The 115,343-nt window shown below is 33.9% G+C and carries 109 protein-coding genes and 1 tRNA gene (1 of these 110 cut by a window edge); 49 read left to right on the forward strand and 61 right to left on the reverse strand.

The annotated features are described in order from the left end of the window. The first annotated feature begins 4 nt into the window (after nt 1-4). From HYN56_RS06165 to HYN56_RS06175, 3 genes are all read left to right on the forward strand, one after another. The gene (locus tag HYN56_RS06165) at nt 5-1,105 is read left to right on the forward strand and encodes an endonuclease/exonuclease/phosphatase family protein (RefSeq protein ID WP_109191375.1); all 1,101 of its coding nucleotides are present in this window, start codon (nt 5-7) and stop codon (nt 1,103-1,105) included. A 117-nt stretch (nt 1,106-1,222) separates the two neighbouring features. After that, nucleotides 1,223-1,762, forward strand: a complete 540-nt coding sequence (locus tag HYN56_RS06170) for a 3-hydroxyanthranilate 3,4-dioxygenase (RefSeq protein WP_109191376.1) — start codon at nt 1,223-1,225, stop codon at nt 1,760-1,762. Between the two features lie 135 nt (nt 1,763-1,897). After that, complete coding sequence (locus HYN56_RS06175) at nt 1,898-2,209, forward strand: hypothetical protein (RefSeq protein ID WP_109191377.1); 312 nt, start codon at nt 1,898-1,900, stop codon at nt 2,207-2,209. A 2-nt stretch (nt 2,210-2,211) separates the two neighbouring features. Here the strand turns inward: HYN56_RS06175 and HYN56_RS06180 are convergent, their stop codons facing one another. Continuing rightward, nucleotides 2,212-2,505, reverse strand: coding sequence for a type II toxin-antitoxin system RelE/ParE family toxin (locus tag HYN56_RS06180; protein WP_109191378.1), 294 nt, complete (start codon nt 2,503-2,505; stop codon nt 2,212-2,214). Between the two features lie 54 nt (nt 2,506-2,559). Then, nucleotides 2,560-3,471: an MBL fold metallo-hydrolase gene (locus HYN56_RS06185; RefSeq protein ID WP_394336261.1), complete on the reverse strand. Its 912-nt coding sequence runs from the start codon at nt 3,469-3,471 to the stop codon at nt 2,560-2,562. 226 nt (nt 3,472-3,697) lie between these two features. On the opposite strand from HYN56_RS06185, the gene amaB reads away from it, so the two are divergent. The 5 genes from amaB (at nt 3,698) to HYN56_RS06210 (ending at nt 8,251) form a co-directional block, all read left to right on the forward strand. Next, nucleotides 3,698-5,251, forward strand: coding sequence for an L-piperidine-6-carboxylate dehydrogenase (amaB, locus tag HYN56_RS06190; protein ID WP_109191380.1), 1,554 nt, complete (start codon nt 3,698-3,700; stop codon nt 5,249-5,251). A gap of 154 nt (nt 5,252-5,405) precedes the next feature. Beyond that, nucleotides 5,406-6,218 carry a leucine-rich repeat domain-containing protein gene (locus tag HYN56_RS25150; protein WP_205727648.1) on the forward strand — a complete coding sequence of 271 codons (813 nt, stop codon included), beginning with the start codon at nt 5,406-5,408 and terminating at the stop codon, nt 6,216-6,218. Nucleotides 6,219-6,252: 34 nt separating this feature from the next. Further along, entirely contained in the window at nt 6,253-7,296 is a 1,044-nt protein-coding gene (locus tag HYN56_RS06200) for a hypothetical protein (RefSeq protein WP_109191381.1), read from the forward strand. Between the two features lie 96 nt (nt 7,297-7,392). Then, nucleotides 7,393-7,866 carry a LemA family protein gene (locus HYN56_RS06205; RefSeq protein ID WP_240622661.1) on the forward strand — a complete coding sequence of 158 codons (474 nt, stop codon included), beginning with the start codon at nt 7,393-7,395 and terminating at the stop codon, nt 7,864-7,866. After that, nucleotides 7,850-8,251: a hypothetical protein gene (locus HYN56_RS06210; protein ID WP_109191383.1), complete on the forward strand. Its 402-nt coding sequence runs from the start codon at nt 7,850-7,852 to the stop codon at nt 8,249-8,251. The genes HYN56_RS06205 and HYN56_RS06210 overlap by 17 nt, the downstream gene beginning before the upstream one ends. Before the next feature lie 59 nt (nt 8,252-8,310). On the opposite strand, the gene HYN56_RS06215 is transcribed toward HYN56_RS06210, so the two are convergent. The 18 genes from HYN56_RS06215 to aspS all read right to left on the reverse strand — a co-directional run bounded on the left by HYN56_RS06215 (nt 8,311) and on the right by aspS (nt 28,104). Then, nucleotides 8,311-10,785: a pectate lyase family protein gene (locus HYN56_RS06215; protein ID WP_109191384.1), complete on the reverse strand. Its 2,475-nt coding sequence runs from the start codon at nt 10,783-10,785 to the stop codon at nt 8,311-8,313. Nucleotides 10,786-11,240: 455 nt separating this feature from the next. After that, nucleotides 11,241-12,011, reverse strand: a complete 771-nt coding sequence (locus HYN56_RS06220; RefSeq protein ID WP_109191385.1) for a Bax inhibitor-1/YccA family protein — start codon at nt 12,009-12,011, stop codon at nt 11,241-11,243. Nucleotides 12,012-12,167: 156 nt separating this feature from the next. Beyond that, entirely contained in the window at nt 12,168-13,559 is a 1,392-nt protein-coding gene (locus HYN56_RS06225; protein WP_109191386.1) for an NADH-quinone oxidoreductase subunit N, read from the reverse strand. A gap of 65 nt (nt 13,560-13,624) precedes the next feature. After that, nucleotides 13,625-15,064 (reverse strand): complex I subunit 4 family protein, encoded by a 1,440-nt coding sequence (locus HYN56_RS06230; protein WP_109191387.1) that lies wholly within the window; start codon nt 15,062-15,064, stop codon nt 13,625-13,627. Between the two features lie 10 nt (nt 15,065-15,074). Further along, complete coding sequence (gene nuoL / locus HYN56_RS06235) at nt 15,075-16,958, reverse strand: NADH-quinone oxidoreductase subunit L (protein ID WP_109191388.1); 1,884 nt, start codon at nt 16,956-16,958, stop codon at nt 15,075-15,077. A 6-nt stretch (nt 16,959-16,964) separates the two neighbouring features. Beyond that, nucleotides 16,965-17,285, reverse strand: a complete 321-nt coding sequence (nuoK, locus tag HYN56_RS06240) for an NADH-quinone oxidoreductase subunit NuoK (protein ID WP_008466103.1) — start codon at nt 17,283-17,285, stop codon at nt 16,965-16,967. Continuing rightward, nucleotides 17,285-17,824 (reverse strand): NADH-quinone oxidoreductase subunit J family protein, encoded by a 540-nt coding sequence (locus tag HYN56_RS06245; protein WP_091490517.1) that lies wholly within the window; start codon nt 17,822-17,824, stop codon nt 17,285-17,287. The genes nuoK and HYN56_RS06245 overlap by 1 nt, the downstream gene beginning before the upstream one ends. Further along, entirely contained in the window at nt 17,825-18,370 is a 546-nt protein-coding gene (locus tag HYN56_RS06250; protein ID WP_109191389.1) for a NuoI/complex I 23 kDa subunit family protein, read from the reverse strand. 159 nt (nt 18,371-18,529) lie between these two features. Then, nucleotides 18,530-19,582 (reverse strand): NADH-quinone oxidoreductase subunit NuoH, encoded by a 1,053-nt coding sequence (gene nuoH / locus HYN56_RS06255; RefSeq protein ID WP_109191390.1) that lies wholly within the window; start codon nt 19,580-19,582, stop codon nt 18,530-18,532. Nucleotides 19,583-19,588: 6 nt separating this feature from the next. Continuing rightward, nucleotides 19,589-20,617: a 2Fe-2S iron-sulfur cluster-binding protein gene (locus HYN56_RS06260; RefSeq protein WP_091490522.1), complete on the reverse strand. Its 1,029-nt coding sequence runs from the start codon at nt 20,615-20,617 to the stop codon at nt 19,589-19,591. A 92-nt stretch (nt 20,618-20,709) separates the two neighbouring features. Then, nucleotides 20,710-22,080: an NADH-quinone oxidoreductase subunit NuoF gene (nuoF, locus tag HYN56_RS06265; protein ID WP_109191391.1), complete on the reverse strand. Its 1,371-nt coding sequence runs from the start codon at nt 22,078-22,080 to the stop codon at nt 20,710-20,712. Nucleotide 22,081: 1 nt separating this feature from the next. Next, entirely contained in the window at nt 22,082-22,612 is a 531-nt protein-coding gene (locus HYN56_RS06270) for a complex I 24 kDa subunit family protein (protein ID WP_057115709.1), read from the reverse strand. Nucleotides 22,613-22,759: 147 nt separating this feature from the next. Continuing rightward, nucleotides 22,760-23,998 carry an NADH-quinone oxidoreductase subunit D gene (locus HYN56_RS06275; RefSeq protein WP_095929651.1) on the reverse strand — a complete coding sequence of 413 codons (1,239 nt, stop codon included), beginning with the start codon at nt 23,996-23,998 and terminating at the stop codon, nt 22,760-22,762. Between the two features lie 21 nt (nt 23,999-24,019). After that, nucleotides 24,020-24,541 (reverse strand): NADH-quinone oxidoreductase subunit C, encoded by a 522-nt coding sequence (locus HYN56_RS06280; RefSeq protein ID WP_109191392.1) that lies wholly within the window; start codon nt 24,539-24,541, stop codon nt 24,020-24,022. A 1-nt stretch (nt 24,542) separates the two neighbouring features. Further along, entirely contained in the window at nt 24,543-25,091 is a 549-nt protein-coding gene (locus HYN56_RS06285) for an NADH-quinone oxidoreductase subunit B (protein ID WP_091490528.1), read from the reverse strand. A 156-nt stretch (nt 25,092-25,247) separates the two neighbouring features. Further along, on the reverse strand, nt 25,248-25,613 hold the full coding sequence (locus HYN56_RS06290) for an NADH-quinone oxidoreductase subunit A (protein ID WP_091490530.1): 366 nt from the start codon (nt 25,611-25,613) through the stop codon (nt 25,248-25,250). 242 nt (nt 25,614-25,855) lie between these two features. Next, on the reverse strand, nt 25,856-26,050 hold the full coding sequence (locus tag HYN56_RS06295) for a cold-shock protein (protein ID WP_007137066.1): 195 nt from the start codon (nt 26,048-26,050) through the stop codon (nt 25,856-25,858). Between the two features lie 302 nt (nt 26,051-26,352). Continuing rightward, the gene (aspS, locus tag HYN56_RS06300; protein ID WP_109191393.1) at nt 26,353-28,104 is read right to left on the reverse strand and encodes an aspartate--tRNA ligase; all 1,752 of its coding nucleotides are present in this window, start codon (nt 28,102-28,104) and stop codon (nt 26,353-26,355) included. Nucleotides 28,105-28,261: 157 nt separating this feature from the next. Here aspS and HYN56_RS06305 point away from each other — a divergent pair, with 157 nt between their 5' ends. Together HYN56_RS06305 and HYN56_RS06310 are read left to right on the forward strand one after the other, a co-directional pair. Continuing rightward, complete coding sequence (locus tag HYN56_RS06305) at nt 28,262-29,257, forward strand: TlpA family protein disulfide reductase (protein ID WP_109191394.1); 996 nt, start codon at nt 28,262-28,264, stop codon at nt 29,255-29,257. A 221-nt stretch (nt 29,258-29,478) separates the two neighbouring features. Then, nucleotides 29,479-29,826, forward strand: coding sequence for a toxin-antitoxin system YwqK family antitoxin (locus HYN56_RS06310; protein ID WP_109191395.1), 348 nt, complete (start codon nt 29,479-29,481; stop codon nt 29,824-29,826). Nucleotides 29,827-29,879: 53 nt separating this feature from the next. On the opposite strand, the gene HYN56_RS06315 is transcribed toward HYN56_RS06310, so the two are convergent. From HYN56_RS06315 to HYN56_RS06345, 7 genes are all read right to left on the reverse strand, one after another. Further along, nucleotides 29,880-30,992 carry a PepSY-associated TM helix domain-containing protein gene (locus HYN56_RS06315; protein ID WP_109191396.1) on the reverse strand — a complete coding sequence of 371 codons (1,113 nt, stop codon included), beginning with the start codon at nt 30,990-30,992 and terminating at the stop codon, nt 29,880-29,882. Nucleotides 30,993-31,199: 207 nt separating this feature from the next. Beyond that, nucleotides 31,200-32,750, reverse strand: a complete 1,551-nt coding sequence (locus tag HYN56_RS06320; protein ID WP_109191397.1) for a PepSY-associated TM helix domain-containing protein — start codon at nt 32,748-32,750, stop codon at nt 31,200-31,202. A 4-nt stretch (nt 32,751-32,754) separates the two neighbouring features. Continuing rightward, complete coding sequence (locus HYN56_RS06325; RefSeq protein ID WP_109191398.1) at nt 32,755-33,057, reverse strand: hypothetical protein; 303 nt, start codon at nt 33,055-33,057, stop codon at nt 32,755-32,757. Between the two features lie 12 nt (nt 33,058-33,069). Then, complete coding sequence (locus tag HYN56_RS06330) at nt 33,070-33,402, reverse strand: hypothetical protein (protein WP_109191399.1); 333 nt, start codon at nt 33,400-33,402, stop codon at nt 33,070-33,072. A gap of 60 nt (nt 33,403-33,462) precedes the next feature. Then, nucleotides 33,463-35,943, reverse strand: coding sequence for a TonB-dependent receptor (locus HYN56_RS06335; RefSeq protein ID WP_109191400.1), 2,481 nt, complete (start codon nt 35,941-35,943; stop codon nt 33,463-33,465). 191 nt (nt 35,944-36,134) lie between these two features. Beyond that, nucleotides 36,135-37,379, reverse strand: a complete 1,245-nt coding sequence (gene odhB, locus HYN56_RS06340) for a 2-oxoglutarate dehydrogenase complex dihydrolipoyllysine-residue succinyltransferase (RefSeq protein ID WP_109191401.1) — start codon at nt 37,377-37,379, stop codon at nt 36,135-36,137. 73 nt (nt 37,380-37,452) lie between these two features. Continuing rightward, nucleotides 37,453-40,227, reverse strand: coding sequence for a 2-oxoglutarate dehydrogenase E1 component (locus tag HYN56_RS06345; protein WP_109191402.1), 2,775 nt, complete (start codon nt 40,225-40,227; stop codon nt 37,453-37,455). 117 nt (nt 40,228-40,344) lie between these two features. On the opposite strand from HYN56_RS06345, the gene HYN56_RS06350 reads away from it, so the two are divergent. Both HYN56_RS06350 and HYN56_RS06355 read left to right on the forward strand, forming a co-directional pair. After that, a complete protein-coding gene (locus tag HYN56_RS06350) occupies nt 40,345-40,896 on the forward strand; it encodes a hypothetical protein (RefSeq protein ID WP_109191403.1) in 552 nt (183 codons plus the stop codon). 53 nt (nt 40,897-40,949) lie between these two features. Continuing rightward, the gene (locus tag HYN56_RS06355; protein WP_109191404.1) at nt 40,950-41,483 is read left to right on the forward strand and encodes a hypothetical protein; all 534 of its coding nucleotides are present in this window, start codon (nt 40,950-40,952) and stop codon (nt 41,481-41,483) included. A gap of 62 nt (nt 41,484-41,545) precedes the next feature. On the opposite strand, the gene HYN56_RS06360 is transcribed toward HYN56_RS06355, so the two are convergent. Both HYN56_RS06360 and HYN56_RS06365 read right to left on the reverse strand, forming a co-directional pair. Further along, nucleotides 41,546-41,899 (reverse strand): hypothetical protein, encoded by a 354-nt coding sequence (locus HYN56_RS06360; RefSeq protein WP_091490550.1) that lies wholly within the window; start codon nt 41,897-41,899, stop codon nt 41,546-41,548. Between the two features lie 68 nt (nt 41,900-41,967). Beyond that, complete coding sequence (locus HYN56_RS06365) at nt 41,968-42,942, reverse strand: polyprenyl synthetase family protein (RefSeq protein ID WP_109191405.1); 975 nt, start codon at nt 42,940-42,942, stop codon at nt 41,968-41,970. A 265-nt stretch (nt 42,943-43,207) separates the two neighbouring features. Between HYN56_RS06365 and HYN56_RS06370 the strand changes: the two genes are divergently transcribed. From HYN56_RS06370 to HYN56_RS06395, 6 genes are all read left to right on the forward strand, one after another. After that, on the forward strand, nt 43,208-43,729 hold the full coding sequence (locus HYN56_RS06370) for a YceI family protein (protein WP_109191406.1): 522 nt from the start codon (nt 43,208-43,210) through the stop codon (nt 43,727-43,729). Nucleotides 43,730-43,838: 109 nt separating this feature from the next. Next, nucleotides 43,839-44,438 carry a TetR/AcrR family transcriptional regulator gene (locus HYN56_RS06375; RefSeq protein WP_109191407.1) on the forward strand — a complete coding sequence of 200 codons (600 nt, stop codon included), beginning with the start codon at nt 43,839-43,841 and terminating at the stop codon, nt 44,436-44,438. A gap of 85 nt (nt 44,439-44,523) precedes the next feature. Continuing rightward, nucleotides 44,524-45,858 (forward strand): TolC family protein, encoded by a 1,335-nt coding sequence (locus HYN56_RS06380; RefSeq protein WP_109191408.1) that lies wholly within the window; start codon nt 44,524-44,526, stop codon nt 45,856-45,858. A gap of 12 nt (nt 45,859-45,870) precedes the next feature. Beyond that, complete coding sequence (locus HYN56_RS06385; protein ID WP_109191409.1) at nt 45,871-46,938, forward strand: efflux RND transporter periplasmic adaptor subunit; 1,068 nt, start codon at nt 45,871-45,873, stop codon at nt 46,936-46,938. A 125-nt stretch (nt 46,939-47,063) separates the two neighbouring features. Next, entirely contained in the window at nt 47,064-50,240 is a 3,177-nt protein-coding gene (locus tag HYN56_RS06390; protein WP_109191410.1) for an efflux RND transporter permease subunit, read from the forward strand. A gap of 145 nt (nt 50,241-50,385) precedes the next feature. Then, a complete protein-coding gene (locus HYN56_RS06395) occupies nt 50,386-51,624 on the forward strand; it encodes a TCR/Tet family MFS transporter (protein ID WP_109191411.1) in 1,239 nt (412 codons plus the stop codon). Between the two features lie 62 nt (nt 51,625-51,686). On the opposite strand, the gene HYN56_RS06400 is transcribed toward HYN56_RS06395, so the two are convergent. The 5 genes from HYN56_RS06400 to HYN56_RS06420 all read right to left on the reverse strand — a co-directional run bounded on the left by HYN56_RS06400 (nt 51,687) and on the right by HYN56_RS06420 (nt 58,616). Further along, the gene (locus HYN56_RS06400; RefSeq protein WP_109191412.1) at nt 51,687-52,124 is read right to left on the reverse strand and encodes a retropepsin-like aspartic protease; all 438 of its coding nucleotides are present in this window, start codon (nt 52,122-52,124) and stop codon (nt 51,687-51,689) included. Then, on the reverse strand, nt 52,060-54,705 hold the full coding sequence (locus HYN56_RS06405; protein ID WP_109191413.1) for a CHAT domain-containing protein: 2,646 nt from the start codon (nt 54,703-54,705) through the stop codon (nt 52,060-52,062). The genes HYN56_RS06400 and HYN56_RS06405 overlap by 65 nt, the downstream gene beginning before the upstream one ends. 116 nt (nt 54,706-54,821) lie before the next feature. Continuing rightward, nucleotides 54,822-56,774, reverse strand: a complete 1,953-nt coding sequence (locus HYN56_RS06410) for a PKD domain-containing protein (RefSeq protein ID WP_109191414.1) — start codon at nt 56,772-56,774, stop codon at nt 54,822-54,824. A 110-nt stretch (nt 56,775-56,884) separates the two neighbouring features. Beyond that, nucleotides 56,885-57,868 carry a hypothetical protein gene (locus tag HYN56_RS06415; RefSeq protein WP_109191415.1) on the reverse strand — a complete coding sequence of 328 codons (984 nt, stop codon included), beginning with the start codon at nt 57,866-57,868 and terminating at the stop codon, nt 56,885-56,887. 448 nt (nt 57,869-58,316) lie between these two features. Next, complete coding sequence (locus HYN56_RS06420) at nt 58,317-58,616, reverse strand: hypothetical protein (protein ID WP_109191416.1); 300 nt, start codon at nt 58,614-58,616, stop codon at nt 58,317-58,319. Nucleotides 58,617-58,747: 131 nt separating this feature from the next. Between HYN56_RS06420 and HYN56_RS06425 the strand changes: the two genes are divergently transcribed. From HYN56_RS06425 to HYN56_RS06450, 6 genes are all read left to right on the forward strand, one after another. Next, nucleotides 58,748-59,332, forward strand: a complete 585-nt coding sequence (locus HYN56_RS06425) for an RNA polymerase sigma factor (RefSeq protein WP_109191417.1) — start codon at nt 58,748-58,750, stop codon at nt 59,330-59,332. A 2-nt stretch (nt 59,333-59,334) separates the two neighbouring features. Further along, entirely contained in the window at nt 59,335-60,060 is a 726-nt protein-coding gene (locus tag HYN56_RS06430; RefSeq protein WP_109191418.1) for a CDC27 family protein, read from the forward strand. Between the two features lie 139 nt (nt 60,061-60,199). Beyond that, nucleotides 60,200-61,861, forward strand: a complete 1,662-nt coding sequence (locus tag HYN56_RS06435) for a S41 family peptidase (RefSeq protein ID WP_109191419.1) — start codon at nt 60,200-60,202, stop codon at nt 61,859-61,861. 334 nt (nt 61,862-62,195) lie between these two features. Further along, complete coding sequence (locus HYN56_RS06440; protein WP_109191420.1) at nt 62,196-62,975, forward strand: TatD family hydrolase; 780 nt, start codon at nt 62,196-62,198, stop codon at nt 62,973-62,975. 64 nt (nt 62,976-63,039) lie between these two features. After that, nucleotides 63,040-64,176 carry a 1-acyl-sn-glycerol-3-phosphate acyltransferase gene (locus tag HYN56_RS06445; protein WP_109191421.1) on the forward strand — a complete coding sequence of 379 codons (1,137 nt, stop codon included), beginning with the start codon at nt 63,040-63,042 and terminating at the stop codon, nt 64,174-64,176. Beyond that, nucleotides 64,166-65,194 (forward strand): asparaginase, encoded by a 1,029-nt coding sequence (locus HYN56_RS06450; RefSeq protein ID WP_109191422.1) that lies wholly within the window; start codon nt 64,166-64,168, stop codon nt 65,192-65,194. Before HYN56_RS06445 ends, HYN56_RS06450 begins: the two co-directional genes overlap by 11 nt. Nucleotides 65,195-65,427: 233 nt before the next feature. Here HYN56_RS06450 and HYN56_RS06455 read toward each other — a convergent pair whose 3' ends face one another. Continuing rightward, on the reverse strand, nt 65,428-66,669 hold the full coding sequence (locus HYN56_RS06455) for an MFS transporter (protein ID WP_109191423.1): 1,242 nt from the start codon (nt 66,667-66,669) through the stop codon (nt 65,428-65,430). Nucleotides 66,670-66,759: 90 nt separating this feature from the next. Between HYN56_RS06455 and HYN56_RS06460 the strand changes: the two genes are divergently transcribed. The 3 genes from HYN56_RS06460 to HYN56_RS06470 all read left to right on the forward strand — a co-directional run bounded on the left by HYN56_RS06460 (nt 66,760) and on the right by HYN56_RS06470 (nt 68,734). After that, complete coding sequence (locus tag HYN56_RS06460) at nt 66,760-67,641, forward strand: LysR substrate-binding domain-containing protein (protein WP_109191424.1); 882 nt, start codon at nt 66,760-66,762, stop codon at nt 67,639-67,641. A 50-nt stretch (nt 67,642-67,691) separates the two neighbouring features. Continuing rightward, nucleotides 67,692-67,778, forward strand: a tRNA-Ser gene (locus tag HYN56_RS06465). Nucleotides 67,779-67,915: 137 nt separating this feature from the next. Further along, complete coding sequence (locus HYN56_RS06470; RefSeq protein ID WP_109191425.1) at nt 67,916-68,734, forward strand: KilA-N domain-containing protein; 819 nt, start codon at nt 67,916-67,918, stop codon at nt 68,732-68,734. 201 nt (nt 68,735-68,935) lie between these two features. Here the strand turns inward: HYN56_RS06470 and HYN56_RS06475 are convergent, their stop codons facing one another. The 3 genes from HYN56_RS06475 to HYN56_RS06485 all read right to left on the reverse strand — a co-directional run bounded on the left by HYN56_RS06475 (nt 68,936) and on the right by HYN56_RS06485 (nt 71,270). Continuing rightward, nucleotides 68,936-69,406 carry a hypothetical protein gene (locus HYN56_RS06475; RefSeq protein WP_109191426.1) on the reverse strand — a complete coding sequence of 157 codons (471 nt, stop codon included), beginning with the start codon at nt 69,404-69,406 and terminating at the stop codon, nt 68,936-68,938. Between the two features lie 43 nt (nt 69,407-69,449). Then, nucleotides 69,450-69,920 carry a hypothetical protein gene (locus tag HYN56_RS06480; RefSeq protein ID WP_109191427.1) on the reverse strand — a complete coding sequence of 157 codons (471 nt, stop codon included), beginning with the start codon at nt 69,918-69,920 and terminating at the stop codon, nt 69,450-69,452. Nucleotides 69,921-70,562: 642 nt separating this feature from the next. Then, complete coding sequence (locus tag HYN56_RS06485; protein ID WP_146194573.1) at nt 70,563-71,270, reverse strand: hypothetical protein; 708 nt, start codon at nt 71,268-71,270, stop codon at nt 70,563-70,565. 199 nt (nt 71,271-71,469) lie between these two features. Here HYN56_RS06485 and HYN56_RS06490 point away from each other — a divergent pair, with 199 nt between their 5' ends. The 9 genes from HYN56_RS06490 to HYN56_RS06530 all read left to right on the forward strand — a co-directional run bounded on the left by HYN56_RS06490 (nt 71,470) and on the right by HYN56_RS06530 (nt 79,709). Continuing rightward, the gene (locus HYN56_RS06490; RefSeq protein WP_109191429.1) at nt 71,470-72,045 is read left to right on the forward strand and encodes a hypothetical protein; all 576 of its coding nucleotides are present in this window, start codon (nt 71,470-71,472) and stop codon (nt 72,043-72,045) included. A 287-nt stretch (nt 72,046-72,332) separates the two neighbouring features. Continuing rightward, nucleotides 72,333-73,199, forward strand: coding sequence for a leucine-rich repeat domain-containing protein (locus HYN56_RS06495; protein ID WP_109191430.1), 867 nt, complete (start codon nt 72,333-72,335; stop codon nt 73,197-73,199). Nucleotides 73,200-73,582: 383 nt separating this feature from the next. Further along, nucleotides 73,583-73,945, forward strand: a complete 363-nt coding sequence (locus HYN56_RS06500) for an S-adenosylmethionine decarboxylase family protein (protein WP_109191431.1) — start codon at nt 73,583-73,585, stop codon at nt 73,943-73,945. Between the two features lie 3 nt (nt 73,946-73,948). Beyond that, entirely contained in the window at nt 73,949-75,175 is a 1,227-nt protein-coding gene (locus tag HYN56_RS06505; RefSeq protein ID WP_109191432.1) for a DUF4178 domain-containing protein, read from the forward strand. 6 nt (nt 75,176-75,181) lie between these two features. After that, nucleotides 75,182-75,367, forward strand: a complete 186-nt coding sequence (locus HYN56_RS06510; RefSeq protein ID WP_109191433.1) for a hypothetical protein — start codon at nt 75,182-75,184, stop codon at nt 75,365-75,367. A 13-nt stretch (nt 75,368-75,380) separates the two neighbouring features. Continuing rightward, the gene (locus HYN56_RS06515) at nt 75,381-75,596 is read left to right on the forward strand and encodes a DUF350 domain-containing protein (protein ID WP_109191434.1); all 216 of its coding nucleotides are present in this window, start codon (nt 75,381-75,383) and stop codon (nt 75,594-75,596) included. Next, on the forward strand, nt 75,589-77,109 hold the full coding sequence (locus HYN56_RS06520; RefSeq protein ID WP_109191435.1) for a polyamine aminopropyltransferase: 1,521 nt from the start codon (nt 75,589-75,591) through the stop codon (nt 77,107-77,109). The genes HYN56_RS06515 and HYN56_RS06520 overlap by 8 nt, the downstream gene beginning before the upstream one ends. After that, a complete protein-coding gene (locus HYN56_RS06525; protein ID WP_109191436.1) occupies nt 77,084-78,712 on the forward strand; it encodes an NAD(P)/FAD-dependent oxidoreductase in 1,629 nt (542 codons plus the stop codon). The genes HYN56_RS06520 and HYN56_RS06525 overlap by 26 nt, the downstream gene beginning before the upstream one ends. Then, nucleotides 78,690-79,709 carry a hypothetical protein gene (locus HYN56_RS06530; protein ID WP_109191437.1) on the forward strand — a complete coding sequence of 340 codons (1,020 nt, stop codon included), beginning with the start codon at nt 78,690-78,692 and terminating at the stop codon, nt 79,707-79,709. Before HYN56_RS06525 ends, HYN56_RS06530 begins: the two co-directional genes overlap by 23 nt. A 155-nt stretch (nt 79,710-79,864) precedes the next feature. On the opposite strand, the gene HYN56_RS06535 is transcribed toward HYN56_RS06530, so the two are convergent. The 3 genes from HYN56_RS06535 to HYN56_RS06545 form a co-directional block, all read right to left on the reverse strand. Next, nucleotides 79,865-80,620 (reverse strand): SGNH/GDSL hydrolase family protein, encoded by a 756-nt coding sequence (locus HYN56_RS06535; RefSeq protein ID WP_109191438.1) that lies wholly within the window; start codon nt 80,618-80,620, stop codon nt 79,865-79,867. 65 nt (nt 80,621-80,685) lie between these two features. Further along, nucleotides 80,686-81,468: a DUF3050 domain-containing protein gene (locus HYN56_RS06540; RefSeq protein WP_109191439.1), complete on the reverse strand. Its 783-nt coding sequence runs from the start codon at nt 81,466-81,468 to the stop codon at nt 80,686-80,688. 91 nt (nt 81,469-81,559) lie between these two features. Then, nucleotides 81,560-82,738, reverse strand: coding sequence for an acyl-CoA dehydrogenase family protein (locus HYN56_RS06545; RefSeq protein WP_109191440.1), 1,179 nt, complete (start codon nt 82,736-82,738; stop codon nt 81,560-81,562). A gap of 166 nt (nt 82,739-82,904) precedes the next feature. Here HYN56_RS06545 and HYN56_RS06550 point away from each other — a divergent pair, with 166 nt between their 5' ends. Next, nucleotides 82,905-84,677 carry a helix-turn-helix domain-containing protein gene (locus HYN56_RS06550; RefSeq protein WP_109191441.1) on the forward strand — a complete coding sequence of 591 codons (1,773 nt, stop codon included), beginning with the start codon at nt 82,905-82,907 and terminating at the stop codon, nt 84,675-84,677. A gap of 187 nt (nt 84,678-84,864) precedes the next feature. Here the strand turns inward: HYN56_RS06550 and HYN56_RS06555 are convergent, their stop codons facing one another. From HYN56_RS06555 to HYN56_RS06590, 8 genes are read right to left on the reverse strand one after another with little or no spacing between them, the layout of a single operon-like run. Next, nucleotides 84,865-84,996: an rSAM-modified peptide gene (locus HYN56_RS06555; RefSeq protein WP_109191442.1), complete on the reverse strand. Its 132-nt coding sequence runs from the start codon at nt 84,994-84,996 to the stop codon at nt 84,865-84,867. Between the two features lie 46 nt (nt 84,997-85,042). Next, nucleotides 85,043-85,174 carry an rSAM-modified peptide gene (locus tag HYN56_RS06560; protein WP_109191443.1) on the reverse strand — a complete coding sequence of 44 codons (132 nt, stop codon included), beginning with the start codon at nt 85,172-85,174 and terminating at the stop codon, nt 85,043-85,045. A gap of 46 nt (nt 85,175-85,220) precedes the next feature. Continuing rightward, nucleotides 85,221-85,352: an rSAM-modified peptide gene (locus HYN56_RS06565; protein ID WP_109191444.1), complete on the reverse strand. Its 132-nt coding sequence runs from the start codon at nt 85,350-85,352 to the stop codon at nt 85,221-85,223. Nucleotides 85,353-85,398: 46 nt separating this feature from the next. Further along, nucleotides 85,399-85,530 carry an rSAM-modified peptide gene (locus HYN56_RS06570; protein WP_109191445.1) on the reverse strand — a complete coding sequence of 44 codons (132 nt, stop codon included), beginning with the start codon at nt 85,528-85,530 and terminating at the stop codon, nt 85,399-85,401. A 46-nt stretch (nt 85,531-85,576) separates the two neighbouring features. Continuing rightward, complete coding sequence (locus HYN56_RS06575) at nt 85,577-85,708, reverse strand: rSAM-modified peptide (protein WP_109191446.1); 132 nt, start codon at nt 85,706-85,708, stop codon at nt 85,577-85,579. Between the two features lie 47 nt (nt 85,709-85,755). Next, the gene (locus HYN56_RS06580) at nt 85,756-85,887 is read right to left on the reverse strand and encodes an rSAM-modified peptide (protein ID WP_109191443.1); all 132 of its coding nucleotides are present in this window, start codon (nt 85,885-85,887) and stop codon (nt 85,756-85,758) included. Between the two features lie 45 nt (nt 85,888-85,932). Further along, nucleotides 85,933-86,064 (reverse strand): rSAM-modified peptide, encoded by a 132-nt coding sequence (locus HYN56_RS06585; RefSeq protein ID WP_109191446.1) that lies wholly within the window; start codon nt 86,062-86,064, stop codon nt 85,933-85,935. Between the two features lie 46 nt (nt 86,065-86,110). After that, nucleotides 86,111-86,242, reverse strand: a complete 132-nt coding sequence (locus HYN56_RS06590) for an rSAM-modified peptide (protein ID WP_109191447.1) — start codon at nt 86,240-86,242, stop codon at nt 86,111-86,113. Nucleotides 86,243-86,906: 664 nt separating this feature from the next. On the opposite strand from HYN56_RS06590, the gene HYN56_RS06595 reads away from it, so the two are divergent. From HYN56_RS06595 to HYN56_RS06620, 8 genes are all read left to right on the forward strand, one after another. Further along, nucleotides 86,907-88,388, forward strand: coding sequence for a vitamin K epoxide reductase family protein (locus tag HYN56_RS06595; RefSeq protein ID WP_240622662.1), 1,482 nt, complete (start codon nt 86,907-86,909; stop codon nt 88,386-88,388). Nucleotides 88,389-88,417: 29 nt separating this feature from the next. Then, nucleotides 88,418-88,600, forward strand: a complete 183-nt coding sequence (locus HYN56_RS24970; RefSeq protein WP_146194574.1) for a hypothetical protein — start codon at nt 88,418-88,420, stop codon at nt 88,598-88,600. Nucleotides 88,601-88,669: 69 nt separating this feature from the next. Next, complete coding sequence (locus HYN56_RS25030; protein WP_167398281.1) at nt 88,670-88,807, forward strand: hypothetical protein; 138 nt, start codon at nt 88,670-88,672, stop codon at nt 88,805-88,807. Between the two features lie 57 nt (nt 88,808-88,864). Beyond that, nucleotides 88,865-89,056 carry a hypothetical protein gene (locus tag HYN56_RS06600; RefSeq protein WP_109191449.1) on the forward strand — a complete coding sequence of 64 codons (192 nt, stop codon included), beginning with the start codon at nt 88,865-88,867 and terminating at the stop codon, nt 89,054-89,056. A gap of 318 nt (nt 89,057-89,374) precedes the next feature. Beyond that, nucleotides 89,375-91,567, forward strand: a complete 2,193-nt coding sequence (locus HYN56_RS06605; RefSeq protein ID WP_109191450.1) for a peptidase domain-containing ABC transporter — start codon at nt 89,375-89,377, stop codon at nt 91,565-91,567. A gap of 2 nt (nt 91,568-91,569) precedes the next feature. Next, a complete protein-coding gene (locus HYN56_RS06610) occupies nt 91,570-92,862 on the forward strand; it encodes an HlyD family secretion protein (RefSeq protein ID WP_109191451.1) in 1,293 nt (430 codons plus the stop codon). 39 nt (nt 92,863-92,901) lie between these two features. Then, on the forward strand, nt 92,902-93,417 hold the full coding sequence (locus HYN56_RS06615) for a hypothetical protein (protein ID WP_109191452.1): 516 nt from the start codon (nt 92,902-92,904) through the stop codon (nt 93,415-93,417). A 53-nt stretch (nt 93,418-93,470) separates the two neighbouring features. Continuing rightward, nucleotides 93,471-94,559 carry a S41 family peptidase gene (locus tag HYN56_RS06620; protein WP_109191453.1) on the forward strand — a complete coding sequence of 363 codons (1,089 nt, stop codon included), beginning with the start codon at nt 93,471-93,473 and terminating at the stop codon, nt 94,557-94,559. A gap of 47 nt (nt 94,560-94,606) precedes the next feature. On the opposite strand, the gene HYN56_RS06625 is transcribed toward HYN56_RS06620, so the two are convergent. The 4 genes from HYN56_RS06625 to HYN56_RS06640 form a co-directional block, all read right to left on the reverse strand. Beyond that, complete coding sequence (locus HYN56_RS06625; protein ID WP_109191454.1) at nt 94,607-95,314, reverse strand: tRNA1(Val) (adenine(37)-N6)-methyltransferase; 708 nt, start codon at nt 95,312-95,314, stop codon at nt 94,607-94,609. Between the two features lie 131 nt (nt 95,315-95,445). Beyond that, complete coding sequence (locus tag HYN56_RS06630) at nt 95,446-95,796, reverse strand: four helix bundle protein (RefSeq protein WP_109191455.1); 351 nt, start codon at nt 95,794-95,796, stop codon at nt 95,446-95,448. Between the two features lie 240 nt (nt 95,797-96,036). Next, a complete protein-coding gene (rimM, locus tag HYN56_RS06635; RefSeq protein WP_109191456.1) occupies nt 96,037-96,561 on the reverse strand; it encodes a ribosome maturation factor RimM in 525 nt (174 codons plus the stop codon). 15 nt (nt 96,562-96,576) lie between these two features. Continuing rightward, nucleotides 96,577-97,137: a 30S ribosomal protein S16 gene (locus HYN56_RS06640; RefSeq protein WP_091490620.1), complete on the reverse strand. Its 561-nt coding sequence runs from the start codon at nt 97,135-97,137 to the stop codon at nt 96,577-96,579. A gap of 200 nt (nt 97,138-97,337) precedes the next feature. On the opposite strand from HYN56_RS06640, the gene HYN56_RS06645 reads away from it, so the two are divergent. Together HYN56_RS06645 and HYN56_RS06650 are read left to right on the forward strand one after the other, a co-directional pair. Next, nucleotides 97,338-97,835 (forward strand): DUF6252 family protein, encoded by a 498-nt coding sequence (locus tag HYN56_RS06645; protein WP_109191457.1) that lies wholly within the window; start codon nt 97,338-97,340, stop codon nt 97,833-97,835. A 110-nt stretch (nt 97,836-97,945) separates the two neighbouring features. Beyond that, a complete protein-coding gene (locus HYN56_RS06650; protein ID WP_109191458.1) occupies nt 97,946-98,299 on the forward strand; it encodes an RNA recognition motif domain-containing protein in 354 nt (117 codons plus the stop codon). Between the two features lie 153 nt (nt 98,300-98,452). Here the strand turns inward: HYN56_RS06650 and leuB are convergent, their stop codons facing one another. The 6 genes from leuB to HYN56_RS06680 form a co-directional block, all read right to left on the reverse strand. Beyond that, on the reverse strand, nt 98,453-99,508 hold the full coding sequence (gene leuB, locus HYN56_RS06655) for a 3-isopropylmalate dehydrogenase (protein WP_109191459.1): 1,056 nt from the start codon (nt 99,506-99,508) through the stop codon (nt 98,453-98,455). Nucleotides 99,509-99,664: 156 nt separating this feature from the next. Beyond that, the gene (locus tag HYN56_RS06660; RefSeq protein WP_109191460.1) at nt 99,665-101,185 is read right to left on the reverse strand and encodes an alpha-isopropylmalate synthase regulatory domain-containing protein; all 1,521 of its coding nucleotides are present in this window, start codon (nt 101,183-101,185) and stop codon (nt 99,665-99,667) included. A 174-nt stretch (nt 101,186-101,359) separates the two neighbouring features. Further along, nucleotides 101,360-101,956: a 3-isopropylmalate dehydratase small subunit gene (gene leuD, locus HYN56_RS06665; protein ID WP_109191461.1), complete on the reverse strand. Its 597-nt coding sequence runs from the start codon at nt 101,954-101,956 to the stop codon at nt 101,360-101,362. A 170-nt stretch (nt 101,957-102,126) separates the two neighbouring features. Further along, the gene (gene leuC, locus HYN56_RS06670; protein WP_109191462.1) at nt 102,127-103,521 is read right to left on the reverse strand and encodes a 3-isopropylmalate dehydratase large subunit; all 1,395 of its coding nucleotides are present in this window, start codon (nt 103,519-103,521) and stop codon (nt 102,127-102,129) included. A 518-nt stretch (nt 103,522-104,039) separates the two neighbouring features. Then, a complete protein-coding gene (locus HYN56_RS06675) occupies nt 104,040-104,960 on the reverse strand; it encodes a helix-turn-helix domain-containing protein (RefSeq protein WP_109191463.1) in 921 nt (306 codons plus the stop codon). Nucleotides 104,961-105,198: 238 nt separating this feature from the next. Beyond that, nucleotides 105,199-106,002, reverse strand: coding sequence for an SDR family oxidoreductase (locus HYN56_RS06680; protein ID WP_109191464.1), 804 nt, complete (start codon nt 106,000-106,002; stop codon nt 105,199-105,201). A 333-nt stretch (nt 106,003-106,335) separates the two neighbouring features. On the opposite strand from HYN56_RS06680, the gene dnaE reads away from it, so the two are divergent. Together dnaE and HYN56_RS06690 are read left to right on the forward strand one after the other, a co-directional pair. After that, complete coding sequence (gene dnaE / locus HYN56_RS06685) at nt 106,336-110,871, forward strand: DNA polymerase III subunit alpha (protein ID WP_109191465.1); 4,536 nt, start codon at nt 106,336-106,338, stop codon at nt 110,869-110,871. 177 nt (nt 110,872-111,048) lie between these two features. Then, nucleotides 111,049-112,023, forward strand: a complete 975-nt coding sequence (locus tag HYN56_RS06690; protein ID WP_109191466.1) for an outer membrane beta-barrel protein — start codon at nt 111,049-111,051, stop codon at nt 112,021-112,023. 209 nt (nt 112,024-112,232) lie between these two features. Here the strand turns inward: HYN56_RS06690 and HYN56_RS06695 are convergent, their stop codons facing one another. Both HYN56_RS06695 and HYN56_RS06700 read right to left on the reverse strand, forming a co-directional pair. Beyond that, nucleotides 112,233-113,228: a Gfo/Idh/MocA family protein gene (locus HYN56_RS06695; protein ID WP_109191467.1), complete on the reverse strand. Its 996-nt coding sequence runs from the start codon at nt 113,226-113,228 to the stop codon at nt 112,233-112,235. Between the two features lie 248 nt (nt 113,229-113,476). Then, nucleotides 113,477-115,343, reverse strand: the 3' portion of a protein-coding gene (locus tag HYN56_RS06700) for a prolyl oligopeptidase family serine peptidase (protein ID WP_109191468.1). Its footprint extends 242 nt past the window's final position; the window shows 1,867 of its 2,109 coding nt (coding positions 243-2,109); its start codon lies off the right edge, out of view; it ends in the stop codon at nt 113,477-113,479.

Here is a 115,343-nt window from a genome sequence, read left to right on the forward strand (position 1 = left end):
AACTATGCGCCTTACAACTTTAATTTTTGGTTTTTTTATTTTTTTTAGTAATTGTTCAAATTCGCAACCTAAAAAATACAAAATACATACCGTTGCATTTTACAATTTTGAAAATTTATATGACATTGTAGATGATGATTTTACAAATGATGATGAATGGACTCCAAATGGCACACAGCATTGGACAAAACAAAAATATGAGCAAAAGTTGAAAAACTTAGCAAGAGTAATTTCTGAAATTGGAACACCAGAAAATTCAAATGCCCCAGTTTTATTAGGTTGTGCTGAAGTAGAAAATAGAGATGTTTTAGAAGATTTAATCAAAGAACCAAAATTACAGCAATTCGATTTCGGAATCATTCATTTTGATTCACCCGATAAACGCGGTATCGATGTAGCATTGCTTTATCAGAAAAAGTACTTTCGTCCAACTTCTTTTTCTAATATTCCATTAATCATTTACAAAAAGAATAGTATCAAAAAAGAAGAACAATCGGAAATTGAAGATGATGAACTTGAAATTAAAAAAGAAAACAACAACCGTGTTTTTACTCGAGATCAGCTTTTGGTTTCGGGTTTTTTAGAAAACGAAGAAATACATATTATTGTCAATCATTGGCCGTCCCGATCGGGTGGAGAAAAAGTCACGACCTCGTTTAGGGAAGCAGCAGGAAAACTAAACCGAAAAATTATCGATTCTTTACAGCAGATAAATCCGCAAGCAAAAGTAATGACCTTGGGAGATTTTAACGACGGACCGATTAATACCAGTATAAAAACAGCTTTGGGAGCAAAAGGGAAAAAAGCTGAAGTTTCAGAATTTGGTGTTTTTAATCCGTTTGAAGAATTGGTGAATAAAGGGTTGGGAACAATCGCCTTTAGGGATTCCTGGAATATTTTCGATCAAATTATCATGACAGAATCTCTAATAAAATCGGATTTTACAACTTTTACTTTTTGGAAAGCAGGGATTTTTACTAAACCTTATCTTATTCAAAATTCGGGACAGTATAAAGGTTATCCGTTGCGAAATACATTAACAGAAGCAGGTTTTAGTGATCATTTTCCGGTTTATATATATATGATAAAAGAAATTGGACAGTAGAGACGCACCGCAGTGCGTCTAACTTTTTTTTGAAATGAAATTAGAAACCTAAAGACGCACTGCAGTGCGTCTCTACAAATTCACTACCTTAGCTTTTCACAATTTAGAATTAAAAAAATGGCTATAGCAAAACCTTTCAACTTAACTAAATGGATTGACGAAAACCGTCATTTATTAAAACCGCCAGTTGGAAATAAAAATCTTTACGTAGATTCTGGTGATTATATCGTAATGATTGTGGCGGGACCAAATGCAAGAAAAGATTATCATTATAACGAAACCGAAGAACTTTTTTATCAATTAGAAGGCAGTATAAAAGTAGTAATTCAGGAAGATGGTGAGCGAAAGGAAATGGAATTAAATGCAGGCGATATGTACTTGCATCCAGCAAAAGTGCCACATTCTCCTGTTCGTTCAGCAGGTTCTATCGGATTGGTAATTGAACGTAAACGTGCCGGACAAGGTTTTACCGATGGCTTACTTTGGCATTGTGACAATTGCAATCACAAACTTTATGAAGTATATTTTGAACTGCACAATATAGAGAAAGATTTCTTACCTCATTTTGAGCATTTTTACAATTCAGAAGAATTGAGAACGTGTGATAACTGCGGCACTGTAATGGAAACTGATCCGAGATTTGTGGCTAAGAAATAAATTAAATTTAATTTTAGATATCAAACCCGACAGGTTTTTAAAACCTGTTGGGTTTAATTTTTTACGCTCAATATGAATTTTACAATCATTTTTGATGTATTTTTGTATTGTAAATGATCTATAAACATATCAAAAATGATACAAGAGATAATCGCATATAAAAATATTGTCGATAATATTGAGAATTTAATGAACAAATCACCCTTTAAAAAAAGTTATATTATTGAACAAGTTGGTATTCCAAGTCCAACGTTCTATCGTAAATTAAAGACTCAGACGTTTTCTGCAGATGAAATGCTTTCAATCGCTAAAATTCTTTCTCCAGAAGAAAATTTCAGATTAGAATTAAAACAGGAAATCGAACAAGGCAAACGTGATCTAGAAAATGGATATTTTATTACTCATGAGGCAATGCTTGCAGAATTGAGAAGTAAAAAACTGATATAGATTTATAAATCATAAGAATTCAAAGGTGGTTTTTGGCGATTATTCCAAAAAGCAATCAATTTTATTTGATTTTCTTTTATTTCATAATACAAAGTGATATTTTTTGAGATTACTATTTCTCGGCATTGTAAATCATCCCTGTATTTTCCTACTTGAGGATTTTTTTCTAATAATTTATTTACTCTTAATACATCAAGAATAAATTTTTCTGCTATTAATGGTGACCAGTATAATTCTAGATAATTTCGAATAGAGTAAAAGTTATATTTTGCTTTTTTTGACCAAACAATTTTCATTTTTCAAAAAATTTATTCAGCTAAATCATAAAAGATAACTTACAAAATTTGTTTCTACAACACAAACTTTTTCCCTTGTTCAGGATAAATAATCTTCAATCCTAAATCGTTTTGATTTTTTAACTGCTCTTTAATTTTGGCAATATTTTTTGCAGGAGGCTTTAAATGTGTAATAATGATTTTGAAGTTCTCCAAAGAATCTTTTCCTGCCAAATCTTCTAAAATATGAAGCTCAGTCATTAAATGAGTTGGAGTCAAATGCCCGAATAAAAATTTATCAGGCTGTTCGTTAGGAAAAGAAACTTCGATAAAAATACCTTTCAATTTTTTGTTTTGAACTAAAGGAGCAATTGCTGTCCATAATGTTTTTAATTTATCGCTTTTTTCGATTGCATCTGGGCCGGTGTCGCCTAAATACAAAACATATTCATTCTCGTTTTTAACTAAAAAAGCAGTGCTTTCAAATGGATTTACGTGGCTTAACGGAAAAGCCTTAACTGTCATTTTAGTATTTGAAATTGGAGTTTCTTCGCCAATATTTAGAGTTTGAAAGTGATATTTTTTTAATGGAAAACCAGGCCCTTTGTCTCCGAAATTTGCCCAGGTCTGATCGTTGAAATAATGATTTTCGATCATTTTCATACATTTTTCTGTTGCATAAACAGTTTTAGAAGAATCAGCGGGAGAGTTAATGATTAAACCGGAAACGTGATCTAAATGAGCATGCGAAATGAAATATCCTTTAATATACTTCTTTAAAACTTCGTTTGTCGAAACTTTAAATACTTTGTTTTCAATTGCCTTTTCGATTCCAGCATTTATCGTTCCAGCATCGAGACAGATATAATCGTTTGTATTAACTGGAGCAAGCAAATAAGCTGATAGATTTTTTTCATCAATACCGCCTTTTATTCCTAAAGGAACTATCTGAAAAGTAGATTTTTCTTTTTGAGAAAAAACATTCATAGAAATTAAAAGTAAGCAAATGAAAAGCCGGTTAAAAAGGAACATTGTTTTTATTTTAAGTACTGCAAATTTCATCAAATAAAATCAATTAATAAGGCTACATTTCTGTTAATACTATCAAATAACCTTAAATTTACGTCTATTTATAAATTAACTTCAGTCGGAAATTAATTCTAAAATAATATCTTTACATTTAAATATAACAATTTTAACTAAAAAAGTTACAATGACAACAATAGCATCGCAATTTGGAATGAAGGAAGCTCTGGAAAAATTGGGCATTAAAACGATAAATGAAGGAACATCAACAGGAACAAATAATTTTTCATCGGGAGAAATTTTGGAAAGCTATTCACCAGTTGACGGAAAATTAATTGCTTCAGTAAAAATGTCAACTGCACAGGATTACGAAAAAGTAATTCAGACGGCTGCAGAAGCTTTTAAAACGTTTAGATTAATTCCTGCGCCGCAGCGTGGTGAAATTGTACGTCAGTTTGGAGAAAAATTGAGACAAAATAAAGAAGCGCTTGGTAAATTGGTTTCCTATGAAATGGGAAAATCATTGCAAGAAGGTTTCGGAGAAGTTCAGGAAATGATTGATATCTGCGATTTTGCTGTTGGTTTATCTCGTCAGCTTCATGGATTAACCATGCATTCTGAAAGACCTGGACACAGAATGTATGAACAATATCATCCGCTGGGAATTGTCGGAATCATTTCGGCGTTTAATTTCCCAGTTGCAGTTTGGTCGTGGAATACGGCGCTGGCATGGATTTCCGGAGATGTTTGTGTTTGGAAGCCTTCAGAAAAAACACCTCTTTGCGGTATTGCATGTCAAAATATAATCGCTCAGGTAATCAAAGAAAATAATTTACCGGAAGGAATTTCCTGTTTGATAAACGGAGATTATAAAATAGGCGAATTAATGACAACAGATACTCGCATTCCGCTTGTTTCTGCAACGGGTTCGACTAGAATGGGGAAAATTGTGGCTCAAAAAGTGGCCGGAAGATTAGGGAAATCATTGTTAGAATTAGGAGGAAACAATGCGATTATTGTAACACCGGATGCTGATATTAAAATGACGGTTATCGGAGCTGTTTTTGGGGCAGTTGGAACAGCAGGACAGCGTTGTACATCAACACGAAGATTAATTATTCACGAAAGTATTTACGATAAAGTTAAAGATGCTATAGTTGCTGCTTACAAACAATTACGAATTGGAAATCCGCTTGACGAAAACAATCATGTTGGACCACTTATTGATGTTCACGCTGTAGAAATGTATGCATCAGCCTTAAATAAAGTAGTTGCTGAAGGCGGAAAAATTCTGGTTGAAGGGGGAGTACTTTCCGGAGAAGGTTATGAAAGTGGCTGTTACGTAAAACCAGCAATTGCTGAAGCAGAAAATTCATTTGAAATTGTGCAGCACGAAACTTTTGCTCCGGTTTTATATTTGCTTAAATATTCTGGAGAAGTGGATAATGCAATCGAAATTCAGAATGGAGTAGCGCAGGGATTATCTTCAGCAATTATGACGAATAATTTAAGAGAAGCCGAAAGATTTTTATCTGTAACTGGTTCTGATTGCGGTATTGCCAATGTAAATATTGGAACATCCGGAGCTGAAATTGGCGGTGCTTTTGGCGGTGAAAAAGAAACCGGAGGCGGACGTGAGTCAGGTTCTGATGCCTGGAAAATCTACATGAGACGTCAGACGAATACAATCAATTATACAACGAATCTTCCGTTAGCGCAGGGAATTAAATTTGACTTGTAATAAAAGAAGTTAAGAAATCAACAAAACCGCTTTTTTCAATATTTGAGAAAAGCGGTTTTTTAATGTCAAAATTTGTAGTATTTTTATTTTAATTTGTATTCGCCTTTATTTTTCAAAACATCATTTATTGATGTCTAATTTATAAGAAACTAAAATGACTTTGATTTTTTTGGCCGGACTTACTCCTTTTGGATATGCATTTATTGGACTACTCTTTTTGTCATTCTTTTTAGCATGGCTTTGGCTAAAATCATCAAATAAATCTAAAAAACCAGGTTGTTTGTCAATAGGATTTGGAGGAATTCTTATTTGGTTTGTTTTAATGTTTCCTGCATCTTTTACCTTTTCAATTATTGAAAGTGGAAACAATATTGCCAAAATTGGAGTAGCGTCTTTTTGGATTTTAGTTCTGGCTCTGGTTATCTATTTTTGTTTGGCAAAAAACACCTCTAATGTAAAAAAAATCATTTTTGCATTTTTTAGATATTTGTTTTTTCTAATCGTCCTTGGTTTGTTTTTAGTTTTATTTTTTGGGATGGCTTTTTATGTTTATCAAAGGCTTTTTACAACAGAAAAAAGTGGAGACCCGGTTTGGGCAGCTTTTTTATGTATCTTTTTTATTGCAGCACTTATTTTGGCAGGATTTGGTCTTTTAAGCAGAAATAAAGAAGAGAAGAAAAAAGAAAAAACAACATTTTATAATTTGAACGATGCCAAGTTAAAGCCGGAACTAGTTATAGAATTAGACTTGTCCAAAACAAAATTAACGGTATTTCCTGAAGAGATTCTGCATTTTAAAAATTTAAAATTTTTGATCTTAAGTAATAATGAACTTACCGATATTCCAAATGAAATCAATAAATTACAAAAACTTATAGGTTTGGATTTAAGTCATAATCCGATTTCGGATTTAGAAAAAAGCAGGATTAGAAAATTACTTTCTAAAGAAGTCGAAATTGTTTTTTAAGCCTTTAAAATTATAATTATTTGCCCTTTTTAATATGAATGATTTTTTAGAATTTTTAACTCAAAATAGAGTAGATGTGGCTGAACTTGTTTTTCTAATGCTTTTTAGTTTAGGAATTGCCTTATTTCAGACTTTAGTCTTTTCGGGACTTTTTAATTTAAAATTTCCCAATTGGCTGTTTTTTGTTTTATCGCCTGCAATTGTTGGAATTAGTTATCTATTTGACGCTTCTTTTCCTTTGGCGGCTGTGTTGCTATTATTTATTTCTCTTTTCTTTTTTGCAATTATCGGGATGATTTATGCGGGAGTTCAAAGTAGTAAAGCGGATAAAATAGAGCGAGAAAAGTTTAATAAAAAGCATAATATTCCTAAAACAACTCTAGGGCAAAAATTTCTGGGAATTTTGATTATAGCGGGTATTTTTGGAACTTTTATTTTATTGGCCGAAACCGAAAATCTAAAACTTCTTTTTTTAATTATTCCAGGTTTTATTATTCTAAAGAATATCTTTTTTCCCAGCAATAAAAGCAAATTTATGCGTCTGCAATCCATTCTTCCCACTTCAAAAATGGATTCAATTGCAATGGGAATGGTAGAAGTTGAAGGAGATCTTGAAGAAATTGAACCCATTATTTCTCCTTATTTTAATAAACCCTGCATTGGATATTATTATAAAATAGAAAAGGAAAGCAAACCTGATGATGATGGCAGAACGACCTATTCGACTATTTTTAGTGAAGTTAAAACGGGTAAATTCAGAATTAAAGACGAAACGGGTTCTGTTACTGTTGATGGAGAAGGAATGGAATACTTTTTTGATAGAGTTGACAATCAGCAGGGAGGAAAAACCAGATATTCTGAAACTTATTTGAAGAATAACGATTATATGTTTCTTGTGGGCTATGCCGCTTCGGATAATGGGAAAACAATAATACAAAAAGGAAATCCGGATAATGTATTTGGAATTGCAGTTCCAAGAAGTATTTCATTTAGAAATAAATACAAACCGTTGTTAGATTCCTTTTTAATAACCTTATTTTTTATTTCGCTTCTAATTATTTATATCATTCTAAACTAAACAAATATGACTGTTCAAAATATTGCTTTAATCACCGGAATAATTCTGCTTATAATTTTTTTTAATTTTTTTATCAGGATTTATAATAAATTGGTTATGCTTAAAAATAATTACGAAAAAGCTTTTAGAAACATTGATGTGATTCTAATGCAAAGGGCTGAAGAGGTTCCGGAACTTGTAAAGGTGGCTTCTAAGTTTATGGAACATGAAACAGAATTATTAACGAATCTAACTAAATTAAGAACCGATTTTTTAAACTCGAAATCAGTAGGAGAGAAAATTGAAAATTCAAATGAGTTTTCAAAAACGATGAAAAACCTATTTGCTGTTTCTGAAAATTATCCAACATTGGCATCAAACAGTAATTTTTTGGAACTACAGAAAAGAGTGTCCCAAATGGAAGATAAAATTGCCGATAGAAGAGAGTTTTTTAATGACAGTATCAATCTGTATAATGTGGGAATTGAAGAGTTTCCTAACTTTATTTTAGCTAAAATGTTGGGGTATAAATCTCAGAGTTTATTTGATGTAACACCAGAACAAAAGAAGTACGATGGAATTCAATTTTAATACCTTTTTTGGATACGAACAACAGATAAACAATCAGCCTGATATCGTTATGATTTATAGTTTCGCAGGTATAGTTTTTGGAATAATGGCATTGCTTTTTTTAGCAATTATTATTAGAAAAATTGGGCTTAATAGTATAAACAGTTTTATAATAAATCCGTTAATGCTGGCATTAGGACTGACATTTATAGTATCGATTTTGCCAACAGTCATTTTTTATGTAGTTACATCAGATATTTCTTTTGTAAAGATTGTTTACAGCTGGATTGTAATTTTTATTGGAATGCTGTTTTTTGTTGGAATTAATCTGGAAACGATTAAAAAATGTTTGAATGAATTCGGAAAAATAACAGAACAGCAAGAGTTCAGAAACCGTAAGAGATAGAGACTAAATGTAAAAAGGCTTCCAGATTTGGAAGCCTTTTTATTCAGGTTATTTACAATTTATTTTTTGATGATCTTTTTGGTAATAGTTCCCTGATCTGTTTTTATTTTAACGATATAATGGCCGGATGTCAAGTGACTCATATCAATTGATTCCGTATTTTTTTCAACGGTTTTTACTAATGATCCAAGAATGTTATAGACTTCCACTTTTTGAACATTATCACTTGTAATATACATTTGATTTACAATTGGATTTGGATAAACGACTAAATTTTCCGGACCTGAATTTTTATCTACCTTTAAAGTACCGCTATAAGCTGTTTTCATATAAAAAAGGTTTGCAGTGTCTTTCTTGGCAATAGTATGATTTCCAGCTGGAAGTGTAACTGTAATTATTCCGGCAGTTGCAGTATAGTTTGTACCATCAATTTTTGCAGTCCCTGCAGCTTCTACTAATACAAGTGTTAAAGTACTTGACTGCGTTGTAGTATACGTAATGCTAGTTGCTGTTTCAAGTTTTAAGCATTGTGTTAAAGTTAGGCCGTTATAGGTTACAGTCCCTTTGTTTGTTGCAAGATTACCACTAATGGTGTAGAATGTACTAGTTGTTCCGGACTCTGTAAAATTATGAATCTGATCTCCCGCTGGAGGCGTTACAGTACCTTCAACAGTAATGGTTCCGGTTGCATTTGCCGGAGATCCGCTTGTTCCGCTTGTTGCAATTGAAAACGAAACATTTGCAGTAGGAGTTCCGGTAATTGTGATCGTTTTTGCTGTGGTGTTTTTTACAAAACTTATTCCGGAAGCAGGTAATCCCGTTACAGTAGCATCAGTCGCATCTCCACCCCAAGTAAAAATCATCGGTTCTATTGCAGTTCCTGCGCTTACAGTTTGGTTATTATCGGTTTCAGTAGTTAAAGTCTGAGGATTTGAGGCAGAAGGTGTTTCGCCTTGTACATTGACTAAACTGGTCTGATAAGCGTATAATGCATCTCTTAAACCAATATTTACGCCATCGGCAGTATCGTCAATTGTATTGTTAAATGTCCATTGAAAATCACCTCCTGATATTCGTCCTGCATATTGCATAACTGTAGTTTTAGCATTTTCCGGAGTTTCCGGAGTATAAGCGTACATTACACTTGTATTTGTGTCAAAGTTATTATATGTTTTAGCTCCTTTTTTTGATTTAATACTGCTGCTGATGGTTTCATTTCTGGTTGCTGCAACATATGCATCAAATTCTACGGGATATGTTGTGGCATCGTATCCAACAAAACGATTTTGTCCACTCATAGTGTTGTTGAAAGCTTTAATTGTACCGCCATCCTCACTTGAAAAAGTTCCTGCACCGTTATAAATATCTGTTCCCTGCATAGAAGTAAGCATTGGATATTTACAGTTCCTAAAAAAGTTGGCTTCTACAAATACGGAAGAACCTAGCGTAGATCCTACACCATATTTAGAATTTCCATCATAATAATTATTATAAACGTGAGCCGAGTAATAACGAATTCTTGGATGACGCGAATCAGAATGGTCATACCAGTTATGGTGATAGGTAATATACAGCCCTTCAGTAGTTCCTTCGCTTAAACCTAATAAATTGCTTTTTCCATTATCCCAAAAGTGGTTGTATGAAAAGGTTACATAAGTCGATTTTTTACAATCTAAAGCTCCGTCACCTTTTATTTGATCTGCATCGCTACCTGGTTTTCCATAAAAGAAATCACAATTGTGAACCCATACATAATCGTTGTCCTGCTGTAATCCAATGTTATCTCCTTCACCGCTGTCGCAGTTCATAATTCCAATATTTCGAATTTCTATGTTCGAAGCATTTTTAACTCTAATTCCCCAGCCGTCTGCAGTAGCATCGTTACCAATTCCTTCCAGGGTGATATAACTTGCGGCATTGTTGTTGTTTTCAATAACAAGATCTCCATTTAGCATATAAGACAAATCAGTAATCTGACCAATCATACGAATGATTAGTGGTCTTGTATCTTTACCTTTTTTAAATCCGTCCAGAATAGTTTGTAAACCTACACATGGATTTGAACTTGCTCCTGTAACATTTAATGATACTGTATTTTTAGTTTTTTGAGTGATATAGATAATTACGGCATTGCTTTTTGGAGTTCCATCTGCATTGTAAGCTCCCGGAACACGTCCTGCATTAAAAGCAAATCCACTTCGGTCATGCGCTTTGACGGTTAACGAAGCAGTTGTTGCCCCAGTTCCTTCTGTACCAGCTGTAACGGGTTTAATGGTAATGGTATAACTTCCTGCCGCAATTCCTGGAATATCGGCACGAAAATAGGAACCGTAATTGCGTATTAGTTCATTGTCAATTTTTTTGTTGGTTTGACCTCCACCTGTATAATAAACATTGTAGCTGTCAGCACCAGAAAGGGGTGTCCATTTTACAAAAGCAGATTCCAGCCAGCCCGAAGATTCAGTAATCGTGATTTGTGCCGATAAGTGAATCGACGCGAATAATAAAATAAGATAGAGTAATTTTTTTTTCATGATCGTGGTTTTTGAGGTTGTTAAGTTGTTGTGGTTTTTTTCGATTCAAATTTTTAGTGGTAATAGTTTAAAATTGTAATCGATTACACGAAAGTAAGTATAATTTTTGAATTCTTATTATTTTTAACATAAATAAATGTATAGTGTAAAAATAATACACTTTGATTATTGAATATGTAATTAATTGCATTTTTGTGTAACTTATTACATATTCAATAAAATATAGGTGTCTAGAAGTATTTTGAGTTAATTCTTACTTTTAATAGCGTTGTTTTTGCTTGAGGATAATTAGAAATAATTAATAGCAATTTGTAGAAGTACGCTGTTATATAGGAAAAAAACTTCTTTTTTAAAAGAAAGAGTTTTTCGTAATTTGTAGAAATTTAAAAATAGGTCAAAAAAAAAGCCTTTCTGATTTTACTCAAAAAGGCTTTTATATTTTTTAAAGAGACTGATCAATCTCTGCTTGCAAATTTAGATAGTAATCTTAAAAATTCAATATACAACCAAACCAATGTAATCATTAGTCCCATTGCGCCATACCATTCCATAAATTTAGGCATTCTTTCTCTGGCACCTTTTTCAATTAAATCGAAGTCTAAAAATAGATTAAGTGCAGCAATAACGATTACAAAAATACTGATACCAATACTCATCATGGAATTTCCATAATGAACAGGAGTATAACTTGTAAACAGTGAGAAAAGCCATGAAATTAAATAATAGGTTGCAATAGCTAGTGTCGCTGCTACAACTACTGATTTAAATTGCTCTGTAACTTTAACAATTCTGAATTTATATAAAGCAAGACAAACTAAGAAAGTAACCAAAGTTGCTCCGACGGCATTAATTACAATACCGGGAAATTTTAATTCAAATATGGCAGAAATACCACCAATAAACAAACCTTCAAATAAAGCATATCCGGGAGCCAGATAAGGAGAAGCCTGAGGTTTAAAAGAAGAAATTAACACAAGGATAAAACCAACAATTGCACCTCCAATAGTTGGCAACATCGGATTCATTCCATTAAATGCCATCCACCAGGTAACCATAGAGGCACCACATAAAATAAGAAACAGGATTGCTGTTTTGTTAATAGTTCCTGACACTGTCATTTCCTGATTGTAGTCAATAATCTGAGCTTGGTGTACTTCAGTTCTTGGTTCAGCATTAGACGAAAAGCGCTTGCTGTTTAAAAATGGATTCTTTGAATTAAAGTTCATAATCTATACATTTAATTGAACTCAAATATATGGAGATTTTTTGAAGTGCAATTGTGTAGAAGAATTTTTTAACATGAATTTCTCTTCTGTATTTGCATAAAAAAAATCCATCAAACTCAATTTGATGGATTTTCTTTTATAAATTGTATGTTTGTCTTATTGCAATAAGTCTAAAACTAATGAAGGGAATAAACCTAAAATGATATTTAATGCAATTGATATTACTGCTGTGGCATAAATAAGGAATGGTCTTCCTGTTCTTTCCTGATTAGGTTCTTTAGAATACATGGCAATAATTAATTTGAAATAATAACCAACACTGATAATAGAGTTGATTACTGCTACAATTACTAAACCAATATATCCAGCCTGAATGGTTTGATTGAATAAAAACAACTTAGCAAAGAAACCAGAGAAAATAGGAATTCCGGCCATAGATAATAAAGAAGCTGTAAGGACAGCAGCCAATAATGGATTTGTTTTTCCTAGTCCGTGGAAATTTGTAATATCCTCGTTATCCTGATCTCTGCATACGTATAAAATAACACTGAAAGCAGCAATTCCTGATAATGCATAAGCAGCTGTGTAATATAATAAAACACCTGCTGAAGCAGAAACAGTTAATAATGTCATTAACATGAAACCTGCATGAGAGATTCCAGAGAATGCAAGCATACGTTTTACGTTTACTTGTCTTAATGCCATAATGTTACCAACAGACATTGAAGCAATCGAAATAATAACCACAATAACTTCGAAAGTATGTAAAAGATCCTGATTTTCTAAAGAAGGAATTACGTTCATGCCAGAAATCAATTTAAATAAAGTTGCAATAGCTACTACTTTTGCCAATGTACTCATTAAAGCAGTTGTTAATGCAGGAGAACCTTCGTAAACGTCCGGAGCCCAGAAGTGGAAAGGAACTGCAGCAACTTTAAACAACATTCCGATAATCATTAAAATCAGTCCAATTGGGAACCAGATTGGCAACTCTGCTGATAAAGCACTTTCGTGAATTTCGCTGATATCAAAACTTCCCATTGCTCCATAAATCAAACATATTCCAAATAAGATAATACCAGATGCGAAAGATCCCATTAAGAAATATTTCATTCCCGCTTCGTTACTTTTGATATTTAAACGATCACTTGCCGCTAAAACATATAAAGCAATAGATAAAATTTCGATTCCTAAAAAGAACATCGCTAAGTTTCCGAAAGAAACCATAGCTACCGCTCCGGCCAATAAGAATACTTTAATGGCAACGTAATCTGAAATTTTTGTTGGATGATTTTGATAAAAATTATGACTTAACGCTACAAGGAAAATAGTCAAAACGATAAACAATGATGAGAAAGCTGTAGAAAATTTAGATACAGCAACCATATTGTTGTAATAACTTTGTGCAGTTCCAAATTCACAGAAGTTAAGCGCCAATACGCCTAATAAACCCAAAATGGTAATAGGAACGATGGCCTTTCTTAAATTTAGAATTTCAAACAATAGGCAGAAAATACCCAATCCTGTTATAGCTATTAATGTATTCATTTTTGTCTTTTTGAGTTAGGATTACAATTTGAAGTGTAATCCTAATTTATTTTTTGTTTAAAATATTAGTTCTTATTGATAACTTGTAAAATAGTTTCCAAGCTTGGTGTAATCAAATCTGTAATTGGTTTTGGATAAAATCCGAAGAACAATAAAACAGCGATAATTGCCACAAATGAGATTCCTTCGTTAAGTGTAACATCAGCAAAAGTTTTAGAGTTTGTTTCTCCTAACATTACATGTTGGAACATTCTCAACATATAGTAAGCTCCTAAAATAATAGTAGTTCCACCAAGGATAGCAAACCAAATATTAACCTGAGATAAACTGTATAATACTGTAAATTCTCCAACAAAGTTAAAAGTACTTGGTAACGCAACAGAAGCCAAAACTAAGATTAAAAACATCGAAGTGAATTTTGGAGATTGTGTACGAATACCACCCAATGCTTCAATTTCTCTGGTTTCAAATCTTCTGTAAATTACTTCAGCGGCAAAGAATAATCCCACTACCACAAAACCGTGAGCAATCATTTGCATAACAGCACCTCTTAAACCATCAAGAGTTAAAGTATAAGAACCTGCAGCGATTAATCCAACGTGAGCAAGAGAAGAATAAGCTAATAATTTTTTAAGATCTTTTTGTCTCAAAGCAACTATTGATCCATAGATAACTCCCGCAATTCCTAAAGCAATAAAAATATTCATATATTCTTTTGCAGCTAAAGGTGCAATTGGCAATTGCCAACGAAGTACACTGTATAATCCCATTTTTAGCATGATACCAGATAAAAGCATTGTTCCAACAGTTGGTGCTTTTTGGTACACATTTGCCTGCCAGGTATGGAAAGGAATAATTGGAATTTTGATAGCATAAGCTAAGAAGAAAGCCAAGAAAATCCATAATTGCTCACAAGCAGATAAGTTTAATTTGTATAAATCTTCAATTAAGAAAGAACCTGCTTTTGTATATAAATAAATAAAAGCAGTTAACATAAATAACGAACCGGCAAGTGTGTAAATAAAGAATTTAACCACTGCTTTTCTGCGTTCTTCAGCATCACCGTTACCCCAGATTAAAGCAATAAAATAAATTGGAATAAGTGCTAACTCCCAGAAAATATAATATAAAAGACCATCAGCAGCTAAGAAAGTTCCTGTCATAGCAAAGGTCATGAACAAGATTAGACCGTAAAAAGCTTTAGCATTTTTGTATTCATTTCCGAAAGAAGAAAATATAATAATCGGAGTTAAAGCTGCAGTTAATAAAACCATTGCAAGCCCAAGTCCGTCAGCATTTAAAGCAAAAGAAATTTTTGGCTGTGTAATCCAGCTGTTGATTACGCTGATATTTTCGCCAGCCGAATAATTATTCAATAATACAATTGAACATCCTAAAGCAACTAAACTAAAAAGTAAAGCAACTTTTGAAGCTAGTTTGTCACCAGAAAAATAAGTGGCAAATGCACCAATTAAAAGTATAATTAATATAGTAGAAACGTTCATAGTAATAATATTATTGAGCTAAAAATATATAGGAAACAATTGCACAAAGTCCTAAAACAAAAACAAATAGATATAATCCTATACTTCCGGTTTGTAATTTTTTTCCTTGAAAAGCAATCTCGTTTGCTATTTTACCTAATCCAAAAACAGCAGTAGATAACCCTGTCTCGATATAATCTCTAAAGAATTTAGATAGACTGTTAACAGGGGCTACAAATACAGCATCGTAAACTTCATCTACATAATATTTGTTGTATAATACTTTGCTTAAGCCAGTGATGTTTTCATCAGCTTCCGGAACATTATCTTGTTTAAAGTATTTAATGTAAGCAATTAAAATTCCTAATAATCCGCCTAGAACTGCAACGCCCATTAAAGTGTATTCAGTTGTGCCTAAATGATGTTCTTCTCCAGCTACTTTTGTGAAAAGAGGAGCAAGGTATTCATTCAACCAGCTGTGTCCAGGTAAACTAATTAATCCGCCAAAAGTCGCCAAAATAGCTAAAATGATAAGCGGAATAGTAATTAAAGAACCGCTTTCATGTAAATGGTGTTTTTGCTCTTCAGTTCCTCTAAATTCTTTGAAGAAAGTCAGGAACATTAAACGGAACATATAGAAAGCCGTCATAATAGAAGCAACCGATCCAACAACATATAATGGAATACTGTGGTGGAATGCAGTCAATAAAATTTCATCTTTAGAAAAGAATCCTGAGAAAAATGGAACTCCTGAAATTGCCAATGAAGAAATCAACATAGTCCAGAAAGTAATTGGCATTGCTTTACGTAAACCACCCATGTTACGCATATCTTGTTCTCCGTGTAATCCGTGAATTACAGATCCAGAACCTAAGAATAAACAAGCTTTAAAGAAAGCGTGAGTGATTACGTGAAAAACAGCAACTTCATAGGCTCCAAATCCTAACGCTAAGAACATTAAACCTAATTGTGAAACTGTAGAGTAAGCCAATACTTTTTTGATGTCAGTTTGAACTAATCCAATTGTAGCAGCGACTAATGAAGTGATTGCTCCAATTATTGCGATTACAGATTGTACATCTGTTGCAAGGTCAAAAACAAAGTTTAATCTTGTTACCATAAAAATACCAGCAGTAACCATCGTTGCAGCGTGGATTAATGCAGAAACTGGAGTTGGTCCAGCCATCGCATCAGGTAACCATGTGTATAACGGAATTTGAGCAGATTTACCACAAGCTCCAATAAATAAACATAAAGCAGCTAAAGAAAGTAATGGTAAATTTAAGTTAGTCGCTCCTGCAATTGCCGTTTTTAAAGTGGCATAATCTAATGTAGAGAACATCGATCCGATGATGAACATTCCAATTAATAAACCTAAATCTCCAATTCTGTTCATGATGAAAGCTTTTTTTGCAGCATCATTGTAATCCTGGTTTTTATGCCAGAATCCAATTAATAGGTAAGAACAAAGTCCAACACCTTCCCATCCAATGAAAAGAACTAATAAGTTGCTTCCAATTACAAGCGTGATCATAAAGAAAACGAACAAATTCAGATAAGAGAAGAATTTGTGCATGTTTTCGTCATCATGCATGTAACTGATAGAGTATAAGTGAATCAAAGATCCAATTCCAGTTACAAAAAGTAACCAAAGAACTGACAATTGATCTAATAAAAATCCAAGATTGATTTTTAAGTTGCTAATTTGAATCCAATCAAATAAAGTAACTTCAATTCCTTTTCCGGTTGAAGTTATTTGATTAAAAAGTAAAAGAGAAACTACAAAAGAAATCGCTACGGCAATAGTTCCGATTGCACCAGAAACTGTTTTTCCTAAGCTTTTTCCAAAAAAGACATTTACCAGAAAACCTAGTAAAGGAGTTAAAACTAAAATTAAAGCTAAATTGGTATCCATTTCTGATTATCCTTTTAAATTTTTTAAATTATCGATACTAATTGATCCGATATTTCTAAAGATAGAAACTAAAATGGCCAATCCTACCGCAACTTCGGCTGCAGCAACCGCCATCGAGAAGAACACAAAAACTTGTCCTTGTGCATCCTGATGATAAGTTGAAAAAGCAACAAATAAAAGGTTCACCGCATTCAACATAATTTCGATAGACATGAAAACGATAATAGCATTTCGTCTGTACAATACACCAAAAATACCAATACAGAAAAGTACAACACTCAAAAAGATGTAGTTTTCAATACCTATTTGATTTAATATATTACCCATTATTTATTTAATTTTTCTTTTTTAGACAATAGAACTGTTCCAATCATAGCTACCAAAAGCAATACCGAAGCAAATTCGAAAGGAACCATATATTCATCCAATAGAATTTTACCTAAAACTTTAATAGATTGGAAATCTTCTCCCGTAGAATCGTATTCACCAACAATTGGTTTTGAGTTAATAAAGATTGTAATCAAAACGATCAATATTAAACAGAAAGAAACAATAGCTCCTAAACGTGTAATTCTAGGACGGTGAACTTCTCGTTGTTCGTTCAGGTTCATCAACATGATCGTAAACAGAAACAGAATCATAATAGCACCGGAGTAGACTATTATATGAACCACTGCTAAAAACTGAGAATTTAATAATAAATAATGACCAGCGATCGAGAAGAAACAAATCACTAAGTAAATAGCCGAGTGAATCGGGTTTCTGCTGAAAATAGTCAGGAAAGCAGTAATAACGGTAATAAACGCTAAAAAGCAAAAGATAACTTGAACAGTTGTTGCGTGTGCAAAATCAGGAATATGTATCATTTAGTTAGCGTTTTTAAGTTGAGCGTTTTTCATAGCCATTTCTAAAGGCATCACTAATTTATCTTTCCCGAAAATGAAATCTTCTCTGTTGTAGTTAGCAGGCACCAAAACTTTAGATTCTGTCAAATAGATAGCATCTTTAGGACAAGCCTCTTCACATAAACCACAGAAAATACAACGAAGCATGTTGATCTCATAGATCTCAGCATATTTCTCTTCTCTGTATAAATGTTTTTCATCTGGTTTTCTTTCCGCCGCTTTCATAGTAATCGCTTCTGCCGGACAAGATAAAGCACATAATCCGCAAGCTGTACAGTTTTCACGGCCTTGCTCATCGCGTTTCAGCATGTGCTGACCACGATAAACCGGGCTCATTTCGCGAACCTGCTCTGGGTAATGAATGGTAACTTTTTTTCTAAAAAGGTGTTTTACTGTAATAATCAGACCTTTTACAATCGCCACAAGATACAATCGCTCAACAAAAGACATGTCCTTATTTGACACCACCTTTTTTCTACCCGATAATGATATAGTTTCTATTGACATTTTTACTATTATAGTTTATGATTTACAATTTGAGATCAATCAAATCTAAAATCTATTTTGTTTTTTATTTGAAGCTAATCCCGCTATCCGCTGTATCTTTTGTGGTGAACCCCACCACAAAAGGATGCCGCTTCTATCGGGGCTAGGCGTTTAGGGTTCTTAGAATCCTAAGTAAGCTGCAATATCGTGTCTTAATATTACAATTCCCGTAATCATGATATTAACGATCGAAAGCGGAATTAAAATTCTCCAGCCTAAGTGCATTAATTGGTCATATCTAAATCTTGGAATTGTCCAACGTACCCACATGTAAAAGAATATGAAGAAACATATTTTTACAAATAATGCCGCAATTCCTAATAAGTTAGCTGCATTAACACCAACATTTTCTACCATCCATTGCATTCCAGGGTAGTTGTATCCACCGAAGAATAAAACAGAAATAATTGTAGAAGAGATAAACATACTTGCATACTCCGCAAATAAATAGAATCCCATTTTCATGGATGAATATTCTGTATGGTAACCTCCAATTAACTCGTTTTCACATTCAGCTAAATCGAAAGGCGTTCTGTTTGTTTCAGCAAAAGAACAGATTAAGAAAATTAAAAAGGATAATGGCTGATAGAAGACATTCCAGTTCATTCCTTGCTGCTGTAATGAGATTTCTTTTAAACTCATTGTTCCGGTCATCATCAATAAAGCAATCATCGATAATCCCATGGCAACTTCATAAGAAACCATTTGAGAAGCAGCACGAATAGCTCCCATTAATGAGAACTTATTGTTAGAAGCCCATCCACCAATCATGATACCGTAAACTCCAACAGAAAGAACTCCAAAAATGTATAATAAAGCAATGTTTACGTCAGTTGCCTGAAGAATAATGTCTCTTCCAAAAAGGTGAAGTCTGTCTCCCCAAGGAATTACGGCACTAGTCATTAAAGCCGTACTCATGGCAATTGCAGGACCCACAACGAATAAAAATTTATTTGGTGTGTTTGGGAAGAATTCTTCTTTAGAGAATAATTTCATACCATCTGCAAGTGGCTGTAATAAACCTCCCCATCCGGCACGGTTTGGTCCAACACGGTCTTGCAGGAAAGCAGCAACTTTACGTTCTGCCCAGGTAGAATACATTGCCATAATCATTGTTACCGCAAAAACGACAACAATAACAACACTTTTTTCTATAATAAATGCACTTTCCATTTCTTACTATTTTTGATCTTTATCAGTTAATGGAATTGCTGCCATACTAATTTTTTTACGGTCGATATCTCTACCTAAAAGGATATTCTTTTCAGTATCGATGGTAACTTTCTCTAATTTCTGAGTATAGTTATTTTGGTTGATAACAGAATCTTTTTCAAATTCTCTTGGACCTTCAATAACCCAGTCATTCACATCTTTGTGATCAAAACGACAGCTGTTGCAGATGAATTCTTCTACTTCATGGTACTCGTCTTTACGACCAGTTACACGTTGGATTTCTCCACCAAACATCCAAACTGTAGTTTTACCGCAACATCCCGGAGTTGTACATTCTCTGTGTGCATTGTAAGGTTTGTTAAACCAAACTCTTGATTTAAAACGGAAAGTTTTATCGGTTAAAGCTCCAACCGGACAAACATCAATCATGTTTCCGGAGAACTCGTTGTCGATTGCTTTAGATATTCCTGTTGAAATATTAGCGTGGTCACCACGGTCTAATACACCGTGAACTCTGTTGTCTGTCAATTGATCTGCAACTTGTACACATCTTTGGCATAAGATACAACGGTTCATATGCAGTTGAATATTTGGACCAATATCTTCCGGTTCAAATGTTCTTTTCTCTTCAATATAACGTGATTTTGGGTTTCCGTGCTCAAAACTTAAATTTTGAAGATCACATTCTCCCGCCTGATCACAAATTGGACAGTCTAATGGGTGGTTGATTAATAGAAATTCTGTTACAGATTTACGCGCTTCGGTAACTCTGGCAGAAGATTTACTGTTTACTTCCATTCCGTCCATACATCCTGTTACACAAGATGCCATAAGTTTTGGCATTGGTCTTGGATCAGCTTCACTACCTTTAGAAACTTCAACTAAACAACAACGGCATTTTCCGCCACTGCCTTTTAATTTTGAGTAATAGCACATGGCTGGCGGCACCAAATCTCCACCAATCATACGTGCAGCCTGCAGGATCGTTGTTCCTGGTTCTACGTCTATACTTTGACCGTCTATGGTTACTTTCATCTCTTTATGATTTGAATGTTGAAAGTCGGAATATTGAAAAGAATTGCTGTCCTTTTTAACATTATGAACTTTATAACTTTCTGCTTTTTATATTATACGATTACTTTACCGCCAACTAAATGTTTCACTTGTGAAAATGGTTCAGCGACAAAGTGATCTCTATTTTTGATTTTTTCAGGGAAACGAACGTGATATTCGAACTCATCTCTAAAGTGACGAATTGCAGCTGCTACTGGCCAGGAAGCTGCGTCTCCTAGAGGACAGATTGTGTTTCCTTCAATTTTACTCTGAATGCTCCACAATAATTCGATATCTTCTTCACGGCCTTGACCGTTTTCGATTCTCCATAGAATTTTTTCCAACCATCCTGTTCCTTCACGGCAAGGTGTACATTGTCCGCAAGATTCGTGGTGGTAGAAACGAGCAAAGTTCCAAGTGTTTCTAACCACACAAGCAGTGTCATTGTAAACAATAAATCCTCCAGAACCTAACATAGATCCGGTAGCAAAACCACCATCACTTAAAGATTCGTAAGTCATTAAACGATCTTCGCCGTTTGCTGTTTTGAAAATCAATTCAGCTGGTAAGATTGGCACAGAAGAACCTCCAGGTACAAATGCTTTTAATGGACGACTTGATGACATTCCTCCTAGATATTCATCAGAATTCATGAATTCGTCAACGCTTAAACCTAATTCAATTTCGTAAACACCAGGATTTTTAATGTGTCCTGAAGCAGAAATTAATTTAGTTCCAGTAGAACGTCCAATCCCAATTTTTGCATAATCATCACCAGAATTGTTCACAATCCAAGGCACCGTTGCGATAGTTTCAACGTTGTTTACCACTGTTGGGTTTGCCCAAAGACCAGAAACCGCTGGGAAAGGTGGTTTAATACGAGGATTTCCTCTTTTACCTTCCAATGATTCGATTAATGCTGTTTCTTCTCCACAGATATATGCTCCGGCTCCACAGTGAACGTGAAGTTCCAAATCATAACCTGATCCTAATATATTTTTTCCTAACCATCCGGCAGCTTTTGCTTCGGCGATTGCTCTTTCTAAGATTTTGAAAACCCACATATATTCTCCACGAATGTAGATATAAGATAGGTTAGCACCTAAAGCGTAGCTGGAAGTAATCATTCCCTCGATCAATAAGTGAGGAATATATTCCATCAAAAATCTGTCTTTGAATGTTCCCGGCTCCGATTCGTCGGCGTTACACACTAAGTGTCTTGGTCTTCCTGATTTTTTGTCAATAAAGCTCCATTTCATTCCTGCAGGGAAACCTGCACCACCACGACCACGTAATCCTGATTTTTTTACTTCCTCAGTTACTTCGTCTGGAGTTAATGTCTTTAAAGCTTTTTCTACAGAAGCGTAACCACCATTTTGGCGATACACTTCGTAGGTTTTAATTCCAGGAATATTGATTTTATCTAATAATATTTTTTGTGACATCTTATTTATCGTGTAATATTATTTTATCATCTCTACAATCAGCAATGATCTGATCGATTTTTTCTTCTGTCAGTTTTTCTTTGTAGAAATCACCCAACTGCATCATCGGAGCGTATCCGCAAGCACCTAAACATTCTACACCGGCAATTGTGAACATTCCGTCTGGAGTTGTTTCGCCCATTTTAATACCTAATTTTTCAGAAGTATAATCCATCAAATCTTCGGCACCTCTTAAACAACAACAAGAAGTCTGGCAGAACTCAAACATATACTTACCAATTGGCTTTTGGTTGAACATCGTATAGAAAGTAACCACTTCATAAACCTCAATTGGTTTTATCTGAAGAATTTCGGCAACTTTATCTTGAAGTTCAATACTAAGCCAGTTGTTGTGAGCATCCTGAACTTCGTGCAAAACAGGCAATAAAGCTGATTTTTGTTTGCCCTCAGGATAATGACTAATTAATTCATTGATGCGGTTCATCAATGCCTCAGTCATGTTTATTTCTTGTTTGTAATGTTTACGTTCCATTTTTATTTTAGATTTTAGATTTTAGATTTTAGATTTTTTCAATCTTTGTCCGTAATCCATATTCTGCAATCTTTATTAATTTTAGATTTCTGATTTTAGATTTTAGATTTTCCAATCTGAAATCTACATTCTAAAATCTTCAATCTTTTAGGCGTCTAATTCTCCTGCAATTACGTTCAAACTTGACAGAATGATAATTGCATCAGAAAGCATAGCGCCTTTAATCATTTCTGGGAATGCCTGATAATAAATAAAGCATGGTCTTCTGAAATGTAATCTATATGGAGTTCTGCTTCCGTCAGTTACTAAATAGAAACCAAGTTCCCCATTTCCTCCTTCTACAGGGTGATAGATTTCTGCAACTGGTACAGGAACTTCTCCCATTACGATCTTAAAGTGATAAATTAAAGATTCCATAGAAGTGTAAACATCTTCTTTTGGAGGAAGGTAGTAATCCGGAACTTCCGCATGATATTCGTTTCCAGGAGGCATTTTTTCCAATGCCTGACGAATAATGCTTAAACTTTCCCAAACTTCAGCATTACGAACACAGAAACGATCGTAAGTATCTCCTGATTTTCCAACAGGAACAATAAAATCGAAATCTTCATAAGAAGAGTAAGGCTGAGCTACACGTACGTCGTAATCAACTCCTGCAGCACGTAAGTTTGGACCTGTAAATCCGTAAGCCATTGCTTTTTCAGCAGTGATTCCACCTACGTTTACAGTTCTGTCAAGGAAAATTCTGTTTCTCTCGAATAGGTTTTGGAATTCCTGCCAAACCGGAGGGAATTCTTCAAGGAATTTATCTAGTTTTTTGAAAACTTCCGGAGACCAGTCTCTTTCAAAACCACCGATTCTTCCCATATTTGTAGTCAAACGAGCTCCACAAATTTCTTCGTAGATTTCGTAGATTTTTTCTCTAAATTGAAAAACGTATAAGAAACCAGTATACGCACCAGTATCAACCCCTAAGATTCCGTTACAGATAATGTGATCCGTAATACGAGCCAGCTCCATAACGATAACTCTTAAATACTGCGCTCTTTTAGGAACTTCAATACCTAATAGTTTTTCTACTGTCATCCACCATCCCATATTATTAATAGGAGAAGAACAGTAGTTCATACGGTCTGTAAGAGGTGTAATTTGATAAAAAGGACGATTTTCGGCAATTTTTTCGAAAGCTCTGTGGATGTAACCAATAGTTGGCTCAGCCTCAAGAATTTTTTCACCATCCATCAGCAGGATATTCTGAAAAATACCGTGCGTTGCAGGGTGAGTAGGACCTAAATTCAATACAGAAAGTTCGCTTCCGTCTTCGTTTAGTCTCTCCTTAATTATTTTAGCATAACGATGCTCTGGTGGTAATAATAGTTCTGACATTTTATAATGTTGAATTATTTTTTAGCAATTTGTTGTTGTTCTTCCAAAGAATCTGTCGTCTTTGTCGGTTCTTCCGCTGTCTTCCATTGGGAATTCTTTTCGCATTGGATGAGACACCATTTCGTCCATATTTAAAATACGTTTCAATTGTGGGTGACCAATAAAATTGATTCCGTAGAAATCGAACGTTTCTCTTTCCATCCAGTTTGAACTTAGGAAAATATTTGAAACCGATTTAATTTCTGGTTTTTCACCGTTTAAGAAAACTTTGATTTTTAATCTTTTGTTTTCGTACCAGTTGTGTAAATGATAAACAACGGCAAACTGACGCTCACTTTCATTGTCCGGGTAATGAATACCGCATAAGTCAGTTAAGAAATGAAATTTTAATTCCGGATCGTTTTTAAGGAATAGAATCAACGGTGTAATTTTATCAGCTGAAGCTTCTAAAGAAAAAATATCTCTTTCTTGCTGAAAGTTGAAAACATCGTTATTAAATGTTTCAGTAAGTTTATCTTGGATCAGGGTGTTTTCTAAAGCCATCTTATGAGATATTATATGAAGCTAATAATTCTTGATATTCTGGTGAGCTTCTTCTTCTAACAGATTCGCTTTTTACCAGTTCCTGAAGTCTCATTACTCCATCAACAATTTGTTCTGGTCTTGGCGGGCATCCAGGAACGTAAACGTCAACCGGAATTACTTTGTCAATTCCCTGAAGTACAGAATACGTATCGAATACTCCTCCTGAAGAAGCACAGGCTCCAACAGCAATTACCCAGCGTGGCTCTGACATTTGCTCGTAAACTTGTCTTAAGATAGGGGCCATTTTTTTGGAAATAGTTCCCATAACCAATAACATGTCTGCTTGTCTCGGTGAGAAACTCACACGCTCAGAACCAAATCGAGCTAAATCGTAATGAGATGCCATTGTTGCCATGAATTCAATACCACAACATGAAGTTGCAAAAGGAAGCGGCCACAATGAGTTGGCTCTTGCTAAACCAACAACATCACTAAGTTTTGTAGCGAAGAAACCTTCACCAGTAACTCCTTCTGGCGGTGAAACCATATTTACTTTTGAATCGCTCATTTTTATTTTAGATTGTAGATTTCAGATTTTAGATTTTTGACCTTGAAACCGAAATCAATATTTTAAAATTCAATATTGTATTTTGAGATATTATTTTCAAACTTAAAATTCTAAATCAATTTAATCTAAAATCTAAAATCTGAAATCTAATATTCTTTATTCCCATTCTAGTGCTTTCTTCTTGATGATATAGAAGAAACCAACTAAAAGTAAAGACATGAAAACAATCATTTTTAGCATTCCTTCAATTCCTAAGTCTTTGAAGTTAACTGCCCAAGGGTAAAGGAAAATTACCTCTACGTCGAACAATACAAACAAAATAGCAACTAAGAAGTATTTTACAGAGAATGGGATACGTGCGTTACCAACAGATTCGATACCACATTCGAAGTTTTGATCTTTAACTTCAGAGGATCTTTTTGGTCCTAATTTCCCGGAAATAATGATTGTTCCTACCACAAAACCAACAGCCAGAATAAACTGCATTAAAATAGGAATGTAACTGTATTGATCAGATTGCATAAACTTTGTTTTTTTACTTAAAAAGAGAGCCACAAAGATAACTTTCAAGTCTGTAAAACACAAGCTAAAAAAGGTTTTAAGTAGGGTGCAGAACGGCGTTTAGACCTAATTTTTATTGATTATAAATAACATCCAAGAATTTTAATATTTTTTTAAGAAATAGGCAAAAAAAAACGTCCCGATACTTCGGGACGTCTTTTGAGACCATTCAGAGGCAAAAAAAATAAATTGCTATATTTTTCTTAGATTACTGCTACTTTAGCAGCAACTTTCCCTTTTCTTCCTTCTTCTTCTTCATAGCTTACACGGTCACCTTCGCGTAATTCTTCCGCGTTAATTCCTGAAGCGTGAACGAAGATATCCTTTCCTGTTTCTTCGTCTGTAATGAATCCATAACCTTTAGACTCATTGAAAAATTTTACTGTACCTGTACGCATTGTAATTGTAATAATAATTTATAATAAAGCAAATGTAACATATTAACTAATACAAAAGACAAGTACGTGTTAATTTTTTGTAAAAATTATTGATTTCCAGTGTTTTTACGTGGTTTATTGAAGCAAAATTCATATAGAATACCATAATTTGAGAATCGTTAATTGTAAGAATCCTAAAAACTGAAACTTGTAAGAAAAAATTAATGCAATAAGTTTAGAAATTGCAATTAAAATTTTGAAGCGGAGATAAAAAAAGCGACTGAAAATTTTCAGTCGCTTTAAGAATTTTAATCACTTTATTTTTATATTGAAGCAAGTTTAATATGTAATTCTTTCAATTGCGCATCATCAATTGCGGCTGGTGCATCGATCATTACATCACGTCCGGAATTGTTTTTCGGGAACGCAATAAAATCTCTAATCGTTTCCTGACCTCCTAAAATGGCAACCAATCTGTCCAATCCAAAAGCTAATCCTCCATGAGGAGGCGCTCCAAATTGGAAAGCATCCATTAAGAATCCGAATTGTGCTTTTGCTTCTTCTTCGGTAAAGCCTAAATATTTAAACATTAATTGTTGAGTTGCTTTATCGTGAATACGAATAGATCCTCCTCCAATTTCGTTTCCGTTTAAAACCATATCGTAAGCATTGGCACGAACTTTTCCTGGTTCTGTTTCCAACAAAGCCATATCTTCCGGTTTTGGAGAAGTAAAAGGGTGGTGCATTGCATGGTAACGGCCGCTTTCTTCGTCCAATTCCAATAATGGGAAATCTACAACCCATAATGGAGCAAATTCTTCTGGATTACGTAATCCTAAACGAGTTGCTAATTCCATACGAAGTGCAGATAATTGTGCTCTAGTTTTGTTTGCTGGTCCAGAAAGTACAAAAATCATATCTCCAGGATTAGCTTCTGTAGCTTTTGCCCAATTTGCCAAATCGTCCTGATCGTAGAATTTATCTACAGATGATTTGAAAGTTCCGTCTTCATTACATTTTACGTAAACCATTCCAGATGCTCCAACTTGAGGACGTTTTACCCAGTCAATTAATCCGTCGATTTCTTTACGGGTATAATTTCCTGCTCCAGGAACTGCAATTCCGACAACTAATTCAGCTGAATTGAAAACTGGGAATTCTTTATGTTGTGCAAATTCGTTTAGTTCGCCAAACTTCATCCCAAAACGAATGTCCGGTTTGTCATTTCCGTATGTTTTCATAGCATAATCGTAGGTAATTCTAGGGAATTTGTCTACTTCAATGCCTTTAATTTCTTTTAATAAATGTCTTGTCAATCCTTCGAAAATATTTAAAATATCTTCTTGTTCTACAAATGCCATTTCGCAGTCGATCTGAGTAAATTCCGGCTGACGGTCTGCACGTAAATCTTCGTCACGGAAACATTTTACGATTTGGAAATATTTATCCATTCCACCTACCATCAATAATTGTTTGAAAGTTTGTGGAGATTGTGGTAAAGCATAAAATTGTCCTTCGTTCATACGGCTTGGTACGACGAAATCTCTTGCTCCTTCCGGAGTAGATTTAATTAAGTAAGGTGTTTCAACTTCGCAGAAATCTAAATCAGATAAATATTTACGAACTTCCATTGCCACTTTGTGACGGAACAATAAGCTGTTTTTTACCGGATTTCTTCTGATATCTAGATAACGATATTTCATTCTAATATCTTCACCACCATCTGTTTTATCTTCAATTGTAAATGGAGGTGTTAAAGCAGAATTTAAAATTTTTAATTCTGTAACAAAAATTTCAATGTCACCCGTTGGAATATTTGGATTTTTAGATTCTCTTTCTATTACTTTTCCTTTAACTTGAATTACAAATTCACGTCCAAGAGTTTTTGCTAATTCGAAGATGTTTTTTTCTGAACGTTCTTTGTCAAATAATAACTGAGTAATTCCATAACGATCTCGTAAGTTAACCCAATTTAAGAATCCTTTATCATTAGAGTTTTGAACCCAGCCCGCAAGTGTAACTTCGGTATTAATATTTGAAGCGTTTAATTCGCCGCAATTATGACTTCTATACATAATCTCAATTTTAGACTGCAAAAGTAAATACAAAATTCAAGATAATATAGTAAAGTGATAAACTTGATGTATAGAATTTTAAATATTTTGTTAATTCTTAAATTAGGAAGCTTTAAATTCTTTAGTTTTGAATCACTAAAAAACTAATAATATACCTATGAAAAAACTTTTTGTTGCAGGTTTGGTAATTTTTAATGCTTTGAACGTTATCGGACAAAGTAAGGATGCAATTAAATTCACGGCTAAAATCGCAAATAGAAACAGCGACACTTTAGTAATTAGAGGAAAGGATAATTTCAAACAAGTAATTCCAATAAATAAAAAAGAGGTATTTGCAGCCACTTTTGATGCTCCAAAAGGATTTTACATGTTTTCTGACGGAACGGAATCTTCAAACTTGTTTTTAAAACCAAATTCAGAAGTGAATCTGACTATGAATGCAAAAGAATTTGACGAGACTATTGTATATAAAGGTAAAGGGGTAAATGAAAGTAACTTTTTAGCACAGCAGGCTTTAAAAGATGAAAGTTTTCAAAAAGATGCTTTTTCAAAAGAAAGTGGAGAATTTACCGCTTTATTGGATGCTAAATTAAAAGCAGATACTGAAAGCCTTGAAAAAGGTGATTTGGATCCGGAATTTAAAGTTGCATTAAAACGCAGCATTGAAGGTTTCAATAAGTATGCTTCAGAAGAATATGAAAGAGCGGCAAAAGCCAATAAAATGGTTGGAAAAGCGTCACCAGGTTTTGACTACGAAAATTTTAAAGGTGGCAAAACAAAACTTTCTGACTTAAAAGGTAAATATGTTTACATCGATCTTTGGGCGACATGGTGCGCACCTTGCAGAGCTGAGATTCCATACCTTCAAAAGATTGAAGAAAAATATCACGGTAAGAATATCGAATTCGTAAGCATTTCTATTGATAAATTAAAAGATAATGAAAAATGGAAAAAATTTGTAACCGATAAACATCTTGGAGGTGTACAGCTTTTTGCTGATAAAGATTGGGAATCTGAGTTTGTAGTTAATTATGGTGTAACCGGAATTCCGAGATTTATTTTAATTGATCCTCAGGGAAATGTTGTGAAATCTGATGCGCCTAGACCATCTGATCCTGAGCTTGATAAACAGCTAAGTACATTATTGAACTAAATTATTTACGAAATTTCTAACGTTATCGTAAAATCAGGTTTTTTATAAAATACCAGTAAAACCAGTGCTTAAGCGCTGGTTTTTTTATTTTCAGCAAATTTCCAATGTTAAGTTTTTATTCAATGTTACCAAATTGTTAAGTAAAAGTTTTTTTAATGTAAACTATTAACTATATTTGATAACAATTTAGTAACATTCAATAACATTTAATACCTGACGATATGAAAAAGTGTGTGATTTTAGCGGCTGTGTTATTCTCTGGAATTTTAACAGCACAAGAAGGTAAACCTGAGTTAGAAGCTGTTGGAAATAAAGTAAAAGCAACTTACTATTATGAGAATGGCAAAATACAGCAGGAAGGCTTTTTTAAGGATGGAAAATTGGACGGTATCTGGGTAGCTTATGATGAAAATGGAAATAAAAAAACCGTTGGAGAATACGCAGACGGATTAAAAACCGGAAACTGGATCTATTTTGAAGCCAATAGTCTTAAAGAAGTTGCTTATGTAGATAACAAAGTTAGTTCAGTTAAAAACTTACAGAAAAATGCTTTAGCAAACAGAAACTAATTTAGTTTCGAAAATTATAGAATCGTCTCGTTTTTTTAACGAGACGGTTTTTTTTATGCCTTAGATTTTTTGCTTTTGTAGTTTCTTCCGTACCAGATTATAAAGCCGGTAACTGGAAGTGCCGCTGCAAATAAACTGACTATAAAAGCAATGATTTTTCCGGGAAGATCTAATATTTGTCCTGTGTGAATTCCGTAATTCATTTCGACAAGTTGTAAGCCAAGAGTTTTTTTATCGAAAATCTGACTTTGGACTAATTTTCCGCTTGATGGATGAAAGTAATAATTGCTTTGATGATCGTAACGTAAAGTATGCGGATAAGCCCCAGTGCTTATAACAGCTCCCTTTTGCTGCGGAATCAATACAAACATCATCTCTGCGTCTGGTTGTAGTTTTGTGGTTTGAATAAAAGCACGGTCAATTGCCGTAATTGAATTGGTTTTAAATTGTGTTGTGTCGATTAGGGGAAGTTTTGTTTCCACTGCTTTGTCTCCACCAAAATTGAACGTTTTGTAAATTCCATCGCCAACCCATTCATAAGTAAACGTAAGTCCGGTTATGGCTAAAATTAATGCTACAAGCGAAATGTAAAAGCCGGTGGTATTGTGCCAGTCGTAGTTGACACGGCGCCATTTGGCAGACCATTTTATGGTTAGACTTCTTTTTAAATCGGATCTTTTTTTGGGCCACCATTGTATAATTCCCGAAATCAGTAAAAGAATAAAAATGATGGTTGCTCCGCCAATAATATGCTTTCCTATATAATCGGGAAGCAGTAAATACAAATGAATATATTCGACAATTATAAAAAAATCGGTTTTAGGATTTTCGGTTTTTAAATATTGACCTGTATAAGGATTAAAGTAGAGATATAGATTTTCTGTATCAGAATAAGTATAAACAATTGCCGAACGGTTTTTACCATAATAAGAAACCATGCTGGCTTTATTCTTCGGAAGGATTTTTTTAGCTTTTTCTTCTAAAACCGAAGGCAGAATAAAAGGTTTGTTCTGAGGTTCGACTAAACGCCATTCTTTTCTGGTAATGTCTTTTATTTCATCATGGAAACAGAAAATACAGCCCGTAATACTGATTATAAAAACAATAAGCCCGGAAATTAACCCGAGCCATTTATGTAGAAATCGTATTGTAGTTTTGAATCCCATTTTTTGATTAAAAGCGTAAAATTATGCTCAAAATCTGTATGGGACAAATTATTCTAAAGTATTTTGGTTGTAAGTGTAAGTGTTTTGCAAAAGAAAAATCTCGTAAAGTCGCTAAGTCGCAAAGTTTTATTTGATATTTCTTTGCGGCTTAGCGCCTTTGCAAGATTAAAAAAACTGTGTGTCTTAGCGCCTTTGTGGCAAAAAAAATTAAACCACTATTTTCTTAGGTTTTAAATGATAAGCCACATATAATGAAATTGAAGCCAGGAAAATCCAGAAAACATCAATAAAGAAAATCTGAATTTTGTTTTCCATAAAGGAAGTCCAAAACCATTCTCCAGAAACAATTCCGTTGGTAATTGGAATTAGAAAACCTAAAATACTTCCTGAAATCAAACAGAATTTATTGGTAAATCCATCATTCTTTTTAATGATAAAAAATATCGCCAGCAGTAGCCATCCGCCAAAATAAAGCCTGAATAGATTCGCTTGGCTTAAAGGATAGAAAATTTTACTACCAATAAAAGCCAAAGCCGTAATTGGATACATACTTAGACAGATTGCCAAATAAATACGGACAACTGCAGCGTTGAAACGTCTTTTCTTTTCGGGCATATTGTTTTTCTGTCTGGCAACCAGCCAAATCATAACTCCGGAAATAATGACAAAACAAGTTATGATTCCTAAAATAAAGCTCACAATTTTTAAAGCATATCCTCCATAATCTCCAAAGTGAATACGATATAAAATCGTTTTAACGCCGTCAAGATAATTGTTTTGAGAGATTGGATTTTTTTTAGCTATTTCTTTTCCGTCAGATACACGGTAAACAACTTTTCCAACACCAACAAATTTTTTATAAGACAACAATTCACCTTCAACTAAGACATGCATGTTAATGTCTCCGTAATTTTGAATAATTACACGAGTAATTTCGAAATCTTTCCAGTTGCTTTTTGCCTTTGCAATCAATTCATTAATATTAAACGGATCTGCTAATTTTTTGTATTCAAATTTATAGTCAGGATCGTTGTACTCTAACTCCTGATACAACTTTTTGTCGTCTCCTTCATAAAGAGCCATTACTGCCGGAGCTACAATTAAAAGTTTAATCATAAAAAAAGCACCGGTAACAGCATAAACAAATTGAAATGGCAAACCAATCATTCCCAATGCAGTGTGAGCATCTGTCCAAAGTGTTTTTAATTTCTCTTTTGGACGGAAAATGTAAAAGTTTGACACAATTTTTTTCCAATGCAATAAAACTCCGGTTACAATTGCAAATAAGAAAAACAAAGCAGTAAATCCTGAAAGGTAATATCCTGCCGGATATGGAATTTGCGCCAAAAAGTGCAGACGGTACAAAAGTTCTCCCAAAGAATAAGATTCTTCGTAAGTGTAAGATTTGAAATTTTTAGTATTAAGATAGAAAAAAGAGCCTTCTTTTTGTTTGGCTGGAGCCAAAGTATCTTTGGTTCCTTCCATATAAACAGCAACTCTGTCTTCTACAGATGGTTTAGAAATCGTAATATTTCTTCCATGCAGAATATGTTTTTTGTCAAGATCTTTTAGTGCTTTATTGTAGTCTAATTGAATTTCTCTTGTAATTGCAGTGGATTCACTTCTTTCCCAATTGATGATTTCATCTCTAAAAAAAGAAAAAGACCCAGCAAAGAAAATGACAAAAAGAACTACGCTGATGACAATACCGCTAACAGTATGAGTATGGAAGTAAATATTATAATGACGGTTATTCATAAAATTATTTTGCCGTTGGATGGTAGGTTTGACCTAAGTAAATAAAAAGACAGAAAACTAAAGTAAGAAGGATGTAAATTCCCCAGATTTTCCAGGCGCTTTTGGCTAAAAAAGCAATAACCATAAGTGCAACCCAAAGCATAAAGCCGCTGTAAGCCATTGTCATTAAAACATTAGCTCGGTTAAACCAGGCTGCAAGTGCAAGATGAAAAGAAACAGCGACGAAATAACCGCCTAATATTGCTGCAGTAATTTTAAGAAAACGCGGCAAAAAGGCTGGAGTTAGATATTTTGGATTTGCTGGCATTGGTTAATTGATTTAAGGGTAATAAAATTCTAAAATAGCAATGATGATCAAAAGTGCTAAAAGTGCTTTATGATTTATTTTTTTGAGTGGTGCTAAAACGATAATTAAGCTTCCAACAGTCATTAACTGAATAAAAAACATCAAAGTGCCACAACCTAAAGATTGTGTAAAAAGCCACATTATATAAGCCGTTAATAATAATGTTAATCCGATAATTTTAGTTTGTTTTGGATTTTTCTGCATCCATTTTTCAAAGCCCAAATCATAGGACAGAACTGCTCTTTTTGAAGTGTAATAAAGAGTATAAAAAGCTAGAAAAACAAAAAGACTGGCGATTGTAATCATAATCTTTAAAATTTAAAAAACACCTTTCTCCTAAAAGAAAGGTGTTTGAAATGTTTTTTATTAAAATCTGTATGAGAAACTTGCAACCACGCTTCTAGCATCTTTAGGGTGAACTGTTGACCATCCATCGTAAATGTCTTCATTTGCAATGTTGTTCACTTTTAATGTTAAAGTGTATTTCTCAGTTCCGTAAAAGATAGAAGAGTTTAGTACTGTATATTCTGGAATTGTAAACACTCCAGCTACGGTTCTGTTCATGATTTTATTGTCACTTGCATAGTTACCACCAAAACCTAAACCAAATCCTTTTAACTCACCTTGTGTGAATTTATAACTTGCCCAAAGGTTTGCTAAATTCTGTGGTCCAGCACTTTCAGGTCTGTGATTTACGAAATCTGGCAGTCCTGCAGTTAAAAGAGCATCGTTATAACTGTATCCTAATACAATGTTTAGGCCGTCAATTGGGTTTGCAACAATTTCTGCTTCAAAACCTTTGTTTCTTTGTGCACCGTTATCATAACTAATCGTAGTTGTTGCTCCATAATCGGTGTAAACCATATCTCTTACTTTAGTATCATAGTAGCTAAAAGTAGCATATAATTTTTCTTTGAATACATTTAATTTTGTACCCACTTCAAATTGAGCGGCATGTTCTGGTGAGAATGTTCTAGGTGTTCTAGTGCCATCAGCAGCGACATCAGTAATTGGTGATGGGTTTACAAAACCATCCATGTAGTTGGCAAAAATCGAAACTTTATCAATAATTGGCTGGTAAACTAAACCAAATTTTGGAGAGAAAGTAGTTTGGTTAAAATCATCAGATTTTGTTGTTACATCTCCTGAATTCATGAAACGGTCTATACGTAAACTTGCCATAGCAGAAAGGGCAGGCGTAATATTGATTACGTTAGATACATAAGCACTAAAAACTTCTTGTTTTTGTTTGGTGTTGTTTACAGGAACCGTGGATAATGCAGCTTCAGCATGAGCTTTTGATAAATTACCATTGTCTCCATTTGTGATATAGTCATTAGGATCTGTAATTCCATATACATTTTCGTTTACAGTTTGTAAAGGATCATTTCCAATATAAATAAGACTTTCATTGTAAAGATATCCTGATCCATTATCAACTTGCATTCTGTTGAAATAATCTAAACCAGCAACAATTCTGTTTCTTAAGTTTCCAATTTTAAAATCGCCAATAAAATTTTGCTGAATATCGGTTGTTAATGTTTTAGAATCATTATTTGTAAATGATCTTCCAAGAACAATTCCGTCATTAATGCCACTAAAATTGCTTGTGATTTCATATAGATAAGCATAGTATCCTAGTGATTTCGCAGAGCTTCTTGCAAGAACTGTTTGTGAAGTCCATTGGTCAGAAATTTTATAATTCATCTGCCCCTGAAGACTATACGATGGTGTTTTAAGCGTTAACTGATTACTAGTGTAAGAACGTTTGTTGTCATATCTCAATTCGTCAATGTTGTGAACGCGAAGAGGAGAAAAACGATCTAAAAACAACATAGTAGGATTTGTACTTTCACTACTTAAAAACTCAGTATTAACTAAGAATGATAATCTTTCATTCACTTCATAAGAAAGAGAAGGAGCTACAAATAAAGATTTTCTAAAACCTGCATCTTGAAAACTATCCTCATCATGATAAGCAGCATTTATACGAAAGTTTACTTTATGTTCGTCGTCAAGAGGAGTGTTAACATCTGCAGTAACTCTGTTTAAACCGTAGCTTCCGGCAGTATAACTTATTTCTCCTCCAAAATGGTCATAAGGTTTTTTTGTAGTGATGTTGATTAAACCTCCATAAGAGATTAAACTGCTTCCAAATAAAGTTCCAGATGGGCCTTTGATTACTTCAATTTTATCAATATTAGCAGGGTCTAAACTTCCGTTAGATAAACCTGGAAGTCCATTAATCATAGTGGGTTGAACAGCAAATCCTCTTAGAGAGAAATAACCAGCACCATCTCCGCCACGGCCAGTTGATGCCCAAAGCTGTGTTAAGCCTGGAGAGTTTTTAAGAGCATCATCAAGGTTAGTTACAACTTGTTCTTTTAATAACTCGCCGGTAATAGTACTGTAAACCTGTGGGTTTTCAAGATTTTTAAGAGGTAATCTTGATACTTGCTGTGTTTCTTTACGTGCCAATGGGTTTTTTCTATTCCCATTTACTACGATTTCATTTAGTTCCTGAGAATTTTCACTGATTCTAAAGTCTTCTATAATAGAATCACCGCTATTTAGGCTAACGCTTTTTTCTTTTGAAGAGTATCCAATTCCAGAAACTTTAATTACATAGTTTCCAGGTTTGATGTTTTTAATTTCATAGAAACCATTTGCATCTGTAACTGTTCCTATTTTAGTTCCTTTTAATACTACAGAAACATTGTCTGCAGCCTGACTATTTGTTAAGCTAATTTGACCTTTAATAGTTGCTTTTTCTTGAGCTAAAGCCGGTACGCTTGTCAATAAAGCAAAACAAAAACTCAAAAAAGAAATCGAAAATTTTAATTTCATTTTTATTTAGAATTGATTTTAATAGCGCAAATGTAAGCCTTGGACGCTTATCACGCAAGATTTATTTTTATTTATTCCAAATTAAACGCCTTAATTTTAGTTTAAAATTTCCTTAAATAAGAATTAGATTAAAAAAAGAAAACCCCGCTCTGGAAAGAGCAGGGTTTCTATATATTAAAGATGTTTTAGAATTATAGTTCTAAAGCACGTTTTGCATCGCCATTCATTAATAATTCTACCGGATTTTCTAAAGCTTCTTTTACAGCAACCAAGAAACCAACAGACTCACGTCCATCGATAATTCTGTGATCGTAAGAAAGCGCAACGTACATCATTGGATGAATTTCAACTTTTCCGTTTACAGCAATAGGACGCTCGATAATGTTGTGCATTCCTAAGATTCCTGACTGAGGAGGGTTGATGATTGGAGTTGATAACATACTTCCAAAAACACCACCGTTAGTAATTGTGAAAGTTCCTCCAGTCATATCGTCCACTGTAATTTGACCATCACGAGCTCTTAAAGCTAATCTTTTGATTTCAGCTTCAATGCCACGGAAAGTTAACAATTCAGCATTACGAACAACAGGAACCATTAATCCTTTTGGTCCGGAAACTGCGATAGAGATATCAGCAAAATCGTAAGCGATTTTGTAATCACCATCCATCATAGAGTTTACATCCGGATATAATTGTAAAGCTCTTGTAACTGCTTTTGTAAAGAATGACATGAAACCTAAACCTAAACCACCATGTTTAGCTTTGAAAGCATCTTTGTATTCGTTACGAATTTGGTTAATTGGCGTCATGTTTACTTCGTTAAAAGTAGTAAGCATAGCTGTTTCGTTTTTAGCTGAAACTAATCTTTCTGCTACTTTACGACGCAACATAGATAATTTTGTACGCTCAGTTCCACGGCTTCCACCAGTTGGAGTTCCCATAGATGGTACTGCATTTACAGCATCATCTTTAGTAATTCTTCCACCTTTACCAGTTCCTGAAACTGTTGCCGGAGCAATATTTTTCTCGTCTAATATTTTTCTTGCTGCAGGAGATGGAGTTCCAGCTGCATAACTTGTAGCTGCCGGAGCCTGAACTGGTTCTGCTTTTGGAGCTTCAGCTTTTACTTCTGCCTTTGGAGCTTCCGCTTTTGGAGCCTCAGCTGCCGGAGCTGCCGGTGCATCGCCTGCTGGTTTTGCAGCATCTGTATCAATTAAACAAACTACAGCGCCAACTGCTACTGTATCACCTTCTTCAGCTTTTAGTGTAATTACACCGCTCATTTCAGCAGGTAACTCAAGAGTAGCTTTATCTGAATCAACTTCAGCAATAGCCTGATCTTTTTCTACATAATCTCCGTCTTTTACTAACCAAGTTGCAATTTCAACTTCTTTTATTGATTCCCCTGGTGATGGGACTTTCATTTCTAAAATCATCTTATTTCTTTGTTTAAGGTTTTTATGGTTTCAATCCCGATAGCTATCGGGACTGAAACTTGAAACATTTTTTTTATCTGAATAAATTTTTATCGAATACCATTCTAATTGCATCTGCATGACGACGTTTTGCACGTGTGTAACTTCCTGATGCTGGAGCAGAATATGCTTTTAATGAAGCTAATCTCCATTTTACAAGATCAAAGTTCATTAACATAAAACTGTAAGCTCCCATGTTTTTAGGCTCTTCCTGTGCCCAAACATAATCATCTGCATTTGGATATTTAGCGATGATTTCTTTGATTTGCTCCACTGGGAAAGGGAATAATTGTTCGATACGAACCACTGCAACATCATTTCTTCCGTTGTTTTCTCTTTCAGCCACAATATCATAGTAGAATTTACCGGTACAGAAAACTAATGTTTTAACTTTCTTTTTATCTACTGTATTATCGTCAATTGTTTCCTGGAAACTTCCTGTAGCTAATTCTTCAACTGTAGATACGCATCTTGGATCACGTAATAAACTTTTTGGAGAGAAAACTACCAATGGTTTACGGAAGTTTGTTTTCATTTGTCTTCTCAATAAATGGAAGAAGTTGGCTGGAGTTGTACAGTCTGCCACATACATATTATGTCTTGCACAAAGCTGTAAGTAACGTTCCATTCTTGCAGAAGAGTGTTCAGCACCTTGTCCTTCATATCCGTGAGGCAATAACATAACGATACCGTTTTGGTTGTTCCATTTGTCTTCTCCACAAGAAATATACTGGTCAATCATGATTTGAGCACCGTTAGAGAAATCTCCAAATTGCGCTTCCCAGATGGTTAAGGCTTTTGGGTTTGCTAATGCATATCCATAGTCAAAACCTAGAACACCATATTCAGATAATAAAGAGTTGAAAACTCCGAATTTTCCTTTTTTGTTTTCGATTGCATCTAAAAGAATTACTTCTTCTTCTGAATCTTCAACTTTAACTACAGCATGACGGTGAGAGAATGTACCACGCTCAACATCCTGACCAGAAATACGAACATCAAATCCTTCAGTTAAAAGAGATCCGTAAGCCAATGCTTCTGCAGTTCCCCAGTCAAGAGTATTGTTATCGTATCCAACTTTTCTGTCTGTAACAATTTTAGTTATTTTGTTGATGAACTTTTTGTCTTCCGGTAAAGTCGAGATTGTGTTGATGATAGAATCTAAACCTTCTTTAGCAAAAGTAGTATCAACTTTCTGAAGCATTTGTGTATCAGTTACCTGAACAAATCCTTCCCATTCGTTTTTCATGAATGGAGTAATGATAGTCAAATCTTTTTTACGAGAAGCTTCTAAGTTTTCTTCTAAAGCAGATTTGTATTGTTTTTCTAAACCATTAACATAAGATGCATCGATTACGCCGTCAGATAATAATTTTTCAGCGTAGATGTCTCTTGGGTTTTTATGTTTAGCAATGATTTTATAAAGAACTGGCTGCGTGAAACGAGGTTCGTCACCTTCGTTATGACCGTATTTTCTGTATCCTAATAAGTCAATAAATACGTCACGTCCAAACTGCATTCTGTAATCTAATGCAAAAGATACAGCGTGTACAACAGCCTCAGCATCATCAGCATTTACGTGTAATACTGGAGATAAAGTTACTTTAGCAACGTCTGTACAATAAGTAGAAGAACGAGCATCTAAATAGTTAGTCGTAAATCCAACCTGGTTGTTGATTACAATATGGATTGTTCCTCCAGTTTTGTAACCATCTAATTGTGCCATTTGAATGATTTCATAAAGAATACCTTGACCTGCGATTGCAGCATCACCGTGAACAGCGATTGGTAATACTTTAGAGAAATCATCAGCAAAATATTTGTCTTGTTTTGCTCTTGTGATTCCTTCAATTACAGCTCCAACCGTTTCTAAGTGAGAAGGGTTTGGTGCTAAATTGATGTTGATGCTTTTTCCAGATCTTGTTTTTCTGTCGGCAGTAAGACCTAAGTGGTATTTTACGTCACCGTCAAAATATTCCTGATCGTAATCTTTTCCATCAAACTCACCGAAGATGTCCTGAGTCGATTTTCCGAAGATATTTGCCAAAACGTTCAAACGACCACGGTGAGCCATTCCCATTACGAATTGTTCAACCCCTTTTTCTGCAGCTTGCTCAATTAAAGCATCAAGAGCAGGGATAATAGATTCTCCACCTTCTAATGAGAAACGTTTTTGTCCAACATATTTAGTATGAAGGAAGTTCTCAAAAGATACAGCTTCGTTTAATTTATTTAAGATCGTTTTCTTTTCTTCTGTAGAGAAATTTGGCTGATTAACATTTACAGACAATTTATCCTGAATCCATTTTACAACGCCAGGATTTCTAATATACATATATTCAATACCGATATGCTGGCAATAAATAGTTTTAAGGCGGTTTACAATATCTTGTAAAGAAGATGGTTGCATTCCGATAGTCTGAGCAGCATCAAAAACAGTTGAAAGATCAGCTGCAGATAGTCCGAAGTTTTCAATATCTAAAGTTGGTGATGACTGTCTACGATCACGAACTGGATTTGTTTTAGTAAATAAATGTCCGCGCGTACGGTATCCGTCAATTAATTTCAGAACGTTGAATTCTTTTTTTAGTTTTTCTGAAACCTGACTGTAATCTGTGTTATCGCTAGTCACGTACTCAACGATAGTTTGCACTGGATTTTCGTCGTTATAAGTTGTTTGTCCAAAGTCAAAACCTTGAAAGAAACTTCTCCAGCTAGGCTCAACGCTGTCTGGGTTAACTAAATATTGATCGTATAATTGTGCAAAAAACTCGGTATGCGCTGCGTTTAAAAATGAAAACCTATCCATAATATGAGTGAATATACTATTTGTTATATTAGAAAGGCAAAAGTACAACAATCACATTTATTTAAATCTTTTTTTTACGTACTTTTACGTAAAAATTTGTTAAAATAAACGTTAACTATGAAGAAAAATCAAATTTCAATCGTTTTCAATTTCTTTTTTGTGATTTGGGCTGTTTTATTTTCAACGAATGTCTCAGGACAGCAAAAATATGTTATAGATAATAGTAATCACTTTTGGGATAAAGTTCAGTTTGGAGGTGGTTTAGGTTTGGGATTTGGTTCCGGCTACACTGATATTTCTGTCATGCCTAGTGCAATTTACAATGTCAATGAAATTGTTGCCGTTGGAGTCGGACTTCAGTTTGGTTATTTGAATTCAAGGAATTATTATGAATCTTTTGTTTACGGAGGAAGTGTAATTACACTTGTAAACCCAATTCCCGAAATACAATTATCTGCGGAATTAGAACAGGTGAGGGTAGATACCAGATATGATTCTAATATTAACAGACCTGCATTTTCAGATAGTTACTGGAATACTGCTCTTTATCTCGGAGCAGGATATAGAACAGGAAATGTTACTATCGGCGCCCGTTACGATGTTTTATATGATCCGGACAGAAGTCTTTATGGTTCTGGATTTATGCCTTTTGTGAGAGTTTATTTTTAAAGTTGCTAAGGTGCTGAGATGCTAAGATTCTAAGTTTTTAAAATCCGGAAAAATTGAAAAGATATATTTTTATACTTGTTGTCATTGTGTTTACGAGTTGTAATGACTCTAAAAAAGCAGAAGCCCATAATGAGAAGGTTGTAAAAAAAGAGTTACGACCTTTTTTTGATGCGGATAAAATTGATCATTATTTTGTGAATTATACTCTTGATAGCATAATTATTTCTGGAGAAAAAAGTAAAAAATCAAAAAAAGAGAAAGAGTTTGAAGATTTATTTATGGGATATTTCCCTGATAGTGTTCCTAAAAAAGATTTTGAGAAAATTTTGCTTAGTCATAATTATAAGAAATCTAACTTAACATTAAAACAACAAAAGGAGATTGAAAATGTATTCAGTGAAAAAGACTCCTTGCAGATGAGTGCATATGCTTGCGTTCCTGAATATCGTGATATTTTTATTTTTAGGAAGAAGGAAAAAACGGTTGGAATTGCAAAGATTTGTTTTAAATGTGGTCGTTTCCAGATTATAGGAAGTAAATTAGATACAAGTGGTTTTGGACTTTGGACTGAATTGGATAAACTATAAAGAGATTGTTAGTTCCAATGATAAAAAAACTTAGAATCTTAGCATCTCAGCATCTCAGAACCTTACTTGTAATAATTCCTAAACCAGACTTTCTGCCACTCTCTTTTTAAAATCAAAAACGCAACTTGCTCGGCAAGAATTACTAAATCTGATCCATCTAGTTGTTTGATTTCATTTTCAGGAACGTCAATGATATAAAGCAGATTCAAATATTCAGCAAATTTGTACTGAATCATTCGGTAGATTTTTTCGTGAAGCTGAATTTTTAATTCGTCTGGCGAAATGCTTAACGGAAAATCGATTCCTTCATTCGCAAGATTAAAGTCTTTATTAATCTGTTCAATCAAATTTAAATATAAAGTCTCTGCCTGCGCTTGCGCTAATAATGATTCGGTATTTACGGGTGCTACAAACATGAGATTTTAGATTTTAGATTGCTGATTGTAGATTTTTTTTCTGAATACTTTTTTCTGAAAACGGAACACTAAACCTTACGTCCCATTAAATTTTCGCCAAAAGTTTTTAAAACCTCTTTCTTTTCGGTATTAATTTCCATTTTTTCTAAAGTTTCAAAAGCTTTAAAAGTGTACATTTCAATTGCTTCCTGTGTAGCTTTTGAAGCTCCGGATTCGTTAAAAATGGTCTTGGCTGTTTCTATTTTCTCTAAATTATCTTCCAATTGTAAAGTAAATAACTGCTCTAATTCTGCCGCTTTTTCTTTAGAAGAAAATTCTAAAGCTTTTAGATATAAATAGGTTTTTTTGTTTTCAATTATATCACCTCCAACTTGTTTTCCAAAAGTTTCCGGATCTCCAAAAGCATCCAGGTAATCATCTTGTAATTGGAAAGCTAAGCCTAAATTTAATCCAAAATCGTAGATTAAATCAGCTTCTTTTTCAGATGTTTTGGCTATAATTGCACCCATTTTCATGGCAGCGGCAACCAAAACGGCTGTTTTATATTCGATCATTTTTAAATATTGCGGAATTGTAACATCTTTTCGGGTTTCAAAATCTACATCCCATTGCTGACCTTCGCAAACTTCAAGAGCGGTTTTGCTGAATAATTTGGCTAAGTTTCTAAAAACGTTTGGCTCGTATTGTTCAAAGTATTGATAAGCCAAAATCAGCATCGCATCTCCCGAAAGAATTCCGGTATTTAAATTCCATTTTTCATGAACTGTTACTTGGCCTCTTCGCAAAGGCGCATCATCCATTATATCATCATGAACAAGTGAGAAATTATGAAAAACTTCCACAGCCATAGCTGCAGGGAGAGCAACGGAATAATCAGTATCAAAAACTTCTGCGGCCATTAAAGTTAAAACCGGACGGATGCGTTTTCCTCCAAGTCCTAAAATATATTCAATCGGCTCATAGAGATTTACAGGTTCTTTGTGAATATTTTGTTTTTTTAAATAATCAATAAAAAAATCCTGGTACTGACTAATATCGTGCATAAAATAAAATTCTGATTTACGAGCCTCAAAGATACAATTCAATTATGAATTATTAGGTTCTAAATTTTAAATGCTGACAAAACTTTAAAGATTAATTAAAAGAGCTAAGAATGAATATGTTAAAATTATTTCTAAAAAACTTGGAAACTTTTTTGGTATTTAGAGTTTCCTCTTTATATTTGCACCGTTAAATGGAAACTAAGAACACTGTAAAAGTTTCCATTTCGATTTTGAGATATTATAAACTCATTAAAATCAGTTATTTATGAAAACAACATGGACTTTAGATTCTACACAATCAGATGTTTTAATTAAAATGAGACATTCGATCATTGCTTATTTGGGAGGAACAACAAACAAATTTGGCGGTTATGTGAGTCTTGAAGATAATGAGATTGAAGATGCTTCGGTTGAATTTTCGCTGGATATTAATAATAAAACTGAAAGCTTTCAGCAAATTGACACCAATTTACAGCTTCAGGATTTTTTTGATGTAGATGAGCACCCAATAATTAGTTTTAAATCGACTTCATTTCAAAAGATAAATAACAATATTAATTTTTTCAAAGGAGATTTAACTATAAAAGATGTAACACGAGTTGTAGAACTGGACGCAGAGTTTATTGGAGTAAATACCTACAATGGAGAGAAAAAAGTAGCTTTCGAAATTAAGGGTGATATCAAACGTCAGGACTTTGGATTAGATTATAATTCATTTCATCACAATGGAGGTTTGGCTTTAGGAAAAGATATCAAATTAATTGCAAATCTTGAATTTAGTATATAAATCTTACACAATTATTAACTTAATGTAAAATTATTACAAATATCATGGAAACTATTTTTTTAGATTTTAGTTTCCTAATTATATTTGTAAGACAATTGGGAGAATTAAAATGAAAGAGAAAATAATAGCAAAAGCAAGCGAACTTTTTTTAAAGCTTGGTTTTAAGAGTGTTACCATGGATGATATTGCAGGAGAAATGTGTATTTCGAAAAAAACGATATACAAATATTTCTGTAATAAGGAAGTTTTGATTGAAGAAAGCACTTCTTTGGTTCATGGACAAGTTCATGAAATTATGGATACCATTATCGCTAAGAATTACAATGCTATTCATGAGAATTTCGAAATTAGGGAAATGTTTCGTGATATGTTTAAAAATAATATTGATACTTCTCCAATTTACCAGCTGAAAAAGCATTATCCGGAGATTTACCAAAATATTCTTTCTTTTGAAATTGATCAGTGTACACAATGTTTTAGAGAGAATATTGAAAAAGGAATTCGCGAAGGACTTTACAGAAGTGATTTAAATGTGGAGGTTTATGTAAAGTTTTACTATACACTGGTTTTTCATATTAACGAAAATACCGTTTCTGAAAGCGAAGCACAAAGAATAGAATTAGAAGCATTAGAATACCATACTCGGGCAATGGCTACTCAAAAAGGAGTCGAGGAATTAGAAAAGCAATTGAAAAGAATTAAAAATTAACATTCCAAAATTAATCGTCATTTTTCTCTGTGAGGGTAAAGAAAAAATGACGGTCTCATCTCAAATTTAATAAATAGTAACACTTATGAAAAGAATCTTTCTTATAGTTTTGTGTACAGTAGGCTTATCTGCTGTTGCACAAACCACTACTTTAACTCTGAAAGACGCAGTCAATTATGCGCTTCAAAATAAAGCTGATGCGAAAAAAGCAAAACTTCAGGTTGAAAACAGCGAATATAAAATTCAGGAAGTACGTTCAAGAGCGTTACCGCAAATCTCTGCGAACGGGAACTTAACATACAATCCTATTATTCAGACTACGGTTATTGATGGAGCTGGATTTGGTCAGCCGGGAACTACAATTCAGGCTGCATTTGGACAGACCTGGACTTCGACTGCAGGACTTTCTTTAACTCAGGCCATTTTTGATCAATCTGTTTTTACGGGATTAAAAGCAGCAAAATCTACTCGTGAGTTTTATCAAATAAACGATCAATTGACAGAAGAGCAAGTTATTGAGAGAGTTGCGAATAATTATTATTCTGTATATGTTCAGCAGGAAAGACTGATGCTTTTGGATAGTAATTATGTAAACACTACAAAAGTTCGCGATATTGTAAAAGGACAGTTTGATAACGGTTTGGCAAAAAAAATTGACTTAGATCGTATTGTCGTTAAAATGTCTAACATAGATACAGAACGCCAACAGATTAAAAATCAAATTACATTACAGGAAAATGCTTTGAAGTTTTATATGGGGATGCCTATTGAAACTCAAATCGTTTTGCCAAAAGAAGAATTTGAAGTTGTTCCAGCTGCTTTAACTCAAGAACCAAATATCGAAAACAGAACAGAATATCTGCTTTTGAAAAAACAAGAAGAGCTTTTGGTTTACAATAAAAAAGCAATGCAAGCAGGATATTACCCTACACTTTCATTAACTGCCGGTTATAATTATATTGGTCAGGGTCCCGAATTTCCTTGGTTTGCAAAACCAGATAAAGGAGTTTATTGGTCAGATTTCTCTGCAATTGGGTTAAACTTACACGTACCAATCTTTACAGGTTTTGGTACTCGTGCAAAAGTAAGACAAGCAGATGTTGAAATTAGATCCCTTCAGGAAGATATCAAAGACACTAAATTATCTCTTGATTTAGATTACAAAAATGCAATGGCACAAATCGATAATAATTTGGTGACCATTCAGAATCAACAAGAAAATATGCGTTTAGCTAGTGAAATTCTTAGCAACACCAAAAACAATTATCTTCAGGGATTAGCTTCTTTAACCGATTTGCTTGACGCAGAAAATGCATCACTTGAAGCTCAAAATAATTATACCAGAGCAGTTTTAAATTATAAAATTGCCGAAATATCTCTAATTAAATCAAAAGGCGAACTAAAATCTCTTACTAAATAACAAATTATTACAATGAAAAAAATAATTATAACAATCGTAATCATAGTCGTGGCAATTGTCGGGATTAACCTCATTTTAAATAAGAATAAGGCTGAGAATGAAGGTAAAACTGCAATTGTAGCAGAAAAAAATGCAGCAGTTTCTGTAAAAGTAGCAACTGTAAAAACTGAAGATGTAAATCTTGGTTTTACTGCAAACGGAAACTTTGCACCAATTCAGGAATTGACTTTCTCTGCAGAGAAATCCGGAAAAGTAATCAGTGTTTTAGTAAAAGAAGGTGATTACGTAAGAGTGGGACAAACTCTTTTAACAGTAAGAGGTGATGTAATCAATGTAAATGCTCAGGCAGCAGAAGCAGCATATCAAAATGCAAAATCTGATTATGCCAGATATGAAAATGCTTTTAAAACAGGTGGTGTTACAAAACAACAATTGGATCAGGCAAAATTAGCTTTAACAAATGCTCAGTCTAATTATACTCAGGCTAAAATCAATGTTGGAGATACAAGAGTAAAAGCTCCAATCAATGGATATATCAATAAAAAATATGTTGAGCCGGGATCTATTTTAGCCGGAATGCCTGCAACTGCTTTATTTGATATTGTAAACGTTTCTAAATTGAAATTGACAGTTACAGTAAACGAAAGCCAGGTAGCAAGTTTAAAATTAGGAAACACAGTAAACATTACTGCTAGTGTTTATCCTGACAAAAGTTTCTCTGGAAAAATTACTTTCATCGCTGCAAAAGCAGATGCTTCTTTAAACTTCCCTGTTGAAATTGAAATTACAAACAATGCTAACAACGACTTAAAAGCGGGTATGTACGGAACAGCAAACTTTGGTTCAAACAACCAAAAACAAAACTTAAAAGTGGTTCCTAGAAATGCTTTTGTTGGAAGTGTAAGCAGTAACGAAATCTTCGTAGTAGAAAATAACGTTGCTAAATTGAAAAAAGTAGTTGCCGGAAGAATCTTAGGAGACAAAGTTGAAATCATCAATGGATTGAATGACGGAGACGTAGTTATTACTACAGGTCAAATCAACTTACAAGACGGAAATACAGTAGAAATTATTAAATAAAAGTAATTAGTGATTGAGGGATTAGTCCTTAGTCCTTAGTTTTTAGTGCCTTGAATTAGGTAATATTAAAAACGGGGAACTAAAAACTAAGGACTAATAAAACTAAAGACTTAATAAAAAGACATATGAAATTAGCCGAAATATCCATAAAACGTCCGTCGTTAGTAATTGTATTGTTTACAATTCTGACTTTAGGTGGATTGTTCAGTTACAGCCAGTTAGGCTACGAGCTGATCCCAAAATTCGAAACCAATGTAATTACGGTTTCAACTACTTATCCTGGTGCTTCTCCAAGTGAGGTTGAAAATACAGTAACAAAGAAAATTGAGGATGCGATTGCTTCTCTTGAAAATATCAAAAAAATCGACTCGAAATCTTATGAAAGTTTATCTGTAGTATCGATCACATTGACTTCAAATGCCAATGTTGATATTTCGATGAACGATGCACAGCGTAAAATTAACGCGATTTTGAGTGACTTACCGGACGATGCTGATCCACCGTCATTGACTAAATTCTCTTTGAGTGATTTACCAATCATGACACTTGGAGCCAATGGTAAAATGGACGAAGCACAATTTTACGATTTGATCGATAAAAAGATTGCTCCAATCTTATCCCGTGTACAAGGGGTTGCTCAGGTAAACATTATTGGTGGTCAGGAGCGTGAAATTCAGGTAAACCTTGACGCTGTAAAAATGCAAGGTTACGGACTTTCGGTTCCTCAGGTACAGCAGACAATTTTGAGTTCAAACCTGGATTTCCCTACTGGAAACATTCAGACTCGTAACCAAAAAATCTTAATCCGTTTAGCGGGTAAATATAAAAACGTTGAAGAATTAAGAAATTTAGTAGTTTCTTCTCAAAACGGAATTCAGGTTCGTTTAGGAGATATTGCAGACGTTCAGGATACACAAAAAATCGCGGAGAAAATTGCGCGTGTAGATCAAAAAAGTGCAATTGTACTTCAAATCGTAAAACAATCAGATGCGAATGCGGTTGCGGTAAGTGAGCAGTTAATTAAAACGGTTAAGACATTAGAGAACGATTACAAATCGGTTCAGTTAAAATTAGAAGTTGCAAAAGACAGTACAGTGTTTACGCTTGAAGCAGCAGACTCAGTTGTACATGACTTGTTAATTGCGGTTATTCTGGTAGCATTTGTAATGTTGTTTTTCCTCCACAGTATTAGAAACTCATTGATCGTAATGGTATCTATTCCTGCTTCTTTGATTGCAACATTTATTGGTATTTATTTGTTAGGTTATACACTTAACTTAATGTCTTTACTTGGTCTGTCTCTTGTAGTTGGTATTCTTGTGGATGACGCCATCGTTGTACTTGAAAATATTTACCGACACATGGAAATGGGTAAAAGCCGAATTCGTGCCGCTTATGACGGAACTGCCGAAATTGGTGCAACCGTAACTTCGATTACTTTAGTAATTGTGGTGGTGTTCTTGCCAATTGCAATGAGTACAGGATTGGTATCGAACATTATTACACAATTCTGTGTTACAGTAATTATCTCTACGATGTTCTCATTATTGGCTTCGTTTACTATCATTCCATGGTTGTCTTCTCGTTTTGGAAAATTAGAGCATATTGAAGGTAAAAACCTTTTCGGAAGAATCATTCTTGGATTCGAAAGCTATTTAACTCGTTTTACTGACTGGGTATCTAACTTACTAAACTGGTGTTTAGATCACTATATTAAAACGATCGTTGCTGTTGTCGTAATGTTTTTTGGAACAATCTTCTGGTTAATGGGAGGTGGTTACATTGGAGGAGAGTTCTTTGCATCATCTGATAGTGGTGAGTTCTTAGTACAAATTGAGATGCCAAAAGATGCTTCGTTGGAGCAAACCAACTTTATGACGCAAAAAGCAGAAGCTTTCTTAAAAGGAGAGAAATATGTTTTCAGTCAGATTACAACAGTAGGTCAAACCAGTGAAGGTTTGGGAGCAGCTCAGGCTACAGCTTACAAAGCAGAGATCGATGTTAAAATGATCGAGCAAAAAGATCGTACAGATGATGCCAACGTTTATGCTGCTAAAACAAAACGTAAACTGGAGAAAATTTTAGTTGGTGCTAAGGTAAAAACAGTTCCTGTAGGTATCTTAGGAACAGCAGAAGATGCTACTTTAGGTTTGATCGTAACTGGTCCAAACGTAGAAAGTGCCATGAAATTTGCAAAAATGGCTGAAGCTGAATTACGCACCATCCCTGGAACAACCGAGATTAAATTGACTGTTGAGGACGGAAACCCGGAAATCAATGTTCAGGTTGACCGAGATAAAATGGCTGCGTTAGGATTGACGCTGCAAACAGTTGGTCTAACAATGCAGACAGCTTATAGCGGTAACACTGATGGTAAATACAGAGCTGGTGAATACGAATATGATATCAACATCAAATACAACGAATTTGATAGAAAAAACATCACAGACGTTAGTAACCTGATTTTCATAAACAACGCTGGACAGCAGATTAAATTAAACCAATTCGCAACAATTACGGAAGGTTCTGGACCAAGTAAATTAGAACGTAGAGATAAAACAGCTTCTGTAACTGTACAAGGTCAGAACGTTGGGGTGCCGGCGGGAACAATTGTACAGCAATGGCAGGAAAAATTAGATAAATTGAAAAAACCAACAGGAGTTAACTACATCTGGGGTGGAGACCAGGAGAACCAGTCAGAAGGATTTGGTACTTTAGGAATTGCATTATTAGCCGCTATTATCTTGGTTTATCTTGTAATGGTTGGATTGTATGACAGTTTCGTTCACCCGTTTGTGGTATTGTTCGCAATTCCGCTTTCGTTCATTGGAGTTTTATTTGCACTGGCATTAACCAATAATACATTAAACATCTTTACCATTTTAGGGGTCATCATGTTGATTGGTCTGGTGTGTAAGAATGCCATCATGCTCGTCGATTATACGAATCAGCGAAGAGCAGCCGGAGAGTCAATTAGAAACGCTCTAATTCAGGCAAACCACGCTCGTTTACGTCCGATCTTGATGACAACAATTGCGATGGTGTTCGGTATGTTCCCAATTGCATTAGCATCTGGAGCCGGAGCAGAATGGAAAAATGGATTGGCATGGGTAATTATTGGAGGTTTGATTTCTTCATTATTCCTTACGTTAATTGTGGTTCCGGTAATCTATGACATTATGGAGAAAATTATTAGAAAATTCTCTAAAGGAGAAAAAATCGACTACGAAGCTGAAATGGTGGCTGATTATACGCCAGCAGAATTAAGCGAAGACGGTTTCAACCCTAAACACACCCATTAATAGTTTTAATTTTCAATAGTGAAATTCCGAACCCGAATTCGGAATTTCAACATGAAAAATCCCAGATTCCTTTAAATTGGAATTTGGGATTTTTTTATTGTTAATTGAAAAAGCTGTTTATTTGCATCACCTTACTAAAATAACTATGCTACAAAAAGACAAATCTGCAGCCATTGGTTTTATCTTCATAACCATGTTAATTGACATTACAGGATGGGGAATTATCATTCCTGTGATTCCAAAACTAATTGAAGAACTGATTCATGGAGACATAAGCGAAGCGGCAAAAATAGGCGGCTGGTTAACTTTCGCGTATGCGATAACTCAGTTTGTATTTGCTCCTGTAATTGGAAATCTGAGTGATAAATTTGGAAGAAGACCTATTATTTTGATTTCACTTTTCGGATTTTCATTAGATTATATTTTACTGGCATTTTCGCCAACCATTGTTTGGCTTTTTGTGGGAAGAATTATCGCAGGTATAACCGGAGCAAGTATTACAACCGCTTCCGCTTATATTGCCGACGTCAGCACAGCAGAAAATAGAGCCAAAAATTTCGGATTAATCGGAGCTGCTTTCGGATTAGGGTTCATTATTGGTCCTGTTATTGGAGGGCTTTTAGGTCAATACGGATCCAGAGTTCCCTTTTATGCAGCAGCAGTTTTGTGTATGCTGAACTTCCTATATGGATTTTTCATTCTGCCGGAATCCCTTAAAAAAGAAAATCGAAGAGAGTTTGACTGGAAACGTGCCAATCCAATTGGAGCCATTTTAGGCTTAAGAAAACATCCAACTTTAATTGGATTGATTGCGGCAATTTTTCTGTTGTATGTAGGTTCTCATGCAGTACAAAGCAACTGGAGTTTTTTCACTATTTACCAATTCAATTGGGATGAGAGAATGATCGGAATATCGTTAGGAATAATAGGTTTATTAGTCGGCGTTGTACAAGGAGGATTGATTCGTTACATTAATCCAAAATTAGGAAATGAAAAAAGTATTTACATCGGTTTGGCTTTATACACAATTGGAATGCTGTTATTTGCTTTTGCAACAGAAAGCTGGATGATGTTTGTTTTTCTAATTCCATATTGTCTTGGCGGAATTGCCGGACCAGCATTACAGTCGGTTGTAGCGAGTAAAGTGGCACCAAGTGAGCAAGGAGAAATTCAGGGAACATTAACCAGTTTAATGAGTGCTTCTTCTATTATTGGGCCTCCAATGATGGCTAATACATTTTACTTTTTTACTCACAATGACGCGCCTTTCAAATTTGCCGGAGCACCGTTTATTTTAGGAGGAGCTTTAATGTTGTTGAGTACGGTTGTTGCTTATTTTTCACTGAAAAAACATACGGCTCCAAAAATGGAAATAGAGAATTAGGAAATCCTATAAAACAAACAAAGTCTTCAGTAAAATGAAGACTTTGTTATTATTTGTAATTTCTACTTAAGATACAAATAATGATTAAAGTAATCAATAATTGCTTTTCCTTCCAGTAAAACATCAGCACCGATAATACCGTGAACAGGTTTGGCTTTAAAAGATTCTAAAGCCTCATTGACATGAGAAAGATCAAAAATCACGATGCTGAAATCTTTGTTTTTCCAGCTTCCTAATTGTAATTTGTTTTGAGATGAAATCTGTGTTTTCATTCCGGTTCCGCCAGCACCTGAAGCTTTTGTTTTGGAATTTTTAGCATCCAGTTCAAAACGTTCAATACTTTCAAATCCGATGCAGGTGTTGGATGCTCCGGTATCTAAAATAAAAGTTCCGGAAATACCGTTAATTTTAGCTTTGATCTGTAAATGTTGCGTTTTAGTTATTTTGAATTTTATTTTTTTGTACTTCTCGATTTTGAGAATTTTGTGAAGATTTTCCATTTCTGTAATGATTGAAACCCAAAAATAAGCCAATTACAGCCAAAAAACTAATGATATAGAAGATATAATTTGTTGGTTTTTTGCTTTCTTCAGTAGTTCCATAATACACAAAAGCACTCCAGTAATACGGAGATTTTTTAGCATTCGGAATCGTTTCATCTTTTAAGAATTCTCTTTTAGCATTGGCAGTCGCTTTTGCAAAAGAACCATTATGTTTAATTTCTTTGTAAAAATCATCCATAAACACAGAAGTCGTATAATCGTTTACATTCCATAAAGAGAACAACAGATTTTGAGCTCCCGCAAACTGAAAACCTCTGGCAACACTCATGGCACCTTCGGCTTTATATAATTTTCCAATTCCGGTTTCACAGGCACTTAAAACCACTAAATCAGGATTAAGTTTTAAATTATAAAGTTCAGAAAACAAGATTTCCTGATCGTAAAACTTAATACTGGCGGGAGTTTCCAAATCGCCCGAAGAAGCGTGTGTACTAAGATGGATAATCGATTTTCCTATCGAATTATTTTTAAAGTTCAAAAAACTGGCATTTTCGTTTTCAAAAAACTGGCCTTTAAAATTATGTTTTATGGATTGCAATTCGTTTTTTGAAAATCGAAGTGCATAATTTGTCTTTTCGAAAATTGGAAAAATACCCAAAATGTTCTGTTTATCATTTGAAAGAGCATTGAAATTCAGATAAAATTCAGCCGAATTATTATAAGCAACATCAAATTGGTTCAGCAAATAATGCATCTTGACAAAGTTATTTGTATTAGAAGTTTCAGAGATTAAGGCTTCAAAAGGCAGAAAAGCTAAAATGCCGTCGGGAATTAAAATTAAATTTTGATGCTTTTGAGGATTTGGAATTTGGAGCTTTTTGTAAACTTTATTCCCAAGGAAATTATACTGTTTTGGATTATTAGTAATTGCCGAAGGATCTTTAAAAAGCCCAATAAACGAAAGCAATTCCGGAAAAGCATTCTTTTCCGTTTCAATTTTATGCAGTGTTATTTTATTGTTTTCTAAAGTGAAATTATAAATGCAGTGTGTTCCATAAAAATACTCAATAAGTATAGCATTGTCTTTTTCTAATTTGGCGTACAGTTTAGCAAGATCAAAGTTGGTGTTGTTTTTTGAATCAATTTTGTTTTGCTTTGTTTTCAAAAGCAGCATTAATTCATTCTGTTTTTTAACAGCTTCATTAATTTTCGAAATATCAGCCAATTCCAGCTTTTGTTGCTCTTTTAAAATAGTAGTATTCCAATTTTGCAATTGCTGTAAAATGAGTTTTTCTTCTCTTGAAATCGTTTCAGAATTTTTAAGATGATTCTTTAAAACAACAGATTTAGTTTGTTCCGAAAGTAAAAAAGCACTTTCCAGATAACTCATTTTTCTTTCTTTTTCATAAAGAGAAAAATAGATTTCGATACATTTTTCGGTACGGTTTCGGTTTCGGACCTGTGTTATAATTTTAGAATTTTCATATATCAAAAGCGACTGGATCATTTCTTCAATTTTAAAAGAAAGAGCATAACTTTCTAATGCATTTTTAGACTGATTTTGAGCTAAAAATACTAAAGCCTGTAAGTCTAAAGCGTCCAATAAAACGGTTTCCGCATAAAGCGAATTCTGATTTGGCAGTTTATTTTTTGAACTGGAATAAGAAGAAAGAAGTGTTTTGAAGATAAACTCAATATTTTCCTGAGCTTCGGTTAATTTTCCTTCGCTGAAAGCAATGAAAGCAGCTTCATAGTAAAACTGTCCAATCTTTCTGGGTTCCCGATTAGAGGTTTTATTAAATTCGGTTTTGGCTTTCTCGAAATATTCCGATGCTTTTCTAAAATCATTTTCATTTACTTTCAGTTGCGCCAGATTTCTATAAGCATTTGCTAAAGTTTCAGTTTGTGATTTATCGTTTTTTAAAAGAGAAACGGCTTTTAAAAATGAAGTTTCAGCTTCGGTTTTTTTAGAAGATAAAACATAATTTGTTCCTAAATTATTGAGCAAAAGACCTTTTTCTGTGTTGGAAAGTTTTTCAGTCTGAATGGTCTTTTCAATTAATTCAATTGCTTTATAAACATTTCCCGTATTTTGATAAACATTCGAAAGATTAAGAATTGCGGCTGTTTTTTGCGCTTTGTTTTTCTCCTGACTGGCAATAAAATAATATTGTTTTATTGTGTTTTCGGCATTTTCATAATCACCCAAAACTGTGTATAAATTCCCTAAAGGTTTTAAACAGAATTCAACAATATCATAGTTCTTCAGTTTGTATTTCTGATAAATCATCCAGGCATTTTCATAGCTTTTTACCGCTTTTAAAGTCTGTCCAAACTGATTTTCATAATAGGCTTTATTACAATTAAGAATAACGATTGCCAATAACTCGTCTTTGGTTTTAGGCTTTGCACTTTTCCAAAAATTATTTTCAATATCTCTGAGATTTTGTAACGCTTCCGCGGAAGGATTTGCGGTAAAACTATCCACAGCATTATATATTTTATCCTCCTGATTTTGTCCGAAAACATTCAGATTCAGGAAAAGGAATATAAAACCATATAAGTGATGTAAGTTCATATTAAGCTTTTTTAATTTCACAGAGATTCACAAAGTTTTTTTCGCAAAGATTCACAAAGCAAAAATAACTTTGCGTATCTCTGTGTAACCTTCGCGTATCTCTGCGGTATAACCACCTAAAACTTCCAAATTCCATATACCTGAAAATAATTAAAATTCTGCTCAAAATTAATCACATATCGAGCACCGAGACTCGGCCCAATCCTGGCAAAACCTGCCGTCAAATCAAATAACAGGCCTGTTTTTACATCTGTAAAACTGTTTTTTACTTTGTCAGAACTAGTTGTCGAACTAATTAAAAAATTCTCTTTATCGCCTTCGTAAGTATCTATTTTAATTGTCTGATTTTGCTCAGAAGAAACATTGACATTCGCCTGAATTCCCGCACCAACGCCAATATAATTGTTGATGTTGTAGCGAATTAAAACCGGAACTTCCCAATTGATATTTTTATTTTCAGTAGAAGTTGTGGTGCGCACCAATTGTCTTGTTCCATTGGCATTGGTGTTAAATTCGTCTGTGACATTTACAGCACTGTTGTATTGGTTTAAAGCATTTACCCATTCTATCTGCCAATAAAAATGATACGATTTAAAAGGCGAGAGCGTCGCTCCCACAAAATAACTCGTTGATTTATCTAAATCAGGATAAAAATTATAACCCGCTTTAGCACCAATCGAAATTCCCGGCAGAAATCGGGTAGTGGCGTAGTTGGTAATTATCGGTTCGTTTTTATCAAAAATAATAGCAGTGCGACTTTTGGTTTTTACTTTATGAAAATCTTCTCCAAACTTCATGGAGTATTTTACAAAACCTTTTGTAGAATCTTTTTCGTGAACATTTTTTTGTTCGCTTCCCGGAAGGTAAATATTTTTAAAAGTAAAAATGATTTGTTTCTGTTTTATTATCGTATCCAAACAGCTTACAGTTGGTTCTTCGCCTTTTGGACAAATCGGACATTCGGGATACATGCTTTCAATCTGGAAAGTCTTTTTGTCAAACATATCCGGAATATCGGTTTCTAAACGAATTTTTCTTGCCGGGCCTTCGCCGTTATTCTGGAAACGGGTTTTAAAATTGACTCTTTTAAAACGAACCAGTCTGTAATTCATAAATCTTCCGTTAGATCCCATTTTATTTGGATCATGAGAAGTCACAATTTCCATTTCCAGATTTTTTACTTTATGGTTTTTATAACTTCTGTTGGGAACAAAAATACCGCGCATGGTAACTGTTGCGCTGGTATCTTTAATCATTTCGGGAGTGGTTTTGAAAGTGTAAAAAACATTTCGCGTTTCGCCAGGATTAGCATCGTCAAATTCTAAAACAGAAACATTATGATAGGTTTTGTTGGCATCTAAAAGCGATGCGTCCAAATCTTCTTCAGTGGTTGTATTTCGGTATTTTTTGGCTTTGAAATTCCCTTCGGCGGAAGCCAGAAAATTATTCGAATCATTCAAATCATCAACCGAAGCGACTAGATTTTCTTTTACTTCACGTTCGCCGGCATAAGTTCTAAAATCGCTCAATTCGAAATTATTGTGTTTGAACTGCTTTTCATTATAAAACAAATAAAGCTTTCCGCTCGAAACATAATTCTCCAGATTTTGATAACTCACTACGACTACCATTTCCTGCTCCGGAATTGGATCACAATTTTTGATAATTGCAAAACCATTCTGATCGGCAATCGAAGCGATATCTTTATAATTAGTATCTGTAATATCATTTACAGCCACTTTTTTAGGACGTGTCGCAGGCGGTTTCCCGTTGTCGTAATTGTTCGTTACGGCAAGTCTTGTGGTATAAGTGCCTTTCTTTTTGTAAACATGTTTCGGTTCTGCTTCTTTGCTGTAATGTCCGTCGCCCAATTCCCATAAATAAGAATAACTTGGCTTTGGCGCACCCGCAATCGGAATCAAAGGCGGTGTTTCGGGTTTATAAGAAACCTGATTTCCGTTTTGAATAAAACTGATATTTGCTCTTCGGGTTATGGTGTCTTTTACTTTGGTTTGCCCTATTGAGAGAATAGAAAATAGAATAAAGAAAACAGACAAATGTGGTTTCATAACTAGATAGTTTTGAGGCTTAAAATTTCTTGGGGAAATTTCAAACAGGATTAAATGTAAAAAAAAGTGATGAGCAAATCACCACTTTTTCTTAAAAAAGCATTTGAAAGTTACTGAATGGCATTAATTGCAGCAACCAGCTGGGCTTCTGTACCGACTGTTGTTTCGGCTAGTGTAAAGGTATAAACGGCATTTGCTGTAGTAGTCACGCCTTTGATTGCATATCTCCAGTTACCACCGTCTTCGGTTGCGAAAATGATGTGGCAGGCAAGACCAACCGGAATTTGACCGTAGTGTTCACTGAATAATCCTTCGGCTGTGTAAGTGTCTAATTTAGCAAGCGCATTGATACCTTCGCCATCATAAGAAAGATATACAGCACTATTGGTATTGTTGTATCCTTCAGGAACATCTACCAAAATAGTAGTTTTTGGTCTCGGATCACTGTAGAAACGGTCAACGTTTGTCCATCCAAAGTTTCCAAAAGTTACATAATAATTGTTTCCTTCTCCTTGAACACCGCCTTTTCCGCCAGTTCCATCGGCATTTGCTCTGGCATCTTTCCAAGCCAGTTCGCCATCTTCATCAATAACTCCAGTCCATAAAGTCATTAAATTATCGTAACCATTCGTTAATGCTGTTGGAACAGTCATGTTCATGTAGCATGAGGTCTGTAATTCGACTCCCCCCTGAGTTGCTTTGATGAAGAATTCTCCTCCAGAAATCAAAAGATTTTTCTTTCCATCAGGCATAATTCCCATTGTTGGTTTGTTAGTCACTAACATATTTCCTTTATCAAAAAGTTCGATAAATTCGATATCTACTTGTCCCGTAACAGGAGTTCCGTTTTTAGTTAAACAATCTCCGTTAATGTAAAGCTTGACACCCTTTGCGGATGTTAGAGTAACGACTCCGTTTCCTGCTGTCATGGTAAAATTTTGAGTGTTTCTTTTTACTCCTTTTTCGCTAATACTTTTAAAAGCGGCAGCTGTTGGAGGAGAAAGTTTTATATCATCTCCGTCTGTATCGTTGCAACTTGCGAAAGTTGTCATTGCTAATATTAAAAGTCCGATCTTTTTAAAATTTGTTTTCATAATTTCTAGTTTTTATAAATCTGGCTTGATTGTTTCAAGTGGTTTTCAGATTTGGTTAATTAATTTTTAGTTAAATCAATTTGGGTTTGATTTTGTTACCCTTGTTTTCAAAAATTATTTTTTAGGCTTTTATATCGTTATATCAATTGGCTTAAAAAATTGTTACCCCTTATTTTTGATTTTTTTTCAAATGACAATTCGCTAAACGAACTAATAATTCACTAAAGGATATATATGACGCGGATAAAACAGATTTACTTCGTAAAAACACGGATTAAGACAGATTTACAACTTAATTTTTTTAGATAGATTAATGAAAAAATCCGTCTTAATCCGCGTCTTCGCTTTGGCGAATCTGTCTAATCCGCGTTTGATTAGACAGATTATTATGAAAGTCTGTATAATTGATGCCCTGTTTTTATGAGTAATGGATAGTCATATTTTTTATTTAAACAGAAAGGCATTTGTCTTCAAAGAGATTTCCGTCTTCGTCAACGGCTACCAGAATATCTTTTTTACGGGAGAAATTTAGAATCAGGTAAATCCAGATAATTAACCAAAATCCTAAAGTCATACAGCTGATGAATAAATGAAGTGCATGGTTTATTGCTTTTTTTTCTTTGGATAAAACCACATAAGGCAGTTTTTCATTATGTTCTGTAATTACAAAACCATTGCGTGTTTTGGCAGCAATAATCTCGTAGAATCTGTCCAGGTTTTTCTCATTTACAAATTGGTAACTTTCCATTTCTTTTAATTTTTTAAAGGTTTTTAAAAGACTTCTGTTTCGTTATATACAATTCACGGAATTATTGTTACCCCTTGTTTTTGAAAATTTTTGAGATTCTTTTTTTAAATTAGCTGTTAAAACATTTTTCTATGGATCAAAATAAAATTCATCCTGACCAAAAATATATCGATGGACTTGCCGCAAATGATTCGGTAGTGATCGAAATGATATATAAAAAGTATGCTCCCAAAGTGGTTTTGTTTATCACCAATAATTCAGGAGATAAAGATCAGGCTCAGGATGTGATTCAGGAAATTATGATTTTGCTTTTTAATCAGGCTAAAGCCAATAAACTTCAGCTGACTTGTCCGTTTGATGCTTATTTTTTCCTGTTGTGCAAAAGACGCTGGCTCAACGAACTTAAAAAATCATCGAACAAAGGGGTAACAATTTATGAGAACGTGGTATCTAGTAATGAATCTGCACACGACTTAATTGCTCAAACAGAAGAATTTGACGAAAAACAACAGCTTTTTGATACGATGTTTCAGAAACTCGGAGAGAAATGTCAGGAAGTTTTAAAACTCAGTTTCAGCTTAAAATCGATGGAAGAAGTAGCCGAAAAACTCAATGTGACTTACGGTTATGTTCGAAAAAAGAAATCATTATGTGTTGGTCAGTTAACGCAGTGGATTCAGGAAGCGAAAAATTTTAACTCTTTAAAAAACAATTAATCATGAACGAAGAACGCTATATATTATTTGATCAATATCTTCAGGGCGAACTGACCGTTGATGAAAGAAGCAATTTTGAGAAACAATTAAATGAAGATCCGGAATTGGCATCGGCATTTGAAAGTTTCAAAGAAATGCATTTTCAATTAGATAATAAATTCGGAATAGAAACGGAGCGGGAAGCTTACAAAGAAAACCTAAGCCGAATCTCAGATAAATATTTCCATAAAAAGAAAAACAAAGTAGTTTCGCTTAAACCTTGGTATTTTGCGGCAGCGGCTTCCGTCGCCATTATGTTTGGACTGTTTTTCTTTGACTATAAACATTATCCAAATTTTGAAGATTACAACCATCCGGAAAGTGCTTATTTTACAGAAAGAGGCGTTTCTGAAGAAACTTTGAAAAAGGCTGAGGATAATTTTAATGGCAAAAGATATGAGAAAGCAATACCGTTTTTTGAAGCTATTTTAAAAGAAAATAATTCCGAAGAAATTAAGTATTTCTATGGTGTTTCGTTACTGCAGGTGGGAAAATATGTAAAAGCCGAAACTATTTTTAGAGAGTTAGAAGCAGGAAATTCTGTTTTTAAAGAAAAGGCAAAATGGAATATGGCATTGTCTAAATTAAAACAAGGAAAATATAAAGAATGTCAGGAAATTCTACAGACTATTTCTCAGGATTTTGAAGATTATGACGATGTAGAACAGCTGTTGGAAGAGTTAAATTAGTTAAAATTTAGCAAGATCGATAAAAAAATACGGTCTTTACGTGAAACCTCAATCGAATTTGGAATTTTAGTTCTAAATTCGATTTTCTTTTTATAAGAAATTGCTCCAAAAACTATTTAAAACCTAACCGGATTAATTAATGAAAAAAATTACACTGTTTCTTTTTATCATTTTTTCTCAAACCATTTTTAGCGCAGCTAAAATTACCGAAACCGAAAAACTTGCAGCAACTTGTAAAGTTTGGGGATTTCTAAAATACTACCATACGAAAGTAGCCAATGGAGAAGTCAATTGGGACAATCAGCTTTTGGAGAAATTACCTAAAATAGAAAAAGCACAAACCAAAGAAGAGTTCTCCTTAATTCTGGAAAATTGGATCGATGAGCTTGGTCCAGTAAAAGAAATTGCGCCAATTCCTGCGCCAAAAGATGTAGAATATTTTGATAAAAACTTTGATTTAAGTTGGTTTAATAATAAGCTGTTTTCTAAAAAACTTTCGAAGAAATTGAAATTTATTGAAGAAAACAGGTTTCAGGGCGAACAATTTTATGTTTATGCTATGGAATATGTTGGAAATATTGGCATAAGAAATGAAAGTTCTGAAGATCCAGATTTTAATAATAAGGATTCAAAACTTCGAATGGTATTCATGTATTGGAATTTAGTAGAATATTTTTTCCCATATAAATACCAAACAGATCAAAAGTGGGATACAACTCTAGAAAAAGTAATACCTCTTGCCATCGAAGCGAACAATCACGATGATTTTTATAAAATAATGGCAGAATTAGCCTTTAAGGTCGATGACAGTCATACAGAAGTATATTTATATTCTTCAGCGGCAGGTTCCAAACCTTCGTATTTTTTTCCTGCTAATGGAAAAATAATTGATGATAAAGTAGTAATCACAGAAATTTTGGCGGATAGTCTGGCACAAGCTGATAATATAAAAGTAGGAGACGTTATTACTAAAATAAACAATCAAACAATCAAAGATATTATTGCAGAAAAGAAGAATCTTGTTAGTGCTTCTAATAATGCCAAATATCTGGATAAGATAGTTCAGGGAATTTTAATAAGTAAATCGGATACCGTTAAAGTAGAGTTTCTTAAAAATGGAGAATATCGAACCAAAACGATGATATGGCACGATTATCATGATTCTCACCGAAATGAATTTAAAAAAGGGGCAAAGAAAAAGAGAGAGAGATTCAAATTATTAGATAATAATATTGGCTATGTTGACATGGGAATCATAACAGACAGAAATATTCCCGATATGATTGAACTACTAAAAAACACTAAAGCAATAGTTTTTGATGTTAGAAATTATCCTAAAGGCACTGCCATAGAAATATCAAATTTTATAAGCCCTCAGGAAAATAAATTTGCCATTTATACTATTCCGGATTTAAGTTATCCAGGCAGATTTAAATGGAACAATGAAGGCACTTCAAGCGGATCTGACAATAAGGATAATTATAAAGGAAAAGTAGTTGTTTTATTGAATGAGAAAACGCAGAGCCACGCAGAATGGACAGCAATGTGTTTTCGAGCTTCGGGGAATACGACTATCATTGGAAGTCAGACTTCAGGAGCAGATGGTAATATTTCTGTATTTGAGTTTAAAGGATTTCGTACATTATTTTCAGGAATTGGCGTTTATTACCCAGATAAGCGCGAAACCCAAAGAATTGGCATAGTTCCTGATATTGAAGTAAAGCCAACAATTAAAGGCATTCAGGAAGGAAGAGATGAGGTTTTAGACCGTGCTTTATTGTTTGTTGAAACGGGTAAATAATATTATTAATTCAGTTTGTCGTTTTAAGGAACGAAGGATCACATTAGTTGATCGTCAGAAAAAATGGGGGTTTTCTTTGCGATACTACTTTTGAGATTCTTCGTTCCTTAAGAGGATAAAATATTCGAAAGAGAATTTACAGCGACCTTTGTCAAAGTTTCAACTTTGACAAAGGTTTTTCTTTTTAAGCGTAATTTCTTAAAATGAAAATAAAGAAATCCGTTTTTATCCGCGGTTTCACAAAGTGAATCAGTCAAATCCGCGTCCCGTAATCTCTACAAAATTGGTATTCTTTTAATATTGTCGTATTTTTGACCGCTTTAAATTTATACCATTGAATTCAACATCCATTATTACCGATACCCACACGCACTTATATTCTGAAGAATTTGATCAGGATCGTGACGAAATGATTCAGCGTGCCATTGATGCCGGAGTGACCCGTTTTTTTATTCCTGCAATCGATGCTGCCGCAACGCAGTCTATGTACGATTTAGAGAAAAATTATCCGGATAACGTATTCTTAATGATGGGGTTACATCCCACTTACGTGAAAGATAATTATCTGGAAGAATTGACGCACGTTGAAAATGAACTGGCAAAAAGAAAATTCTATGCTGTAGGTGAAATCGGAATCGATTTGTATTGGGATAAAACACATTTAAAGGAACAGCAGATTGCTTTTAAGAAACAAATTCAGTTGGCGAAACAATACAAATTACCTATTGTAATTCATTGCCGTGAAGCCTTTGATGAGATTTTTGAAGTACTGGAAGAAGAAAAATCAGAAGATTTGTTTGGGATTTTTCATTGTTTTTCCGGAACTTTAGAACAGGCTTTGCAAGCTATTTCTTATAATATGAAATTAGGAATCGGCGGTGTTGTTACTTTTAAGAATGGAAAAATCGATCAGTTTTTAAATCAAATCGATTTAAAGCATATCGTTTTGGAGACAGATTCTCCTTATTTAGCACCAATTCCATATCGAGGAAAACGTAATGAAAGTAGTTATTTAGTGAATGTAATTTCAAAACTGGCAACGATTTACGAAGTTTCTGAAGAGGAAATAGCAACGATAACAACCCGGAATTCGAAGGAGGTTTTCGGGATTTAATCTATTCGTTACTTTAATATAATTTTTTTTTTGTTCTTTTGCCCACTTAAAATCAATATAAATAATGCAGAAATTTGATGCCATTCGACCTTTTTATGATTCTGAAATAAATGAAGCACTTCATGGTGTTGTCAATCATCCGATGATGAAAACCATGATGAACTTTACTTTTCCGGATATAGAAGATGAGGTTTGGAAGGAACAATTAAAGAAAACACATTCGATTCGTGATTTTCAATGCAACTTTATTTATAATACGATTCAGAAGGTTTTAGAAAAAAGTTCTGAAGGCTTGACGACTTCTGGTTTTGAAAAATTAGAACCTAATACTTCTTACTTATTTATATCGAATCATAGAGATATTCTTTTAGATACAACGCTATTAAATGTATGTTTGTTTGAACATGGTTTGGTCATGACAGCATCTGCAATTGGAGATAATCTGGTTAAGAAAGCTTTCCTGGCAACTTTAGCAAAACTGAACCGAAACTTTTTAGTTTTAAGAGGATTAACGCCTCGCGAAATGCTGCAAAGTTCTAAACTTCTTTCAGAATATATGGGACAATTATTGCTTCGCGAAAATCGTTCGGTTTGGATTGCCCAAAAAGAAGGAAGAACAAAAGACGGAAACGATGAAACCAATCCGGGAGTTTTAAAAATGATCGGAATGGCTTCTGATGAAGAAAACTTAATGGATTATTTTAAGAAATTAAAAGTAGTTCCGGTTTCCATTTCATACGAATACGATCCGACTGATGTTTTGAAAATGCCGCAATTAATGGCAGAAGCGAACAATGAGGTTTACGTAAAAGATAAAAACGAAGATTTCATGAATATCATCAGCGGTATCATGGGAACTAAAAAAAGAATCCATATTTCTGTCGGAGATGTTCTGGATACAGAAATTGATCAGATTGTAGCCGAAAATGACAATGCAAACAAACAGGTTTTGGCATTGGCACAAACTATCGATGATGTTATTCTGAAAAACTATCAATTATGGCCAACTAATTTTATTGCTTACGATATTTTAAACGAAACAGACCGGTTTGCAGACAAGTATAAAGAGAGTGAAAAATCTCTTTTTGAGCGTCGTTTAGAAATGCGTATCGGAAGCGATAATCCTGTGACTAGACAAGGGTTTTTGGCTATGTATGCCAATCCGGTTGTCAATAAATTAAAATACCAAGATGTCATCTAAAGCTAAAATATTATTGATTTATACCGGAGGAACTATCGGTATGAGCAAAGATTTTGAAACAGGAGCTTTGAAAGCTTTTAATTTTGGTAAATTAATTCAGAAAATTCCTGAAATCAAACAATTGGATTGTGAAATCGAATCCATTTCATTCGAACATCCAATAGATTCTTCCAATATGAATCCCGAAATGTGGACAAAAATTGCCACTATTATCGAGGAAAGTTACGCTTCTTTTGACGGATTTGTGGTACTTCACGGTTCAGATACAATGTCATATTCAGCTTCAGCATTGAGTTTTATGTTGGAGAATTTGTCAAAACCTGTAGTGTTTACAGGTTCGCAATTACCGATTGGAGATTTGCGTACTGATGCTAAGGAAAACCTGATAACAGCGATTCAGATTGCTTCTCTTCAGGAAAACGGAAAGCCTGTTATTACAGAAGTATGTTTGTATTTTGAGTATAAATTATACCGCGGAAACAGAACTTCAAAAGTAAATGCAGAACATTTCAGAGCTTTTACAGCACCAAATTATCCTGAATTGGTAGAATCCGGTGTGCATTTAAAATTGAATAAACATTTATTTCTTCCAATAAACAAAGATGCAAAACTGATTGTTCATAAGAATTTAGACAATCATGTTGCGATTATAAAAATGTTCCCGGGAATGAGCGAAATCGTTTTGGCTTCAATCCTTTCTACAAAAGGTTTACGAGGAATTATTCTGGAAACGTATGGTTCCGGAAACGCTCCAACCGAAGACTGGTTCTTGAGTTTAATAGAAAAAGCCATCAAATCGGGAATGCATATCGTAAATGTAACGCAATGTTCAGGCGGAAGTGTAAACATGGGACAATACGAAACTAGTACAGCCTTAAAATCGCTTGGCGTTATTTCTGGAAAAGACATTACTACAGAAGCAGCGATTACAAAATTAATGTATTTGCTTGGGCATAAGATTCCACAAAACGAGTTTAAAGATATTTTTGAAACGGCTCTAAGAGGGGAAATCTCTTAAATTCAAATAACAATATTTTTAAATCCCAAATTCCATACTTTAGTTTTGGAATTTGGGATTTTTTTTATTGAGAATTTCGTTTAACCGTTCCAGTTTGTCATTTAGGAACGAGAAATCACACAAGAAACTCCGCAAAGTATGTCGCCAATCTTTGTAGAATCCCGCGTGTGATTTCTCGTTCCTCCAAGATTGCGGATAATTAGAATTTGGGATTTTTTTTATTTGAATTTCCTCTAAAATTTAGAGTTTTTATACTCAACCGGACAAGTCTCCAATTCCTCAGTAGTTTTATGTTTTATATAATACACATAAACAATCACAGAAAGAATACAAATAATTCCCTGAATGGCAACCGTAGTTCTTACACCAAGTGAGTGAGAAACATATCCGATTATTAAACTTCCAACAGGAATCATTCCCTGATATGCCATCATAAAATAACTGATACTTCTGGAACGCATACTAACAATACTGTGTGTCTGGATATAAATATTGATGGATGAAGTTTGTCCCATCATTCCGATTCCGCTTAAAGTCATGCAAATCAGAGCAATTGTAATATTGCTGGAAATGGCCAGAATAATAACGCTGAAACCTAAAAGTAAACTCGCAGCAATCATCAGTTTCCCCATATTTTCAGCTGATTTTAAATTGGCTAAATAAACGGCAGATAAAACAGAACCAATTCCGGCGGCACTTTCAAACCAGCTGAAAGTTTCGGCGTTTCCGCTAAAAATGTCTTTCGCAAAAACCGGCATCAGCGTATTAAAAGAAATTACGAACAAACTGCTGCAGGTTAACATCAGAAGCATTCTTGCCATTTCGGTTTCTTTTTTGACATAATCCAGTCCTTCGATAAGATCGTCCAGCATATTCAGTTTATTTTCAGCTTTAATATGAGGAGTAATTTTCATTAGCAATAGCGAAATCAAAACAGGAATGTAACTTAAAAAGTTTCCAATAAAACAGATGTCTTCGCCGTATTGGTGCAGAATAATTCCCGCAAGCGCCGGACCTGCAATTCTGGCAAAGTTGTTCATGGTAGAATTCAGCGCTACGGCATTCGGAAGATCTTCTTTATTGTCGACAATATCAATCATCATGGTTTGACGGCAGGTCATATCAAAAGCATTGATGATTCCCTGAATTAAACTTAATGCCAATATGAAGTTGATATTGTATATTTTAAGATAAATCAGCAAGGCTAAAGTTCCTGCCTGAAGCATAGCAAGAGATTGCAGAAACAATAATGTTTTATGTCTGTCGTAACGTCCGATTATACTTCCTGCCAAAGGCGCCAGAAAAAGAGACGGAATCATACTTAAAAAAGTTGCCAATCCCAAGAGAAAAACAGATCCCGTTATACTGTACACCATCCAGCTCACGGCTGTTTTTTGCATCCAGGTTCCGATTACTGAAACAGATTGTCCGTAAAAGAACAATTTGAAATTTTTAGATTTTAAGGCTTTAAACATGATCTTAATTATTTGATACAAAGGTCGGGATTATGATTTCATTAGAAAAATTAATAATTTTACTGATAATAAGTAGTAAAACTTATCAATATGGAAATCTATCAATTGGAATATTTTATCAAAACGGCTGAGGTTTTGCACTTTACCAAAGCAGCCGAATTATGTTTTGTAACACAATCGGGGCTTTCGCAGCAAATAAAAAAACTGGAAGAAGAACTCGGCATGCCTTTGTTTAAGCGAATTGGTAAGAAAGTACAATTGACAGAAGCGGGTTCGGTTTTTTTGATTCACGCCAAAAAAGTAGTAGAAAATGTAGAAAACGGAAAACAGGCAATTGAAGATTTAAACGAAATGATTGGCGGCGAACTGCGAATAGGCGTAACCTATATTTTCGGATTATTGGTGCTGCCTGTTGTGAATACCTTTGCCAAAAGATATCAAAATTTAAGAATCATAGTTGATTATGGTACCACAGAATCCTTAGAACAAAAACTAATTAATAATGAATTGGATTTGGTATTAGTTATTTCATCGCATGAGATTGGGCCCCCAATTCAAAAAGTGCCTTTGTTTACTTCTAATATGGTAATGGCGGTTGCAAAAACAAATTCTTTGGCTTCTTTAGAAAAAATACCTTTTAAGAAAATAGAAGAAGTACCGTTGATTCTTCCCGGAAAAGGATCAAATTCCAGAGAATATGTAGAAATATTGTTTGTAAAACATCACATGAAACCGAAGATTTCGATAGAACTAAATTCCATTAATGCCTTACTGCAAATGGTAGAAAACAGCGACTGGGCAACAATAGTAGCCGAAAAAGCATTAAAAGGCTGGGAGCACAGTCTAAAAGCCATTCAAATTACGGGCGTTGTGACTAAAAGGGATTCGTTTATGCTCACAATTGGAAGTTACCAAAAGAAGGCTGTAAAACTGTTTATGGAAGAATTTAGTAAAAGCATCAATGAATCTTAAAATTTACGTTGTATAACTCAATTTTTTTTTTGTTCTTTGCAGACCAAAATAGAGAGGTGTCCGAGTGGTTTAAGGAGCTAGCCTGGAAAGCTAGTATATGGGTAACTGTATCGAGGGTTCGAATCCCTTCTTCTCTGCAAATTTTTATTTAAAATAATACCAAACCTCGAAATGTATATTTCGAGGTTTTTTTATTAACTTTTTACAATTTGTTAAATCTATTAAGTTGTTATTATTAAGCTTTGAGAAGCATAAATGATTTTATTAAAAAGGAATGGCAAAAGGAAAAAGTATAAATGTTGAAGGAACTCAAATTACTATTTTATCAAAAGATGGTAAGGATGAATATATTTCCTTAACTGATATGGCACGCAGTCAATTGCAAGAAGTTGTAATTATAAAATGGTTAAGCCTTAAAAGTACAATTGAATATCTTGGAGAATGGGAAGCATTGTACAATCCAAATTTTAATTATACCGAATTCGGTATAATTAAAAATGAAGCGGGCAGTAATAATTTTGTGCTTTCGGTAAAACATTGGATTGCGATTACAGGAGCAATAGGACTTACTGCAACCGCCGGACGATATGGCGGAACTTATGGGCATAAAGACATAGCCTTTCATTTTGGGATGTGGATTAGTCCTAGGTTTCAACTATTGTTGGTAAAAGAATTTCAAAGACTTAAGGAAGAAGAAAATGAAAGACTGAATCTTACATGGAATTTACAGCGAACATTGGCAAAAGTAAATTATAAAATACATACTGATGCCATAAAAGAGAATTTGATTCCTCAATTGCTTACTAAAGAAAAAATAAATTTTATATATGCAGATGAAGCAGATTTACTAAATGTAGCACTATTTGGAAAAACAGCAAAGCAATGGCGTGTTGAGAATCCTGATGCAACAGGAAATATAAGAGATGAAGCCACAATAGAACAATTAGTTGTACTTAGTAACTTAGAAAGTATAAATGCGGTATTAATAAACAAAGGCATTGGTCAAAGCAAACGTTTAGAGCAACTGAATACTATTGCTATAACACAAATAAAATCACTATTAGGTAATATAAATCTGGACAAACTTAAATAATGACAGTAATATGAGTCTTGTCAACCAAAAAAACCGCAATTTCAATTTAATTGAAATTACGGTTTTTTTATTTTTTCATGTAAACTAATAAGGTCTTACTTCTCTTTCAGTTACTTCTCCAAATATTCATTTTTATCCTTTTCAACTTGAACCAGACATTGATAAATTATTAGATAAAAATACACTTAACAAAAAACAGCTTTATTCGGGCAACAGAGGATTTTTTATTTTTTCAAAAAGGATATTTTTTGAGGATTTTGGAATTTTCACAATATGAAAGGGCTGTGCAACATCATTTGTGATGCCAACTTTCAGGTTTTCTACCTGTACGAAAATTGTACCTGAACGTATTGTGGCTTTTGTAATATCTATCGATGTTGAACTATTGCTGTGTTGTTTGTAAAAAGCGGCAATAATATTGAATTTAGAAAAATCAATATCGGTTTCTTTGAAATAATATTCGGTAGTATTCTTGTTATATTCATTCATTTTTGCCTTTAAGGCTTCCCAGGTAATTTTATTCGTAATTACAATGTTTTTTTGTTCAATAGTTGAAGAGGATAAACTTCCTTGTCCGACAGATGTAATTGTAATATCTCCACTCGCGTTGTCGTCGTCGCTGGAACAGCTGACAAGTAAAAATAAAGTCGCAATTAAAATTAGTTTTTTCATTTTTAAATTATTTAGATAAAAATAGACTTTAATAAAAACAGGTTTATTTTGAGTAGAAAGGATTTTTTATTTCTTCGAAAACAATATTTTTTGAAGATTTTGGAATTTTTACAATATGAAAAGGTTGTGCAATATTTAGTATGAAACTAACTTTAAGGTTTTCTACTCTGATGACAATTTTGTTTGAGTACATTGTGGCTTTTGTAATATCTATAGAGGTTGCACTGTTGCTGTTTTGTCTGTAAAAAACGGCGATAATATTGAATTTAGAAAAATCAATATCTTTTTCTTTTAGAGATTTTTCGGTAGTATTTTTATCAGATTCCATCATTTTTGCCTTTAAGGCCTCCCAGGCAATTTTATTAGTAATTACCATATTGGCTTGTTTGATAGACGGGTTTTGTAAATTTCCTTGTCCCACCGTTGTAATTGTCATACCTCCACTTGCGTTGTCGTCGTCATTGGAACAGCTGACAAGTAGAAATAAAGCCGCAATTAAAATTAGGTTTTTCATTTATTTAGGTTTTATGGTTTACAAAATTAAAGAAATAATGCACTGTATTTTAATTAGATAGCGATGTTGTGAAATGGTTGCGTTGTTTTGTTGAAAATTTATAATTCACGTTCCTTGTCTTAACTTATGGATAAAATGAAATTAAGATTCTTTGCGTTAAGGAGTAATCTGCCTGACCGGCTTAATAATTATTTTCAGAGGTTATTTTTAAATCCCATTTTGAAGATGTCAGTTTTCAATTTTATTCATAAAAAAAGAGATCTCGAATTTTCAAGATCTCTTTTCTACAATTATATTTTAAAAAAGGTTTTAATTCCCTTTCAACAACTTTTCCAAATAATGGCTTCAACGGTTATTCCCTGAGCTTTTACTACTTCTTTTAGTTTTTCTTCGTCTATGGTTTCGCAAGCTTCGGAGAAGCTCAATATTTATAGAGATCGCATAATCATCGGCAATAAAGCTCCAGCGAGCGACATATATTATAAATCGTAAAAAATATATCGCTCCGCTGGAGCTTCTTTCAATATATTACTAAAATTCTATAAATATTTTACCCCGCTGGAGTTTTTTGGAGATTTTTTTATAAACATTGAAGCTGCTCAAATATGTTGTTTTTTTGAAACAGCTTAATATTGTTTTTTTTTAATTGAGATACTTCGCTAAAACAGGATCCTTATCTGGGGCATGATACCCCATAATAATTCTGTCTTTGAATGCTTTTTTCGAAATCACAACCAGCTGACTGCTCACATAATTTCCGGTTGGAGAAAATGTTAGTTGATAAATGATATCGCCTTTACTCCAGATAAAATGCTCGGGATACGTAATATAATAATCATCTAAATCATCTTTTATCTTTTTGGTTTCGTTAGGCAGTTTGTCCAAAAGAAGTTTTTGCGATTTATCTATTTCGTCATAAGGCGTATTTTCGCTCTTTACAATTTCGGTTGGATTGCCCAGCTTTTTCTTAAGCACATCTAAAAGCGTAAAACTTTGATCGTTTTTTGGGTTGATTCTCATAAAGGCGATCTTGTTATCATAAACACTTATAGCAGCGCCCATAACATCATTTATTGGTATTCCTCCGTAGTTAAGCTGTGTGGTGTTTTTTTCGTCCATAAAGACATAATTGGTAGATTTTTCTCCTTTGTCTACTAAATTTAAACTCGCGTCTTCTCCGTTAACAACGGCTTCGTAATGTCCTTTTTGTTCTGTTTTGGAAGAAAAGGAAAGTCCGTCGAGATAGGTTTCGGCACTTTTGTTGAAATCTATAGTGGATAAATCCTGTGATTTTGGGCTACAGCTCATTAGTAATAGTAAGTTTAATGAAATTAAAATTTTATTTTTCATAACTAAAGTTCTTGATTTAGGTAATTTTTTCACTGTTGAAAAAAAAGAGATATACTAAAAATATATTTTGACTTTTACCAAAATAAAAAATAGTTTGCAATAAAAAAACTACAAACTGTAAAAAATACAATTATTAAAAGAACGATTGATTATTGAAAAATAAACTCTAAATTGGTAGTATAATCTTATTTTAAAGAGTATGAAATCAATATTATATGCCTTTTTAAGCTTTTTCCTTTTTTCTTCCTGTGCCTCGTTTTCGGACAAAATGGTCAAAAATAACAAGGAGAATTTATCAGAGAATGATTTGTCGAAATTGGAAGGAACTTATGAATTGTTTCCTGATTTACGATATAACGAAAAAGGAAGTGCGGAATTGATAAATTCTCAAGATTCTAGGGTAAGTGATTTAAACTATTTTGTTTCGTTTAAAGAGACAAAACAGGATGGTTTTGGAAGTTATTTTGTTGATATAAATTTTGTTAGTGGAAATAAATTAAAGTTTACCACGAAAAAAGATAATGTAGAAATAGAAAGTTTTGAAGTGGGAGGAAAACTAAAAAATGGACTTTTCTATCTTGACAATAGATATTTAAAGCGAAATGGTATTCCGTATCTTGCGGGAGGTTATACCAATTACAAAACCCGAATCGGACTGGCGAAAGATGACGGACTTCTGGTTAATTATGCTTATGATAATTCGGGCGCTATTTTGTTTCTTTTTTGGGCAGGTTCGGATTATAATTTAGGTTATCATTACAAAAGGATTCAATAGTTTTAGGTTTAAAAAGAGCAGATGTATAAATACCATTTTCGTCCCGGTTATCAATCCAAAGACCTTTTAATAGATATTTTTAGCGGTGCTGAAAACGAAACTTTTATGTTTGATTTTCTGCAAACTTTCAAGTTTTCTGCTCTAACGATAATTTTTTCCTGAGCGCATTTTGGCTTTTATAACATCTACCGAGCGTTCGAATCCCTTCCTCTCTGCTAGTAAAGAGTTCTAACTTTTTTTATATTTTTGCGTAAGAATTTTAATAAAAAATATAAATAGAAAAGTTTATGAAAAGAATATTACGATTAAATATTTCGAAAATTGCTGTTTATGGGATTCATATAGGCCTTTTTCTTATTGGTATTGCAGCAATGGGTAAAGATGTTAAAGATTCAACCAGCGTGATTGGAGAATACACGTCTATTCCCGATGAAAAATTCGAACAAATCTTAATTAATTTAGGTTATGACTCGGGCAGTATTGACCACAAAGTATTAACGGCAAATATTTCTAAGGTTACTTATTTAGACCTTTCAAATAAAAGCATTACGGATTTAACAGGATTGCAAGATTTTGTAGCGTTGACTGATTTAAGATGTGCACAGAATCAACTAACGAAGTTAGATGTTAGAAAAAATCCTCTGCTTACAACTTTAGACTGCAGATATAATCAAATTAGTGTTTTAGACCTTAGTAAAAACACTGCTTTAGGTACTTTATACACTACTTCAAATCCATTAGGAACTTTAGATTTAAGCAAAAATCCTTCTTTGACTGAATTGCAATCTGAAGACAATAAATTGACGGTTTTAGATTTAAGTAAAAATCTTTCTTTGAATATTGTATGGTGTAACCGAAATGATATAACAACTTTAGATGTAACACAGAATACTGCACTTACTGTATTAAGATGTTTTGGAAATCAATTAACTACATTGGATGCCAGTAAAAATACAGCATTAACTTATTTAGATTGTAAGAACAATAAATTAGTGAAATTAAATGCTCAAAATGGTAACAATAAAATATTAAGATATTTTGAGGTTGAAGGAAATCCAGGACTTCAATGCATACAAGTGGATGCAAATAAAGCTTTAAACTCTGATTGGTCAAAAGATAAATCTGCAAAGTATAGCAAGACAGCTTGTCAATAAGTTTATTAATTTATTGTCTAAATAAATTTGAAGATACTTCTTTCGTTAAACTAAGAGATAAAAAACAAAAGCCCCGCATTAGTAAAATTGCGGGGCTTTTGTTTTTTTGAAAAAGTTGAAGTTGATTTTGAAAACTACAAATAGAAACGAAAACGTCTACTCTAGCCCCGATAGAAGTGATATCCTTTTGTTCTGGGGTTCAGAACAAAAGATATAACGGATAGCGGGACTAAAAGTTTTTTGAAAAAGAGTTTTTCTGCTTCTTAAAAAAAGAAAAAAATATAAAGACATAGTCCTGAAAAGTTGTTCTTAAATACGGTTTCCCACATTATTTTATTCTGGAAATATTATATATTTGGCCTTTGTGTAATATAAATAACTTGATGGATTTACCTCCTTATTCGCCAGGATTGCATAAACTGGTCACTTTACATGTCGACGAAATTTCGAAGCTAACTAACAGCGGTGGTTTTGTTGCTGTTACTAATTCCATTCTACAAAAATACGAATTGGAAAAGGTTGGTGCGGTAGTGCATGACTTTGATAACGATAGTTTTACAATCTCATACTGCCTTAAAGAATCACATATTTGTATACACACCTGGCCGGAATACAATCAGTTGACTTTGGACGTTTATTTGTGTAATTATCTTCAGGATAATTCGGAAAAAGTACGCGCTGTAATGGCAGATTATGTTGCTTATTTTGATGCAGAAATAATTAAAGATTTTGAAATTAACCGATAAGATATGAAGATTCCTTGTTACGATTGTAATACAGAAACCGAGTTAGAGGTTGGTTTTGAAGTAGTCAATTTTGTGTGTCCGAAATGCCACAGCGTATACGCTCGTGATGACGAAGGACAGTTTCGAAGAAAAAATAAATACACTAATGTACTTCAGGATTATCCGCTGCAAGTTGGCGATATTGGATTTTTGAATGGAAGTGAGTATAAGGTTACGGGCATACTGAAGAAGAAGGTTCATCCGGATTATACCTGGAATGAATTTATATTGCAGAATGAAGCTAAGGAATTCCTTTATCTTTCTCTTTCTAACGGGCATTGGATGATGCTTACCGAAATGGAAAAGATTGATCCATTAAAAAAAGGCGTTAAAGTTCTAAATCATAACGATGAAAGATATGAATTATATGAACATTCGGATGCGCAGGTTATAGACGCACAAGGTTTTTTTGATTTTGAACTTCGCAGCAGATTAATTCATTTGGCAGAATTTATAAATCCGCCCTATATTATTTCTGTTGAAAAAATGAATAATATAGAAACCGCTTTTCACGGCGAATATGTTAGAAAAAGCGTTATCAAAAAAGCATTTCCAAAAAGAACAATGCCCTATCAGTCCGGAGTCGGTATGATTGAGCCATCTCGTTTTGATTTGAGAAATACAGCTATTATTTTCTGCTGTTTCGCTTTATTGATTCTGACAGCCAATTGGTATATTTATAAAGATCAGGTGGAACAAAATGTGTTTAACAGCGCGATTAAATTCAACGAATTTAATAATAAAGAAATGACTACTCCGTCGTTTGTGCTCAATGGTGCTTCTGCTCCTATGACGATTAAGGTTTCGACAGCTGTCCTTAATTCATGGGCGAACTTAAACATCGCTTTGGTTAATGAAGATAATGGTGATGAAATTTATGCCAACAAAGACATAGAATACTATTATGGTACTTCTGATGGAGAATCCTGGACAGAAGGAAGTCAGTCCGAGAAATTTAATATCTGTGGTGTAAAAGCAGGGAAATACCACCTTTCGATCACACCAATGAAAGCTCCTGAAGATCTTTCGACCAGTACAATGAATGTAAGTGTAGTCTGGAATCAGCCGTCGAATCGAAATGTCTGGCTGGTTATCATCGGGATGGTTGTGATCTATTTTATAATACGATATTTCAGAAACCAATTAGAAAGAAATAGATGGGCAGACAGTTCTTACTCCACTTATGACTAAAATACTATGAATAGAATATCTGATTTCTTTGCCAATAATTGGGCTCCATTAGCAATAGGATTCTTTTGCTTTGGAGTTTATATGTACTTTGCTCTTGCCGGAAACCGAATTTGTGATTGCGAAACTACAGAAAAATACAGACCAACAACATCAGGAAGCCGTTCCTCTTATAACCATTTTTACCACAAATAAAAAAAAATCAATTATGGAATTAATTCACGCTCAGCCAATAGTAAATTCGATTATCTATTCTATTTTAGGAATTGCCATTTTGTTAGTAGGCTATTTTATTATCGAAAAACTGACTCCGGAAAATACCTGGAAAGAAGTTACAGAAAAAAGTAATGTTGCTGTTGCGATTGTTTTGGCAGCGTTTATCATTGGAATTTCCATGATTATTAGTGCCGCAATTCATGGGTAAAAAGTTTCTTAGGTTTGAATTTCTTTTACTTTTTGCTGTATTTATAATTGCCACTTGCGGTCTTATTTATGAATTGGTTGCGGGAACTTTGGCGAGTTATTTATTAGGCGATTCGGTAAAACAGTTTTCATTTATTATTGGCGTGTACCTGTTTTCGATGGGTATAGGCTCTTTTTTTTCGAAGTTTTTCAATAAGAATCTGCTCAATACTTTTGTAGAAATCGAAATTCTGGTTGGACTTATCGGCGGTTTAAGTTCAGTGGTTTTGTTTTTGCTGTTTGAAAGTGTGGGCTCTTTTCAGTTCATTTTATATTTATTTGTTTTTGTAACCGGTTTTTTGGTTGGATTGGAGATTCCGCTTTTAATGAATATTTTAAAAGACAGGGTCGAGTTCAAAGATCTGGTTTCGAATGTTTTTACGTTTGATTATATCGGAGCACTTTTGGCATCGATCTTATTTCCATTGGTTTTAGTGCCAAAATTGGGCATTATGGGAACTTCTCTTTTCTTCGGAATGATCAATGTGAGTATTGCCATTGCTTTGTGTTTTTTGTTGAAAAGAGAATTAAAGAAACCGTCTTTATTAAGAGCAAAAGCTGTTTTCTCTTTTTTGTTATTATTGACTGTTTTTATTTTTTCGAATGATATTCTCGCGTATTCAGAAGGGAAATTGTACGGAGAAAATATCATTTATACCAATTCGACACCGTATCAGCGTATCGTTTTAACGCATAATAAGAGCGATTACAGGCTTTATTTGAATAACAACTTACAATTTAGTTCTGCAGACGAATATCGTTATCACGAAGCTTTGGTTCATCCTGCTATGTCGATGGCAAAAAGCGTTGAAAATGTTTTGGTTTTAGGTGGCGGAGACGGGCTTGCCGTTCGTGAAATCCTGAAATATAAATACGTTAAGAAAGTAACTTTGGTCGATTTGGACGAAGGAATGACCAAGTTGTTCAAAACCAATTCGGTGTTGACGAATTTCAATCAAAATTCGTTGAATAATCCTAAAGTTACCGTAATTAATACCGACGCTTATATTTGGGCGAAAAGCTGTAAAGAAAAGTACGATGTTGCGATAATCGATTTTCCGGATCCTTCTAATTATAGTTTGGGGAAATTGTATTCTCTTAATTTTTATCAAACCATAAAAACCATTTTAAAACCTGACGCAGCCGTTGTAATACAAACTACATCGCCTTATTTTGCACCGAAATCTTTTTGGTGTATCAATAAAACAGTCATGCAGGTTTTTCCTCAGGTAGATGCTTATCATGCCTATGTTCCGTCGTTTGGAGAATGGGGTTATACGATTGCCATAAATGGTTTTGGAACGACTTTTAATTCCGTAAACCGAAAAGCTGACGGATTGCGATTTTACAATTACCAATTCGACCGCTTCAATTATTTTACCAACGATATGATTTCAAACCAAATCGAAATCAATCGTTTAGATAACCAGATTTTAGTACGCTATTTTGATGAAGAGTGGGGAAAACTGCAATAAATCCAGAAGGAGTTTTATAAAAATAGTAGGAACGGCTTTAATTGCGGTTCCGTTTCTGCAGTTTTGTTCGGATAAAATTGCGGTTTTGATGATTCGTTTATCGGGTACAAAACATTTGCTTGGACATCGTTTATGGATTAAAGATTTTCCTAAACCCACCAAAAAAATTGAGATTCCATATTTAATCGTTGGCGGAGGAATTTCAGGATTAAGTGCTGCGCGTCAGTTTCATAAAAAAGGAATTTCAGATTTTCTGATCGTAGAATTAGAAAATCATTTGGGCGGAAATTCTTCCAACGGAGAAAACAGATACTCTAAATATCCTTTAGGAGCGCATTATCTTCCTTTACCTAATTTTCAGGATAAAGAACTGCTTCAATTTCTGGAAGAGGAAAAAATCATTTTAAAGTATAATGAAAAAGGATTTCCTGTTTTTGATGAATTACAATTGACTTTTGCACCAGACGAACGTTTGTTTTACAAAAACAATTGGCAGGAAGGCGTAGTTCCTAAAGAAGGAAATTTGGTTTCTGATGATTTGGAGTTTGATAAATTCTTCAAAAAAATGGATGTTTTTAGAAGTTCCAAAGGCGAAGATCAAAAGTATTTGTTTGATATTCCGCTTTATCTTTCTTCTAAAGACGAAAAGACGAGAGCTTTGGATAAGATTACGATGAAAGAATGGTTCAAAGACAATCATTTTACGTCTGAACCTTTGTTCAATTACATTGATTATTGCTGTAAAGACGATTTTGGTTTAGGAATCGAATACGTTTCGGCTTGGGCAGGAATTCATTATTTTGCAGGAAGAAAACAGGATTCTACACCCGAAAAACACGATAGCGTTTTAACCTGGCCTGAAGGAAATTCGCGCTTAGCCAATCATTTGAAAAAATATACGAAAGACAAATCGCTGCAAAATCATTTGGTTTATGATATCAAAGTAGAAAACAATAAAGTAATCGCAAAAGCCTTTGATGATGTAAACAAAACTTCGGTTGAAATTATTGCCGATAAAGTAATAATGGCTTCTCCGCAGTTTGTAAATCAGTATCTGATTCAAGATCGAAAAACGTTCACCAAAGATTTTCATTACACGCCCTGGCTTTTAGCAACTTTGGTTGTAAATGATTTGTTTGACAATTTTAGTTTTCCGCTTTCGTGGGATAATGTAATTTATGATGCAAAAGGTTTGGGATATGTTTACGATCAGCATCAGACCGTGAATCAAATTCAGGATAAAAAAGTCATTACATACTATTATAGTTTTTCGTCTGCCGATTTGAAGAAAACAAGAAAAGAGCTTTATAAAAAAGACAAAGAATATTGGAAACAGTTTGTGCTGAACGATTTAAAAGTGGCGCATCCCAATATTGAAGAATATACAGAAGATGTCGAAGTTTTTCTTTTAGGACACGGAATGATTTCGCCAGCGCCGGGATTTATTTTTGGTGAAGTGAAGAAACAGGCCAAGCAGAATATTCAGAATAAAATATATTTTGCGCATAGCGATTTATCCGGAATTTCGATTTTTGAAGAAGCTTTTCATCAGGGAATTAATGTTGTAAATGAAATTGTAGATGGAACAGCCGTGGATTCATAAACCCAAAACCGATTTAGCTTTTATTATTGGGCCGTCATTTTTTGTATTGGCGATCATCTTCCTGTTTCAGGATTATATTACTCAGATTGAAGAGCATTATTCTTTTTACACTTGGTTGTTTTTAATTGTTTTTATTGATGTCGCACATGTTTATGCGACCTTATTCAAAACCTATTTTGTTGCCGATGAGTTTCAAAAACAAAAAAGAAGATTGATTCTGTTGCCCATTATTTGTCTGGTAACCGGAATTGTGCTTTTCTCTTTTGGAAGTTTAGTTTTTTGGTCATTTCTGGCTTATGTGGCTGTTTTTCATTTTATCAGACAGCAATATGGTTTCATGAGATTGTATGCCAGAAAAGAAACCAAAACAAAAATCTCCGTTTGGATTGATAATCTTGCGATTTATGCTTCGACTGGATATCCTATGCTGTATTGGTTTTTTTCGTCGAAGCGAAAGTTCAACTGGTTTGTGGAAAATGAATTTTTCAGGTTTGAAAATCAAAGAATTCTAGAAATCCTGTTTTGGGTTTATGTTGGGATTTTAGTTTTGTATGTTGTTTATACTGTCGTAAAATCTATTCAAAATCAGTTTTTTAATATACCGAAAAACAGCATTGTTCTGGGAACAGCTTTGTCCTGGTATTTCGGAATTGTGTATTTTAATGATGATTTGATTTTTACTTTACTGAACGTCGTTTCGCACGGAATTCCGTATATGGCTTTAGTTTATTTTAGGGAAATTGACAAAAAATCAGCCTCGGAATTAGGGCGTTTGTCTTTTTTAAAACAATACAAGGGCATTTTAATTTATATTGGAATTCTTCTTTTAATTGCCTTTTCGGAAGAGTTTCTTTGGGAGTTTTTTGTTTGGAATGAAAACATCAGTGTGACTAATTTTGATTTTTCTAGCTGGCAGATTTTATTGGTTCCGTTGCTTACTGTTCCGCAGTTTACACATTATTTGTTGGATGGGTTTATTTGGAAGTCTAAGAAGTAAATCTCTTTCGTTCTTTTGAAAAATAAAAGATCTAATCTAGCCCCGATAGAAGTGATATCCTTTTGTTCTGGGGTTCAGAACAAAAGATATAACGGATAGCGGGACTAAACGTACTTTTGAAAATGACTTTTTCTGCTTCTAAAAAATAAAAAAACTTAATTCTGCAAAGCTGTTTTTATTTTCGGCATCATTCTGTCCACAAACATTTTATAAGCAGCTTCGGAAGGATGTAAACCGTCTGAAGCAACAAGGTTTGGATTGCTAAGTCCTAAACGAGTAATATCTGTAATCGAAACAAATGCGACTTGATTGTTATTGCAATAGTTTTCTGCAAAGCCGTTGTATTTGTCTATTTCGGCAGAAATTGTAGCACTTTGATCTCCTGAAAGCGCTTTCCCGTAAGGTGTGTAGGCGTAATCTGGAATAGAAATGACTACAACATTTTTTCGATCGCCTTTTGCCAGCATAATTGCTTTGTTGACTAATTCCGGAAATTCTTTTTCGTAAACCGAAAAATTTCTATGCTGATATTGATTGTTAACGCCAATTAAAAGTGTTACCAAATCATAGTTGGATTCTGGTTTTTGAGATTCTATTGCCGAAAGTAAATTGGATGTTGTCCAGCCTGTTGTAGCAATTATTTTGAGCGAAATGGTGCTCGAATACATTGTATTTAAACTTGCCTTTAGCTGTTCCGGAAATTTGCAGGTGGTGCAAACACTTTGTCCAATTGTATAACTATCGCCTAAAGCCAAATAATTTATAGAACTCGCAATGGGCGGATTTGGTGTTACAGGCGGAATTACAACCGGTGGAGTAGTGGTAATGGGAGTTGCGGTTTCGTCTGAACTGCAGCTTAAGAGGAATCCTGAAAGTATAACAATAACTATTTGTTTAAAATCTAGTTTCATAATTTGTTTAAATTTTGAGGTCGTTTTAAACAAATAGTTACGTTAAATATGTGGGTTTGGATTTATTAAACCATTTCGGTTTTCATCACAATATCTTCTTCGATGGCATTCCAAAGACCAATGCGTTTTTCTAAGGCAAGAATAGAAACTTCTTCCGCTTCTTTCCATTTTTGTGCATCTTCTTCACATAATTCTGAGATCATTGTCATTGCCATTGGACCATGCTCATCGGCATCTAGTTCGATATGTCTTTCAAAATAATATAAAAGTTTTGTCAAATCAGTTTCCGGAAGATTCTTTTGAAAGTTTTTTAGGATTTCTGTAAACATGCTTGGAATCAAATCTTCTCTTCCGAAAGTAAAAGCAGCGGCAATTTCGTGTGGTTTTCCTTCTTCAATTACTCTAAAAGTAAAATCTAAGAACGCTTTCACATTTGGGTGCATCGGGCTTTGTTTGATGGCAACAAATATGTTTTGAAGCGAATGTACTTCTGATAAGAAACTTAAGATTCCGGTTGTATTGGCACCACAGGCTTCCATTGCTTCCAAATACATTTCGTAATGACTTTGTCTTCTTCCGTCGAGTGTCAAATCTGTTTCTTCTGCAAGAACAATTTCATTAATTAAATATCGTGTTTCCGGATTTTTTGTAGCAAACCAAGGCGTTGTCGTACAAGTAAGTTTGGCTTGTAAAGCTTTTAAAAGTGACATAAAATCCCAAACAGCAAAAACGTGTGTTTCAAGAAAGCTGTGTAAGTCGTCTATGTTTTGAATCTTATTGTATAAAGAATGGTTTAAAAGTTGGTCTTTCTGAGGTTGGATGCTTTTGTTTATCGTTTCGATATTCATTTTTGGAATAATTTTGATGCAAAGATAAAAAGCTTCTCCGTTAAGAAGAAGCTTTTCGCATTGATTTTATGTATATTTTAATAGTTGATGTTTATTTAAATGCTGGAATTCCAGTTACATCCATTCCGGTTATCAACAAATGGATGTCGTGAGTTCCTTCATAAGTAATGACACTTTCTAGGTTCATCATGTGACGCATAATAGAGTATTCGCCAGTTATTCCCATACCTCCAAGCATTTGTCTTGCTTCGCGAGCAATGTTGATTGCCATGTTTACGTTGTTACGTTTTGCCATCGAAATTTGAGCAGTTGTTGCTTTTCCTTCGTTTCTTAAAACGCCTAAACGCCAGGTTAACAATTGCGCTTTTGTGATTTCGGTAATCATTTCTGCCAGTTTTTTCTGCTGTAATTGAGTTCCTCCAATTGGTTTTCCGAATTGGATTCTCTCTTTTGAATATCTTAAAGCAGTATCATAACAATCCATTGCTGCACCAATTGCACCCCAGGCAATTCCGTAACGGGCAGAATCTAAACAGCCAAGCGGAGCACCAAGTCCGGATTTATTTGGTAAAAGGTTTTCTTTTGGAACTTTTACATTATCAAAAATTAATTCTCCTGTTGCAGAGGCACGAAGCGACCATTTATTGTGGGTTTCAGGAGTTGTAAAACCTTCCATCCCGCGTTCTACAATTAAACCATGAATTCGGCCTTCCTCATTTTTAGCCCAAACAATAGCGATATCAGCAAAAGGCGCATTTGAAATCCACATTTTAGCACCATTTAAAAGATAATGATCGCCCATATCTTTAAAATTGGTAATCATACTTCCCGGATCAGAACCGTGATCTGGTTCTGTTAAACCAAAACATCCTATATATTCGCCAGTAGCAAGCTTTGGCAGATACTTCATTCTCTGTTCTTCGTTTCCGTATTTCCAAATTGGATACATTACTAAGGAAGATTGCACAGATGAGGTTGATCTTACACCAGAATCGCCTCTTTCGATTTCCTGCATAATTAGACCATAAGAGATTTGATCTAATCCTGCTCCGCCATATTCTACAGGAATATAAGGGCCGAAACCGCCAATTTCTCCCAGACCTTTTATGATTTGTTTAGGAAATTCTGCTTTTTGTGCATATTCTTCTATAATAGGAGAAACTTCTTTTTTAACCCATGCACGAGCAGATTCGCGAACCAATTTATGTTCGTCAGAAAGTAAATCGTCTAAGTTGTAGTAATCTGGAGATTGAAATAGGTCTGGTTTCATGTTTTTTAATTTTTAACAAAACAAATTTACGTAATAAAAATATAACAAATAACTCTTATTTTGTTATATTTTTTAAAGGTAAAAATAAAATTAATAGGAATTTGGCAAATTAATTGTAGTTTATTGATAATTTATAGACTATTTTTGAATACCAAAAATTTAATAAATGAGGCTGATCATCTCTTTTCTATTTTTATTCCTACTTAATACTGCTGTAGCTCAACCTACAAAAGAGCTTACTGAACAAGAGTATTTGGAGCTGCAAGATAAAATACGTTTCAGTATAAATGGAAATTATGATGAAGGATTGGAGTATGTTGATCAATTGTTAAAATCAAAAAATGAGGAACGTCTTGCTTTTGCTTATGGAGTTAGTTCCTATTTATATCAATTAAAAGGTAATGTTAAAGAGTCTGATAAAAAATATGATCTGGCTTTAAAACATTTACAGAAGATTCCGGAATCAGATAGTAAGTATAAACTTCAATCCTATTTAGCTAATTACCGAGGTTTAATATATTGGAAAAGAGGTAATTATTCCAAGTCTTTGACAAGTTATCAGGAGGGAATCAAATATTCTACTCAGATAAAAGACGTAATGCAAATTTTAAGACTTAAGGCAAATATTGCTATTTTAAATGAAGGAGTAGGAAACTATCAATTATCAATAAAGATTTTGAGACAGAACGATGCTTTTTTGGATAGAAATGAAAGTCTGTATGAAAAAGATTTATTTCAGAATTCTAAAAGTAATACTTATATCAATCTGGGAGGTTCATACGAAGGATATTATTCTAAAAACAGGAATAAAAAATATTTACTGGACTCTGCAGAATATTTTTATAAAAAAGCAATTGCCTACTCAGACAAGTTTGTAGATAATAATATTACTGCAAAATTAAGCCTGGGAAATGTTTATGTCTTTAAAAAAGATTTTAAAAATGCTGAGAAAATCTATTATGACATTGCTTTTTATTCAAAACAGGTTAATAGTGATTTTCTTTATCAGATAGCCAATTTTAATCTTGGAGATCTGTACTACGCTACAAAAAAATACGATAAAGCACTTATTTTTCTTAAAAAAGTAGATTCTCTTAGTATCAAAAATAAAACGATTGATAATAGTTATTTCAAATCTAATTATTTGCAGGCCAAAATTTACAGCCTTAAGAATGAGCCGGAACTTGCTTATAAACATTCCAAATTATATTTGGATTCATATGAAAAATATGAAGGCAATATGAGAGAAGAAGCTCTTGAGGTTAATTTTCAATTAGGTACAGCTGATCTTAGCACAGAAATGCTGGATGTACAGGAAAAATATAAATACGAAGTTTTTTGGAACAAAGCATTAAAAGTATTTTATGTGATTCTGGTAATTGGAATTGTATTTTTCCTAATTAAAAATATTCGGGATAAGAATAAAGCTCAAAAGAAAATGAATGCTTTGATAGAAGAATTTAAAGCTAATCTTGAGAAAAAAGAACTGGAAAAGGCTGAAATTGAAAAATCAAGAATTGAGCAACCTGTACTTGAAGTTTCTGAATTAGAAGATATTCAACTGAAAAAAGAAAATGCTAATCTAAGTATTGATGAAGCAAAAGAGAATAAAATTGTAGAAAAATTATTAGCTCTCGAAGAAAAACTGGAATACTTAAATTCAGATTTTACACTTTCGTATGCCGCAAAAAAAATAAAAACGAATACAACTTATTTATCTTATGTAGTTAATAAGAGATTTGGAAAATCTTTTGGAGAATATTCTAACGAATTGAAAATTAATTATGTTATCAATCAAATGATTACGAATCACTTATATCGTAAATATTCTACTCAGGCAATTGCTGAAAGTGTCGGATTTAAGAACGCGGTCTCTTTTGCAAAATCGTTTCGCAAAAGAACTGGAGTATCTCCAGCTCAGTTTGCGAATAATATATAGGAGATATATAAATTTTATCGATTTTCATTTCCGTTACTTTTTTTAGCGTCATCAGTACTAGTAGCATCATTTCTTCATTACCAATTTTAATGACTAGGTTGGATTTCTGCTATTCTAATTTAATTGAAAAGTTGAGAATATCTGACTTTTAACTTTTGGATTACTTTAAATATTTTTAAAATCAGAATTACCCGTTTCCGTTTCCTTTACCTCTTCCCGGATCAATATCTTCTCCTTCACCGCCTCTAGTAGTTTTTTGCTCTTTTTTAGAAATTGTTTCTTTTTGGAAATCTTTGAATGTGTATGTTGTAGTTTTCATGTTTTTGAATTTTTTGGATTGCTTTTATATATTTTTAAAATCAGGATTACCCGTTTCCGTTTCCTTTAACTCTTCCCGGATCCACTTCGTCACCGCCTCCGCCAATAATTGTTTTTTGCTCTTTTTTAGAAATTGTTTCTTTTTGGAAATCTTTGAATGTGAATGTTGTATTTTTCATTTTTTTGAATTTTTTGGATTGCTTTTATATATTTTTAAAATCAGAATTACCCGTTTCCGTTTCCTTTACCTCTTCCCGGATCAATATCTTCTCCTTCACCGCCTCTAATAGTTTTTTGCTCTTTTTTAGAAATTGTTTCTTTTTGGAAATCTTTGAATGTGAATGTTGTATTTTTCATTTTTTTGAATTTTTTGGATTGCTTTTATATATTTTTAAAATCAGAATTACCCGTTTCCGTTTCCTTTACCTCTTCCCGGATCAATTTCTTCATCACCACCACCTTTAATAATTTTTTGCTCTTTTTTAGAAATTGTTTCTTTTTGGAAATCTTTGAATGTGTATGTTGTAGTTTTCATGTCTTTAAATTTTTTGGATTGCTTTTATATATTTTTAAAATCAGGATTACCCGTTTCCGTTTCCTTTACCTCTTCCCGGATCAACTTCGTCACCGCCTCCACCAATAATAGTTTTTTGCTCTTTTTTAGAGATTGTTTCTTTTTGGAAATCTTTGAATGTGTATGTTGTAGTTTTCATGTCTTTGAATTTTTTGGATTGCTTTTATATATATTTTAAAATCAGAATTACCCGTTTCCGTTTCCTTTAACTCTTCCCGGATCAACTTCGTCACCGCCTCCGCCAATAATTGTTTTTTGCTCTTTTTTAGAAATTGTTTCTTTTTGGAAATCTTTGAATGTGAATGTTGTATTTTTCATGTTTTTGAATTTTTTGGATTGCTTTTATATATTTTAAAATCTGAATTACCCGTTTCCGTTTCCTTTACCTCTTCCCGGATCAACTTCGTCACCGCCTCCGCCAATAATAGTTTTTTGCTCTTTTTTAGAGATTGTTTCTTTTTGGAAATCTTTGAATGTGTATGTTGTAGTTTTCATGTTTTTGAATTTTTTGGATTGCTTTTATATATTTTTAAAATCAGGATTACCCGTTTCCGTTTCCTTTAACTCTTCCCGGATCCACTTCGTCACCGCCTCCGCCAATAATTGTTTTTTGCTCTTTTTTAGAAATTGTTTCAGTCTGGAAATCTTTGAATGTGAATGTTGTAGTTTTCATTTTTTTGAGTTTTTTTAAATTAAAATTTTAATACTATTAATCTTTCATAAATATTTTTTTGCACTGTGATTAATTGCGTTGAAAAATAGCGCTAAAAATTAGTTATGCTAAAATTTTTGGTTGTTATTCTTGTTTGAAAAGCAGTGAAAACGAAGTTCTTTTTTGAAAGTTAAATCTTATGTTATTTTCTTTCTGCTTTGTTTTTTTTTGGGAAGTATTTTGCTTCGAATTTGAGGTTTTATTTTGACTTTTTCGAGTCATTTTTTAACCTCTTTTTATATGATTTTTTTCTTGTAAATCATATAAATTTTAGGGCCTGTTTTTCATGTTTTGTGATGTTTAGATTATTGCATATCCAAAACTAGATAAAAAGTAGAGCCGTTAATCGAAAATGGTCTTTCTGAGATTTTTATTCAAAAAAAATACAAATAACTCTTTGTTTGTCAGTGTTTTATGTAAATTACTATACTTGGTATAATTTATAAATTGTATGTGGTATAATTAATAAAATGTATATATACATGCGATTTTTATCAATAAAAACCCCAATCTTTGCAATGAAATTATGATTTAAAAACGATCAAAAGCGATGTTAAAACTGGTCCAAAAATTTTTACAAATCAATCGATACTCAGACATAAAAAGTGAGTTCAAGGATCTGTTTTTGTCTCATCCAAATTATCCAAGTTTATTTGCCATTACAGATTCGTTTGATTTGCTTTCTGTAGAGAATGCTGCTGTGAGAGTTTCGAAAGAACAAATTGTGGATTTACCTTCCAATTTTTTGGCGTATTTCAAAGAAGAATTAATCCTGGTTGAGAAGATTAAAAACGGTGTCCGAATTACAACACTGAAAAAAGGAAGTCAAAAATTATCTTATGATAAATTCCTTTTAGACTGGAATGGAGTAATTGTAGCTATCGAACCAAATAATGTTGTTGCCAGAGAGAATTTGAAAGTAGAGTACAACTGGTTAAAATATTTTTTGCCATTGGCACTTGTTACAGGATTGTCTTTTTTCTATAATGGTTTTAATTTATTCAGCAGTATTTTTTTAGTAACCTCAGTGTTAGGTTTAATTGTAAGTATATTTATAGTTCAGCAAAAATGGGGAGTGAAAAATACTGTAATTTCAAAATTTTGTAATCTAAGTTCTAATTCATCTTGCCATTCAGTAATCAGTTTCAACGACGATATTGCAAACAGATGGATCAGTTTTTCAGATTTACCATTATTGTTCTTTAGTGCAAGCATTATTGCAATTCTGGTTCAGCCATTAAGTTCAGCGGTTTTTGTTGGATTTTTAAGTTTATTAGCAATTCCTGTGGTGGTTTGTTCTATCTGGATTCAAAAATTTGAAATTCAAAAATGGTGCGTAATGTGTTTAGCGGTATCATTTTTAATAATAGTTCAAAGTGTTGTTTGGTTTTCTTCAGATCTTTTCACTTTGAGTTTTAACTTCAGTACTGTTTTTCCATACGTATTCTCTTTATTGCTTTTAATTCCAATTTGGGCATCAGTTAAAGTAATGATCAAAAAGATGCTGGATAATGAAAATTCATTAAAAGAGCTTAAAAAGTTTAAAAGAAATTATTCTCTGTTAAACTTCTTATCTAAAAAAGTAAAATACACAAAAGGATTTGAAGATTTAAGAGGCTTGAATTTTGGAAATAAAAATGCAGCAGTAAAACTTTCAGTTATACTAAGTCCAAGTTGCGGACACTGTTACAAAACATTTCAGGAAGCTTTTGAATTAGTGATAAAATTTCCGGACAAGATATTTTTGAATGTTCTTTTTAATATTAATCCTGAAAATAATGATAATCCTTATAAAGCTGTCGTTGAAAGACTTTTAACCATTAACAGAACAACACCGGGAAAAACTGTTGAAGCAATTTCAGATTGGTATATTAAAAGAATGACACATAAAAAATGGCTTAAAAAATGGCATGTTGATGCTGTGAGTATGATGATTAGTCAGGAAATTCAAAAACAATATGATTGGTGTTCAATGAATAACTTTAATTATACACCGGTTAAAATTGTTAATGAAAGATTGTTTCCGAATGAATATGAGTTAAACGAACTAAAATATTTCCTGAACGATTTTGTAGATGAAGTTCAGGTTTTAGAAAGAATAGCATAAAAAAAATACTAACCCCAAACACCTGCGTTATGTTAAAGAATATATTGAAATTGAAAGGTGCAGTAGAATTGACTGCGAACGAACAAAAAACAATAAACGGAGGTAATGCTCCTATTTGTGAGGATGGATTTAAAGCTAAAAGATGTACAGAATTTGGAACAGTGCCTGCATACTGGAGCTGTGTGCCAAATAGCTACGTTGGAAGCTGTTAAGACTGAAGACCTAAAGTCTCAGATTTTTCCAGATCTGGAGGCTTGTCCAAAAAACGTAAATAACCAGTTATGTTAGAAAAGATTTTAAAGAGCAAAGAAACTAAAAAGCTGACAAAAAAAGAGCAAAAGAACATTTTAGGAGGTGAAGTATCACAACCTAATTGTCATGATGCTATTGCCGAAAAAATTATGCTTGCTAATTTTTAATATTTCTATAGTAACAGAGGTGAAATGAAACTCTGTTACTATAAAAATTGTATTAATATGCTGAAAAAAATTTTAAATCTTAATGGTGCTCAAAACATAAACAAAAATGAGCAGAAAACTATGAGAGGAGGAATTCCTGAGTGTTGGATTTATGCCATAGAAGCAGGATGTATTTTAATACCACCAGGCGAAACTTGTCCGATAAATACATCATCAGGTATTTGTGATACAAGTCGTCTTTGTTGTTGATTTTTAACTTTTTTAAAAGTAATACGATATAGCCTTATTTAGAATTTAGTCATGTTTTTTTTGAATGTATAGGCGCTCGATCGTGGAACATTGAGCATTTTCTCAGTATTGATGATTGGTACTGAGATTCTTAGGAGTTGGCCGCTGTGTTTAATTTTAATTGGTTAGGGTAAAACCCGCGGCCATGTCCTAAAGAAATTGTGTTGCTGGTAATTTGTTTATAAATACCCAAACAGAGAAGATTTATATCTTCTCTGTTTTTTTATGGATTAACAAGAATTTTTTTTCCTACATTAGTCTTGAATAAATCAAAATAAATTGAAAAAATTCGCTCATTACAGACAAGCCGATCATAAAGATTGCGGCCCTACCTGTTTAAAAATTATAGCTAAATATTACGGAAAGACGATCAATATTCAGGAGTTGCGCGATTTTAGCGAAACAACTCGTGAGGGTAGTAATTTGCTTTTTTTGAGTGATGCTGCCGAAAAAATAGGTTTTAGGACCTTAGGGGTTAAATTGTCCGTTCAAAGAATAGAAGAAGCTCCTTTACCATGCATTCTACACTGGAACAAAGACCATTATGTTGTACTTTATAAAATAAAAAAAGGAAAATATTATATTTCAGATCCTGCTTTTGGGCTTTTGGAATATAACAAAGAAGAGTTTGTAAAATTTTGGATCGGAAATAATGCAGATGATTTAACAAAAGAAGGTATTGCATTATTAATAGAAGCTACTCCTAAATTTTTTGAATCTGATTTTGAAAAAGAAGATAACAAAGGATTAGGTTTCAGTTTACTTTCACAATATGTACTGAGGTACAAATCATTTTTGATTCAGTTAACTATAGGATTACTTGCTGGGAGTTTATTACAACTTATTTTTCCATTTTTAACCCAGAGTATTGTTGACGTTGGGATACAAAACCAGAATATTCATTTTATTTATTTGATATTGTTTGCCCAGTTGTTTCTATTTGCAGGAAGAACCGGATTAGAACTTATCAGAAGCTGGATATTGCTTCATCTTTCGACCAGAATTAATATTTCGCTTATTTCAGATTTCTTTATTAAATTAATGAATCTTCCGATTTCTTTTTTTGATGTCCGTATGACAGGAGACATCATGCAACGCATAAATGATCACCACAGAATCGAAAAAATTCTAACGACATCTTCATTAAATGTTTTGTTTTCTGTAATCAACATGTTTGTTTTAGGAGGTGTTTTGGCTTATTTTAATCTGCAGATATTTTTTGTTTTTTTTGCCGGCAGTTTGCTTTATTTTGGCTGGATTACTTTGTTTTTGAAAAGAAGGGAGACTTTGGATTATAAACGTTTTGCTGAAGTTTCAAACGAACAAAATAAAGTAATGGAGCTTATCAACGGCATGCAGGAAATAAAACTTCATAATGCCGAAAAACAAAAACGATGGGGTTGGGAATATGTGCAGGCAAGACTTTTCAGAGTTTCAATAAAAGGATTAATTCTGGAACAGGCTCAGTCAACGGGTTCTTCGGTAATTAATGAGTTAAAAAATATTTTTATTACTTTTTTATCTGCCAAATTGGTAATTGATGGTTCCATTACATTAGGGATGATGTTGGCGATTAACTCTATTGTAGGAAGTTTAAATGGGCCAATTATGCAACTTATCCAGTTTGTACGGGAATTGCAGGATGCCAAAATATCTCTGGCAAGATTATCAGAAATCCATCAAAAGGAAGACGAACTGCAACAGGAAGAAAATCAGACCAGTGATGTTCCTTTTGATGCTGATATTGAGATCAAAAATCTTTCGTATCGTTATCTGGGATCAGATATACCAGTTCTGGAGAATATGAATCTGATTATTCCGGCTAATAAGGTTACTGCAATTGTAGGGGTTAGCGGAAGCGGAAAAACAACCCTGATGAAATTACTTTTAAAGTTTTATGAACCCGAAAAAGGAGAAGTAACAATTGGAAATACACAACTTAAAAATATTTCACAGAAAGCCTGGAGATCCAATATTGGAGCTGTCATGCAGGAAGGATTTATTTTTAGCGATACCATTGCCAATAATATAGCTTTTGGTACAGATAAAGTCAATAAAGAACGACTATTATATGCGGCAGATGTTGCCAATATTAAAGAATACATAAGTGGCCTGCCTTTGGGTTTTAATACAAAAATAGGCGCAGAAGGTTTGGGAATGAGTACAGGACAGAAACAACGTTTACTGATTGCAAGGGCGGTGTATAAAAATCCTGAAATTCTCTTTTTTGATGAAGCGACTTCAGCTCTGGATGCCAATAATGAAAAAGAAATTATGAGAAAGCTGGATGTATTTTTCGAAAATAAAACAGTAATTGTCATTGCGCATCGTTTGAGTACAGTAATGAATGCCGATCAGATTGTGGTTCTGGATAAAGGAAAAATTATAGAAATAGGTAATCACTCTGCCTTGGTGGAACAAAAAGGAAATTACTTTGAGCTGGTAAAAAACCAGTTGCAATTAGGAAATTAATCATGACCGAAGAAAAAGATACGTTTGAATTAAGAAGTGAAGAGGTTCAGGACATTCTGACCAAAGTACCGCATTGGATGATTCGATGGGGCACTGTTCTGATATTTGCTATTATTGTAATGCTGTTTTTTGTATCCTGGTTTGTCAAATATCCGGATGTAGTGAGTGCCGAAATTGTAATTACGACTAATATTCCGCCGGAGAAAATCGTATCCAAATCATCAGGAAGAATTGAAGCTATTCTGGTAAAAGATAAAACAATAGTTTCAAAAAACAGTACACTGGCTATTATTGAAAATACAGCCAATTATAAAGATGTTTTTTTACTCAAAAGTATTGTTGATGGTTATGATATTAATTCCGGAAAAACATTTCCTTTCGAACTGTTAAAAAATAAACAATTGGGTGAAATTGAAAGTGCTTTTGCAGTTTTTCAGAAAGATTATCAGGCGCATCAGCTTAATGAAAACCTTCATCCGTTTGAGGTTGAAAGCAGAGCACAAAGTTCAGAGAAAATTCAAATCAAAGAAAGACTGGAGATTCTGCAACAGCAAAAAGTAATTAATGAAAGCGAACTGCAACTGCAAAAAAACGAAATAGCCCGCTTTGAGGTTTTGTTCAATAAAGGTATCATTTCGGCTCAGGAAATGGAGGCTAAAAAACTGGGTTTTCTACAGGCACAAAAGAGTTACAAAAGTCTATTGTCTTCGATTTCGCAGTTAAAGTCATCTTTGATAGATAATACAAAATCGAGTCAAAATTCACAGATAAACAGCACCAGAGAAGAAGTAAACTTAGGACGTAGCATGGCGCAGTCTTTTTATCAGCTTAAAAAAGTAATAAAAGACTGGGAGCTAACTTATACTCTAAAATCTTCTGTGAGCGGAGTAGTCACTTTTCTGCAGGTTTGGAATGCAAATCAGACGATTAATATTAGGGATAATGTTTTTTCGATAATTCCGGATGCTAAAAATGGTTTTATAGGAAAGGTAAAAGCTCCTGCATTAAATTCCGGAAAGATAAAAGTAGGGCAAAGAGTCAATATTCGTCTGGCGAATTATCCGGATCGTGAATTTGGGGTGCTGAAAGGTGAAATAAAAAATATATCCTTAGTTCCGGATAAAGATGGTAATTTGTTGGTCGATGTTACACTTCCAAACGGATTAAAAACCTCTTATGAAAAAAAGATTATTTTTCAGCAGGAAATGAAAGGCAGTGCTGAAATCGTAACCGAGGATTTAAGATTATTAGAAAGAATATTATATCAGTTCAAAAGTATATTTGAGCAGGTTTAAAATATAACTAAAAGCCCTATTAACTAATTCTGATTTTTAATGAAAAAGTATCTGCTGATTTTTATTTTGTTATTGTTTCAAAGTTCATTCTCAAAATCAATAACTGAAACTCAAAAGCTTGCTGCGGTTTGCAAAGTCTGGGGATTTTTAAAGTATTATCATCCAAATGTAGCCGGTGGAAGTAAAAATTGGGATGAACAGTTATTTCTGATATTACCTCAGATTGAAAAAGCTCAGACAACCGAGGAGTTTTCTCTTGTAATAGAGAATTGGATTGTGTCATTAGGAGAAATTAAGTCGTACAAACCTGCTAAATCTGTCAATAAGATTGATTATTTTGATAAAAATTTCGATTTGTCCTGGATTTCGAATTCGGAATTGTTTTCTAAAACACTTTCTAAAAAATTAAAGTTTATTGAACAAAACAGAGTTCAAACAAAGCAGAGTTTTATATTGAATTTACAGAAGATGATACTAAAGGAGTTTTTGAAGAATTTAAAAACGAGAATAATTATCCTGATTTTGAATGGACAAATAAAAACCTTAGACTTTTAATTTTATTCAGATATTGGAATTATATAGAATACTTTTTTCCGTATAAATATCAGATGGACCAGCATTGGGACAAATCGCTGGCAGAAGCACTTCCAGGCTTTATTGCTCCTGAATCAGAGGTTAATTTTCATTTTGCATTGAAAGAGTTAATTGCAAAGTTAAACGATTCACATGCTTTTTTGGGAACGAGAACTCTTTTTTTAAATTTTTCCGGAGATAAATTTATTCCTTTTGAAACAAAAATTATCGATGATAGAGCTATTGTTATAAGCTCAAAAAATGATTCTCTTACCAAATTAGATGATATCAGAATTGGCGATATTATAACAAAATTTGATGGTAAAACCATTGCTCAAATTTTAAAAGAGAAAACAAGGTATATAGAAGGTTCCAATGCTCCAACTGTTTTAAGAAATGCGAATACGGTTATTTTTAATGGAAAGACAAAAAATGCAGAAATTGAGTTTATAAGAGATGGAAAAACGACTGTAAAGTCAATTAACCGTTATATTTATAAGGATATTAAAGTAAAGCCTGTAACGAAAGAAAAATGGAAAATCCTGGATGATAATATTGGTTATGTAGATTTTACTTCGTTAATGTATGATGATATTCCTGCTTTAATTGAAAATTTAAAAGATACGAAAGCAGTAATTTTTGATAATCGCTGTTATCCCAATGGTGTAATGTCTGCAATAGCTGGCTGGATCAATTCTCATGAAAAAGATTTTGCGAGATTTACTTATCCCGACATTACTTATCCTGGAAAATTTTACTGGAGTCGTAATTTTCAAATAGGAAGTGAAAATCCTGCTAATTATAAGGGAAAAGTTATTGTTTTGGTAGACGAAAACACACAGAGTCATGCAGAATTTACAGCAATGAGTTTACAAACGGCACCGAATGTTACCATAATAGGAAGTCAGACTGCCGGCGCTGATGGGAATGTCTGCAGTTTTCAGATTGTAAAAGGATTTTATACTGCTTTTAGTGGAATAGGTGTTTTTTATCCGGACAAAAAGGAAACACAGCGAATAGGGATTGTTCCTGATATTGAAGTGAAACCAACTCTTTTAGGAGTTCAGCAGGGAAGAGATGAGGTTTTGGAAAGAGCTGTTCTTTTTGCCAGAAGTGGGAAATAGTATGATGAGGCGGGTTTTGTCAGCATACAAAGCTTTGTAAGGGTGTTTTACATTTTTAGGTAAAAATCTTTTGTCAGCTCAATATATTCTGGTGTATAAACGTGTCTTTCAATTTCAATTGTTAATTCATCGATTTCAAATTGAGAAACTTCATTTCGGCTAAATGCCAGTAAACTACGTTTGATTTCTGATTTTGGAGTACCTTTTACTCTTGTAATTTTAATCGGATAAAGTTCAGCTTCTTTGGCCAAAGCGATGAATTTCTCTTCTTCTTTAAAAGGAATAATTATAGCCAGAATACCATTTTCAGAGAGTAGCAAATCAGCAGCTTCAACAATTTCCTCAAAAGGCATTGCATCCTGAAAACGAGCTAAATCGCGTTGTTCATTTTCGGTTTTATAATCTTCAGCATAAAATGGCGGATTTGATACAATTAAATCATATTCGTCTTCCGGTTCATCAATAAATTCGTCTAAGCCAGCATGGAAACAAAATAAACGATCTCCCCATGGAGAAACTTCAAAATTTTCTACCGCTTGTTCGTAGGCATCTTCATCAATTTCAAGAGCGTCAATTTGTTCAGCATAACTTCTCTGTGCCAACATCAAAGCAATAATTCCGGTTCCTGAGCCAATATCTAAAACACTAAACGGATTATGATAAACAGGAGCCCAGGCGCCAAGTAAAACACCATCTGTGCCAACTTTCATTGCTGTTTTGTCTTGTTTTACAGAGAATTGCTTAAACTGAAACATAAATATAAAATACCAATTTTTTTAAATACCAAATTCCAATCTTAGAGAAGAAATTCCAAAAATGAAAATTCCAAATTCCAATTGAAGACGATAATTTTATTTGAATGGCAAAAATAAGATTAAATATTAATTTACTGCTTAGAAGTTTTGGTAATTATGGCAGAAAGAATTTTTCGTAACTCTTCAATTTCAAATAATAAAGATTCTGAAAGTGAGTTTTGATCAGGATTTAGATCATTTAACAGCTGAAGCCAAAATTTAGATTCCTTAGCTTCTTTTCGAGCTATTTTAAGTCTGAAAATTAAATCTTTGTCGCCTAATTTTTCATTTGCTTCAATATAATTAGCACCAATTAAACCAGAGGATCTTATAAGTTGTTTTCCATCTTCAAGGTTTGAAGTATTCTTAGGTAAACTACGAATGTAGATTCTACATTCTTTTGCAAACAAAAAGGTTCTTTCTTCTAGATTGTATGGCCTCATTTAGTTAAATTCCAATATTAAAAATTCCAAATTCCAATTTTTTAAAGTGTGAACATATAAAGAAATTACCAAAAAATAAGTTTTTTCTTTCAAGAAAATAAAACGTTCCTATTTAAAGAATTTGGAATTTAAAAAATTGAAATTCAACTCCATTAAAGCTTGGAATTTGGAATTTAAAAAAAATGAGATTTGACCTTACTAAGGTTTGGAATTTGGGATTTTAAAAAATTGGAATTTAACCTAAAGGTACATTTCAATAAGACCTTCAGGAAGATCCATGATAACCTTTTTGTTTTCGCGATCAATTTTTACAAGGAATTGGTCGATCATTGGGACTAAAATTTCTACTTCACCATTTAAAACTTCAAAAAGAGGCTGAGCAGAAGAGTCATTAATGGAAGTAATTTTTCCGAAAACTCCTAAACGTTTGTCTTCGATTTCGAAACCAATAACTTCGTGATAATAGAATTTGTTACCGGTAAGTTTGGGTAACATAGATAATGGAAGATAAATACCATTTCCAACAAGAGCATCTGCATCTTCTTCGGTATTTACGTCTTCAAAACGAACTCTAAGAAAGTCGTTTTTGTGCATTGAGCTTGACTCAATAAAAAAAGGAACCAAGTGTTTGTTGTGTTCAACAAACACTGATTCCAGATTTTCGTATAACTCAGGTTCGTCTGTGTCTAAATAGATCAGAACTTCACCTTTGAAACTAAATTTTTTAGCGATTTTACCTAAATAAAAACATTCTTCTTTACGCATTATCGCTAAGTAAAATTATGCTTCAGTTGTTTCGTTATTCTCTTCAGCAGCAGGAGCTTCTTCAGTTGCTTCAGCAACTTCTTCTGTAGCCTCTTCAGCTTGTGCAGCGGCAGCAGCTTCAGCTTGTGCAGCAGCAGCATCAGCAACACGTTTAGCGTTAACTTCTTTTTCAGCTTTTAAAGCTTTAGCTTTAGCATCAGCTTGCGCTTTTGATAAACCATCTTTTTTAGCATCAACTTTTCCAGCTTTTGCCTCTAACCATGCAGTTAATTTAGCATCAGCTTGTTCTTGAGTTAAAGCTCCTTTACGAACTCCTCCGTCAAGGTGGTGTTTCAATAAAGCACCTTTGTAAGAAAGGATAGCTCTTGCAGTATCAGTAGGTTGTGCACCATTGTGTAACCATTTAACTGCGCTGTCAAGGTTTAATTCAACAGTTGCTGGGTTAGTGTTTGGATTGTAAGTACCGATTTTCTCTAAGTATCTACCATCTCTTTTTGAGCGTGCATCTGCAGCTACTACCCAGTAAAAAGGTTTTCCTTTTTTACCGTGTCTTTGTAATCTAATTTTTACTGACATAATCTAGTGATTAAATTTTGAGGTACTCGACCTCTGTTAATTAAGGGCGCAAAGATATAATTTTTTTATCAATAATGCGTTTCGAAACCTATAAATTGTATATAAGACTGGTTTTTATTATCTTTTGGGTGTTTTTTAGGTTTATTTTAGAAGAAAATTTCAAGTTAAGCGGTACTTTTGCATCAAATTCATCTTAATATATGAAGAAATACTTTTACTTTTTACTGATTTTATCTGTTTTTACTTCTTGTGAAGAAGACGTAAAATTTAATAATCCTGCATTTCAAACTTTAAAGGATAACGATTTTTGGAGAGCTCGTAGTTATAAAGCCTATTTCGCTGAAAATGGAACTGTAATAATTGAAGGGACTTTAGGTTATGAAAAAGTAATTTTACAAACTGAATCCTCTGTTGAACAAGTTTATACTTTAGGAATGAACGAAGTTTCAAAAGCTTCTTACGCAAATACTTTAACAAATGAAGCTGCCTCATTTTCTACAGGTACTGAGAGAGGTAGCGGACAGATTGTTATTACAGATTATGATTCTGAAAACAATACTATTTCGGGAACATTTAAATTTACTGCCCTCAATGAAGACGAGAGTGATGTTGAAAATTCAAAAATAAATTTCACAGAAGGCGTTTTCTATAAAGTTCCAATAGCGCCCGAAGGGAAATTTGTACCTGTTAGCAATTAATCTGTTGCTTTGAGCTTCATCAAATCAGAATAAAAACTTAAATAAACTCATAACATGGTAGATTAGATATAAATAAGACTACATTTGCCTCTTATTATAAATAAATATCTATGAATATTTTTGTTGGAAGTCTTCCATTCAGTATTGAGGAAGCAGATTTAAGAGAATCTTTTGAGGTTTATGGAGCAGTAGATTCTGTTAAAATTATTACTGATAAATTTACTGGAAGAAGCAAAGGCTTTGGTTTTGTAGAAATGCCAAACGATGCGGAAGCGCAAAAAGCAATTGATGAATTGAACGGTGCAACTGTTCAAGGACGTGCAATTGTAGTAAATAAATCAGAGCCAAAACCAGAAGGCGAAAGAAGAAGTTTTAATAACAACCGCGGAGGAAATAGTCGTGGTAGTTACGGAAACAACAACCGTGGTGGAAATGACCGTGGTGGTAACAGAGGAGGATATTAATATTTTTTTTCTAAAATATAAAAGGGATCAACGAAAGTTGATCCCTTTTTTTGTTTCAAGTTTTTTTGTTTCAAGTTTTTTTGTTTCAAGTTTCAAGTTTCAAGTTTCACGTTCCAGCAACCTGAAACTTGAAACTTGAAACCAAAGAAACTATTATACATTCGCAGCTAACCAGTCACCAACTTCTTTCGTACCGTAAGCCTTGCCTCCGTTAGCTAAATCTTCAGTAACTACTCCAGCTTCTAATGCTTTGTTTACTGCATCTCTCATTGCTTTTCCTTCTTCCATCAATCCGAAGTTTTCGAACATCATAGCAGCAGATAAAATAGTAGCCATTGGGTTTGCTATATTTAATCCTGTTGCTTGTGGATATGAACCGTGAATAGGTTCAAACAACGATACTTCAGCTCCAATAGATGCAGAAGGCATTAATCCCATTGAACCGGAAATTACAGAAGCTTCGTCTGTTAAGATATCTCCAAATAAATTTTCAGTAATCAATACATCGTAAGAGTTTGGCCATTGAACTAAACGCATTGCAACAGCGTCAACAAATTCGTAGCTTACTTCAACTTCTGGATAATCTTTTTCCATTGCCTGAACCGTTTCTCTCCATAAACGTGAAGTTTCCAAAACGTTTGCTTTATCAACGCAACATAATTTTTTAGAACGGGTCATTGCCAATTCGAAACCTTTTTTAGCTAAACGCTGTACTTCAGCTCTTGTGTAAACGCAGTTGTCGTAAGCAGTATCTCCGTTGTCTTTTCTTCCTTTTTCACCAAAGTAAATTCCGCCAGTTAATTCTCTTAAGAAAACTAAATCAGTTCCTTCTATTCTTTCTCTTTTTAAAGGAGATTTATCTAATAAAGATGGAAATGTAAAAGTTGGTCTTACGTTTGCAAACAAACCTAATGCTTTACGCATTTTCAATAAACCTTGTTCTGGACGTACTGGCGCAGAAGGATCGTTATCATATTTAGGGTGTCCGATTGCTCCAAAAAGAACGGCATCAGCATTTTTACAAACTTCATGCGTTGCATCCGGATAAGGTTCTCCTACTGCATCAATTGCTGCAGCACCGGTTAAAGCTGGTTTCCAAGTGATTTCATGTCCAAATTTTTGTGCAATAGCATCAGATACTTTTACAGCTTCATTGATTACTTCTGGTCCGATTCCGTCTCCGGCTAAAAGGGCTATGTTTAATTTCATTCTATATTTTTTAAAAGGTTCTAAGGTTCTGAGTTGCTAAGGTTCTAAGTTTTTCTTCTTAGTGGCTTAGTTTTTTTTATTTTAAAGATTCGAGTTGCTAAGATTCTAAGTTCAAAGAAAAATCTTAGTAGCTTAGAATCTTAGCAACTTAGAACCTTAAGTAATTATATTAAGCATTTTCTGCGTTGCAATAATCGCTGCAACGGTTTGGTCTGAATCTAATCCGCGGGTTTTGAATTCTTTTCCGTTGTTGGTCCATGTGATAATGGTTTCGCACAACGCATCAGAACTACTTCCGGGAGGGATTCTAACCGCATAATCGATCAATTTTGGAAGCGTTAATTTTTTGCTTTTGTAAATCTTGGATAAAGCATTCATAAAAGCATCAAACTGACCGTCACCCTGTGCATTTTCTTCGATTATTTCTCCGTTTAAATTTAAAGATAAAGTCGTAGACGGGCGCATTCCTTTAGAATGTACCAGCATATAAGAGTTTATGGTAATTTTTTCTTCGTAAGTGTGACTGTCCAAAACATCAGAAATAATGTATGGAAGATCTTCTTTTGTGACGGTTTCTTTTTTGTCGCCTAGTTCAATAATTCTTTGGGTAACCAATTTTAAATCTTCGTTGTTTAATTTTAAACCTAATTCCTGAAGATTCTTTTCGATATTGGCTTTTCCGGAAGTTTTTCCTAGTGCGTATTTTCTTTTTCTTCCAAAACGTTCCGGAAGTAAATCATTAAAATAAAGATTGTTTTTGTTGTCTCCATCAGCGTGGATTCCGGCAGTTTGAGTAAAAACGTTATCTCCAACAATTGGTTTGTTGGCAGGGATTCTGTAACCTGTAAAAGTTTCAACTAATTTACTTACAGAATATAAAGACGTTTCTTTAATATTGATTTTTACTTCTGGCAGATAATCGTTTATAACGGCAACAGTACTTTCCAAAGGCGCATTTCCAGCGCGTTCTCCCATTCCGTTTACGGTAACGTGAAGCCCGTTTATGCCGGCTTTTATGGCTTCCATAACATTGGCAACGCTTAAATCGTAGTCGTTATGTGCGTGAAAATCAAAATGAATTTGTGGATATTTTGTTCTGATTTTTGATATAAATTCAAAAGTCAAAGACGGAATCAAAACCCCTAAAGTATCTGGAAGTAAAACTCTTTTAATTGGCTGAGTTGCTAAGAAATCCAAGAATTGAAAAACATAATCCGGAGAATTTCGCATTCCGTTGCTCCAGTCTTCCAGATAAACATTGGTTTTAATATTATTCTTTTGCGCTAAAGCTATAATTTTAGCGATTTCAGAAAAATGTTGCTCCGGAGTTTTTTTTAATTGATGCGTTAAGTGATTCATTGAACCTTTGGTCAATAAATTCTGCACTTTGGCACCGGCTTTTTTCATCCAGTCAATTGAAACGCCTCCGTCAACAAATGTTAGAACTTCAATTCTGTTGATGTATCCTTTTTCTTCAGCCCAGGAAGTAATGCCTTTTACGGCTTGAAATTCTCCTTCGCTTACACGCGCCGAAGCAATTTCGATTCTATCAATATTTAATTCCTCCAACAACAATTGTGCAATGGTTAGTTTTTCTGCAGCAGAAAATGATACTCCTGAGGTTTGTTCCCCATCACGAAGCGTCGTATCCATTATTTCAATTTTTCTTTTTTCCATATTGATATTCTCAATTAAATTTTGACACGGATTTTTGCTCTAGTAAAAAAATAAATCTTTTTTTTTCCGCGTCTTTGCGATAACAAATCAGTTTCATCCGTGTGCTGTTATATTCTAGAAAGACCCGAGAGGTTTTGAAGCCTTTCGGGTCTAATAGACTGAATGATATTGCTATTAGTAAGGAAGTTTATCAGCAAAAGCTTTAATATCTTCCTTCATATCTTGTAAATAATCAATGTCATCAAAACCATTAATCATATTGTTCTTTTTGTATCCGTTGATAGCAAAAGATTCTTGCTGTCCAGTTGACAATAAAGTAATAGTTTGGTCTGGAAGATTGATTTCTAATTCTGTTTTAGGATCAGCTTCGATAGCTTTGAAAATATTAGCTAAAAATTCCGGGCTGATTTGTACTGGTAAAACACCAATATTCAAACAGTTTCCTTTGAAAATATCAGCAAAGAAACTAGAAACTACAGCACGAAATCCGTAATCGTAAACTGCCCATGCAGCATGTTCTCTAGAAGATCCGGAACCAAAGTTTTTTCCTCCAACCAAGATTTTTCCGCTGTAAGTTGGGTTGTTTAAAACGAAATCAGCTTTTGGAGTATCGTCTCCATTGTATCTCCAGTCTCTAAAAAGGTTGTCTCCAAAGCCTTCGCGTTTTGTAGCTTTTAAGAAACGAGCCGGGATGATTTGATCTGTATCTACGTTCTCAATTGGCAACGGAACTCCGCTGCTGGTAAGTATATTAAATTTATCGTATGCCATTTTAATTTTAGATTTTGGATTTTAGATTTTAGATTTTAGATTTTCTTTTGAAAACTTAAAATTTTAGAATCTAAAAATGTTTTGTATTAAATAATGTTGATTAATTTTATTTGAAGAAATTTAGATAAAGATTGCACAAAGTGAGAAATCTAAAATCTAAAATCTCCAATCTAAAATAACTCGCGCGGATCTGTTAGTTTTCCTGTAACAGCAGCTGCCGCAGCCATAATTGGACTTGCAAGAAGCGTTCTTGAACCAGGCCCTTGACGACCTTCAAAGTTTCTGTTTGAAGTACTTACTGCATATTTTCCAGCAGGAACTTTATCATCGTTCATTGCTAAACAAGCAGAACAACCCGGCTGACGTAATACGAAACCAGCTTCTGTCAAAATATCTAAAATTCCTTCTTCTTTAATCTGAGCTTCCACAACGTGAGAACCCGGAACTAACCAAGCCGTAACATTATCCGCTTTTTTTCTTCCTTTTACAATTTCAGCAAAAGCTCTAAAATCTTCAATACGTCCGTTTGTACAGCTTCCTAAGAAAACATAATCAATTTGTTTTCCGATCATTACGTCATCTTCATTGAAGCCCATGTAAGCTAAAGATTTTTTGTAAGTTTCCTCACCGCCTTCAACTTCTTTTGCATTCGGGATATGTTTTGTGATACCAATTCCCATTCCAGGGTTTGTACCGTAAGTAATCATAGGTTCGATGTCTTCCGCTTTGATGTTTAATTCAGCATCAAATACAGCATCAGCATCAGTTTTTAAAGTTTTCCAGTATTCAACAGCTTTAGTCCAAGCTTCTCCTTTTGGAGCGTATAATCTTCCTTCTAAGAAATCGAACGTAGTTTGGTCGGGAGCAATCATTCCTCCACGAGCACCCATTTCGATACTTAAATTACAAACAGTCATACGACCTTCCATAGTCATATTTTCAAAAACATCACCAGCATATTCAACAAAATATCCTGTTCCTCCAGAAGTAGTTAACTGAGCAATAATATAAAGTGCAACGTCTTTTGGACCAACACCTTTGCTTAATTTACCGTTTACGTTAATACGCATTTTCTTTGGTTTTGGCTGCATAATGCATTGAGTAGAAAGCACCATTTCAACCTCAGATGTTCCGATACCAAAAGCGATAGCTCCAAAAGCACCGTGAGTAGACGTATGCGAATCCCCGCATACAATAGTAGCACCTGGTAAAGTAATTCCATTTTCAGGACCAACTACGTGTACAATTCCATTTTTTTGGTGGCCTAATCCCCAGTGTGAAATTCCGTATTCATTAGCATTATCTTCAAGAGCTTTAAGCTGATTAGCAGAAAGCGGATCCTGAACTGGTAAATGTTGGTTTATGGTTGGTGTATTGTGGTCGGCAGTTGCAAAAGTACGTTCCGGATATAATACGTTAACGCCTCTTGATTTTAATCCTAAAAAAGCAACAGGACTCGTAACTTCATGAATGAAATGGCGGTCAATAAAAAACACATCTGGTCCATCTTCAATTTTACGCACAACATGTGAATCCCATACTTTGTCAAATAATGTCTTACTCATTTTTTATTTTTTTTAATTGTAATTTCTATAACCACAGCAATTTCCTGTTCATTATAATAGCAAAACAAAAGTAAAAAAAGATAAAAAAGCGTCAATTTCGATATTTCATTATATACGATACCCAAACCAACTTACAAATTGCCAAACGGCTTTTGCAGATTAAAATTTGACAGAAAAATGATTAAGAAATAGATTTGCTTTTTCTTTTTCGGCTTTAATTTTACCTGATTGTTTTTTGTTTTAATAGTTTGCAAATTTATCTCAAAATCACTATAAAATATAATAATTTGATTGTAAAAATCTAACAAAATGAATAAAAATAGTAATAATTGTTAGTTTTAAAATCTTTGCAAAAAGAATGCTTTTTAGGTTTTTTAAAGCTTTTGAAGGAGTTTTTTGGACGTTATTTAGATTCAATAAAAGGTCAAAATACTACGACATCCAAGAAGTGTATTTTTATCAAATTTTATGATTTTTTGAGGCAGAAATTGATTTTTTGAGAGCAGTGTTTTTAAAAATTAGTTCAATGAATTTTTAAATTCTAATGGAGTAAGATTGGTTTTCTTTTTGAATAATTTGCTGAACGATTGCGGATATTCAAAACCTAGTTGATAAGCGATTTCTGCTACCGAAAGATTGGTTGTAATCAGGAAATCTTTTGATTTTTCTATTAATTTCGAATGGATATGCTGTTGCGCATTTAGTCCGGTTAAATTGCGAAGCATATCGCTTAAATAATGGCTTGAGACATTAATCTGTGAAGCTAGGAATTCTACTGTAGGCAATCCTCTTTTTAAAGTTTCGGCATTGCTAATGTAATTGTCTAAAGTTTCTTCAACTTTTAATAATAAATCGTTACTGATGGTTTTTCTCGTAATGAATTGTCGTTTATAAAAACGATTGCTGTAATTCAAGAGAACATCAATGTAAGAAACGATCACATCCTGACTCATTTCGTCAATTGCGGTATTGAGTTCGTTGTCGATGCTTTGTAATAATCCAATAATAATTGTTTTTTCACTGTCTGAAAGGTGCAGCGCTTCATTGGTATCATAAGAAAAGAAGCCATATTTTTTGATGCTTTTTCCTAAAGGATAATTTCGAATAAAATCAGGATGAAATAAAAGTGTATAACCGCCATATTCAACGCCTTCTTCATTTTCGGTAAAAATTAACTGCGTTGGAGAAGCAAATAGGAGCCCGCCTTCGTTGAAATCATAATAACCTTGTCCATAACCCATTTTGCCATTAGTGGAAAATTTATAAGACACCTTATAGAAATCAAGCAAAAAAGCATGATTTGTCAAATCTTCATTGATAACCAATAGCGTATTGTCTACCAAACTGACCATCGGATGAAGCGGTTTTGGCAGCCGAAGCAGATCGTGAAACTGTGATATAGAAGAGATTTTTGCCGGATTATTGTTTTTCTTTTCCATGATATAAAAGTATGAAAATTTGAGAGACTAAAATCAGCTTCGGAGAAGCGAAATATTTATAGAAATCATGTTTATTATTGAGAACAAAGCTCCAGCGGAGCGACATATTCATTGTGATAAATATTTCGCTCCGCTGGAGCTCTTTTGTATCTGGATTATTGAATTTCTATACATATTTTGCTCCGTTGGAGCTTAATAAAAGAATGTTCAATATTTTGGGTAGTTTTATTAGAAATAATTATTCTCCAAAGAATTGTTTTCCAAATTCGGCACGAAAAGTCTCTGCACCTAATTCTAGTCTTTGTTTGTAAAGTGCTTTTGCATCTTCTCCGGCAACATATCTTAGCTGATTTTTTCCGTCAGTTGCGGCTTCATAAACCACATCGGCAATTTGTTCAGGAGTTGAGGCCATTTCAAACATCGTGTCAACACTTGCAAACATACTGTTGGTCATGGCTTCGTATTCAGGTTTTGCTCCTGTGTCAAGAGAACCGTGTAAAAATTCTGTTTTAATACCGCCCGGAGAAACCGTTTTAATATGTACTCCAAAAGGATTTAATTCATAAGCCATACTTTCGCTCCAACCTTCTAATCCCCATTTTGTGGCGTGATAGATTGATCCTAAAGGAAAAGCGATCAATCCGCCGATAGAAGTCGTTGAAATAAATAAACCGTTTTTTCTTTCTCTGAAATACGGAATGAATGCATTTGTAACTCTGATTACTCCCAATAAATTAGTGTTTAATTGTTTGGTGATTTGATCATCTGTTAAACTTTCTAAAGGGCCAATCAAGCCATAACCAGCATTGTTAAATACAATATCAATGTCGCTAATTTCAAGTGCTTTTTGAACTGTTGTTTGGATTTGGTCATAATTGGTAACGTCCAATGGTAAAAGCGTTACATTTTTTAATTGAGAAAGTTCTGTTTCTTTTTCAGGAGTTCTCATGGTTGCAATTACATTCCATCCTTTTTCGTGGAATAATTTTGCTGTTGCTTTTCCTAAACCTGATGATGCGCCTGTGATAAAAATTGTTTTCATGATTATTATTTTTTAATTGTTATAATTTGATGAAGCAAAGTTCAGGATACAGTAAAGCTTAAAAGTGTTCATTTTGGTTTAATGAGTATCCAAAATGAATAATTGAAGTTTTTAAGAGAAAATAAATGATTTTTTAAGGTTTTTGTCGCTCTTTCATAATCATGTTAAAAATGCTTTTGTTAACAACTTTCGCTTCTTTATTTCTCTAAAAAAAGCGTAAATTTGAATTCCTCCGATTTTTCATTTCACATTTTGTTATGTTTCATGTTGTCAATGTTTTGCAATATGTAAGATTTGGAATTTTGGACATCAAAACTTGACTTTTACAACTCTATGTATTTAATATTCGATACCGAAACAACCGGATTACCAAAACGCTGGGATGCCCCAATAACCGATTCTGATAACTGGCCTCGCTGTATACAGATTGCGTGGCAGCTTCATGACGAAATGGGACAGCTTATCGAGCATCAGGATTATTTGGTAAAACCAGAAGGATTTAATATTCCATATGATGCCGAGCGTATTCACGGAATCTCAACTGAATTGGCTGAAGCCGATGGAATCACTTTGGCCGAAGTTTTAGAGAAATTCAATATTGCTTTAAGCAAAACCAAATTTATTGTTGGTCAGAATTTAGGTTTCGACGTGAATATTATGGGAGCCGAATTCCATAGAATGGGAGTTGAATCTCAAATGAGCTCTATGCCTGTTTTGGATACCTGTACCGAAGTTACAGCTTCGTTATTACAGCTTCCTGGAGGTCGTGGAGGAAAATTCAAACTTCCAACTTTGACCGAATTACACAGCTATCTTTTCGATCAGCCTTTCGCGGAAGCGCACAACGCAACTGCCGACGTTGAGGCAACTACGCGTTGTTTCTTAGAATTGGTTAGAAGAGAAGTTTTTACAAAAGAAGAATTAGACGTTCCGAAGGAATATTTCAAAGATTTTCAAGAACAAAATCCAGAGCCTTTTAAATTAATTGGTTTAAAACATATCAATTTAAAAGCAGCTTCTGATAAAATCAGAGAACAGCTTAAAGCTTTAGCTGGAGAAGGGCAGCAAAATGTTGTTTCAGAAGAAGATAAAGCCGATTTTAAAGCAGCAAAATTTGCGCATTTGCATAATCATACGCAGTTTTCGGTTCTTCAATCGACTATCGGGATTGGGAATATTGTTGCGGCTGCAGCCAAAAACGGAATGCCTGCCGTTGCCATGACCGATACCGGAAACATGATGGGAGCTTTCCATTTTGTGAGTGCCGTTATGAACCATAACAAAGCAGCATCTGGAAAAAACAAAGCTCTGGTTGAAGCTGGTGAAGAACCAACAGAAACCGAAGTAAAACCAATTGTAGGATGTGAATTTAATATCTGCGAAAATCATTTAGATAAAAGTAAAAAAGACAATGGTTATCAAGTTGTTTTGATGGCTAAAAATAAAGCAGGTTATCACAACTTGGCTAAAATGGCTTCGATTGCGTATACTGATGGATTTTATTATGTTCCGAGAATTGACCGAAAGATTGTCGAGCAATACAAAGGCGATATCATGGTTTTGTCTGGGAATTTATATGGAGAGATTCCGAGTAAAATCTTGAACATTGGTGAAAACCAAGCCGAAGAAGCGTTGATTTGGTGGAAAGAACAATTTGGCGAAGATTTCTATCTGGAAGTAATGCGCCACAATCAGGAAGATGAGAATCGTGTAAATAAAACCCTGATCGAGTTTTCTAAAAAACACGATGTAAAGTTAATCGCTACTAACAATACTTATTATTTAAATAAAGAAGATGCCAATGCGCACGATATTTTACTTTGTGTAAAAGATGGTGAAAAGCAGGCAACACCAATTGGACGTGGACGTGGTTACCGCTACGGACTTCCAAATCAGGAATATTATTTCAAGTCGCAAGACGAGATGAAAAAACTCTTTGCTGATTTGCCAGAAGCCATTATCAATATTCAGGAAATTATTGATAAGGTGGAAGGATATTCATTGTATCGAGATGTATTGCTTCCGAAATTCGAAATTCCTGACGAATTTATGGTTCCCGAAGATGAAGAAGACGGTGGTGTACGTGGAGAAAATAAATACCTGAGACACCTTACTATGGAAGGTGCCAAAAGAAGATATGGCGAAATTACCGAATCGATTCAGGAACGTTTGGATTTTGAATTAATGACGATTTCAAACTCAGGTTATCCGGGTTATTTCTTGATTGTACAGGATTTCATCGCCGAGGCTAGAAAAATGGATGTATCGGTAGGACCAGGACGTGGTTCTGCAGCGGGTTCTGCCGTTGCGTATTGCCTCGGAATTACCAATATTGATCCAATTAAATACGACTTACTTTTTGAGCGTTTCCTAAATCCTGACCGTGTATCGATGCCCGATATTGATATCGACTTTGATGACGAGGGTCGTGGACGTGTAATGGAATACGTAATCAACAAATACGGTCAAAAACAGGTAGCACAGATTATCACATATGGTAAAATGGCAACCAAATCGGCAATTCGTGATACGGCTCGTGTATTGGATTTACCATTATTTGAAGCCGATAGAATTGCAAAATTGATTCCGGGAATGATGCCGTCAAAATGGAATTTGGCGCGTTTTATTTCCGAGAGTGAGGAGGAAGTTAAAAAGGCCCTTCGTTCTGATGAATTTGATAATGTCAAAGAGTTAATCGCGATTGCCAATGAAGATGATTTGGCAGGAGAAACCATTCAGCAGGCAAAAATCCTTGAAGGATCGATGCGTAACACGGGAATTCACGCCTGCGGGGTTATCATTACGCCATCGGATATTACTAATTATGTTCCTGTAACAACCGCAAAAGATTCAGATTTATATGTAACACAGTTCGACAACTCCGTTGCAGAAAGTGCCGGATTGCTGAAAATGGACTTCTTGGGTCTGAAGACCCTTACGCTGATAAAAGATACCGTAAAACTGGTAAAATATAGAACGGGAATTGAACTCGATCCCGATACTTTTCCAATCGATGATGAAGAAACGTATGCGCTTTTCCAAAGAGGTGAAACCGTTGGAATCTTCCAATACGAGTCACCTGGGATGCAGAAATACATGAAAGATCTGAAGCCAACTGTTTTTGGAGATTTAATTGCCATGAACGCCTTGTATCGTCCGGGACCTTTAGAGTATATTCCGTCTTTCGTTCGAAGAAAAAATGGCGATGAAGAAATCAAATACGATTTAGATGCCTGTGCCGAATATTTATCAGAAACCTACGGAATTACGGTTTACCAAGAGCAGGTAATGCTTTTGTCTCAGTCTTTGGCAGGATTTACAAAGGGTGAGGCCGACGTCTTGCGTAAAGCGATGGGTAAGAAACAAAAAGACGTACTAGATAAAATGAAGCCGAAATTTGTGGAGCAAGCGGCTGCAAAAGGTCACGACGCCAAGATTCTGGAGAAAATCTGGAAAGACTGGGAAGCCTTTGCGAGTTACGCCTTCAACAAATCACACTCGACTTGTTATGCCTGGATTGCTTACCAAACGGCTTATTTGAAAGCGCATTATCCAGCAGAATATATGGCAGCGGTACTTTCGAATAACATGAACGATATCAAACAAGTTTCATTCTTCATGGAAGAATGTAAACGTATGGGATTACAGGTTTTAGGCCCAGACGTAAACGAATCGTACTATAAATTTACGGTAAACGATGAATATGCCGTTCGTTTCGGAATGGGAGCGATCAAAGGTGTTGGTTCTGGAGCTGTAGAAACGATTGTAGAAAACCGAAAAGACGGAAGATATAAATCGATTTTTGATTTGGCAAAACGAATTGATTTGCGTGCAGCCAATAAAAAAGCGATAGAAAATTTAGCATTGGCAGGAGGTTTCGATTCTTTTGAAGGAACAACCAGAGCACAATATTTCCATGACGATGGTGATGGAATTACTTTTTATGAAAAAGCAATGCGTTACGGATCTAAATTTCAGGAAAATGAAAACTCTTCACAAGTAAGTTTGTTTGGAGAAACCAGTGAAGTACAGATTGCGGAACCAGTTGTACCGCCATGTGAAGACTGGAGTACGATGGAAAAACTGGCAAAAGAAAAAGAGGTTGTCGGAATCTATATTTCCGGACATCCGCTTGATGATTTTAGGTTTGAGATGAAGTACTTCTGTAATTCTCGTTTAGAATCGCTGAAAAGCATGAACGAATATGTTGGAAAAAACCTGATGTTTGCCGGAATTATCAATAACGTACAGCATCGTGTAGCTAAAAATGGAAAAGGTTGGGCAGCTTTCAATTTAGAAGGATATGACGAAAGTTATGAGTTTAAGATTTTTGGTGAAGAATATTTAAAGTTCCGCCATTTTCTGATTCAGAACAATTTCGCTTTCCTGAAAATTATGATAAAAGACGGTTGGGTAAATCATGATACAGGCAAAAAGTCCGATCCTAGAATGCAGTTTGTTGAGATTCGTCAGCTGCAGGATATTTTAGAAGCTTTCGCTAAAAAACTGATTCTTCTTTTAAATATTAAAGATCTTCATCCTGAATTTATTCATAAACTAAGTCATTTGTTTGCTGAAAACAAGGGGGATAATTCGGTGACTTTTGAAATCATGGAATTAGAAAAAATCAAGAAGTTGGTTGAGGTGGAAACACCAACCGATTTTGAGGCTGAAGATGCTGATTTTGGAGCTGAAAATGAAAATGAGGATAGTGCAATGGAGGACACTAAGATTCAAGAAGTAAATGAAGTTGAAGAAATCAAAGTAGTAACCAAATTAACGATGCCTAGCCGTCGTATTAAGGTGAAAATTTCGGCAGAATTGTTACAGGAATTGGAGAAAATGCAGATTAATTTTAAATTGAACTAAAAAATTAACAGTTAAAATTTAAACACATGTTAATTTTTTCTGTTAAAAATATGCATGCATAATAGTTTTTTAGTAATATTGCCCGAAATTACAACGATTTCGTTCCAAGTCTAACTTTACAAATTGTAAGAATGTGTTTAATGTTCTAAGTTTGTATAAATCAATTAAATCAAAATTATGAAAAAGAACCTATTTTTATTAGGATTATTAGTTTGCTCAATGAACATGATGGCGCAAACAGAGAAAGCGGACAAACCAGAAAGCTGGTATTTTAAATTAGGGGGATCTTATTTTAACCAAACAGCTTCTACTGAGTTTCCAGAGGTAGGAGGACAAGCACCTAATAGAGATATTTATTCTGGTACTTTGACAAACAATAAATTAGTTTCAAGAGAAAGTATAACTGGTTCTTTTGGACAAGGTTTTAGAAGTGGTATTACTGCTGGTTACCGTTTTTCTACTCGTTTAGGAGTTGAGATGTCTGCAAATTATTACATCAGTAATAGTAAGACTATGGCTCAGACAGTAGATAGACTTTATGGATATGATGCGGCTAATAATGTTGCAACATATATTAGTTTTAATGCTGAAGGACAGATTAAAGCATTTGATTTAGCGCCTTCTATTGTAATGTTTTTAGGAGAAGCACATGGATTTGAACCATATACTAAAGTTGGAGTTATTGTTCCAATTCACGGTACATTAGATATTAAAACAGATAGAGAGCTTTTATCATATTCTGGTACTACTCAAGTAGCAAAAAATAATATTTATTCTAAAGACGTGGTTAAACCAAATCCAACTATTGGATTTATGGCGGCTTTAGGAACATCTTATAAATTAGGAAAACATATTTCTGCTTTTGCTGAATTAGAGTATAGAAACTTTACTGTTCATGGAAAAAGTAAAGAAACTACAGAATACACTGTAAATGGAGTGGATGCTTTAGCAACTAGAAATACATCTCAGAGATATACAAACTATCATAAGAAATTAGATGCAAATTCTAATAATGCTTTGTTTAATCCAAATACAGCAACTACAACAGATTTAACAGATACAACAAGACCAAATGATAAAATGGACGAGTTAAGCTCTTACGTTGGAATTTCAGGTTTAGGATTAACATTAGGTATCAAATACAGCCTATAATTTTATTCCGTTATTATAGTTTTAAAAAAGAGGATATTCGAAAGAATATCCTCTTTTATTTTAAATCATTTTCTATGAATTGCCTCCTGCTTTAGCTGGAGGTTTTAATAGATTTGGAAGGGAAAGGGCTTTAGCCGAACATTTTTTTGGCTAAAGCCTTTGCTTATTGAAATTTTAATTCCTCCAGCTAAAGCAGGAGGCAATTCATATTATTTAGAAGACTTTCTAAACTCCTTTAAAACCTGATCAATAACCCAGGTCGTTCTTGAACCAGAAACACCTTTTGATGGAGAAGCATTTTCTTTTCCTAAAAGTTCAGCCATTACAGTTTCTATAAAAGGTTGTTGAATATGTAACGGATTTTCAATTGTAATACTTTCTTTTTCTCCATTTGCATATTGAATATGAATCGGATCATTTCCAAAAGTAGAAAATGATATTTTTCCTTTGTCTCCTACAATTTCGGTATTATCATAACGCTCAAAACTGGCAAAATTCCAAATACCGGATCCATGAATTCCGCTTTCAAATAAGAATGACATAGAAACCGAGTCTTCTGCAGGATAAGCCATTAATTGAGAAGTTGCATGTCCGCGAACCGATTTTATTGGCCCTAAAACAAAATCAAGGAAATCTAAAGTATGACAAGCCAGATCAACAAAAATTCCACCTCCTGAGATATGCGGCAGCACTGTCCACGGAAGATTGATTTCGTCATCGTAACGAGCTTCAAAAGGATGATATAAAACACAATTTACATGTCTTATAGTTCCAAGTTTACCTTTGTCAATTAATTCTTTTATTTTTAAGAAACGAGGTAAAGCTCTTCTGTAATAAGCAACAAACAAAGGAACATTGTGTTCTTTGCAAGCACTGATCATTTCGTTACACTCTTCAAAAGTTAAAGCCATTGGTTTTTCTACATACACTGGTTTTCCAGCTTTGGCACATAAAATAGTATATTCTTTATGAGAGGATGGAGGAGTCGCAATATAAACAGCATCAACTTCAGGATCGTTTATTAAATCAATTGCATTGGAATACCATTTCGGAACATTATGACGTTTGGCATAATCTTCTGCTAAGGCAGCATCCCGGCGCATAACAGCGACTAAAGCAGAATTTGGTGCTTTTTGAAAAGCAGGTCCGCTTTTTACTTCGGTTACATTTCCACAGCCAATAATTCCCCATTTTATAATTTTCATGGTTTAAGTTTTAAGTTTTCTCAAATTTAAAAAAGGTTTGCCACGAATTGCACTAATTTCCACGAATTCTTTTTTTTTGCCACAGATTAAAAGGATTTTCACAGATTACTAAAGTAAACACATAGATATTAAAATCATTTTAATCCTTTTAATCTGTGGCAAAAAAATAACCACGAATTACACATTTCTCACAATTTAAATTCGTGGAAATTAGTGTAATTCGTGGCTAAAAAAATCAGTTTAAAGTCTTACTTCTTAGGTAAAGCTTTAAAACCCATATTGTAAAGCGTAAAAGCCTGAATGTCTACATTCTCCTGAATGCTTGCTGCAACAGATTTCCCTGCTCCGTGACCTGCTTTAACATCAATTCTAATTAAAATCGGATTGTCTCCTGTTTGTTTTTCCTGCAATTCAGAAGCAAATTTAAAACTGTGTGCCGGAACCACACGATCATCATGATCACCTGTAGTAACCATTGTTGCAGGATAATGTGTTCCTTTTTTAACATTGTGAACCGGTGAATATCCTTTTAAGTATTCGAACATTTCTTTGTTGTCCTGAGCCGTTCCGTAATCAAAAGCCCATCCTGCGCCTGCTGTAAAGGCATTATAGCGGAGCATATCCATAACTCCAACTGCAGGTAAAGCCACTTTCATCAGATCAGGACGCTGTGTCATAGTTGCGCCCACCAATAATCCTCCATTTGATCCTCCGCGAATAGCTAAATAATCTGATGAAGTATATTTTTGAGCAATTAGATATTCAGCAGCAGCGATAAAATCATCAAATACGTTTTGTTTTTGAAGCTTAGTTCCTGCATTGTGCCATTTCTTTCCGTATTCACCACCACCTCTTAAGTTGGCAACAGCATAAACTCCTCCGTTTTCCATCCAAACGGCATTTGCGATACTAAAGGATGGAGTCAGACTGATGTTAAATCCGCCGTAACCGTATAAGATTGTTGGGTTTTTACCATCTAGTTTTGTTCCTTTTTTATAAGTAATAATCATAGGAACTTTTGTACCGTCTTTTGAAGTATAAAATACTTGTTTGGATTCATAATCTTCACTTTTGAAATCCACTTTTGGTTTCTGATAAATTTCAGATTTACCTGATTTTGGTTCAAAAGAATAAATACTTCCCGGAGTTGTATAATTCGTAAAGCTGTAGTATAAAATCTTTTCTTCTTTTTTTCCGCCAAAACCACCGGCTGTTCCCACAGCAGGAAGTTTGATTTCACGAACTAATTTTCCGTTATAATCATATTGTTGTACAAACGAAACAGCATCTTTTGTATAATTGGCAAAAAAGTACCCTGCACCAGTTGAAGGAGATAAAACATTCTCTGTTTCTTTGATAAAATCTTTCCAGTTTTCTACTTTAGGATTATTAGCATCTACAGTAACCACACGTACATTCGGTGCATTCAGATCGGTTTCTATAAATAATTTACTGCCTTCATTTTCAATAATAGAATTGGAACTATTGAAATTATCTACAATTGTAACGATTGGACTATTTGGTTTAGTCAGATCTTTAATATATAGTTCATTCCCATAAGTTGAATTAGCCGCAGTAATAATTAAATAGCGATCATCTTCTGTAACATAACCGCCAACATATCTTCTTTTCTGATCGGCACCAAAAATTACTTTATCGTCTTTTTGAGAAGTTCCCAGTTTGTGGAAATATAATTTGTGCTGATCTGTTTTGGCAGACAATTCACTTCCTTTTGGTTTATCATAGCTGGAATAGTAAAAACCTTCGTTTTTGTACCACGATACGCCACTGAATTTTACATCAACCAGAGTATCTTCCAAAACTTTCTTAGAAATAGCATCAATAATAATAACTTTTCTCCAGTCACTTCCGCCTTCAGAAATAGAATAGGCAGCTTTGTTTCCATCTTTAGAAAAATTTAAACCACCCAGTGAAGTAGTTCCGTCTTTAGAGAAAGTATTCGGATCAAGGAAAATTTCATCTTTTCCATCTTTTCCTTTTCTGTATACTACAGATTGATTCTGAAGTCCGTTGTTTTTAGAGTAATAAGTAAATTTTCCTTCTGTAAACGGAGCACCAATTTTTTCATAGTTCCAGAGTTGTTCCATTCGTTTT

The sequence above is a fragment of the Flavobacterium crocinum genome, from assembly GCF_003122385.1.
In the GTDB taxonomy this organism is placed as follows: Bacteria; Bacteroidota; Bacteroidia; order Flavobacteriales; family Flavobacteriaceae; genus Flavobacterium; species Flavobacterium crocinum.

Coding starts and splice junctions, on each gene's coding strand:
- HYN56_RS06165 (WP_109191375.1), top strand. CDS start 5: ATGCGCCTTACAACTTTAATTTTTGGTTTTTTTATTTTTTTTAGTAAT.
- HYN56_RS06170 (WP_109191376.1), top strand. CDS start 1,223: ATGGCTATAGCAAAACCTTTCAACTTAACTAAATGGATTGACGAAAAC.
- HYN56_RS06175 (WP_109191377.1), top strand. CDS start 1,898: ATGATACAAGAGATAATCGCATATAAAAATATTGTCGATAATATTGAG.
- HYN56_RS06180 (WP_109191378.1), bottom strand. CDS start 2,505: ATGAAAATTGTTTGGTCAAAAAAAGCAAAATATAACTTTTACTCTATT.
- HYN56_RS06185 (WP_394336261.1), bottom strand. CDS start 3,471: ATGAATGTTTTTTCTCAAAAAGAAAAATCTACTTTTCAGATAGTTCCT.
- amaB (WP_109191380.1), top strand. CDS start 3,698: ATGACAACAATAGCATCGCAATTTGGAATGAAGGAAGCTCTGGAAAAA.
- HYN56_RS25150 (WP_205727648.1), top strand. CDS start 5,406: ATGACTTTGATTTTTTTGGCCGGACTTACTCCTTTTGGATATGCATTT.
- HYN56_RS06200 (WP_109191381.1), top strand. CDS start 6,253: ATGAATGATTTTTTAGAATTTTTAACTCAAAATAGAGTAGATGTGGCT.
- HYN56_RS06205 (WP_240622661.1), top strand. CDS start 7,393: ATGCTTAAAAATAATTACGAAAAAGCTTTTAGAAACATTGATGTGATT.
- HYN56_RS06210 (WP_109191383.1), top strand. CDS start 7,850: ATGGAATTCAATTTTAATACCTTTTTTGGATACGAACAACAGATAAAC.
- HYN56_RS06215 (WP_109191384.1), bottom strand. CDS start 10,785: ATGAAAAAAAAATTACTCTATCTTATTTTATTATTCGCGTCGATTCAC.
- HYN56_RS06220 (WP_109191385.1), bottom strand. CDS start 12,011: ATGAACTTTAATTCAAAGAATCCATTTTTAAACAGCAAGCGCTTTTCG.
- HYN56_RS06225 (WP_109191386.1), bottom strand. CDS start 13,559: ATGAATACATTAATAGCTATAACAGGATTGGGTATTTTCTGCCTATTG.
- HYN56_RS06230 (WP_109191387.1), bottom strand. CDS start 15,064: ATGAACGTTTCTACTATATTAATTATACTTTTAATTGGTGCATTTGCC.
- nuoL (WP_109191388.1), bottom strand. CDS start 16,958: ATGGATACCAATTTAGCTTTAATTTTAGTTTTAACTCCTTTACTAGGT.
- nuoK (WP_008466103.1), bottom strand. CDS start 17,285: ATGGGTAATATATTAAATCAAATAGGTATTGAAAACTACATCTTTTTG.
- HYN56_RS06245 (WP_091490517.1), bottom strand. CDS start 17,824: ATGATACATATTCCTGATTTTGCACACGCAACAACTGTTCAAGTTATC.
- HYN56_RS06250 (WP_109191389.1), bottom strand. CDS start 18,370: ATGTCAATAGAAACTATATCATTATCGGGTAGAAAAAAGGTGGTGTCA.
- nuoH (WP_109191390.1), bottom strand. CDS start 19,582: ATGGAAAGTGCATTTATTATAGAAAAAAGTGTTGTTATTGTTGTCGTT.
- HYN56_RS06260 (WP_091490522.1), bottom strand. CDS start 20,617: ATGAAAGTAACCATAGACGGTCAAAGTATAGACGTAGAACCAGGAACA.
- nuoF (WP_109191391.1), bottom strand. CDS start 22,080: ATGTCACAAAAAATATTATTAGATAAAATCAATATTCCTGGAATTAAA.
- HYN56_RS06270 (WP_057115709.1), bottom strand. CDS start 22,612: ATGGAACGTAAACATTACAAACAAGAAATAAACATGACTGAGGCATTG.
- HYN56_RS06275 (WP_095929651.1), bottom strand. CDS start 23,998: ATGTCAGAACTATTATTACCACCAGAGCATCGTTATGCTAAAATAATT.
- HYN56_RS06280 (WP_109191392.1), bottom strand. CDS start 24,541: ATGGCTTTAGAAAACACCCTGATCCAAGATAAACTTACTGAAACATTT.
- HYN56_RS06285 (WP_091490528.1), bottom strand. CDS start 25,091: ATGAGCGATTCAAAAGTAAATATGGTTTCACCGCCAGAAGGAGTTACT.
- HYN56_RS06290 (WP_091490530.1), bottom strand. CDS start 25,613: ATGCAATCTGATCAATACAGTTACATTCCTATTTTAATGCAGTTTATT.
- HYN56_RS06295 (WP_007137066.1), bottom strand. CDS start 26,050: ATGCGTACAGGTACAGTAAAATTTTTCAATGAGTCTAAAGGTTATGGA.
- aspS (WP_109191393.1), bottom strand. CDS start 28,104: ATGTATAGAAGTCATAATTGCGGCGAATTAAACGCTTCAAATATTAAT.
- HYN56_RS06305 (WP_109191394.1), top strand. CDS start 28,262: ATGAAAAAACTTTTTGTTGCAGGTTTGGTAATTTTTAATGCTTTGAAC.
- HYN56_RS06310 (WP_109191395.1), top strand. CDS start 29,479: ATGAAAAAGTGTGTGATTTTAGCGGCTGTGTTATTCTCTGGAATTTTA.
- HYN56_RS06315 (WP_109191396.1), bottom strand. CDS start 30,992: ATGGGATTCAAAACTACAATACGATTTCTACATAAATGGCTCGGGTTA.
- HYN56_RS06320 (WP_109191397.1), bottom strand. CDS start 32,750: ATGAATAACCGTCATTATAATATTTACTTCCATACTCATACTGTTAGC.
- HYN56_RS06325 (WP_109191398.1), bottom strand. CDS start 33,057: ATGCCAGCAAATCCAAAATATCTAACTCCAGCCTTTTTGCCGCGTTTT.
- HYN56_RS06330 (WP_109191399.1), bottom strand. CDS start 33,402: ATGATTACAATCGCCAGTCTTTTTGTTTTTCTAGCTTTTTATACTCTT.
- HYN56_RS06335 (WP_109191400.1), bottom strand. CDS start 35,943: ATGAAATTAAAATTTTCGATTTCTTTTTTGAGTTTTTGTTTTGCTTTA.
- odhB (WP_109191401.1), bottom strand. CDS start 37,379: ATGATTTTAGAAATGAAAGTCCCATCACCAGGGGAATCAATAAAAGAA.
- HYN56_RS06345 (WP_109191402.1), bottom strand. CDS start 40,227: ATGGATAGGTTTTCATTTTTAAACGCAGCGCATACCGAGTTTTTTGCA.
- HYN56_RS06350 (WP_109191403.1), top strand. CDS start 40,345: ATGAAGAAAAATCAAATTTCAATCGTTTTCAATTTCTTTTTTGTGATT.
- HYN56_RS06360 (WP_091490550.1), bottom strand. CDS start 41,899: ATGTTTGTAGCACCCGTAAATACCGAATCATTATTAGCGCAAGCGCAG.
- HYN56_RS06365 (WP_109191405.1), bottom strand. CDS start 42,942: ATGCACGATATTAGTCAGTACCAGGATTTTTTTATTGATTATTTAAAA.
- HYN56_RS06370 (WP_109191406.1), top strand. CDS start 43,208: ATGAAAACAACATGGACTTTAGATTCTACACAATCAGATGTTTTAATT.
- HYN56_RS06375 (WP_109191407.1), top strand. CDS start 43,839: ATGAAAGAGAAAATAATAGCAAAAGCAAGCGAACTTTTTTTAAAGCTT.
- HYN56_RS06380 (WP_109191408.1), top strand. CDS start 44,524: ATGAAAAGAATCTTTCTTATAGTTTTGTGTACAGTAGGCTTATCTGCT.
- HYN56_RS06385 (WP_109191409.1), top strand. CDS start 45,871: ATGAAAAAAATAATTATAACAATCGTAATCATAGTCGTGGCAATTGTC.
- HYN56_RS06390 (WP_109191410.1), top strand. CDS start 47,064: ATGAAATTAGCCGAAATATCCATAAAACGTCCGTCGTTAGTAATTGTA.
- HYN56_RS06395 (WP_109191411.1), top strand. CDS start 50,386: ATGCTACAAAAAGACAAATCTGCAGCCATTGGTTTTATCTTCATAACC.
- HYN56_RS06400 (WP_109191412.1), bottom strand. CDS start 52,124: ATGGAAAATCTTCACAAAATTCTCAAAATCGAGAAGTACAAAAAAATA.
- HYN56_RS06405 (WP_109191413.1), bottom strand. CDS start 54,705: ATGAACTTACATCACTTATATGGTTTTATATTCCTTTTCCTGAATCTG.
- HYN56_RS06410 (WP_109191414.1), bottom strand. CDS start 56,774: ATGAAACCACATTTGTCTGTTTTCTTTATTCTATTTTCTATTCTCTCA.
- HYN56_RS06415 (WP_109191415.1), bottom strand. CDS start 57,868: ATGAAAACAAATTTTAAAAAGATCGGACTTTTAATATTAGCAATGACA.
- HYN56_RS06420 (WP_109191416.1), bottom strand. CDS start 58,616: ATGGAAAGTTACCAATTTGTAAATGAGAAAAACCTGGACAGATTCTAC.
- HYN56_RS06425 (WP_109191417.1), top strand. CDS start 58,748: ATGGATCAAAATAAAATTCATCCTGACCAAAAATATATCGATGGACTT.
- HYN56_RS06430 (WP_109191418.1), top strand. CDS start 59,335: ATGAACGAAGAACGCTATATATTATTTGATCAATATCTTCAGGGCGAA.
- HYN56_RS06435 (WP_109191419.1), top strand. CDS start 60,200: ATGAAAAAAATTACACTGTTTCTTTTTATCATTTTTTCTCAAACCATT.
- HYN56_RS06445 (WP_109191421.1), top strand. CDS start 63,040: ATGCAGAAATTTGATGCCATTCGACCTTTTTATGATTCTGAAATAAAT.
- HYN56_RS06450 (WP_109191422.1), top strand. CDS start 64,166: ATGTCATCTAAAGCTAAAATATTATTGATTTATACCGGAGGAACTATC.
- HYN56_RS06455 (WP_109191423.1), bottom strand. CDS start 66,669: ATGTTTAAAGCCTTAAAATCTAAAAATTTCAAATTGTTCTTTTACGGA.
- HYN56_RS06460 (WP_109191424.1), top strand. CDS start 66,760: ATGGAAATCTATCAATTGGAATATTTTATCAAAACGGCTGAGGTTTTG.
- HYN56_RS06470 (WP_109191425.1), top strand. CDS start 67,916: ATGGCAAAAGGAAAAAGTATAAATGTTGAAGGAACTCAAATTACTATT.
- HYN56_RS06475 (WP_109191426.1), bottom strand. CDS start 69,406: ATGAAAAAACTAATTTTAATTGCGACTTTATTTTTACTTGTCAGCTGT.
- HYN56_RS06480 (WP_109191427.1), bottom strand. CDS start 69,920: ATGAAAAACCTAATTTTAATTGCGGCTTTATTTCTACTTGTCAGCTGT.
- HYN56_RS06485 (WP_146194573.1), bottom strand. CDS start 71,270: ATGAAAAATAAAATTTTAATTTCATTAAACTTACTATTACTAATGAGC.
- HYN56_RS06490 (WP_109191429.1), top strand. CDS start 71,470: ATGAAATCAATATTATATGCCTTTTTAAGCTTTTTCCTTTTTTCTTCC.
- HYN56_RS06495 (WP_109191430.1), top strand. CDS start 72,333: ATGAAAAGAATATTACGATTAAATATTTCGAAAATTGCTGTTTATGGG.
- HYN56_RS06500 (WP_109191431.1), top strand. CDS start 73,583: ATGGATTTACCTCCTTATTCGCCAGGATTGCATAAACTGGTCACTTTA.
- HYN56_RS06505 (WP_109191432.1), top strand. CDS start 73,949: ATGAAGATTCCTTGTTACGATTGTAATACAGAAACCGAGTTAGAGGTT.
- HYN56_RS06510 (WP_109191433.1), top strand. CDS start 75,182: ATGAATAGAATATCTGATTTCTTTGCCAATAATTGGGCTCCATTAGCA.
- HYN56_RS06515 (WP_109191434.1), top strand. CDS start 75,381: ATGGAATTAATTCACGCTCAGCCAATAGTAAATTCGATTATCTATTCT.
- HYN56_RS06520 (WP_109191435.1), top strand. CDS start 75,589: ATGGGTAAAAAGTTTCTTAGGTTTGAATTTCTTTTACTTTTTGCTGTA.
- HYN56_RS06525 (WP_109191436.1), top strand. CDS start 77,084: ATGAAGAGTGGGGAAAACTGCAATAAATCCAGAAGGAGTTTTATAAAA.
- HYN56_RS06530 (WP_109191437.1), top strand. CDS start 78,690: ATGGAACAGCCGTGGATTCATAAACCCAAAACCGATTTAGCTTTTATT.
- HYN56_RS06535 (WP_109191438.1), bottom strand. CDS start 80,620: ATGAAACTAGATTTTAAACAAATAGTTATTGTTATACTTTCAGGATTC.
- HYN56_RS06540 (WP_109191439.1), bottom strand. CDS start 81,468: ATGAATATCGAAACGATAAACAAAAGCATCCAACCTCAGAAAGACCAA.
- HYN56_RS06545 (WP_109191440.1), bottom strand. CDS start 82,738: ATGAAACCAGACCTATTTCAATCTCCAGATTACTACAACTTAGACGAT.
- HYN56_RS06550 (WP_109191441.1), top strand. CDS start 82,905: ATGAGGCTGATCATCTCTTTTCTATTTTTATTCCTACTTAATACTGCT.
- HYN56_RS06555 (WP_109191442.1), bottom strand. CDS start 84,996: ATGAAAACTACAACATACACATTCAAAGATTTCCAAAAAGAAACAATT.
- HYN56_RS06560 (WP_109191443.1), bottom strand. CDS start 85,174: ATGAAAAATACAACATTCACATTCAAAGATTTCCAAAAAGAAACAATT.
- HYN56_RS06565 (WP_109191444.1), bottom strand. CDS start 85,352: ATGAAAAATACAACATTCACATTCAAAGATTTCCAAAAAGAAACAATT.
- HYN56_RS06570 (WP_109191445.1), bottom strand. CDS start 85,530: ATGAAAACTACAACATACACATTCAAAGATTTCCAAAAAGAAACAATT.
- HYN56_RS06575 (WP_109191446.1), bottom strand. CDS start 85,708: ATGAAAACTACAACATACACATTCAAAGATTTCCAAAAAGAAACAATC.
- HYN56_RS06580 (WP_109191443.1), bottom strand. CDS start 85,887: ATGAAAAATACAACATTCACATTCAAAGATTTCCAAAAAGAAACAATT.
- HYN56_RS06585 (WP_109191446.1), bottom strand. CDS start 86,064: ATGAAAACTACAACATACACATTCAAAGATTTCCAAAAAGAAACAATC.
- HYN56_RS06590 (WP_109191447.1), bottom strand. CDS start 86,242: ATGAAAACTACAACATTCACATTCAAAGATTTCCAGACTGAAACAATT.
- HYN56_RS24970 (WP_146194574.1), top strand. CDS start 88,418: ATGTTAAAGAATATATTGAAATTGAAAGGTGCAGTAGAATTGACTGCG.
- HYN56_RS25030 (WP_167398281.1), top strand. CDS start 88,670: ATGTTAGAAAAGATTTTAAAGAGCAAAGAAACTAAAAAGCTGACAAAA.
- HYN56_RS06600 (WP_109191449.1), top strand. CDS start 88,865: ATGCTGAAAAAAATTTTAAATCTTAATGGTGCTCAAAACATAAACAAA.
- HYN56_RS06610 (WP_109191451.1), top strand. CDS start 91,570: ATGACCGAAGAAAAAGATACGTTTGAATTAAGAAGTGAAGAGGTTCAG.
- HYN56_RS06615 (WP_109191452.1), top strand. CDS start 92,902: ATGAAAAAGTATCTGCTGATTTTTATTTTGTTATTGTTTCAAAGTTCA.
- HYN56_RS06620 (WP_109191453.1), top strand. CDS start 93,471: ATGGACCAGCATTGGGACAAATCGCTGGCAGAAGCACTTCCAGGCTTT.
- HYN56_RS06625 (WP_109191454.1), bottom strand. CDS start 95,314: ATGTTTCAGTTTAAGCAATTCTCTGTAAAACAAGACAAAACAGCAATG.
- HYN56_RS06630 (WP_109191455.1), bottom strand. CDS start 95,796: ATGAGGCCATACAATCTAGAAGAAAGAACCTTTTTGTTTGCAAAAGAA.
- rimM (WP_109191456.1), bottom strand. CDS start 96,561: ATGCGTAAAGAAGAATGTTTTTATTTAGGTAAAATCGCTAAAAAATTT.
- HYN56_RS06640 (WP_091490620.1), bottom strand. CDS start 97,137: ATGTCAGTAAAAATTAGATTACAAAGACACGGTAAAAAAGGAAAACCT.
- HYN56_RS06645 (WP_109191457.1), top strand. CDS start 97,338: ATGAAGAAATACTTTTACTTTTTACTGATTTTATCTGTTTTTACTTCT.
- HYN56_RS06650 (WP_109191458.1), top strand. CDS start 97,946: ATGAATATTTTTGTTGGAAGTCTTCCATTCAGTATTGAGGAAGCAGAT.
- leuB (WP_109191459.1), bottom strand. CDS start 99,508: ATGAAATTAAACATAGCCCTTTTAGCCGGAGACGGAATCGGACCAGAA.
- HYN56_RS06660 (WP_109191460.1), bottom strand. CDS start 101,185: ATGGAAAAAAGAAAAATTGAAATAATGGATACGACGCTTCGTGATGGG.
- leuD (WP_109191461.1), bottom strand. CDS start 101,956: ATGGCATACGATAAATTTAATATACTTACCAGCAGCGGAGTTCCGTTG.
- leuC (WP_109191462.1), bottom strand. CDS start 103,521: ATGAGTAAGACATTATTTGACAAAGTATGGGATTCACATGTTGTGCGT.
- HYN56_RS06675 (WP_109191463.1), bottom strand. CDS start 104,960: ATGGAAAAGAAAAACAATAATCCGGCAAAAATCTCTTCTATATCACAG.
- HYN56_RS06680 (WP_109191464.1), bottom strand. CDS start 106,002: ATGAAAACAATTTTTATCACAGGCGCATCATCAGGTTTAGGAAAAGCA.
- dnaE (WP_109191465.1), top strand. CDS start 106,336: ATGTATTTAATATTCGATACCGAAACAACCGGATTACCAAAACGCTGG.
- HYN56_RS06690 (WP_109191466.1), top strand. CDS start 111,049: ATGAAAAAGAACCTATTTTTATTAGGATTATTAGTTTGCTCAATGAAC.
- HYN56_RS06695 (WP_109191467.1), bottom strand. CDS start 113,228: ATGAAAATTATAAAATGGGGAATTATTGGCTGTGGAAATGTAACCGAA.